This window comes from Mycetocola zhadangensis (assembly GCF_003668565.1).
In the GTDB taxonomy this organism is placed as follows: Bacteria; Actinomycetota; Actinomycetes; order Actinomycetales; family Microbacteriaceae; genus Mycetocola_A; species Mycetocola_A zhadangensis.
Genome location: NZ_RCWJ01000004.1, coordinates 1 through 111,304 on the forward strand (window position 1 = coordinate 1; position 111,304 = coordinate 111,304).

At 63.9% G+C, this 111,304-nt stretch carries 112 protein-coding genes and 1 pseudogene (1 of these 113 cut by a window edge); 23 read left to right on the forward strand and 90 right to left on the reverse strand.

The window, feature by feature from the left end; genetic code table 11:
• Positions 1-313, forward strand: a 313-nt coding sequence (locus D9V28_RS16160; protein WP_220700505.1) for a hypothetical protein, incomplete at its 5' end; no start/stop codon positions are given.
• Between the two features lie 103 nt (positions 314-416).
• Here the strand turns inward: D9V28_RS16160 and tyrS are convergent.
• A complete protein-coding gene (tyrS, locus tag D9V28_RS12740) occupies positions 417-1,712 on the reverse strand; it encodes a tyrosine--tRNA ligase (protein WP_229728146.1) in 1,296 nt (431 codons plus the stop codon).
• A 130-nt stretch (positions 1,713-1,842) separates the two neighbouring features.
• Between tyrS and D9V28_RS12745 the strand changes: the two genes are divergently transcribed.
• The gene (locus D9V28_RS12745; protein WP_121660147.1) at positions 1,843-2,472 is read left to right on the forward strand and encodes a DNA-binding protein; all 630 of its coding nucleotides are present in this window, start codon (positions 1,843-1,845) and stop codon (positions 2,470-2,472) included.
• On the forward strand, positions 2,469-3,077 hold the full coding sequence (locus D9V28_RS12750) for a hypothetical protein (protein ID WP_121660148.1): 609 nt from the start codon (positions 2,469-2,471) through the stop codon (positions 3,075-3,077). The genes D9V28_RS12745 and D9V28_RS12750 overlap by 4 nt, the downstream gene beginning before the upstream one ends.
• A gap of 51 nt (positions 3,078-3,128) precedes the next feature.
• Here D9V28_RS12750 and D9V28_RS12755 read toward each other — a convergent pair whose 3' ends face one another.
• From D9V28_RS12755 to pnuC, 10 genes are all read right to left on the reverse strand, one after another.
• Positions 3,129-3,719, reverse strand: coding sequence for a DNA-3-methyladenine glycosylase (locus tag D9V28_RS12755; RefSeq protein ID WP_121660149.1), 591 nt, complete (start codon positions 3,717-3,719; stop codon positions 3,129-3,131).
• A gap of 2 nt (positions 3,720-3,721) precedes the next feature.
• Entirely contained in the window at positions 3,722-5,158 is a 1,437-nt protein-coding gene (gene argH / locus D9V28_RS12760; protein WP_121660150.1) for an argininosuccinate lyase, read from the reverse strand.
• Positions 5,159-5,163: 5 nt separating this feature from the next.
• Positions 5,164-6,363 carry an argininosuccinate synthase gene (locus D9V28_RS12765; protein ID WP_121660151.1) on the reverse strand — a complete coding sequence of 400 codons (1,200 nt, stop codon included), beginning with the start codon at positions 6,361-6,363 and terminating at the stop codon, positions 5,164-5,166.
• 69 nt (positions 6,364-6,432) lie between these two features.
• Complete coding sequence (gene argF, locus D9V28_RS12770; protein ID WP_121660152.1) at positions 6,433-7,356, reverse strand: ornithine carbamoyltransferase; 924 nt, start codon at positions 7,354-7,356, stop codon at positions 6,433-6,435.
• A complete protein-coding gene (locus D9V28_RS12775) occupies positions 7,353-8,594 on the reverse strand; it encodes an acetylornithine transaminase (protein ID WP_121660153.1) in 1,242 nt (413 codons plus the stop codon). The genes argF and D9V28_RS12775 overlap by 4 nt, the downstream gene beginning before the upstream one ends.
• On the reverse strand, positions 8,591-9,514 hold the full coding sequence (gene argB / locus D9V28_RS12780) for an acetylglutamate kinase (protein ID WP_371870012.1): 924 nt from the start codon (positions 9,512-9,514) through the stop codon (positions 8,591-8,593). The genes D9V28_RS12775 and argB overlap by 4 nt, the downstream gene beginning before the upstream one ends.
• 2 nt (positions 9,515-9,516) lie before the next feature.
• Complete coding sequence (gene argJ / locus D9V28_RS12785) at positions 9,517-10,668, reverse strand: bifunctional glutamate N-acetyltransferase/amino-acid acetyltransferase ArgJ (RefSeq protein ID WP_121660155.1); 1,152 nt, start codon at positions 10,666-10,668, stop codon at positions 9,517-9,519.
• Complete coding sequence (gene argC, locus D9V28_RS12790; protein ID WP_121660156.1) at positions 10,665-11,720, reverse strand: N-acetyl-gamma-glutamyl-phosphate reductase; 1,056 nt, start codon at positions 11,718-11,720, stop codon at positions 10,665-10,667. Before argC ends, argJ begins: the two co-directional genes overlap by 4 nt.
• A gap of 233 nt (positions 11,721-11,953) precedes the next feature.
• Positions 11,954-14,476 carry a DEAD/DEAH box helicase gene (locus D9V28_RS12795; protein ID WP_121660157.1) on the reverse strand — a complete coding sequence of 841 codons (2,523 nt, stop codon included), beginning with the start codon at positions 14,474-14,476 and terminating at the stop codon, positions 11,954-11,956.
• A gap of 60 nt (positions 14,477-14,536) precedes the next feature.
• Positions 14,537-15,226, reverse strand: coding sequence for a nicotinamide riboside transporter PnuC (gene pnuC / locus D9V28_RS12800; protein ID WP_121660158.1), 690 nt, complete (start codon positions 15,224-15,226; stop codon positions 14,537-14,539).
• Between the two features lie 63 nt (positions 15,227-15,289).
• On the opposite strand from pnuC, the gene D9V28_RS12805 reads away from it, so the two are divergent.
• On the forward strand, positions 15,290-16,804 hold the full coding sequence (locus D9V28_RS12805; RefSeq protein ID WP_121660159.1) for an SDR family oxidoreductase: 1,515 nt from the start codon (positions 15,290-15,292) through the stop codon (positions 16,802-16,804).
• 319 nt (positions 16,805-17,123) lie between these two features.
• Here the strand turns inward: D9V28_RS12805 and D9V28_RS12810 are convergent, their stop codons facing one another.
• The 8 genes from D9V28_RS12810 to D9V28_RS12845 form a co-directional block, all read right to left on the reverse strand.
• A complete protein-coding gene (locus tag D9V28_RS12810) occupies positions 17,124-17,816 on the reverse strand; it encodes a hypothetical protein (RefSeq protein ID WP_121660160.1) in 693 nt (230 codons plus the stop codon).
• A 415-nt stretch (positions 17,817-18,231) separates the two neighbouring features.
• On the reverse strand, positions 18,232-18,870 hold the full coding sequence (locus D9V28_RS12815; protein ID WP_121660161.1) for a hypothetical protein: 639 nt from the start codon (positions 18,868-18,870) through the stop codon (positions 18,232-18,234).
• Between the two features lie 56 nt (positions 18,871-18,926).
• A complete protein-coding gene (locus D9V28_RS12820) occupies positions 18,927-19,454 on the reverse strand; it encodes an RNA polymerase sigma factor (protein ID WP_183086534.1) in 528 nt (175 codons plus the stop codon).
• Positions 19,451-20,239, reverse strand: coding sequence for a hypothetical protein (locus D9V28_RS12825; protein WP_121660163.1), 789 nt, complete (start codon positions 20,237-20,239; stop codon positions 19,451-19,453). Before D9V28_RS12825 ends, D9V28_RS12820 begins: the two co-directional genes overlap by 4 nt.
• 104 nt (positions 20,240-20,343) lie before the next feature.
• Positions 20,344-20,736, reverse strand: coding sequence for a hypothetical protein (locus tag D9V28_RS12830; protein WP_121660164.1), 393 nt, complete (start codon positions 20,734-20,736; stop codon positions 20,344-20,346).
• Between the two features lie 189 nt (positions 20,737-20,925).
• Entirely contained in the window at positions 20,926-21,735 is an 810-nt protein-coding gene (locus D9V28_RS12835) for an alpha/beta fold hydrolase (RefSeq protein ID WP_121660165.1), read from the reverse strand.
• 138 nt (positions 21,736-21,873) lie between these two features.
• Entirely contained in the window at positions 21,874-22,320 is a 447-nt protein-coding gene (locus tag D9V28_RS12840) for a VOC family protein (protein ID WP_220700506.1), read from the reverse strand.
• On the reverse strand, positions 22,259-22,696 hold the full coding sequence (locus tag D9V28_RS12845) for a MerR family transcriptional regulator (RefSeq protein WP_121660166.1): 438 nt from the start codon (positions 22,694-22,696) through the stop codon (positions 22,259-22,261). The genes D9V28_RS12840 and D9V28_RS12845 overlap by 62 nt, the downstream gene beginning before the upstream one ends.
• A 934-nt stretch (positions 22,697-23,630) precedes the next feature.
• Here D9V28_RS12845 and D9V28_RS12855 point away from each other — a divergent pair.
• Together D9V28_RS12855 and D9V28_RS16165 are read left to right on the forward strand one after the other, a co-directional pair.
• On the forward strand, positions 23,631-24,392 hold the full coding sequence (locus tag D9V28_RS12855) for an SDR family oxidoreductase (protein ID WP_121660168.1): 762 nt from the start codon (positions 23,631-23,633) through the stop codon (positions 24,390-24,392).
• 185 nt (positions 24,393-24,577) lie between these two features.
• Positions 24,578-24,976, forward strand: a pseudogene (locus D9V28_RS16165) (hypothetical protein); the annotation flags it as partial.
• On the opposite strand, the gene D9V28_RS12865 reads toward D9V28_RS16165, so the two are convergent.
• Positions 24,955-25,818 (reverse strand): alpha/beta fold hydrolase, encoded by an 864-nt coding sequence (locus tag D9V28_RS12865; protein ID WP_121660169.1) that lies wholly within the window; start codon positions 25,816-25,818, stop codon positions 24,955-24,957. The pseudogene D9V28_RS16165 and the gene D9V28_RS12865 sit on opposite strands and share 22 nt — an antisense overlap.
• A 103-nt stretch (positions 25,819-25,921) precedes the next feature.
• Here D9V28_RS12865 and D9V28_RS16145 point away from each other — a divergent pair, with 103 nt between their 5' ends.
• Both D9V28_RS16145 and D9V28_RS12870 read left to right on the forward strand, forming a co-directional pair.
• Positions 25,922-26,080, forward strand: coding sequence for a hypothetical protein (locus D9V28_RS16145; RefSeq protein ID WP_183086535.1), 159 nt, complete (start codon positions 25,922-25,924; stop codon positions 26,078-26,080).
• Positions 26,081-26,221: 141 nt separating this feature from the next.
• The gene (locus D9V28_RS12870; protein WP_121660170.1) at positions 26,222-27,427 is read left to right on the forward strand and encodes an AI-2E family transporter; all 1,206 of its coding nucleotides are present in this window, start codon (positions 26,222-26,224) and stop codon (positions 27,425-27,427) included.
• Here the strand turns inward: D9V28_RS12870 and D9V28_RS15980 are convergent.
• From D9V28_RS15980 to infC, 15 genes are all read right to left on the reverse strand, one after another.
• Positions 27,350-27,670, reverse strand: coding sequence for a hypothetical protein (locus D9V28_RS15980; protein WP_147441006.1), 321 nt, complete (start codon positions 27,668-27,670; stop codon positions 27,350-27,352). The two genes, D9V28_RS12870 and D9V28_RS15980, sit on opposite strands and share 78 nt — an antisense overlap.
• 286 nt (positions 27,671-27,956) lie before the next feature.
• On the reverse strand, positions 27,957-28,148 hold the full coding sequence (locus D9V28_RS12875) for a hypothetical protein (RefSeq protein WP_121660171.1): 192 nt from the start codon (positions 28,146-28,148) through the stop codon (positions 27,957-27,959).
• Between the two features lie 638 nt (positions 28,149-28,786).
• Positions 28,787-29,590, reverse strand: coding sequence for an MBL fold metallo-hydrolase (locus D9V28_RS12885; protein WP_121660173.1), 804 nt, complete (start codon positions 29,588-29,590; stop codon positions 28,787-28,789).
• 124 nt (positions 29,591-29,714) lie between these two features.
• Positions 29,715-30,365 carry a maleylpyruvate isomerase family mycothiol-dependent enzyme gene (locus tag D9V28_RS12890; protein ID WP_121660174.1) on the reverse strand — a complete coding sequence of 217 codons (651 nt, stop codon included), beginning with the start codon at positions 30,363-30,365 and terminating at the stop codon, positions 29,715-29,717.
• Positions 30,355-31,416, reverse strand: a complete 1,062-nt coding sequence (locus D9V28_RS12895; protein ID WP_147441008.1) for a hypothetical protein — start codon at positions 31,414-31,416, stop codon at positions 30,355-30,357. Before D9V28_RS12895 ends, D9V28_RS12890 begins: the two co-directional genes overlap by 11 nt.
• A gap of 125 nt (positions 31,417-31,541) precedes the next feature.
• Positions 31,542-34,067, reverse strand: a complete 2,526-nt coding sequence (pheT, locus tag D9V28_RS12900) for a phenylalanine--tRNA ligase subunit beta (protein ID WP_121660176.1) — start codon at positions 34,065-34,067, stop codon at positions 31,542-31,544.
• A 1-nt stretch (position 34,068) separates the two neighbouring features.
• Entirely contained in the window at positions 34,069-35,109 is a 1,041-nt protein-coding gene (pheS, locus tag D9V28_RS12905) for a phenylalanine--tRNA ligase subunit alpha (RefSeq protein ID WP_121660177.1), read from the reverse strand.
• A 54-nt stretch (positions 35,110-35,163) separates the two neighbouring features.
• A complete protein-coding gene (locus D9V28_RS12910) occupies positions 35,164-36,096 on the reverse strand; it encodes an amino acid ABC transporter permease (protein ID WP_121660407.1) in 933 nt (310 codons plus the stop codon).
• Positions 36,093-36,740, reverse strand: coding sequence for an amino acid ABC transporter permease (locus D9V28_RS12915; protein ID WP_121660178.1), 648 nt, complete (start codon positions 36,738-36,740; stop codon positions 36,093-36,095). The genes D9V28_RS12910 and D9V28_RS12915 overlap by 4 nt, the downstream gene beginning before the upstream one ends.
• Positions 36,741-36,818: 78 nt before the next feature.
• The gene (locus tag D9V28_RS12920) at positions 36,819-37,685 is read right to left on the reverse strand and encodes a glutamate ABC transporter substrate-binding protein (RefSeq protein ID WP_121660179.1); all 867 of its coding nucleotides are present in this window, start codon (positions 37,683-37,685) and stop codon (positions 36,819-36,821) included.
• Positions 37,686-37,774: 89 nt separating this feature from the next.
• A complete protein-coding gene (locus D9V28_RS12925; protein ID WP_121660408.1) occupies positions 37,775-38,530 on the reverse strand; it encodes an amino acid ABC transporter ATP-binding protein in 756 nt (251 codons plus the stop codon).
• Positions 38,531-38,671: 141 nt separating this feature from the next.
• Positions 38,672-39,481, reverse strand: a complete 810-nt coding sequence (locus tag D9V28_RS12930) for a TrmH family RNA methyltransferase (RefSeq protein ID WP_121660180.1) — start codon at positions 39,479-39,481, stop codon at positions 38,672-38,674.
• Positions 39,482-39,584: 103 nt separating this feature from the next.
• On the reverse strand, positions 39,585-39,971 hold the full coding sequence (rplT, locus tag D9V28_RS12935; protein ID WP_121660181.1) for a 50S ribosomal protein L20: 387 nt from the start codon (positions 39,969-39,971) through the stop codon (positions 39,585-39,587).
• A 28-nt stretch (positions 39,972-39,999) separates the two neighbouring features.
• A complete protein-coding gene (rpmI, locus tag D9V28_RS12940; RefSeq protein WP_108390634.1) occupies positions 40,000-40,194 on the reverse strand; it encodes a 50S ribosomal protein L35 in 195 nt (64 codons plus the stop codon).
• Positions 40,187-40,771 carry a translation initiation factor IF-3 gene (gene infC, locus D9V28_RS12945; RefSeq protein ID WP_121660182.1) on the reverse strand — a complete coding sequence of 195 codons (585 nt, stop codon included), beginning with the start codon at positions 40,769-40,771 and terminating at the stop codon, positions 40,187-40,189. Before infC ends, rpmI begins: the two co-directional genes overlap by 8 nt.
• 269 nt (positions 40,772-41,040) lie before the next feature.
• Between infC and D9V28_RS12950 the strand changes: the two genes are divergently transcribed.
• Entirely contained in the window at positions 41,041-41,406 is a 366-nt protein-coding gene (locus D9V28_RS12950; protein ID WP_183086536.1) for a DUF1844 domain-containing protein, read from the forward strand.
• A gap of 539 nt (positions 41,407-41,945) precedes the next feature.
• On the opposite strand, the gene D9V28_RS16175 is transcribed toward D9V28_RS12950, so the two are convergent.
• The 9 genes from D9V28_RS16175 to D9V28_RS12995 all read right to left on the reverse strand — a co-directional run bounded on the left by D9V28_RS16175 (position 41,946) and on the right by D9V28_RS12995 (position 49,064).
• Positions 41,946-43,565 (reverse strand): DUF5671 domain-containing protein, encoded by a 1,620-nt coding sequence (locus tag D9V28_RS16175; RefSeq protein WP_220700507.1) that lies wholly within the window; start codon positions 43,563-43,565, stop codon positions 41,946-41,948.
• Complete coding sequence (locus D9V28_RS12960) at positions 43,562-44,029, reverse strand: LpqB family beta-propeller domain-containing protein (RefSeq protein WP_121660184.1); 468 nt, start codon at positions 44,027-44,029, stop codon at positions 43,562-43,564. The genes D9V28_RS16175 and D9V28_RS12960 overlap by 4 nt, the downstream gene beginning before the upstream one ends.
• Positions 44,030-44,077: 48 nt before the next feature.
• The gene (locus D9V28_RS12965; RefSeq protein WP_121660185.1) at positions 44,078-44,593 is read right to left on the reverse strand and encodes an SRPBCC family protein; all 516 of its coding nucleotides are present in this window, start codon (positions 44,591-44,593) and stop codon (positions 44,078-44,080) included.
• A gap of 84 nt (positions 44,594-44,677) precedes the next feature.
• Positions 44,678-45,445: an SseB family protein gene (locus tag D9V28_RS12970; protein ID WP_121660186.1), complete on the reverse strand. Its 768-nt coding sequence runs from the start codon at positions 45,443-45,445 to the stop codon at positions 44,678-44,680.
• Positions 45,429-46,175, reverse strand: coding sequence for a bifunctional 1-(5-phosphoribosyl)-5-((5-phosphoribosylamino)methylideneamino)imidazole-4-carboxamide isomerase/phosphoribosylanthranilate isomerase PriA (gene priA, locus D9V28_RS12975; protein ID WP_121660187.1), 747 nt, complete (start codon positions 46,173-46,175; stop codon positions 45,429-45,431). Before priA ends, D9V28_RS12970 begins: the two co-directional genes overlap by 17 nt.
• A 57-nt stretch (positions 46,176-46,232) precedes the next feature.
• Positions 46,233-46,883 (reverse strand): imidazole glycerol phosphate synthase subunit HisH, encoded by a 651-nt coding sequence (hisH, locus tag D9V28_RS12980; protein ID WP_121660188.1) that lies wholly within the window; start codon positions 46,881-46,883, stop codon positions 46,233-46,235.
• The gene (gene hisB / locus D9V28_RS12985; protein WP_121660189.1) at positions 46,880-47,488 is read right to left on the reverse strand and encodes an imidazoleglycerol-phosphate dehydratase HisB; all 609 of its coding nucleotides are present in this window, start codon (positions 47,486-47,488) and stop codon (positions 46,880-46,882) included. The genes hisH and hisB overlap by 4 nt, the downstream gene beginning before the upstream one ends.
• Positions 47,485-48,567 (reverse strand): histidinol-phosphate transaminase, encoded by a 1,083-nt coding sequence (locus D9V28_RS12990; protein ID WP_121660190.1) that lies wholly within the window; start codon positions 48,565-48,567, stop codon positions 47,485-47,487. The genes hisB and D9V28_RS12990 overlap by 4 nt, the downstream gene beginning before the upstream one ends.
• Before the next feature lie 65 nt (positions 48,568-48,632).
• Entirely contained in the window at positions 48,633-49,064 is a 432-nt protein-coding gene (locus tag D9V28_RS12995; RefSeq protein WP_121660410.1) for a LysM peptidoglycan-binding domain-containing protein, read from the reverse strand.
• A gap of 276 nt (positions 49,065-49,340) precedes the next feature.
• On the opposite strand from D9V28_RS12995, the gene lexA reads away from it, so the two are divergent.
• The gene (gene lexA, locus D9V28_RS13000) at positions 49,341-50,102 is read left to right on the forward strand and encodes a transcriptional repressor LexA (protein ID WP_121660191.1); all 762 of its coding nucleotides are present in this window, start codon (positions 49,341-49,343) and stop codon (positions 50,100-50,102) included.
• Positions 50,103-50,219: 117 nt separating this feature from the next.
• Here the strand turns inward: lexA and hflX are convergent, their stop codons facing one another.
• Positions 50,220-51,770, reverse strand: coding sequence for a GTPase HflX (gene hflX / locus D9V28_RS13005; RefSeq protein WP_121660192.1), 1,551 nt, complete (start codon positions 51,768-51,770; stop codon positions 50,220-50,222).
• A 36-nt stretch (positions 51,771-51,806) separates the two neighbouring features.
• Between hflX and D9V28_RS13010 the strand changes: the two genes are divergently transcribed.
• Positions 51,807-52,418: a class I SAM-dependent methyltransferase gene (locus tag D9V28_RS13010; protein WP_121660193.1), complete on the forward strand. Its 612-nt coding sequence runs from the start codon at positions 51,807-51,809 to the stop codon at positions 52,416-52,418.
• Here the strand turns inward: D9V28_RS13010 and dapF are convergent.
• From dapF to D9V28_RS13105, 19 genes are all read right to left on the reverse strand, one after another.
• Complete coding sequence (gene dapF / locus D9V28_RS13015; protein ID WP_121660194.1) at positions 52,415-53,296, reverse strand: diaminopimelate epimerase; 882 nt, start codon at positions 53,294-53,296, stop codon at positions 52,415-52,417. The genes D9V28_RS13010 and dapF overlap by 4 nt on opposite strands.
• A gap of 35 nt (positions 53,297-53,331) precedes the next feature.
• On the reverse strand, positions 53,332-54,264 hold the full coding sequence (gene miaA / locus D9V28_RS13020; protein ID WP_121660195.1) for a tRNA (adenosine(37)-N6)-dimethylallyltransferase MiaA: 933 nt from the start codon (positions 54,262-54,264) through the stop codon (positions 53,332-53,334).
• A 5-nt stretch (positions 54,265-54,269) separates the two neighbouring features.
• On the reverse strand, positions 54,270-55,877 hold the full coding sequence (gene miaB / locus D9V28_RS13025; RefSeq protein ID WP_121660196.1) for a tRNA (N6-isopentenyl adenosine(37)-C2)-methylthiotransferase MiaB: 1,608 nt from the start codon (positions 55,875-55,877) through the stop codon (positions 54,270-54,272).
• An 82-nt stretch (positions 55,878-55,959) separates the two neighbouring features.
• Positions 55,960-56,718 (reverse strand): regulatory protein RecX, encoded by a 759-nt coding sequence (locus D9V28_RS13030; protein ID WP_121660197.1) that lies wholly within the window; start codon positions 56,716-56,718, stop codon positions 55,960-55,962.
• A gap of 13 nt (positions 56,719-56,731) precedes the next feature.
• Positions 56,732-57,814, reverse strand: a complete 1,083-nt coding sequence (gene recA, locus D9V28_RS13035) for a recombinase RecA (RefSeq protein ID WP_121660198.1) — start codon at positions 57,812-57,814, stop codon at positions 56,732-56,734.
• Positions 57,815-58,057: 243 nt separating this feature from the next.
• Complete coding sequence (locus tag D9V28_RS13040; protein WP_121660199.1) at positions 58,058-58,282, reverse strand: DUF3046 domain-containing protein; 225 nt, start codon at positions 58,280-58,282, stop codon at positions 58,058-58,060.
• 103 nt (positions 58,283-58,385) lie between these two features.
• On the reverse strand, positions 58,386-58,694 hold the full coding sequence (locus D9V28_RS13045) for a helix-turn-helix domain-containing protein (RefSeq protein WP_121660200.1): 309 nt from the start codon (positions 58,692-58,694) through the stop codon (positions 58,386-58,388).
• Between the two features lie 185 nt (positions 58,695-58,879).
• Positions 58,880-59,425 (reverse strand): CinA family protein, encoded by a 546-nt coding sequence (locus D9V28_RS13050; protein WP_121660201.1) that lies wholly within the window; start codon positions 59,423-59,425, stop codon positions 58,880-58,882.
• Entirely contained in the window at positions 59,422-60,027 is a 606-nt protein-coding gene (pgsA, locus tag D9V28_RS13055; protein ID WP_121660202.1) for a CDP-diacylglycerol--glycerol-3-phosphate 3-phosphatidyltransferase, read from the reverse strand. Before pgsA ends, D9V28_RS13050 begins: the two co-directional genes overlap by 4 nt.
• Before the next feature lie 3 nt (positions 60,028-60,030).
• Positions 60,031-62,844, reverse strand: a complete 2,814-nt coding sequence (locus D9V28_RS13060; protein ID WP_121660203.1) for an FtsK/SpoIIIE family DNA translocase — start codon at positions 62,842-62,844, stop codon at positions 60,031-60,033.
• A 76-nt stretch (positions 62,845-62,920) separates the two neighbouring features.
• Positions 62,921-63,412, reverse strand: coding sequence for a GNAT family N-acetyltransferase (locus D9V28_RS13065; protein ID WP_121660204.1), 492 nt, complete (start codon positions 63,410-63,412; stop codon positions 62,921-62,923).
• A gap of 61 nt (positions 63,413-63,473) precedes the next feature.
• Entirely contained in the window at positions 63,474-64,694 is a 1,221-nt protein-coding gene (locus tag D9V28_RS13070) for an ABC transporter permease (RefSeq protein ID WP_121660205.1), read from the reverse strand.
• Positions 64,694-65,395: an ABC transporter ATP-binding protein gene (locus D9V28_RS13075; RefSeq protein ID WP_121660206.1), complete on the reverse strand. Its 702-nt coding sequence runs from the start codon at positions 65,393-65,395 to the stop codon at positions 64,694-64,696. The genes D9V28_RS13070 and D9V28_RS13075 overlap by 1 nt, the downstream gene beginning before the upstream one ends.
• Positions 65,392-66,441: an efflux RND transporter periplasmic adaptor subunit gene (locus D9V28_RS13080; RefSeq protein WP_121660207.1), complete on the reverse strand. Its 1,050-nt coding sequence runs from the start codon at positions 66,439-66,441 to the stop codon at positions 65,392-65,394. The genes D9V28_RS13075 and D9V28_RS13080 overlap by 4 nt, the downstream gene beginning before the upstream one ends.
• Positions 66,442-66,518: 77 nt before the next feature.
• Positions 66,519-67,046: a HEAT repeat domain-containing protein gene (locus tag D9V28_RS13085; RefSeq protein ID WP_229728143.1), complete on the reverse strand. Its 528-nt coding sequence runs from the start codon at positions 67,044-67,046 to the stop codon at positions 66,519-66,521.
• 109 nt (positions 67,047-67,155) lie between these two features.
• Complete coding sequence (locus D9V28_RS13090) at positions 67,156-68,832, reverse strand: ribonuclease J (protein WP_121660208.1); 1,677 nt, start codon at positions 68,830-68,832, stop codon at positions 67,156-67,158.
• A 23-nt stretch (positions 68,833-68,855) separates the two neighbouring features.
• Complete coding sequence (gene dapA / locus D9V28_RS13095; protein WP_121660412.1) at positions 68,856-69,833, reverse strand: 4-hydroxy-tetrahydrodipicolinate synthase; 978 nt, start codon at positions 69,831-69,833, stop codon at positions 68,856-68,858.
• A gap of 125 nt (positions 69,834-69,958) precedes the next feature.
• Positions 69,959-70,474 (reverse strand): dihydrofolate reductase, encoded by a 516-nt coding sequence (locus D9V28_RS13100; protein ID WP_121660209.1) that lies wholly within the window; start codon positions 70,472-70,474, stop codon positions 69,959-69,961.
• Positions 70,471-71,280 carry a thymidylate synthase gene (locus D9V28_RS13105; RefSeq protein WP_121660210.1) on the reverse strand — a complete coding sequence of 270 codons (810 nt, stop codon included), beginning with the start codon at positions 71,278-71,280 and terminating at the stop codon, positions 70,471-70,473. Before D9V28_RS13105 ends, D9V28_RS13100 begins: the two co-directional genes overlap by 4 nt.
• A gap of 164 nt (positions 71,281-71,444) precedes the next feature.
• Between D9V28_RS13105 and D9V28_RS13110 the strand changes: the two genes are divergently transcribed.
• Positions 71,445-71,870, forward strand: a complete 426-nt coding sequence (locus D9V28_RS13110; RefSeq protein ID WP_121660211.1) for an OsmC family peroxiredoxin — start codon at positions 71,445-71,447, stop codon at positions 71,868-71,870.
• Positions 71,871-71,880: 10 nt separating this feature from the next.
• Positions 71,881-72,774 carry a TIGR01777 family oxidoreductase gene (locus D9V28_RS13115; protein ID WP_121660212.1) on the forward strand — a complete coding sequence of 298 codons (894 nt, stop codon included), beginning with the start codon at positions 71,881-71,883 and terminating at the stop codon, positions 72,772-72,774.
• Between the two features lie 79 nt (positions 72,775-72,853).
• On the opposite strand, the gene D9V28_RS13120 is transcribed toward D9V28_RS13115, so the two are convergent.
• The 3 genes from D9V28_RS13120 to dapB form a co-directional block, all read right to left on the reverse strand.
• A complete protein-coding gene (locus tag D9V28_RS13120; protein WP_121660213.1) occupies positions 72,854-73,132 on the reverse strand; it encodes a hypothetical protein in 279 nt (92 codons plus the stop codon).
• Between the two features lie 138 nt (positions 73,133-73,270).
• Positions 73,271-73,708 carry a tetratricopeptide repeat protein gene (locus D9V28_RS13125; protein WP_121660214.1) on the reverse strand — a complete coding sequence of 146 codons (438 nt, stop codon included), beginning with the start codon at positions 73,706-73,708 and terminating at the stop codon, positions 73,271-73,273.
• Positions 73,705-74,445 carry a 4-hydroxy-tetrahydrodipicolinate reductase gene (dapB, locus tag D9V28_RS13130; RefSeq protein WP_121660215.1) on the reverse strand — a complete coding sequence of 247 codons (741 nt, stop codon included), beginning with the start codon at positions 74,443-74,445 and terminating at the stop codon, positions 73,705-73,707. Before dapB ends, D9V28_RS13125 begins: the two co-directional genes overlap by 4 nt.
• An 82-nt stretch (positions 74,446-74,527) precedes the next feature.
• On the opposite strand from dapB, the gene D9V28_RS13135 reads away from it, so the two are divergent.
• Positions 74,528-74,986, forward strand: a complete 459-nt coding sequence (locus D9V28_RS13135) for a GNAT family N-acetyltransferase (protein WP_229728141.1) — start codon at positions 74,528-74,530, stop codon at positions 74,984-74,986.
• Positions 74,987-75,043: 57 nt separating this feature from the next.
• On the opposite strand, the gene D9V28_RS13140 is transcribed toward D9V28_RS13135, so the two are convergent.
• Positions 75,044-75,742, reverse strand: coding sequence for a helix-turn-helix transcriptional regulator (locus D9V28_RS13140; RefSeq protein ID WP_121660216.1), 699 nt, complete (start codon positions 75,740-75,742; stop codon positions 75,044-75,046).
• Positions 75,743-75,815: 73 nt separating this feature from the next.
• On the opposite strand from D9V28_RS13140, the gene D9V28_RS13145 reads away from it, so the two are divergent.
• The gene (locus D9V28_RS13145; protein WP_121660217.1) at positions 75,816-76,556 is read left to right on the forward strand and encodes an alpha/beta fold hydrolase; all 741 of its coding nucleotides are present in this window, start codon (positions 75,816-75,818) and stop codon (positions 76,554-76,556) included.
• A 56-nt stretch (positions 76,557-76,612) separates the two neighbouring features.
• Here D9V28_RS13145 and D9V28_RS13150 read toward each other — a convergent pair whose 3' ends face one another.
• The 8 genes from D9V28_RS13150 to D9V28_RS13185 form a co-directional block, all read right to left on the reverse strand.
• Positions 76,613-77,215, reverse strand: coding sequence for a histidine phosphatase family protein (locus tag D9V28_RS13150; RefSeq protein ID WP_121660218.1), 603 nt, complete (start codon positions 77,213-77,215; stop codon positions 76,613-76,615).
• Entirely contained in the window at positions 77,212-78,606 is a 1,395-nt protein-coding gene (locus D9V28_RS13155; RefSeq protein WP_121660414.1) for a M16 family metallopeptidase, read from the reverse strand. Before D9V28_RS13155 ends, D9V28_RS13150 begins: the two co-directional genes overlap by 4 nt.
• A 63-nt stretch (positions 78,607-78,669) precedes the next feature.
• Positions 78,670-79,764: an aldo/keto reductase gene (locus tag D9V28_RS13160; protein WP_121660219.1), complete on the reverse strand. Its 1,095-nt coding sequence runs from the start codon at positions 79,762-79,764 to the stop codon at positions 78,670-78,672.
• A gap of 144 nt (positions 79,765-79,908) precedes the next feature.
• Positions 79,909-80,733, reverse strand: coding sequence for an HpcH/HpaI aldolase/citrate lyase family protein (locus D9V28_RS13165; protein WP_121660220.1), 825 nt, complete (start codon positions 80,731-80,733; stop codon positions 79,909-79,911).
• Complete coding sequence (locus D9V28_RS13170; RefSeq protein ID WP_121660221.1) at positions 80,730-81,221, reverse strand: MaoC family dehydratase; 492 nt, start codon at positions 81,219-81,221, stop codon at positions 80,730-80,732. Before D9V28_RS13170 ends, D9V28_RS13165 begins: the two co-directional genes overlap by 4 nt.
• Before the next feature lie 9 nt (positions 81,222-81,230).
• Positions 81,231-82,397, reverse strand: a complete 1,167-nt coding sequence (locus D9V28_RS13175) for an acyl-CoA dehydrogenase family protein (RefSeq protein WP_121660222.1) — start codon at positions 82,395-82,397, stop codon at positions 81,231-81,233.
• Positions 82,394-84,454 carry an acetyl/propionyl/methylcrotonyl-CoA carboxylase subunit alpha gene (locus D9V28_RS13180; RefSeq protein ID WP_121660415.1) on the reverse strand — a complete coding sequence of 687 codons (2,061 nt, stop codon included), beginning with the start codon at positions 84,452-84,454 and terminating at the stop codon, positions 82,394-82,396. Before D9V28_RS13180 ends, D9V28_RS13175 begins: the two co-directional genes overlap by 4 nt.
• Before the next feature lie 5 nt (positions 84,455-84,459).
• On the reverse strand, positions 84,460-86,073 hold the full coding sequence (locus D9V28_RS13185) for a carboxyl transferase domain-containing protein (protein WP_121660223.1): 1,614 nt from the start codon (positions 86,071-86,073) through the stop codon (positions 84,460-84,462).
• A gap of 114 nt (positions 86,074-86,187) precedes the next feature.
• Here D9V28_RS13185 and D9V28_RS13190 point away from each other — a divergent pair, with 114 nt between their 5' ends.
• Complete coding sequence (locus tag D9V28_RS13190) at positions 86,188-86,817, forward strand: SACE_7040 family transcriptional regulator (protein ID WP_121660224.1); 630 nt, start codon at positions 86,188-86,190, stop codon at positions 86,815-86,817.
• Between the two features lie 7 nt (positions 86,818-86,824).
• Here D9V28_RS13190 and D9V28_RS13195 read toward each other — a convergent pair whose 3' ends face one another.
• The 3 genes from D9V28_RS13195 to pdhA are packed head-to-tail and all read right to left on the reverse strand — an operon-like array spanning position 86,825 to position 90,458.
• The gene (locus D9V28_RS13195; protein WP_121660225.1) at positions 86,825-88,333 is read right to left on the reverse strand and encodes a dihydrolipoamide acetyltransferase family protein; all 1,509 of its coding nucleotides are present in this window, start codon (positions 88,331-88,333) and stop codon (positions 86,825-86,827) included.
• Positions 88,330-89,343: an alpha-ketoacid dehydrogenase subunit beta gene (locus D9V28_RS13200; RefSeq protein WP_121660226.1), complete on the reverse strand. Its 1,014-nt coding sequence runs from the start codon at positions 89,341-89,343 to the stop codon at positions 88,330-88,332. Before D9V28_RS13200 ends, D9V28_RS13195 begins: the two co-directional genes overlap by 4 nt.
• The gene (gene pdhA / locus D9V28_RS13205) at positions 89,340-90,458 is read right to left on the reverse strand and encodes a pyruvate dehydrogenase (acetyl-transferring) E1 component subunit alpha (RefSeq protein ID WP_229728165.1); all 1,119 of its coding nucleotides are present in this window, start codon (positions 90,456-90,458) and stop codon (positions 89,340-89,342) included. Before pdhA ends, D9V28_RS13200 begins: the two co-directional genes overlap by 4 nt.
• Before the next feature lie 226 nt (positions 90,459-90,684).
• Here pdhA and D9V28_RS13210 point away from each other — a divergent pair, with 226 nt between their 5' ends.
• Entirely contained in the window at positions 90,685-91,155 is a 471-nt protein-coding gene (locus D9V28_RS13210; protein WP_121660416.1) for an Lrp/AsnC family transcriptional regulator, read from the forward strand.
• Positions 91,156-92,097: 942 nt separating this feature from the next.
• Here D9V28_RS13210 and D9V28_RS13220 read toward each other — a convergent pair.
• Together D9V28_RS13220 and D9V28_RS13225 are read right to left on the reverse strand one after the other, a co-directional pair.
• Positions 92,098-92,403, reverse strand: coding sequence for a hypothetical protein (locus D9V28_RS13220; protein ID WP_147441009.1), 306 nt, complete (start codon positions 92,401-92,403; stop codon positions 92,098-92,100).
• Between the two features lie 100 nt (positions 92,404-92,503).
• Positions 92,504-94,789 carry a polyribonucleotide nucleotidyltransferase gene (locus tag D9V28_RS13225; protein ID WP_121660230.1) on the reverse strand — a complete coding sequence of 762 codons (2,286 nt, stop codon included), beginning with the start codon at positions 94,787-94,789 and terminating at the stop codon, positions 92,504-92,506.
• A 422-nt stretch (positions 94,790-95,211) separates the two neighbouring features.
• Here D9V28_RS13225 and D9V28_RS13230 point away from each other — a divergent pair, with 422 nt between their 5' ends.
• Positions 95,212-98,982, forward strand: a complete 3,771-nt coding sequence (locus D9V28_RS13230) for a DUF3376 domain-containing protein (RefSeq protein ID WP_121660231.1) — start codon at positions 95,212-95,214, stop codon at positions 98,980-98,982.
• Here D9V28_RS13230 and D9V28_RS15985 read toward each other — a convergent pair.
• The 3 genes from D9V28_RS15985 to D9V28_RS13240 form a co-directional block, all read right to left on the reverse strand.
• Entirely contained in the window at positions 98,897-99,091 is a 195-nt protein-coding gene (locus D9V28_RS15985) for a hypothetical protein (RefSeq protein ID WP_147441011.1), read from the reverse strand. The two genes, D9V28_RS13230 and D9V28_RS15985, sit on opposite strands and share 86 nt — an antisense overlap.
• Positions 99,092-99,225: 134 nt before the next feature.
• Positions 99,226-99,852 (reverse strand): FMN reductase, encoded by a 627-nt coding sequence (locus D9V28_RS13235; protein ID WP_121660232.1) that lies wholly within the window; start codon positions 99,850-99,852, stop codon positions 99,226-99,228.
• Positions 99,849-100,964, reverse strand: a complete 1,116-nt coding sequence (locus tag D9V28_RS13240; RefSeq protein ID WP_121660233.1) for an LLM class flavin-dependent oxidoreductase — start codon at positions 100,962-100,964, stop codon at positions 99,849-99,851. The genes D9V28_RS13235 and D9V28_RS13240 overlap by 4 nt, the downstream gene beginning before the upstream one ends.
• Before the next feature lie 124 nt (positions 100,965-101,088).
• Between D9V28_RS13240 and D9V28_RS13245 the strand changes: the two genes are divergently transcribed.
• Entirely contained in the window at positions 101,089-102,234 is a 1,146-nt protein-coding gene (locus D9V28_RS13245; RefSeq protein WP_229728139.1) for an acyltransferase family protein, read from the forward strand.
• A 21-nt stretch (positions 102,235-102,255) separates the two neighbouring features.
• Here the strand turns inward: D9V28_RS13245 and D9V28_RS13250 are convergent, their stop codons facing one another.
• Both D9V28_RS13250 and D9V28_RS13255 read right to left on the reverse strand, forming a co-directional pair.
• The gene (locus D9V28_RS13250) at positions 102,256-102,750 is read right to left on the reverse strand and encodes a VanZ family protein (RefSeq protein WP_121660234.1); all 495 of its coding nucleotides are present in this window, start codon (positions 102,748-102,750) and stop codon (positions 102,256-102,258) included.
• Between the two features lie 87 nt (positions 102,751-102,837).
• Complete coding sequence (locus D9V28_RS13255; RefSeq protein WP_121660235.1) at positions 102,838-104,334, reverse strand: amino acid permease; 1,497 nt, start codon at positions 104,332-104,334, stop codon at positions 102,838-102,840.
• 88 nt (positions 104,335-104,422) lie between these two features.
• On the opposite strand from D9V28_RS13255, the gene D9V28_RS13260 reads away from it, so the two are divergent.
• On the forward strand, positions 104,423-106,108 hold the full coding sequence (locus D9V28_RS13260; protein WP_121660236.1) for a glycoside hydrolase family 13 protein: 1,686 nt from the start codon (positions 104,423-104,425) through the stop codon (positions 106,106-106,108).
• Between the two features lie 244 nt (positions 106,109-106,352).
• Here the strand turns inward: D9V28_RS13260 and rpsO are convergent, their stop codons facing one another.
• A complete protein-coding gene (gene rpsO, locus D9V28_RS13265; protein ID WP_108390576.1) occupies positions 106,353-106,622 on the reverse strand; it encodes a 30S ribosomal protein S15 in 270 nt (89 codons plus the stop codon).
• A 184-nt stretch (positions 106,623-106,806) separates the two neighbouring features.
• Between rpsO and D9V28_RS13270 the strand changes: the two genes are divergently transcribed.
• Entirely contained in the window at positions 106,807-107,463 is a 657-nt protein-coding gene (locus tag D9V28_RS13270; RefSeq protein ID WP_121660237.1) for a pyridoxine/pyridoxamine 5'-phosphate oxidase, read from the forward strand.
• A 73-nt stretch (positions 107,464-107,536) separates the two neighbouring features.
• Here D9V28_RS13270 and D9V28_RS13275 read toward each other — a convergent pair whose 3' ends face one another.
• The 3 genes from D9V28_RS13275 to D9V28_RS13285 form a co-directional block, all read right to left on the reverse strand.
• Positions 107,537-109,339, reverse strand: a complete 1,803-nt coding sequence (locus tag D9V28_RS13275; protein WP_121660238.1) for an HNH endonuclease signature motif containing protein — start codon at positions 109,337-109,339, stop codon at positions 107,537-107,539.
• A gap of 100 nt (positions 109,340-109,439) precedes the next feature.
• Entirely contained in the window at positions 109,440-109,643 is a 204-nt protein-coding gene (locus tag D9V28_RS13280; protein ID WP_147441013.1) for a hypothetical protein, read from the reverse strand.
• A 20-nt stretch (positions 109,644-109,663) separates the two neighbouring features.
• Positions 109,664-110,407, reverse strand: a complete 744-nt coding sequence (locus D9V28_RS13285) for a helix-turn-helix transcriptional regulator (protein WP_121660240.1) — start codon at positions 110,405-110,407, stop codon at positions 109,664-109,666.
• Between the two features lie 84 nt (positions 110,408-110,491).
• On the opposite strand from D9V28_RS13285, the gene D9V28_RS16365 reads away from it, so the two are divergent.
• Together D9V28_RS16365 and D9V28_RS13290 are read left to right on the forward strand one after the other, a co-directional pair.
• Positions 110,492-110,701, forward strand: a complete 210-nt coding sequence (locus D9V28_RS16365) for an NAD(P)H-binding protein (protein WP_229728125.1) — start codon at positions 110,492-110,494, stop codon at positions 110,699-110,701.
• A 72-nt stretch (positions 110,702-110,773) separates the two neighbouring features.
• Positions 110,774-111,304 carry the 5' portion of a Rossmann-fold NAD(P)-binding domain-containing protein gene (locus tag D9V28_RS13290; RefSeq protein ID WP_229728123.1) on the forward strand. The gene runs 57 nt beyond the window's last position, so 531 of the gene's 588 nt are visible here — the first part of the coding sequence; its start codon is at positions 110,774-110,776; its stop codon lies beyond the right edge, outside the window.

The following is a 111,304-nucleotide window of genomic DNA, read 5'->3' on the forward strand; positions in this document are numbered from 1 at the left end:
CCCAACCAGAAAAGGCCGAGTCAACGGGTATTTGGCATTTGACATTGTGCACGCTGTTGAGTTCTCAAGGATCGGATGCTCCCGCTTTTCACCCCTCAGGGCTGCTCCGCAGGGCAACTTCTCTACCCTAGCACCAGTTATTCGCCAGCCTGACCACGCGATTTTGAACCGAAGTTCGAAACTCGTATCGAGCTGGACCCTGATGAAGGGCCATCTTCAGACGCTGACTAACCTGAAATCAGGTGCCTTCTGTCTGAAGAAGTTTGTTCCGCATGAGGCCGGCGAGCTAAGCTCAGCCGCACCTTTGGGGTGACGAGTAGTTACTCTACGTAGAGTCTGGCCGGCTCGCAAGTTGCTTCTGCAGGCCGGGCGTGTCGGCCCGGAATCCCGCCGCGGTCGACGGTTTCGGAGCGACGCTACTCGGTGAAGATTCCGGCCAGGGTCTTCTTACCTCGACGAAGCACAGCAACTCCCCCGGCCAACGTGTCATTCAGAACGGCTGCCTCATCGGTGACCTTGGCGTTGTTGAGGTAAACCCCGCCCTGGGCAATGGCCCGCCGGGCCTCGCCGATGCTCGAGGTGAGCTTGGTGTCGACAAGGAGCTGCGTGAGCGAAACTCCGAGCGGAGCTGTCACGTTTGGAAGCTCCGAAATCGCGGAAGCCAGCGTCGGTGCATCGAGGCCCGTCAATTCGCCCTGCCCGAAGAGAGCTGCGGACGCGGCGATCGCGGCATCCGTTGCTTCAATTCCGTGAACGAGAGACGTGACCTCGTAAGCGAGTCGCTTCTGAGCTTCGCGACGGAAAGGCTCGCTTGCGACAACCCCCTCAAGTCGTTCGATCTCTTCACGGGAAAGGAAGGTGAAGACCTTAAGCCGCGCGATGACGTCAGCGTCATCGGAGTTGACCCAGAACTGGTAGAACGCGTACGGGCTCGTCATCTCGGGATCGAGCCAGACAGCATTGCCCTCGCTCTTACCGAACTTCGTGCCATCGGAGTTGGTGATGAGCGGCGTGCCAATGGCGTGCGCGCTGTTTCCCTCGGCCTTGTGGATGAGGTCGGTTCCGCTCGTCAGGTTGCCCCACTGGTCGCTGCCTCCGGTCTGGAGTACACAGCCGTAGCTGCGGTAGAGCTCGAGGAAGTCCATCCCCTGCAGGATCTGGTAGCTGAACTCGGTGTAGCTGATACCGGCGTCAGAGTTGAGGCGCGCGCTGACAGCGTCCTTCTTGAGCATGGTTCCGACACGGAAGTACTTGCCGACGTCGCGGAGGAAGTCGATGGCGGAGAGCGGCGCCGTCCAGTCGAGGTTGTTCACCATGCGCGCAGCGTTGTCGCCCTCGAAGCTGAGGAAGCGAGAGACCTGGCCCTGCAGCCGTTCGACCCAATCGGCGACGGTCTCTCGTGTGTTGAGTGTGCGCTCCGCTGTTGGGCGCGGGTCACCGATGAGGCCCGTCGATCCGCCGACGAGGCCCAGCGGCTTGTGGCCGGCCAGCTGGATGCGGCGCATCAGCAACAGCTGAACCAGGTTTCCGAGGTGCAGGCTGGGGGCCGTCGGGTCGAAGCCGCAGTAGTAGGTGATCGGGTCACCCGCGAGCAGCTCTTTCAGTTCGCCCTGGTCTGTCGACACGTGCACGAGGCCGCGCCAGACGAGTTCCTCCCAGATGTCATCAAAGGTGGGGTCGTTCGCTTGGCTCGAAAGAAGTGACGTTGACACGACTGACAGGTTATCAGCGGCCACCGTCCGATCCGTGCCGCTGTGAGGCTCAGACCTCACTCTTGACATGGTTTAGGTTATTTCCTAATATCGAGCTAGTTCAGCTTGTGGACTAAACCGAAGGAGCGCCATGTTTGTCGTCACCGCTGACCAGGTCGGCAGCCGTCACAGCGCGGACAAGGTCGCAGAGACTCTCGTCGCGCTGAACTCTGAGCATGGTGCACAACTGTCGCTCCCCGCTGATCGGACGGCCGGAGACGAGTTGCAGCTCCTGGTCGATGATGCCGAGCTGGTTCTGACCCTCGTTCTCGAGCTCACGCGGAATGGCGACTGGAGCGTCGGCGTCGGGGTCGGTTCGGTCCGGGAACCTCTTCCCTCGGACACTCGGGAGGCGACGGGCGAGGCATTTTATGCAGCGCGGGATGCCGTCACTCGCGCGAAAAAGCAGGCCACCCGGTTTGCACTCACTCTGGCCGGGAATGAGGAAGAGCCTTCGCGGAGCATCCGTGGCACGGACGTTGAGTCGCTCGTCACTCTCCTGCTTCACCTCAGAGAACGTCGAACCGATGGAGGCTGGGAACTGTTCGACCTGCTCTCGACGGGACTGACCCAATCCGAGTCGGCCGACCGGCTCGGGATAACCGCTGGGGCCGCGAGCCTGCGCGCTCGGGCAGCGGGCATCCGTGTCGAACGGGCAGCGTCTGAGGCGCTTGTTAGGCTACTCGACACCATCAACGGAAGCGAGGAGGCCCAGGCGTGACACCAATCGTCGGCGCGATTCCCGTGACGCTTTACTGGGTCGCGGTTCTCCTGCTTGCTGTCGGTTGCCTGACGGTCATCGCGCTGGCGCACTGGCGACAGAAACCTCGCTGGATTCTTATCGCCGCCGGTCTGCTCGCTGCAAATCTCGGGCTGCTTGCGATTCCGTCGCCCGAGGTCTGGCTCGGAGTGCTTCTGGCGCTCGGGCTGCTTTCGCTCGCCATCGCCGTGCTTGGCGGCGGCATCGCCACCAGTTACGTCCTCAAACTCGCCACTCGCGGTTTGGTTCGCCCGGGACTGTTCGGCGGCATTCTGGTCACCGAGCCGGAGCGCAACCGGCAGGGTGTTGTGCGCACCAGTCCCGCGGCGCAGCACGAGGTCCTCCGAGGCGGACGAACGATCGGCTACCTCGAGCGATTCGCCGTCGCCGCCACACTCATGGCGGGGTTTCCCGAAGCCATCGCGATCATCGTGGCCATCAAGGGTGTCGGCCGGTTCACCGAGCTCGAAGCTCCCGAGGCTCGGGAGCGATTCATCATCGGCACCTTCGCGAGCCTGATCTGGGCGTCGTCGAGCGCTGGCCTGTTCTACTTTGCGCTGAGCTGAGTTTTTCACTGAGCTGGTATGTGCACCGAGGTGTCACACCCTGCCGCTTACTCAGGCTTTGGGATGCCTCTTGTACGGCGAGACGCTGGACTCCCCCGGAATCCAGAAGCGCCAGGGCAGATCGGCTCCCCCGGCAAGCCCGGTCCTTGGTCCGCTCAGGTGCTCGACCGGCGCCGCAGCGCGTTCGAGCGAAAACGGTGGAGCGAAAAGGTCACTGCCGTCGTCACTCAGGCTGATGCCGAGGGCGACGACGAGTCGCGCCGGCCCCTGGGCCAGGTCGCGGTCGGTCTTTGACGTCGTCCGGCGCCATCGGGCCAGCTCGATGCCCTCGACGATTTCACCGGCGCGGATCAGACAACCCGACGCAACTCCGTCGGGTGAGCAGACGATGTTGGCGCAGACGTGCATCCCGTAGGTGAAGTAGCAATACAGGTGCCCCGGCTCACCGAACATGCTCGCGTTCCGGGCGGTCTTACCCCGGAAGGCATGCGAACCCGGGTCAACGCCCTGGCCGATGTACGCCTCCACCTCGGTGATGCGCACCCCGACGGTGCCGTCCTCGGTCGTGTGACGGAGGACGGCACCGAGCAGGTCAGGCGCGACCTCGACGGCCGGCCGTTCAAAGAACGCGCGATCGAACACGGTTAGGCGCGAAGGGCCTGCGACAGCACTCGCACCCGTTCGGTCAGCTGGTTGCGCTGCTCAGCAACACGGTCAGGCGCAGTCCCGCCGACGCCGTTGCGCGACGCAATCGACCCTTCGACTGTGAGCACACCGCGAACGGCCGGCACCAGATGTGCCGAGATTCCGGCGAGCTCCTCGTCCGACGGTTCGTGGAGTTCGAGGCCGCGCTGTTCACAGAACTGCACCAGTTCGCCGGAAATTTCGTGAGCGTCTCGAAAACTGACGCCCTGGCGCACGAGCCACTCGGCAACATCCGTCGCCAAAGAGAAGCCCTGCGGGGCAAGCTCGGCCATCCGCTCGGTGTTGAATTTCAGCGTCGCAACCATTCCGGTAAAGGCTGGAAGCAGCACCTCGAGCGTTTCGACGGTGTCGAAGACGGGCTCCTTGTCTTCCTGCAGGTCGCGGTTGTACGCGAGCGGCAGGCCCTTCAAGGTGGCGAGCAGACCGGTCAGGTTGCCGATCAGGCGACCCGACTTGCCGCGAGCGAGCTCGGCGATGTCAGGGTTCTTTTTCTGCGGCATGATGCTCGAACCGGTCGAATAGCCGTCGTCGAGGGTGACGAAATCGAACTCACGCGTGTTCCAGAGAATGATCTCCTCCGAGAAACGCGACAGGTTGATGCCGATGAGCGAGGTCACGAACGCGAACTCGGCGACAACGTCGCGGCTGGCTGTCGCATCGATCGAGTTCTCGGTCGGACGGTCGAGGCCCAGTTCGGATGCCACAAGGTGCGGATCAAGGCCAAGCGAACTTCCCGCAAGCGCTCCAGACCCATACGGCGATGCCGACGCGCGCCGGGTCCAGTCGACGAGGCGCTCGAGGTCGCGAACCAGCGGCCAGGCGTGAGCGAGAAGGTGGTGTGCGAGCAGCACAGGCTGCGCGTGCTGCAGGTGGGTGCGTCCGGGCATCGGGGCGTCGCCGTGCGCCTCAGCCTGCGAGGCGATGGCGTCGATGAGCTGGACGACGAGGTGTCCGATAACGCGCGAGTGCTGCAGCAGGTACAGGCGCACGAGCGTCGCGATCTGGTCGTTCCTGCTGCGACCGGCGCGGAGCTTGCCGCCGAGCTCAGCACCGGCTCGTTCAATGAGGCCACGCTCGAGCGCGGAGTGCACGTCTTCGTCAGACTCCGCCGCGGTGAACGCGCCGGACTCGACGTCCTCCTCCAGACGGTCGAGTGCCTCAAGCATCGACGCCAGTTCGTTCTCGGAGAGGTAGCCGGCGGACTGCAGCGCGGTAGCGTGTGCCCGGGATCCGGCGATGTCGTAAGCGGCCAGCTGCCAGTCGAACTGCGTTGACTTGCTCAGGCGAGCCAGTTCGGGTGACGGCCCGCTGGCGAAGCGGCCGCCCCAGAGGGCACCCGCTTCACTCGCCCGGTTGGTGGAGTCGTCACCCGACATGGCGCTTACTCCTGGCCGGCGTCGCGACGGGCCGAGATCTTGCTCGGCAGCGACCACAGTTCGATGAAGCCCTTCGCCATCGACTGGTCGAACGTGTCCCCCGTGTCGTAGGTGGCGAGGTTGAAGTCGTAGAGGCTCGAGGAGCTCTTGCGACCGGTGACAACAGCCGAGCCGGCGTGCAGCTTGAGGCGGATGTCGCCCGAGACGTGCTTCTGGGTCTCGTCGATGAAAACGTCGAGCGCCTTCTTGAGGCCGGAGAACCAGAGTCCGTCGTAAACCAGCTCTGCCCACTTCGACTCGACGGTGCGCTTGTAGCGAGCCAGGTCGCGCTCGATAGTCATGTTCTCGAGCTCTTCGTGTGCGGTGATGAGCGCGATGCCTGCGGGAGACTCGTAGACCTCGCGGCTCTTGATGCCGATGAGACGGTCCTCGACGATGTCGATCCGGCCGACGCCCTGGTCGCCGGCGATGCGGTTCATGAGCTCGACGGCCTGGAGCGGCGTGATCGACTTTCCGTCGTAGGCAACCGGAACACCCTGGTCGAAGGTGATGACGACTTCGGTCGGTGCGCCTGCATCGGCCGGGTTCTTCGTGTAGGTGTAGAGGTCCTCGATCGGGGCGTTCCACGGGTCCTCGAGGAAGCCGGTCTCGACGGCGCGACCCCAGACGTTCTGGTCGATCGAGTACGGGCTCTTTTTCGACTGGGCGATCGGGAGGTTGTGCTGCTCGGCGTAGACGATCGCCTTGTCGCGGGTGAGCGCGAGGTCGCGGACCGGTGCGATGCTGGTCAGGTCGGGAGCGAGTGCGGCGACGGCTGCCTCGAAGCGGACCTGGTCGTTGCCCTTACCCGTGCAGCCGTGAGCGACGCTGTTCGCGCCGAGCTCCTTGGCGGTCGAAGCCAAGTACTTGGCGATGAGCGGGCGGCTGAGTGCGGAGACGAGCGGGTACCGCTTCTGGTACAGCGCGTTGGCCTTGAGGGCCGGCATGAGGTAGTCGCTGGCGAACTCTTCGCGTGCGTCGACAACAACGGACTCGACGGCGCCGCAGTCGAGGGCACGCTGGCGGATGACCTCCATGTCCTCGCCCTCTTGTCCGACGTCGATGGCGAGAGCCACGACCTCTTTGCCCGTGGCATCCTTCAACCATCCGATGCCTACTGAGGTGTCAAGTCCGCCCGAGTATGCGAGTACAACGCGTTCCGCCATTACGATCTTCTCCTTGTAATACGTGTGAAATCAGTTTAGTAAAGCTGTCGGCGCGAGAACGCCGGACAATCAGGCCCGTTCGAGCAGCCAGACGAGCAGCGCCTTCTGGGCGTGGAGGCGGTTCTCCGCCTCGTCCCAGATGATCGACTGTGGGCCATCGATGACGTCTGCCGTGACCTCGAAACCGCGGTCGGCCGGGAGGCAGTGCATGAACACCGCGTCCTCCTTCGCGAGCGCCATCATCTCGGCGTCGACCCGGTAGGGGCTGAGCACGGCGACGCGTGCTGCCTTTTCCTCTTCCTTGCCCATCGACACCCAGGTGTCGGTGATGAGGATGTCGGAGTCGGTTGCCGCTTCACGCGCGTTATCGAACAGGGCGATGGAGCCACCCGTTGATGCGGCGATACGCGTTGCGTCGGCCACAACGGCTGGGTCAGGCGTGAATCCCTCGGGTGAGGCGATGCGCACGTGCATTCCGGCGGTCGCACCGGCCAGCAGGTAGGAGTGGCCCATGTTGCAGCCGCCGTCACCGACGAAGGTGAGGGTGAGCCCAGCGAGGGTTCCCTTGTGCTCACGGATGGTGAGCAGGTCGGCGAGCAGCTGGCACGGGTGGAACTCGTCGCTCAACGCGTTGATGACGGGAACGGTTGTGTCCTTCGCCATCTCTTCGAGCCCGGCCTGGCCGAACGTGCGCCACACGATGGCGGCAACTTGGCGCTCAAGCACCCGCGCGGTGTCCGCTGCCGTTTCCTTGCCACCGAGCTGGCTCGATGCGGTCGAGATGATAAGCGGTGAACCACCGAGATCGGCGATGCCGACCGCGAAGGACACCCGGGTGCGCGTCGACGACTTGTCGAAGATGACGGCAACGGTCTGCGGTCCTTCGAGGGGACGACGCGAGAACCTGTCGCGCTTGAGCTCGATCGCGAGATCGAGGATCGCGGCCTGCTCGGCGGGGCTCAGGTCGTCGTCGCGGAGGAAGTGCCGGGTCATTTCGTGCCTGCAATCGTGGTTGTGGTGTCTGAGTCTGAGAATGTGTCGCTCGTCGCTGCGGCCACACGGGCAAGCGCTGCGCGGAATCGCCTGTCGAACTCGGCGAGTTCCGCATCGCCGACGATCAGCGGCGGGGCGAGCCGGATGGTCTCGGGGTTGGGCGCGTTGATGATGAGCCCTTCGTCGAGTGCGGCAGCCACGAGCGCAGGACCGATCGGCCGGGTGAGCTCGATCCCGAGGAGCAGCCCGCGTCCGCGCACGCCACCGAGCAGCGGAGAGCCGATGTGCGCAACCAGTTCGCGCAGCTGTTCCCCGCGGGCCCTGGCGTTCTCGAGCAGACCCGCCGCCTCAATCTCTGCGAGAACGGCGTTGGCTGCGGCGGTCGCCAGCGGATTGCCACTGAACGTCGACCCGTGCTGTCCCGGTGTGAAGAGATCGGATGCTGCGCCGAACGTCACGAGGGCGCCAATCGGCATGCCTCCCCCGATTCCCTTCGCCAGGGTGATGGCATCCGGAAGAATGCCCTCGTCCTGGAAGGCGAACCACGATCCTGTTCTGCCCGCTCCGGTCTGAATCTCATCAACGATGAGCAACGCTCCGTGTTCCGTTGCCAGGTCACGGGCACGCGCCAGGAAACCGGCAGGCAGCTCGCGCACTCCGGCTTCGCCCTGGATCGGTTCGACGATGATCGCCGCGACCGAGTCGTCGAATGCGGCCTCGAGCGCCTCAAGTGTGACGTCGATGTGAGTCACGCCAGCGACCATGGGCTCGAAGTGTTCGCGGATCGACGGCTTGCCCGTGAGCGCGAGCGCGCCCATTGTGCGACCGTGGAAGGAATTTTTGAGGGCCAGGATGCGCGTCCGGCGACCATCACCTGAGTTCAGGCGGGCGAGCTTGAACGCCGCTTCGTTCGCTTCAGCGCCGGAGTTCGCGAAGTACACCCGGCCGGCATCGCCGGCTCCAGCCAGCCGCTTGAGCCGCGCGGCGAGTTCGAGCTGCGGTGCCGTGACGAAGAAGTTCGACACGTGGATGAGGGTGGCCGCCTGGGTGGCGATCGCTTCAACGAGCGCCGGGTGTGCGTGCCCAAGCGCGTTGACCGCGATGCCGCCGAGAAAGTCGAGGTACTCCCGCCCGTCTTCATCCCACACAGTGCAGCCCGAGCCGTGGGTGAGCAACGCCTGCGGTTCACCGAAGACGCGCATCATGTCGTGCGCGGCGACGAGGTGCCAGTCCTTCATGAGTCCTCCCCCACAATCTGTGTTCCAATTCCCCGCTGGGTGAAGACCTCAAGCAGGATGGAGTGCTCGAGTCGACCATCGATGATGGCCGCGTTTCGAACGCCGCCGTCGACCGCCTCGAGGCAGGCCGTCATCTTCGGGATCATTCCCGATTCCAGCGAGGGAAGCAGGGCCCTCAGTTCGCGCGTGGTGATGACGGACACCAGCGATTCCCGGTCGGGCCAGTCGCTGTACAGTCCGGCCACGTCGGTGAGGATGAGGAACTTGTCTGCGTTGAGAGCGACGGCCAGGGCGGATGCCGCGGAGTCAGCGTTCACGTTTAGCACCGCACCTGGGGTGTCCCCGTCTGGCGCGATCGAAGAGACAACGGGGATGAGTCCGGCGTCGATCGCGTCGAGCACCACCTGCGGTGCAACCGAGACGACGTCACCGACGAGTCCGAGGTCGACCGCCTCTCCGTCCACGATCGCCCCGCGCCGTGCACCGGTGAACAGGGTGGACGCGCGGTTGTCGTCGGAAGCCGCTTCTCCGCTGAACCCGACAGCGAAATCGCCGTGCTCGTTGATCAGGTCAACCAGGTGCGCGTTGACGTTCGTGGTGAGCACGTCCTTGACGACGGCCATGGCCTCGGGCGTGGTGACGCGGTAACCGCCACGAAACTCGCTCTCGATCCCGAGCTCGGTCAGTCGAGCGGAGATCTGGGGGCCTCCGCCATGAACGACGACCGGCTTGAGCCCGGCGTGACGCAGGAACACCATATCTTCGGCGAACGCCCGTGTGAGCTCATCGCTGACCATGGCGTTGCCGCCGAACTTCACGACCGCGATCGCGCCGTGGTAGCGCTTCAGCCAGGGCAGGGCCTCGATGAGCACTGACGCTTTCGCGATGGCCTCGCTTGTGGCTGCTGTGTGTGACGTCATCATCAGCTTGAGTACGCGCTGTTCTCGTGTACGTAATCGTGCGTGAGGTCATTGGTCAGGATGGTGGCCGACTCGGTGCCTTCCTTGAGGTCGATCACAACGGACACCGCCCGTTCACTGAGGTCGACGTCTTCGCGCGGAGCGTCAGGGGCGCCGGCGTGGCACACCCGAACACCGTTCATGGTGACGTCGACGGCGTACGGGTCGAACGGTGCCTGGGTGGTTCCAATTGCGGCGAGCACCCGACCCCAGTTCGGATCGTTGCCGAACACCGCGGCTTTGAAGAGATTGTTGCGCGCAACCGAGCGACCCACCTCGACGGCGTCGTCTTCGGTCACGGCGCCGCGCACCTCAATGGTGATGTCGTGGCTCGCACCCTCGGCGTCCCCCTGCAGCTGGCGGGCGAGGTCGAGACAGATTTCACGGACGGCCGCCGTGAAGGTGTCTGCGTCCGGGGACACTCCCGATGCACCAGACGCCAGGAGCGAAACCTGGTCGTTGGTCGACATGCAGCCATCCGAGTCGAGTCGGTCGAAACTGACCCGGGTGGCCGCGCGCAGTGAGCGGTCGAGCTGGTCGCTGGCAAGGTCGGCGTCTGTGGTGAGCACGACCAGCATGGTGGCCAGTCCAGGCGCGAGCATTCCGGCACCCTTGGCCATTCCGCCGATCACCCAGCCGTCGCCTTCGAACACCGCCGTCTTCGGGTGGCTGTCCGTGGTCAGGATGGCCTCGGCCGCGTCGTCACCACCGTTGACGCTCAGCTCAGCGGCCGCTGTGGCGACCCCGGGGAGGAGTTTGTCGCGATCGAGTTGCTCACCGATCAGGCCGGTGGAGCAGACCAAGACGTCGCCCGCTGACACCTCAAGCGCTGCAGCGACGGCTTCAGCCGTTGCGTGTGTGGTCTGGAAGCCCTGCGGCCCGGTGAAGCAGTTGGCTCCCCCGGAGTTCAGCACGATGGCGCTGACCGTTCCATCATCGATGACCTGCTTCGACCAGAGGATCGGGTTGGCCTGTGCGCGATTGCTCGTGAACACGGCAGCCGATGAGTGGCGAGGGCCGCGGTTGACGACGAGGGCCAGGTCTTTGCCACCGGATGCCTTGAGTCCGATCGCGATTCCCGACGCTTCAAATCCCTGTGCTGCTGTGACGGTCATGGCGCTACTCCGTTCAGAGGAAGCCCTGTCGCTTCCTCGAGTCCCAGTGCGATGTTCGCTGACTGAATGGCGGCACCGGCGGTGCCCTTGGCGAGGTTGTCCACGGCGGTGACAACGACGACGCGACCGGCGGCCTCGTCGACGGCGAGTCCCATCAGCATGGTGTTCGCGCCGATCACGTCGGCGGTCCGGGGGAACTCGCCCTCCGGAAGGAGCTGAACGAATGTCTCGGAACCGTAGGCGTCCTGCCAGGCTGCGCGAATGGCATCCGTCGTCGTTCCAGGAACAATGCGGGCGGTGCTCGTTGCCAGGATGCCGCGCGACATCGGCACCAGAACCGGGGTGAACGAGATGCTCACGTCGGTCGCACCGGCCGTGCGGAGGCTCTGCGCGATCTCGGGGATGTGCCTGTGGGTTCCGCCGACCGCGTACGGGTTCGCTGAGCCGAGAATTTCGCTCGCGAGCAGATTGGTCTTGAGGGCTTTTCCGGCACCGGACGGGCCGACCGCGAGCACCGAGACGATGTCGGTTGCCTCGATCACACCGGCGAGGATGCCGGGAACCAGCGAGAGCGCCACCGTGCTGGCGTTGCAGCCGGGGGCTGCTATCCGCGTGGCGCCAACGAGGTTGTTCCGTTGTTTCACCGGCCCGGATGCGGTGGCAAGGGGAAGTTCAGGAACGCCGTACTGCCAGGCTCCGAAGTACTCGCCGCCGTAGAACTGTGCCCAGTCCGCCTCGCTGGTGAGCCGATGGTCGGCTCCACAGTCAACAACGAGGGTGTTCGCGGGCAGCTGGGCGGTGACCTCACCTGACTTGCCGTGCGGCAGGGCGAGGAAAACGACATCATGCCCGGCGAGATTCTCCGGTGTGGTGTCGGTCAGTGTCAGGTGCGCGAGGGAGCGCAGGTGCGGTTGCACGGATGCCAGGGGCTGGCCGGCATTGGAATGCGCGGTCACCGTGCGGATGTCGAAGTCGGGGTGGGCTGCGATCAGTCGCAACAACTCGCCCCCTGCGTATCCGGATGCTCCGGCTACAGCTACAGAGAAGGACATGGCTCTACCTTATTGAGGAAACGATGCGGGAAATGGTCGGCGGCGCCTCTCGGAACCGTGCCATGCACCGTTCGCCCAGCGTCGCCTATCGTCGCTCTGAAGTGGTACGGCGTCGACGGAGTGCGCTCGGGGCGAAGCCCTGGGCTGAAACACTGGTGTCGATGGTGGCCATGGGTCGACTCTAGCGCGCCCTCTGTGGCATCCGCCAATCGACATGACCGGGAACGACGCCGTCAGAGTGCGTCGACCCCGGTGACTGTGACGACAGCGAAGCCCTGCTCGTCCGACTCCGCCAGGTTGACCTGTGCGCTGATTCCCCAGTCGTGGTCGCCTGCCGGGTCATCGAGGATTTGCCGAGCGGTCCACACCGGGCCGCTCTCGTCGAGGATCAGCAGTTTCGAGCTGCGTGCGTCGGGACCCGTGAGGATCTGGTCGTGCGTCTCGAAGTAGGCGTCGAGCGAATCCGCCCAGCGGTCGGCGTCGAATCCGGATGCCGCATCCAGTTCACCGAGGGCGTCGTAGTTTTCGAGCGCGGCCAGTTGCACCCGCCGGAACAGTTCATTGCGCACGAGGATGCGGAACGCACGAACGTTGGAGCTGAGCCGCTGCGGGGCGGGTGGAACGATTTCGCCCGCGTGTTGCGCGTGCTTCTCCGGGTCGGGATGGATGAGCTCTTCCCACTCATCGAGGAGGCTCGAGTCGACCTGGCGCACGAGCTCACCGAGCCACTCGATCAGGTCGAGCAGGTCCTCGGTTTTCGCCTCGTCGGGGATCGTCTGGCGTGCGGCACGGTAGGCGTCTGAGAGGTAACGGAGAACGACACCCTCGCTGCGGGCGAGTTTGTAGAAGGCGATGAACTCACCGAACGACATGGCGCGTTCGTACATGTCGCGAACGACGGACTTGGGGCTGAGCTCGAAGTCCTTGATCCACGGCTGCGACGCACTGTAAGTCTCGAACGTCACGGTGAGCAGTTCCTCGAGCGGTTTCGGGTGGGTGACCTGCTCGAGCAGCTCCATCCGCTGGTCGTACTCGATTCCGTCGGACTTCATGGCGGCGACGGCCTCACCCCGAGCCAGGAACTGTTGCTGGCTGAGCACGGCGCGCGGGTCGTCGAGGGTGGCTTCCACGATCGAGATCATGTCGAGCGCGTAGCTCGGGTCTTCGGGGTCGAGAAGGTCGAATGCGGCGAGCGCGAACGGCGACAACGGCTGGTTGAGCGCGAAGTTCGGCTGCAGGTCGACGGTGAGCCGAATGGTCCCGTCCGGGGACTGTTCGACGATGCCGGACTCCCGGAGCGTGCGGTAGATGCCGAGGGCCCGACGAGCAAGTTCGAGTTGTCGTTTCCACGGTTCGTGGTTGTCGAAGACGAGGTCGTACACGTGGGAATAGACGTCTCCCCCGCGCCCGATCACGTTGATCAGCATGGCCGAGGTGATCTGCATGCTTGACGTGAGGGTCTCCGGCTCAGCCGCCACGATGCGCTGAAACGACGGCTCTCCCCAGGAGACGAATCCGTCCGGCGCCTTCTTGCGGATGATTTTGCGCTTCTTCTTCGGGTCGTCGCCGGCCTTCTTGATGGCGTTGAGGTTCTCGGTCTCGTGCTCGGGGGCCTGCACGACCACGGTTCCGGCCGTGTCGAATCCGGCACGTCCGGCGCGACCGGCGATCTGGTGGAACTCCCGCGCCTTGAGCTGGCGCATCTTCACACCGTCGTACTTGGTCAGAGCGGTGAACAACACAGTGCGAATCGGCACGTTGATTCCGACACCGAGGGTGTCTGTGCCGCAGATCACACGCAGCATGCCCTGCTGGGCGAGCTGCTCTACCAGCCGACGGTACTTCGGCAGCATGCCAGCGTGGTGCACCCCAATGCCGGCGCGAAGCAATCGGGAGAGGGTCTTACCGAAACTGGTCGTGAACCGGAAACCGCCGATCGCTTCAGCGATGGCATCCCGTTGCTCTCTTGTTGCCACCTTCATGCTTGACATCGACTGCGCACGTTCCATCGCGGCGGCCTGCGAGAAGTGCACAACATAGACCGGCGACTGGCCTGTGGTGAGCAGCTCTTCGACGGTCTCGTGGATCGGCGTGGTCTCGTAGTAGAAGTGCAGAGGAACGGGCCGCTCAACTCCGGTGACCAGTGCCGTTTCGCGGCCCGTGCGGCGCGAGAGGTCGTCGGCGAGCGCCGTCACATCGCCGAGCGTCGCAGAGAGCAGGATGAACTGCGCCCGAGGAAGCGACAGCAGCGGCACCTGCCAGGCCCAGCCGCGGTCGGGTTCGGCGTAAAAGTGGAACTCATCCATGACGACCTGGTCGACCTCGGTGTCCTCACCGTGCCGGAGGGCCAGGTTGGCGAGGATCTCCGCCGTGCAGCAGATGATCGGAGCATCGGCGTTCACTGACGAGTCCCCCGTCATCATGCCGACGTTCTCCGCGCCGAAGATCGCGACCAGGGAGAAGAACTTCTCACTCACCAGTGCCTTGATCGGTGCGGTGTAGAAGCTGCGTTTGCCCGCGACAAGCGCGGCGTAGTGCGCACCGACCGCCACGAGCGACTTCCCGGTCCCTGTGGGGGTGCTCAAGATGAGGTTCTGTCCGGAGACGATCTCAATGATCGCTTCGTCCTGTGCCGGATACAGACGGATGCCTGTGGCGGTTACCCAGTCGGTGAACGCCTCGTAGATGGCATCAGGCTCGATCGCCTCACCCGACGTGCTGGACAGGGCGTTCGGGTTCAGCAAAAGAGAAGTCATTGTGTTTCGATCATGCCTTACCGGGGACGGGCAGGCGTTGCCGAGCGTCAGAGCTCAGGGCTACCGCTTCACGGTTGGGTCAGGAAACGCCGTCTCGATCGTGAGCGAGTTCTTCTTCTGTACCCGCATCCAGATGAAGAAGCCGACGAGGGTGAACCCGCCGTAGAACAGGTACAGAACAGCGGACGCGTAGTACCCGGCGCTGATCAGCAGCGGAACCCCGACGATGTCCACAGCGACCCAGATCAGCCAGAACTCCACCCACCCCTTGGCCATGCCGTAGGTGGCCAGCAGCGAACCCATGAAAATCCAGGCGTCCGCCCACACCGGCTCGAACGAACCCAGCGCCCGGAAGATCGGTGTCAGGGCGAGCGTGCCGCCGACGAGACCGAGTCCGAGAAGCACCCGCACCTTGTTCGATGCCCAGCGCGGGGACACCGCGGTCTGCTGGCCGGAGTTGCGGCTGTTGCGCCATTGCACCCAGCCGTAGATGGAGACGATGATGAACATTACCTGCCGTCCCGCCTGGCCGAGCAGGTTTACCGGGTTCGGTGTATTGAACACCGCACCCATGAACACGGTGAAGAGCAGCACATTGCCGACAATTCCGACGGGCCACGCCCACACCTTGCGGCGCATGCCGCCGACGGCGCTGGCCATGCCGAAGAGGTTCCCGATGATCTCGCGCCAGAGAATTACCTGGTCGCCGATCACCAGTTGCGCGTCAAACAGCCACTCGATCGGGTTCATAGTGCCATCTTTCCACTCCTCAGCCCGGCGTTCTCGCAGATGTCCTCGGGTAAACTTGCCGGAATGACCGACGTCTTCCTCGAATCCGACAGCACCGGCGCCGGAATCGACCCCGCTGACCTCGAGACAACCCTCCGCGTCCTCGCCTCGATGAACACCCTTGACGAGGAACACCCCGACTACATCACCGTTCGCCGGGCCACAGCCGCGATGTTCAAGGCGGTCAAGCGCAACCGTCGCCGTGAACTCCGCGACACCATCGCCAATGCCGACAAGGCGGTCATCGCCGCTACCGCCACCGGGGCATCCGATCGTATCGATGACGAGACGCGCGGCATCCCCCTCGCGACAACGATCGATGCGCCGACAGCGGGCGAGCTGCTCAAGCCGCGCAACTGCTACATCTGCAAGCAGCCATACACGCTCGTCGACGCGTTCTACCACCAGCTCTGCCCGGACTGCGCCCGATTCAGCCACGGCAAGCGCGACGCGCGCACCGACCTCACCGGCAAGCGTGCACTGCTCACCGGTGGCCGGGCGAAGATCGGTATGTACATCGCGCTCCGCCTGCTGCGCGATGGTGCGCACACCACGATCACGACCCGTTTCCCGAAGGATGCCGTCCGCCGGTTCGCGTCGCTTCCCGACTCCGCCGACTGGCTGCACCGCCTGCGGGTGGTCGGCATCGACCTGCGCGATCCGGCGCAGGTCATCAGCCTCGCCGACTCGGTCGCCGCCCAGGGACCGCTCGACATTCTCATCAACAACGCCGCTCAGACGGTGCGCCGCTCCCCCGGGTCGTATTCCTTGTTGGCGGATGCCGAACTACAGCCACTTCCGGATGGTCCCCTTCCCGAGATGGAGACTTTCGGACACACCGCCGATCAGCACCCGGAAGCGCTGCAGGCATCCGTCTCCGCACATCCGCTGCTGTCGGTCGCGTCGCTCGCAGGAACCGTCGCTGAGGCCGGCTCCCCCGCACTCACCGCCGCCGACCTCGCGAAACTCGCCATGGCGCCCGGTTCGTCCTCACTCGCGAAGCACGCAGACGGAACGGCGATCGACGCCGGAGGGCTCGTGCCCGACCTGCAGAACGTCAACAGCTGGGTGCAGAACGTCGAGCATGTCGACCCGCTCGAGATGCTCGAGGTGCAGCTCTGCAACACGACCGCACCGTTCCTGCTGATCAGTCGGCTGCGGCCGTCAATGGCTGCGTCGCCGGCTCGCCGCAAGTACGTGGTCAACGTCTCCGCGATGGAGGGCCAGTTCTCCCGCCGCTACAAGGGCCCAGGCCACCCGCACACGAACATGGCGAAAGCAGCGCTCAACATGCTCACCCGCACGAGCGCAGGCGAGATGCTCGAGAAGGACGGCATTCTCATGACCGCGGTCGACACCGGCTGGATCACCGACGAGCGCCCGCACCCGACGAAGGTTCGCCTCGCGGAAGAGGGTTTCCACGCTCCGCTCGACCTCGTCGACGGCGCAGCGCGCGTCTACGACCCAATCGTGCGCGGAGAAACCGGCGAGGACCTCTTCGGCTGCTTCCTCAAGGACTACAAGCCCGGCGCCTGGTAAAAGCACCCGCACCGACCGCTGCTTTTGGGCGGCAGTCGAGCAGCGTGCCCCTGGAGCTGTTTCCGGTGTCTCGTAACTAACGACGAGTACCGCCGTACAGTCAGGAGGTTATGCGACGTAGTCACGAGACTCGACGGTTTACGAGATTCCGCCGAACGCCGGAAACACGGGTCACGGGTCGTGAGATGTCTCGTTTCCCTAGGGATATGAGACAGCCGGAGTCTCTAAAGAGACTTTCTGGGCGGGCGCATAGGGCGGACCTCTTCGGTGGCGCTGAGGAGCCTGACTTCATCATCGCGGCGAGCATCTCTCCGGCTCATCAAAGCTTGAACTCGAGCGTCCCCCCATTAAGCGAAATAACCCGCGCGACTGAGGGAAAGAAATTCGCGTCAATACAGAACCCGGTGGTCGCGGTCTCGCCGGGTTCAAGTGAGCTAGGGAATCCTGCGTTTATGGGATATCCATCTATCTCTCCGCTCGGTGGCAGGGGACCAAATGGCAATTCGCAAGAAGCGCCGCTGCTCGGGAAGACGTCGTAGTCGTCGTCGCTGAACCTCAGTTTCGTCGCACCTGCGTTCTCCACTTCAACTCCGACGGCGATGTAGCCATCGAAGCTATCGAGCACCTTTACCGTCACCCGCATTCCCTCGGCCGTTTCCTGCTGCACAGGGTTCCCCGCGGGCACCAGTAGAGAGTGCAAAAGGGAGACAGTGGATCCTGGTATGGAAACGAGAGCAACGATCAATGCGACCAAGGCGATACGTTGACGTGCCGCGCGCCGAGTCATTCCGATAAACGCGAGCCCAATGGCAATGAACGCCATCACAATGGCCAGCGCCCAGATGGCGAACACCGGCACAGAGGTGAAATTCACCAGGTTAGGAACCACCCCAACGACGAGCGCGCATACTGCGAGAACGAGAGCCCTGACCCCGACCCGGTCTTCGGGCGCGATCGCGTCCGCCGTGGAGCTTCCAGTTCCGCTGTACTCAGTGTGCCCGACTTGATCCATGCTTCCCATCCTTGCCCTCGCATCCAACCAAGCCAGCGGTGACGACCACGCTGCCCACGACAAGTGTCTAGACTCGCGATTTCTGTGGACACTCTAATTCTCCGAGTGGCTCGTGATCTAGCCGTACAGCCGGAGCCTACTGGGCGGGATCCCGGACGGCGTGCCCTTCTTCGGGGTGATGAGCTTTGCTCGTGAGTGCATACCGCGGATGCTTCTTCTCGCGTTTGGCTTGTTGCACGACCTGCTTGTTTCAAGACACTTCGGATACATGATCTCTAGCGAGTTCAGGAGCCGCGTTCCCGGGGTCCCGATTCATCGTTCGCTACCTCCAACTCTGCATGTTGGAGAAGAGCCTGCGGTGGATGCTGGTTTCGAGGCCCGAGTGGGACCGGCATTCGTTGATCCCTATTGGCCATCAAGTCTTGGCGCACGCAGCGGTGAGAAACTCGTCGGCTGGCGCCGTGCGAGGGCTGAGCTCGTTTTGCGGGTCGCCACAAAGAGATTCTTTCTGGTGGCTGTTGTAGTAGTCGACGAAGACCGATGCGACGAGAACAAACGATGCTTGAGCTTCGAGGAGCTCTTCTCGAACGTCGCGAACTTCCCTGCGGAAAAAGTCCCCATCAGGAGTGCTCGGGTCCAGGCTCGGCGCGGTTGCCGGCATCAGCGCGAACTGCACATCCATACTTCCGCGAGTTCCTATGAATGATGCCGGCACTGAGCTGATTCGGCCAGCCGTGACGCCGTTATCCTCCAGTAATTCGTCGACGAGGTCAGCCGCCGTGTTCGCGTCAGGCGCGTCGATGCCCAGGAAAGCGTCAACCCAGAGAGTGCACGCCAGCCCTTTGCCCCGATGCTCCCACGGAGCGGGCCAGTCAGTTCCAATGTTTACCGCGTCTCCGCATGTGTTCGTCTCCTCGGGGATGAGCTCCCGAAACTCTGGCGCGGTGGAGAAGTCCGTAAGCGCAGCGAGATATTCGGCGGCGTCTTCGCGCGCAGCATTTGCGCTGGCCTGCCTTCCCGAAGCACCACAACCCGCGAGGCTAAACAGGGCCACGCTAACCACAACCGCGCTACAGATCCTTTGAGTCAGGCGTTGACTGGGAGCTGCCGTCACATCAACTCATTTCTCAGTTTGGCCTTCGCCCGCGAGTATCGAGTTCGGGCGGCAGCGGCAGACAGACCAAGTAACGTCCCAGCGTCCACGACGGCGAATCCGTCCCACGCCACCAGCATGATTGGCTCCCGATCTGCAGTCTTCAGCTTCGCTAACGCGTCATACACGGCCGCGTTCGAATTCGTGTCGGATGTCTTCTGCGCGATTCTCTGCTCTGCCATCATTCGTTCGTGAAGGGCGGCCCTACGACGTTGCGAACGGTGGTGATTGGAGAGGACGCCCTTGGCTACGCCGAAAGCCCACAAGCGTTTCTCGCTAACGTCCGCTGGAAGACGATCGCGGTGACGCCAGAGAACGAGAAGTGCTTCAGACAGGCAGTCGTCCGCATCGGGCGCTGAGTCAACGCGTCGTCGGAGGTAGCGGTGCAGAGGAACAATGAGCGGTCGCACATCGTCATCAAACGTCCTATTCGCGTCCCGTTCGTTGGTGGGGAGACGGGCATCGGCCAATGGGTTCACGCTCACTCGTCGATCGCTTCCATGAACGTCGAGCAGGCATCAGATTGGTACGCTTCCTTGACCAAACCAACATCACCCGCGCGGGCACCTTCGGCGTATTTCACGAGGCTGTCCACAACCCCACCGCCGTCAGTTTCGACCGTCATGGGCCACGAAGCAGACTGCAAAAGAACCTCAGCGCTCGCGTTCTGCTGTGCGGCATCGCCTTCTTCCTCGGCCTTCAACCAGCTGCTGATCCAGACGCACCGGACAGCGCTTTCGTAGGTTCTCCTGACGTTGCTTTCTTGCTGAAGAACACTCGAACCGTACCCGCCGGCTATCTCGACTTGTTGAGCCGCGACACGTATCCCAACATCGGAAGCCGTGTACCCATCGGGCAAGGGCAGAGTCAGATCGTAAACGGTCAGCGCATAGTCGGCGTAGTCACGTGCCGTCGCCTCAATCCATTCATAACCAGGAGTGACCTCGGTCTCCTCCCCTTCATCACCATCCGACTCCAGCGATGAAAAAACACCAGTTTGTGCGAGAAATCGCTGGACCGTAGCAACCGCCGGCGTCGCAATCCCAACTAGTCCCACCAACACAACGGTGGTCCATATCGCCGCAATGCGTCGGCGCCGACGCGGCGGAGACTGAGTCTGAGCCGCAAGCTGACGCCCGTCATCGCGATGAAGCTCACGAAGGAACACTTCAGCGTCGGGAAGGGGGCCATCATGGGCATGTAACGGGTCAGCTGCGTCTAACAGCATGTCCACATGTTCGTTGGAACCCTTCGGCGGGCTCAGGGCCATGCCGTCTCCTCTTCGTCAACTAAGACCATCGATACCCTGAACATGTCCGGCAATCGGCCAAACGTTACACACGCGGACGAAGACGCAGCTGGAGCAGACAATACCTACACCGATATGGAGGACGGTCGACCCTGGAGAAGGACAACGAACTCGACCCCCAGCAGCGACGCAACGAGGACCCCGATTCCCACCGTCATCCAGACGCGCCTCCTTTTTGGCATAGCCGGCGCTAGACAATAGCGATAGATGAACACCAACGCGCCAACGCACAGCAGTCCCAAGACTGCTGCCATGGCGAAAGAGATCGACGCCTCACCCGGGTCATACGACTGGCCTTCGACCAATGCACCGTCAATGATGACTATCCCGCTGAGGCCAAACATGATGACCCCGACCAGTCCGAGCGTTAACGCGACGAGCGCCACCAGAACGACCGCTATCCACGACGTTCCACGCTGCCGCGGAATGAGGTCGGCCGTCTCGTTGGCTGTTGGCATGCGCTCACCATATCGCCAGGACAAAGAACTCCAAGCGCACGGGCGTCGTGGATAACAAAGTGTCGCGCACGACTAGGACAAAAAGTGGTGCGGTTGTGTCTCATAACCTCACTGTCTCGAAAGCCATGGGATTCGAGACAGTTAGGTTACGAGACGCCTTGAATCTTTCCTAGCCCCAGGCCTAGCTTCTCAAGTTGGCGCCAGTCCTTCTTCAAGTGTTCTCGCCAACTCGTGAGGGGCAGTCACATGCGCGATGTGATCTTGCCCGATCAATATCGCGACAGATTGGATTCCCAATGCCTTCTGGTAGAGGTCAACGTTAGGCCCATAAGGGTGGCGACACCTGCTGATTTCACCCGCTATCAGCTTTGTCGGCACGGTCCAGGTCGTGAGGGGCAGGAAATCGTATTTGGTGATCGCGTCTAGCTCGGCCCAGGCGGGCGCAGCAAGCTCTTTGAGCCGGGGCCATGCAGGGCTAGACCGCAGCAACTCGACGTGCCCTCGGCTATACCCGGAGAGATCAACGTTGATGATCTCAACGGCCGCACCAAAGTCACCAGCGTTGATGGCCGAATATAAGAGTGAAAGCACGTCGGCGCCAAACGGGCGAACGACTGGCTCGTACAGCATGAGGGAGCGAATTTCAGCGCCTTGCCGCACGGCCTCGACGGCGATGAGGCCGCCGAAGCTGTGGCCGATCAAGTCGACCGGACCGTCAAACGTTGATAGCCACAACAGCAAATCCGCGACCTCTCTCTCGACGCTATATTCCGCGGAGATTGGTGTGCTGGGCGTGCGCCCGCGACGATTGAGTATGAGCGCAGGTCGCCGGGGAGCGATCAGCTCGACGACCGACTTCCATGCAGAAGCGTCTGCCATTAAACCGTGGACGAGCACAATCGGTGTGCCTTGCCCCTGCCGAGCGAGCGCCGTGAGAATTCCATGGCCAGAGTCGACACTCACTTCGGTCAGTTCTTGGGGTGCGTCGGTCTCATTCATCGGTTCTCCTCGTGGGTGTGGTCCGGTGCGGCTGTCGCTTCGTTCTTGATGGGCTCACAACCTGGCCGGGCAGCAGCGCTAGGCCGTACTGGCTAGGTGTTTTTACCCGCGCCGAGGACGAGCTAACGGGGGCGCGTGTCATCGGTTGCGAAACCCTCCCCGCTCTGCCGCTGCTCCAGCGTTTCGAGTTCCTGCAGGAATGTGATTTACCAGCCAGCCGGACCTTGGACGCGAGCGCTGATCGTTCGAAACGGCGTTTCCGTGGGCGACGCCAGAAGCTCCATGCCTGTTCCTTGAGAGACGGATGCCGCGTGGCGCGTGTCGTCCACCTCGAGCGCCATGCGAAGCGTCGGCCCTTCGGCAGCCGGCGCGTTCGATGGCGTCAATGGTACGTACGTGAGTTGGCGTAGCCAGTTCGATGGTGGCTGCACCGGCGTGCAGGATCGACACAGGGTCATCGCCGTCGGTGGCGAATGCTGGCTGCTCGGACGTACCCAGAACATCGCGGTAGAAGCGAACGGCCTCATCGAAGTCGTCGGTCTCGATGATCAAACGGAGCTGGCGGGGTGGTCGCGGAAGGTTCATGGTCCCCACCCTGCATGCTGACACGGGTGTCAGGTGCAAGTCCTAGCCGGCACCTGAATCGCAGAAGCACCGAGAGCTCAGCCTCGATCGCGGCTTTCTCACTGTGCAGCCGAGCTGCGGCCGCATCGAATGCAGCCTCGAGCTGGTCACCAGCTTTTGCCGGCGCATCAAGCGCAGGCAGCAGCTCTCTGATAACGGCACTGCAGAAGCCCGCTCGGAACAGTTCCTGGATCTCGATCACGATGCCAAGGTGCTCCGTCGTGTAGGCCCGCTGGCCACCAGCCGTTCGCTGTGGTGTAAGAAGTCCTTGCTGCTCGTAGTAGCGAAGCGACCGAACGCTAACCCCGCTCCGTGTCGAAAGCTCACCGATTCGCATATGACGATTCTCACCTATGTCGCACCGGAAGCCGATCGATGGGCGCGCCGCTCACTGCGCTGCTGGCACGGATGATGATCTTGACTGGCCCTACCGTTCCTACACCCTCTCGGCGCGCTACCAAGTAGGGCAGTGGAGCCTAACCACGACTGGTTTCTCCTGCGAGACGCCGAGAGCGTACCTCTTGCAAGCATCGAGGCCGAGAGTCAAGTTCCCGTCATATGGCGTACATCCTTGCCGTTGGCCTCGCGTATGGTCGTCGAGCGGCTCTGAAGGGCGATACTTGGCATCGCAACAGGCATGGGAGTATTCGCCGCCGCTGTGGCCGTCGGGGTAGCGGAAGTGACGCGAATGCCCCCCTTGCTGGTCATTGCTATAAAAGGTCCGGCGCGGCTTACCGCGACGTGCTCGTCAGTCTCACTAGTCCGGAGGTGATCCTGTTCCTTCTGGCAGTCCTTCCCCAATTCATGGGCAATGCGCAGAACACCGGGGCCGCCTGGCGATACTGGTGTCGTGAACATCCTGGTGGAAGTCCTCCCCTCCGGAATATCGGCGTGCTCGCGGGCACTCTCCACTCCCGGTTCACGGGCTTGGGGCCAGCTAGCGCGGTATTGAACTAACCCCATCACCTGTACCCATCGAACCCGTTGACCCCGGCAGCGCTCGGCGTGAACTAAGCGAAAGGTTTCGCCGATCAATTCGCCAACAGGTGAGATATGTCCGGTCACCTGCGACGAGAAGTTGGACAGGTCAATTGCGAATTAACCAGCGGATGCCGGTGCTCGCTTCAACCTACTGCCCGCGGAGAACGCTAGGCCAGTGCGATCTCGAACTTGGACGCATGTAGCTCCCGCTCATGGCGATCCATCCATCCGCGAGCTCGTTGCGGCTCAACGTCGCCCCGTGACCGACGGCGTCGGTCCATACTTGCGGGATGGACACAGAACCAGGGGTACGAGGCGTCGCAGTCATCACCGGCGGAAGCCGCGGAATCGGAGCCGCCACGGCAATTGCCGCCGCGAATGCGGGCTGGTCGGTCCTCCTCACCTATCGAAAGGATGAGCGTGCGGGCGACGAGATCGTCCAGACCATCCTGATGGCGGGCGGACGGGCATCCTCCATCCGTGCAGACATGGCGCACGAGGACGACATCACAGCGATATTCGAGGCCGCCGACAAACTCGGCACGGTCACCGCGTTCGTGGCCAACGCAGGGATTGCGGCATCACAGTCGAGAGTCGACGAACTCACGCCGTCACGCATTGCAGAATTGCTCGCCGTCAACGTGGCGGGTCCACTTCTCGCCTCCGGACACGCAGTGCGGCGGATGTCTACACTCCACGGTGGCGCAGGTGGAGGCATAGTGCTGGTCTCGTCCGTAGCGAGTCGGTTGGGTGCAGCGGGCGAGTACGTCGACTACGCCGCGTCCAAGGGCGCGATCGATACTCTCGGCGTGGGCTTGGCTCGCGAAGTTGCCGCCGAAGGCATCCGCGTGAATGTGGTGCGACCCGGAGTCATCGACACCGATATACACGGTCGAAACGGGCGCCCGGACCGCGCGAAGGAGTTGGCCCACACCATCCCGATGCACCGAACCGGGCATGCAGCCGAAGTCGCCGCGGCGATCATCTGGCTGCTCAGCGATGAAGCAAGCTACTGCACCGGAAGCATCCTGGACATCGCGGGTGGACGGTAGGGTACGGAGCTCCTGCGCTCACCAACGGAAGGCAGGCCGCGCTGCGCAACCGCCCTCAGAACGGTCAGGCTCCGAGCAGTACCGGTCACCGGCATCCGAAGAACGACACGGCCCCCGCCGACCGAGTCATCGCGTACGTCCCAGCCTTTGTACCTCTTCGCGAGCGCCTCGAGCACGTCGATCACGTGCTGATCAGTCGGCTGCGGCCGTCAATGGCTGCGTCGCCCGGCTCGCCGCAAGTAGGTGGTCAACGTCTCCGCGATGGAGGGGCAGTTCTCCCGCCGCTACAAGGGCCCAGGGCACCCGCACACGAACATGGCGAAAGCAGCGCTCAACATGCTCACCCAAACGAGCGCAGGCGAGATGCTCGAGAAGGACGGCATTCTCATGACCGCGGTCGACACCGGCTGGATCACAGACGAGCGCCGTACCCGACGAAGGTTCGCCTCGCGGAAGAGGGTTTCCACGCTCCGCTCGACCTCGTCGACGGCGCAGCGCGCGTCTACGACCCGATCGTGCGCGGAGAAACCGGCGAGGACCTCTTCGGTTGCTTCCTCAAGGATTACAAGCCGGGCGTCTGGTAACGAACGGGGTCTCTTGAGACGGCGGCGATGATCTCGCTGGCGACAAGTTTCGGGGCGTTCTCCGGCAGCCAGTGGTTCTCGTCCAGCTCGACGTACCGGTACTCTCCCCGCACATACTGGCCGCTGAGCTCCGCGGCGCGGCGCCCGAGCGCCTGGTCGCGGTTACCCCACAGGTAGGTGGTCGGTACCGTCACCGTTCGCTGGCGTGGAGCGCGCCGGTCCGGCAGCCACATTCCGCGGTACCAGTGAAGCCCGCCGGTGAGGCGTCCTGACTTCGACATGAACTCCCCGTACATTGCCGCCGCACTCTGACTCAGCCCCATCCACCGCAACAATCCCGGTAACCGCCTGCGGAGGAGGATCTCCGGCAGCCACGGCACCTGAAACATCAGGATGTAGAACGAGCGCAGCAGCTGGTCGGATGTGACTAGCGAGCGAACCAGATCGGTCGGGTGAGGTGTCGACAGCACGGTGATCCCCGTCAATCGTTCCGGTGCGGATGCCGCCAGCTGCCACGCGATCGCGCCTCCCCAGTCGTGTCCGACGAGGTGCGCCCGTTCGCCTCCCGCGGCGTTCACGAGGGCGAGCACGTCGCGCTGAAGCTCAATGGCGCGGTAGTCTCGCCTGCGACGCGGCCGGGCGCCGTCCGAATATCCGCGCTGGTCAGGCACGAGGGTTCGAAGGCCTGCCTCGTTCAGGATCGGCACCACCGCGTCGAAGGAATGCCGGTTGGCGGGAAACCCGTGCAGAAGCACAACGGGCGGTCCGGCTAGCGGCCCGCTGTCGGTCACGTCGAACGTGAGGTCGGCCCTGGAATAGGTGCTGATGCGACGAGGACTCATTCCCCCAGCTTCGACGCAATTCCTCGAAGTGGTTAGGGCTTGAAATTCCTGCCACGGTGAGCGAGATCTAATCGCGAGCCTGCCACCTGCAGGGTGGACGAGGATGAGCGCACACAGGTTCACCATGCAGCTCGACGTCTCAGGTCCATTCAAGAAGCTGGCCGCCGTCGAGCGGCCGCAGCCACCCGCTGAGAGCATCGGCCGCCAGCAAGCTCACCCGCTGTGGGGGAAGCGGACAGCAGCGACACGAGCGAGGGTCTAAGCACGGTCGCCAACCGCGCGACCCCTCCCGCGAGCCAAAGGCAGCCGCCATGCCACCATCCACCACGCGCTTGGTCCGGATCGGCGTAACTATTGTGGCGCCCACGCTCACGTTGCCTACTCCCCTGTGATGTCTTCGCGGATGGAATACGCTCCATGGCCGCCTGGCCTCCGTACACTCGTGGCGCTCGCCTGTGGGGCTATCGTTTTCGGTGCGCTCTTCCTCGCACGAGATTTGGCTGGCCCGGTGCTACTCGCCGCAGTGATCGTCATCATCTGCCTCCCTGTCCGTGACGTGCTCGACCACCGTGGCATGCCTTCCTGGTGTGGCTCGGCGGCGATTGTGGTCGTCGCATACCTCGTGCTCGCGGCGATGGGGGTCCTGCTTTGGGTTGCCGCCACACAGTTCCTGACACTGGTCGCTGAGTACACCGATGAGTTCCAGCGGCTCGTCGAGGATGTGGCAGCGTGGCTGTCGACCGTCGGGCTGGTCTCCGAGGTCGCTGCTGCGTCTGCGGAAGCGCTCGACATTGGCCAGGTCACGTCGCTGCTCGCCGGTATCGGGTCACGCGTCCTCGGAGTCGCGACGGCGTTGTTCTTTGTCCTCGCGTACCTCATCTTCATGGCCGCCGACACCTCGCGGTACCGGGAGGCAAAGCACCTATTCGGCGCCGAACGTCCCGCGCTCCTCGCGCGAATCCGACGTTTCACCACCGGTGTGCGTCGCTACTACGTCGTGAATGCCTCATTCGGGCTGATCGTCGCGGTGATCGACGGGCTCGCGCTGTGGTGGCTTGGCGTCCCGGCACCGCTGGTGTGGGCAATCTTGGCGTTTGTGACGAACTTCATCCCGAACATCGGCTTCGTGCTCGGAGTGATCCCGCCTGCAGTTCTCGCGCTTGTCGTCGGCGGTCCGCCAATGTTGCTCGCTGTGATCGCCATCTACTGCGTCGTCAACGTCGTACTGCAGGTGCTCGTGCAGCCGAAGTTTGTCAGCGACGCCGTGGACATCACCCTCACCCTCAGCTTCTTTTCCGTCGCATTCTGGACACTGATCATCGGTCCGCTCGGCGCCATTTTGTCTATCCCTCTCACGCTGCTGACGAGAACGGTGCTGCTCGACGAGGGCCCGAGCGCGCGATGGCTGAACTGGCTCTCCGGCAATCGCCTCGACGGCCAGGAGCACGAAGAGGAGGGCGGAGAATCAGAACCCCAACCGCTCGTTGACGAGCAACGATCGCCGTTGACGTCGCTGCGAGTCCTCGACGATCTACACCGAGAAGCTGACCTGCGCAAGAACAATCAAGAGGATCAGGAAGGCGATGACGATGCCCGCGAGGACCCCTAAAGTTTTCGCGGACATGTGAGCCACTCCGTAGCCCACCACGAAAGGAAGGGCGAGCAAAAACACTGAAGCGGTCCACCAGAAAAGGGAGTATCCCGTGGCAGAGATTTCGACCGCGTCACTCATGAGGAACCGTGTTTGTGGGTGGGTGGCGAGAGCTACGGTTGCGGAAATGGTCACGGCGACAAGCGCGGCCGTGATGACGCCTGCCAAGAAGCCCCACAGACCCGCCTTGGACTCAGTCATCACGTTCGCCTGCACTTTCGACGGCTGCGGTCTTGACAAGATGGGACCCTCCGATTCTGTTGTGCTTGAAGCCCGCCGCGCTGCATCGACCGTGTTGGCCTGCGGCTGCGTACGGCCAAGCCGCTGGTTGTGCAGTCAACTCGTTCAGGAAGGATGAGGCCACACCCGAAGTGGGTGAGATTCTGCACGGCCACAACCAACCGAAAACAATCACTAATAGCCGAGTCCAGGCGCCATAGGTTCCGGCTGGCTGCGGCGAGCGCCAGACTGCTGGTCGACGGTAACCCTAATCACCGTCGTCGGCCGTCCTTCGCCGGTGGGCTCTGACGGCAAGCGCAAGAACGACGGCCCCACCGCCACCGGGGATCAGAGCGATTCCTACCTGGGTCTCGCCAATCACGACGCAGACGACCCCAATAATCAAGTTGCAGGTTCCAACGATGAGAAGGGCAACAGTGAGCGCGTCGAGAAGATCCATCCGCGCTCCGCGCGTCCGAGTCACGGGCCGGCCACATGCAGGGTGGACAAGAGTGAGCGCATACGTTCACCCTAAAGCTCGACGTTCAGATCCACTCAAGTTGTTTGGCCGCAGTGAAGCGGCCGCACTCGTCCTCTGCGAGCATCAGACGCTGCTATCACCTTCGTTGAGGACTGACGCGTGCTAGTTCAGGGTGAGGGTGCGGATGTCATCCCTATCGCCGTAACTAACATCGACCTTGACTGGGGTGCGCGCCACCGCGACCGGCAAAGCGAACTCGTGAGTCGTTGCGGCCATGTCAGCGGTACAGGGATCCCTCGGTGACGGCGCGAACCTCACCCCGATCCGGTCCGCGCCCTCGACGGTCAGAGCAGACGCGACAAGCGGACAACTTGAGCTGCCCCATGTGACGATGGCGAACGACTCACCGCGCTCAAGCCATGTTCCGGCGGGTGCGGTGTTCGCTGGGTCAACGTCGAGGCCCTCTGGAACCCCCGGTCTCACTGCTTTGGCAACACCGTTCCCTCCGCAGCCGGTCAAGAGACAGACGGCAAGCAGAGCTCCCACACCAATCTGGGCAGTGCGTATGGTAACCACAACGCTATTCTCGATCAGACTCAGGCGCTCAGCACCGCTCGTTACTTCATCGAAGCGAGCCGCTGCACCTGCCATTCATGGACGTCGGGCAGCCAACCGAGTGGGGCCGATGGACCGACGCGCGGGTCGTTCGACACACGGCCGTCGCGCAGGTCCTCTAGATAGGCGCGGTCCAGTGCGATCCGTGAGCGAAGCTCCTCGGTTCCGCCGACCGACCCATGACCGGGAATGACAGCTTCAATACCGTCGGCCACGCTCTCGAACACCTGCAGGGCCGCCAGGTAGTCATGGATCGGGGTCGCCGCTTCAAGGTCCAGGAAGGGCATCAGAATGTCGGAGAGCATGTCGCCCGCAATGAGGACGCCGCTGTCCTCGATCAACAACCCAGCGTGGCCCGGCGCGTGCGCCTGGTGCTCAAGGATGCGGACTCTGGGGCCGTCCCAAGGAATCTGCGTCGTCCCGACCGGCAGGCCGGTGATGAGGCCGAGCAAATCCAGGGGTATCTCGTCGGCATACTCCGGCGGTAGCCCCTCAGCCACTTGTTCCTTCCACTCTGCTTTCGACAGAAAATCACGGATTGAGGCCTCACATCGGGCTGTGCCATAGCGAGGTACGTCGCCGAAGCTTGTATGCCAGAGCAGGTGATCCCAATCGGGATGGGTCGAGAATCCGGCCACAACGGGCTGACTCAGATCCCGAAGGTCCTCAGCGATTCCGGCCAGCTCCTCGTTTGTTATGCCCGGGTCGACGAGCAAAACACCGTCTGCACCCTGGACGACGATCGACTGGCTCTGGATGAACTCACTCTCGTGAACGAGAACGCCCTCAGCGACCTGCTTCAGCATGACGTGCCTTCCGCTCGTGGTGTGCAACCGGGTGTTGCGACGGTATTACGTCGCGGCGGCGGCTGGCAAGGGCACTTCGCGAAGCTGCGAAGGTCAGCCGTCGTGATCGCTGAGGATGATGGCCTCAGGAAGCTCGACCCGCGAGCACAGGCACACCGGCCCCGGAAAGGTCAGCGCAGTACGCTCCACGGCCTGTCATCGCCATGATGAGCGCGACACTGGAACCTCGCACCGGTTGCCCGTGGCCAACCGTCACATCGCTGTCGTCCGCTTCCAGTCGAAGTCCGTCGATGCGCTTTTTAGCGATCACCACCTGGTCGGTGCCCGCGTAATATCGCAAAAGCGCGTCAAGCACAGGTCTCGGATAGTCACGCACCAGCCCGAGTGGACGCCGGATGTCCTCGCCGTGCACAACCATCTCGCCGAGTAACGCTATTGCGGGCAAGGGAGGCGATGTCCGACTTCCCACAGTCCTTCGGAAACGATTGAGGGTCTCCGAAGGGCTCGAACCGAGTTGTTCTTGCAGTCGGTCGACGACCTGCTGATCGAAGTCGAATCGAGCGCGAAGCACGCCGAGGAACCATTGCGGACCCGAGACTGTTCCGCTGACCGTCAGATGTGCGAGCACTTCCCTGACCGACAGTCCCGTGCAGAGAGACGGAACCGCCCACTGGGCTGGAGAGAGCGATTCGAGGTTGTCGGCGAGAACCGCACGTTCTTCTTCGATGCGGCGCCATACTAATTGTCGTTTCGTTCTCGTCTTCTCAGCGAACATCGGGACGGTCCTCCTTGTCTTGCGGCGGCGTCACTGTGCTGAGGATCGCACCGCCTTCGGAACCGATCGACACGACAAAGGTTGACTCGTCGATCCAGGCAGCGCCTGCAACACCGCAGGTGAACGGCAACGGAGTTGCCTTTCTTCCCTCTCTAAGGACGAGGCCGACCTCGCCCGTCTTCGTGCAGTTCCCGTAGTCGGTCATGACGGCTCTGGCCGCGAACGATCCGCGGGTCATCGCCCACTGGACGTCGGTGTTGGCGCTTCCCGATGATGAGGCGAGCACATCGCCACTGGCGCTCACCGCAAGCACGGGGCGGCGCGTTGAATGCCGACCCAATAGCGCGCGCGTTCCATCGGTTCGAATGGAGTATGTTTCCCGATCGGTGCTGACATAGGTCGTGCCCGCAGAATCGATGTCGACCGCAACGTCTGTCGCGGAGAGACCCTCGGTGACGTCGACGATTGTCGTTTGACTGCCGCCGGTGTCTACTGTTCGAATCGCGAACGGTGTCGGGGTTGTTACGCCGTCGGAACCTCTCGCGTCCGGTGCCGTGGCGCCGACGAAATCGACGAACACGATCCGTCCGGTTCCATCAACCGCGACGTCGCCAGTCGTTCGGGAATCGACATCCACGGCGTCCCAGGTTCCGGCGTCGGTGTCGAAGAGAAAGAGGCCTGAACTCGAGCCTGTCACGTCCTCGCGGTCGGTCCGCGACACAGCGAGCATCGTCGGTGACACCGCCGATATTCCGTGCACCGTCATGAACATGTCGGCGTTGAACCGCCGTAGGGTGTTCCCGTTCTCATCCAGGTGCAACCATGACCCGGCAGATTCCGTCCACAGACCGCCGGCTGTGTCGGAGGTGATGTTCGCCATCGGGTAGGTGACATCGATTCGATCTTCGCGGCCATCGACGCCGTTGTCGTACTCGATCGGGGCCACTCGCCATGCGGCCGTTGGCACCGAGGCACAGCCGCCGAGAAGCAGGAGCGTGACCACGGCGAAACTCACGGGCAACCACGGGCGTCGGCTTCCCGGAAGGCTCATGAGTAGAACCTAATGCAAGACTCCACGGTCGACGCCCACGCACGACAGAAACGCCGGCTCCGATCAAGCAGCAGGCGAACCTGAGATGCTCGAACGGAACCGGCGTCGTGTGAAACGGCTCGATGCTACTCGCGCAGCACGGCGCCGAAGCGCTCTGTGGCCAGCGCTGAGCCAGCGAGCTTCGCTTCGGAAGCCTCGGCCGCGGTGAGCGTTCGATCGGCGGCGCGGAACCGCAGAGCGAAGGTCAGGCTCTTCGCGTCGTCAGCGACACCCTTCCCGCGGTAATCGTCAACCAGCCGGATGTCTTCCAACAATTCGCCTGAACCCTCACGAACCGTCGCAAGCACGTCCCCAGCGGGAACAGAGCGCGGCACAACGAGTGAGAGGTCCTGGGTCGCGGCGGGTAGCGTGCCGATGACACCAGCCGTGATTGCGGCATCCGTTGCCTCGAGGATCGCGTCGAGGTCCAGCTCAGCAACCGCGACCACGCGCGGCAGGTCGGAGTCGAGGGCGAGCTGCGGCAGCAGCTCTCCCGCGTACCCGACAACCCGGTCGCCGACACGGAGTTCGGCGGTGCGCCCCGGGTGCATCGAGTGGTGGCTGCCCTGGATCACGTCGATCTGCGCACCCGTCGCAAGACCGATCTGCGAAACGGCAGCGAGAGCATCCGTAATTCCGGACGGAACCGAAGCGATACCCGGCTGCTTGGCGACGGCGTTGCCGACGATGAGCACACCAACGTGACGCGGCTGCGGCGGGATACCGGCATTGAGCTCGGCCAGCTGCTCGTCGGTCGGGCGAGCGACGCCGGACGGCAGTTCTGCCTGGCCGTAGCGTTTGCCGTTTTCGGGGGTGAAGACGAGTCCGAGCTCGAACAGCGATACGTCGGTGAGCCCGCGTGACAGGTTGCGTTTGGCGGCCGAGATCAGGCCTGGAATGAGGCTCGTACGCAGGTACGGCGCACTCGCGTCGAGCGCGTTGGCCACCTTGATCGCGGGGACGGAGCCCGCAGTCGGCGAGCCGAACTTGTCGTTCTCGCTCGCCGGAAGGAACGGGAACGCCACGATCTCGGTCGAACCCGCTGCGGCGAGCGTGTCAGCGACCGTGCGGCGAACACGCTGCGACCGGGTCAGGCCGCGGCCGGGAGGCGCGACGGGAAGCACGGAGGGAATTCGGTCGTAGCCGACGATGCGGGCGACTTCCTCGGCCAGGTCGCTCTTGTCGGTGATGTCTGGACGCCAGCTCGGTGCGATGACGCGAAGTCCGCCATCGGCGTCGTCGACTGTTGCGCCGATCTCGACCAGCGACCCCCGAATCTCCTCGGCGGTGTACTCGATGCCGATGAGACCCGAGACATATCCGTTCGGAAGCAGGATCGGCTCGGCGGTCGTGGGTTCACCGACGAGCGATCCCGTCTCGTCTGCTTCTCCCCCGGCGAGTTCGACCATCAGCTCGGCAACGCGCGAGGCAGCGGCAACGGCGATCGCGGGGTCAACACCACGCTCGAACCGCTTGGACGCCTCACTCGGCAGCTTGTGCCTGCGCGCCGTACGGGCGATCGACACCGGGTCGAAGTTCGCGGCCTCGATGAGCACGTTGCGCGTGTTCTCACCCATCTCGGTGGTCGCGCCGCCCATCACACCGGCGAGGCCGATCGGCCCTGAGCCGTCGGTGATGAGCAGATCCTCGGGGCTGAGGGTGCGCGCCTGGGCGTCGAGGGTGGTGAGCTTCTCCCCCGGCTGCGCCCGCCGAACTGTAATGCCGTCTGTGAGCGTGTCGAGGTCGTAGCCGTGGATCGGCTGGCCGAGTTCGAGCATCACGTAGTTGGTGATGTCGACAAGAAGAGAAATCGAACGGATGCCTGCAAGCTTCAGTCGCGACACCATCCACGGCGGCGTCGGACGAGCAGCGTCGACGTTCCGGACGATGCGGGTGGCGAACACCCGCACACCCGGCTTGCCGTGGATCGGAGCCTCGTCGGCGAGTGCGACGGGGAACCCGTTCGTTCCGGTCGGGCGAAGCGCGTCGCGAAGCGCGGGATCGTCGAACTTCGCACCGGTGGCGTGGGAGTACTCGCGCGCCACACCGCGGATCGAGAACGCGTAGCCGCGATCGGGCGTGACGTTGATCTCGACTGCCGCGTCGTCCAGACCGAGCAGCGCGATGGCATCCGTCCCTGGCTCAGCGTCAACGCCGAGCGTCGACAGGCGCAGGATGCCGTCGTGCTCGTCACCGAGGCCAAGCTCACGGGTCGACGCGATCATGCCGTCGGACACGTGGCCGTACGTTTTGCGCGGGGTGATCGGGAACGGGCCGGGAAGCACAGCGCCCGGCAGGGTCACAACGACCTTGTCGCCCACGAAGAAGTTGCCTGCACCACAGACGATGCCGTGCACATCTGGCCCGCCGTCAGCGGCGAGCTGGCCTTCCGGCGCCACGCGCACCTGGCACCAGCGGATGACCTTGCCGTTCTTCTGCGGTTCCTCAACGAACTCGAGGACCTCACCGACGACGACCGGTCCGGTCACGTCGAAGGTGTGAACGTCCTCTTCTTCGAGACCGACCTGAACCAGGGCGGCGTGGACGTCTTCTGTTGTCGATCCCGGTGCGAGATCGACGTATTCAGCGAGCCAACTGAGGGGCACCCGCATGCTAAACCACCATTCCAAACTGCTGTGAGAAGCGCACGTCGCCCTCAACCATCTCCCGCATGTCCTGGACGTCGTTGCGCAGCATCAGGCCGCGCTCGATTCCCATGCCGAAGGCGAAACCTGAATACTCGTCCGGATCAATGCCGGCAGCGCGAAGCACGTTGGGGTTGATCATGCCGCAGCCACCCCACTCGATCCAGCGCGGACCGTGCTTGAACGTCGGGTGCCAGAAGTCGAGCTCGGCGCTCGGCTCGGTGAACGGGAAATAGCTCGGGCGCAGGCGGATCTTTGCCTCGTCCCCGAAGATCGACTTCACGAAGTGGTCGAGCGTGCCCTTGAGGTGCGCCATGGTGAGGCCCTTATCGACGGCGAGGCCCTCGAACTGCATGAACACAGGAAGGTGCGTCGCATCGAACTCGTCGGTGCGGTACACCCGACCGGGTGCGAGAACGTAGACCGGGAGCTCACGGTCGAGCAACGAGCGAATCTGCACCGGAGAGGTGTGGGTGCGCAGCACGAGGTGCGACTCGGGCGGGTCGATGAAGAAGGTGTCCTGCATGGCCCGAGCGGGGTGGTCAGCATCGAAGTTGAGCGCGTCGAAGTTGAACCACTCGCTCTCGACCTCAGGCCCCTCGGCGATCTCCCAGCCCATGCCGGTGAAGATCTCGCTCACGCGGTCCTGCAGCAGGGTGAGGGGGTGGCGTGCACCGGCGGTGTAGCGGCTGGCAAGCGCCGTGACATCGAGTGCCTCTGCTTCGAGCTGGGCGGCGTTCTCCGCTTCGACGATTTCCTGCTCACGAGCGGCGAATGCGCCGTTGACCCGGCCGCGGGCCTGGCCGACGAGCTTGCCGAGCGGGGCCTTCTGGTCTGGGGCAACGTTGCGCAGCTCACCGTTGAGCTTCGCCAGTGGCGATGCTTCTCCGGTGTGCTCGGTGCGTACCTGCTTGAGGGCGGCGGAATCGGCTGCAGCGGCAATCGCGGCGAGGGCTGATTCCACTGCCGCGTTCACGGCGGATTCGGTTATTACTTGCGAGTCGGACACGGTCCACAAGTCTACCGAGTCCGAGCGAATGGCCTGAGCCGCTGGACGATCGCGCTAGCGGGCGCCTGGGTTCCCGCCGGCTTCGGACTGGCGCGCGGCCGCAGATGCCTGAGCGATAGCGAGCGCCGGGTCCACGGGTACCTCCTTGCCTGCCTTGCCCCCTCGGCGCGCCGAGTCGGTGTGCTTCGACAGCCAGCGGGCGACCCATGACAGTGTCAGGTTCATGATGAGGTAGATCACGAGCGTTACCGCAAAGAACGAGAACAGGTACCGGTTTCCGTAGAAGCTCGCGAGGTTGTTCATCGTCGAGCGAATGAGCTCGGGGTATCCAACGATGTAGCCGAGCGACGTGTCCTTGAGCAGCACAACGAGCTGCGCAACGATGATCGGCAGCATCTGGCGGAACGCCTGCGGGAACTCGATGAGCATCCGCGTCTGCAGCTCGCGCAAACCGAGGCTCAGTCCGGCTTCACGCTGCCCGCGCGGGAGCGACGCGAGGCCGGCGCGGAGTGCTTCACCGATGATGGCGCCGTTGTAGAGCCCGAGCGCCAGCACGACTGCCCAGTAGGCGCCGCTCGAGAACCCAAGCAGGATGAAGAGCATCATCAGCAGAACGGGCATACCTCGCACGAACTCGAGAATGACCGTGGTTGGGGTGCGGATCCACGCGCTCTTGGCGGTGCGCAACAGCGCGAAAACCACTCCAAGGATGAGCGCCAGGACAGCGGCCGCTGCCGCCGCCTGCAGGGTGCGAACGACACCACCCCAGATGAAGGTCCACACGTCAGGATTAGCGAAGACATCCCAGCGGCTGGGGTCGAACATGCCTGGGAGCGTGATGCCGCCCGAGCTTGGCCGCGGTGCAGCCAGAATCGTGTACAGCCAGTACAGTCCGGCGAGAATGAGGATACCGACGACGATGGAGAGAATCAGCGACAGCCGACGGGCCTTCGGGCCGGGAGCGTCGAACAGAACGGAACCGCTCATCGCGCCACCACCCACTTCTTCTCGAGTCGCGCGGCGAAGATACCGAGCGGAATAGTGATCAACAGGTAGAAGGTCGCGACGCCGAGCAGAACGGCGATGACGGCGTTGCCGTTGGCGTTGGCCAGCTCCTTACCGATGGTGAAGAGTTCGACGACGAAGAAACCGCCGGCAACCGAGGTGTTCTTCGTCAGCGCGATGAAGACGTTGATGAGCGGTGGGATCACCATGCGGAAGGCCTGCGGGAAGACGACGTAGCCCACGGTCTGGCCGAAGCCGAGCCCAAGGCTGCGAGCCGCCTCAGCCTGCCCGATGGGCACCCCATTGATTCCCGACCGGAGGGCTTCAGCAACGAACGGCGACGTGTACACGCTCAGGCCGATCATTGCGAATACCGAGTATTCGAGCCTCACGCCGAGGTACGGCAGGATCAGCGCGCAAAAGAAAAGTACGAGCGTAAGCGGGGTGTTGCGGACGAGTTCGGTGTACACGGCCGCGAACCCGCGTAGCGATGGGACGGGTGAGATCCGCATGGTGGCGATGATGGTACCGATGATGAGCGCGGCGATGCCTGCAACGACGAGGAGCTGCAGTGTCATGCTGAACCCGGCGAGGTACCGAGGCAGGTTGTCGAAAATGACGTCCATGTGGCCTCTTCCGTTCTGATAAGTGCGAGTGCTCACAAACGGGGCGGGGTCACCCCCGCCCCGAATGTGTGTGGGACTTTAGTAGCGGTCTACGGCCGGCGGTTCAACGAACTCGAGAACCGTTCCAGCTGTGCTGTTCCAGGCCTCCTCGTACGAACCGTCTTCGTAGGACTCTTCAAGGGTGTCGTTGATGAAGTTGCGGAACTCCGTGTCCTCCAGCTTGAGGCCGATACCGTACGGCTCCTCGGTGAACGGCTTGCCGACCACCTTGAACTCGCCCTCGTTCTGAGCGGCGAGACCCGCGAGGATCACGTTGTCTGTCGAGACCGCGACAACCTGGCCCGTGCGCAGCGGCTCGAGGCAGTTCGAGTAGGTGTCGGTCAGGACAGGTGTTGCACCGATCTCAGCGAGCTTCGCTGCCGGGGTGGACCCGGTGACCGAGCAGACCGGCTGGCCGACGAGGTCATCTTCGCTCTTGATGTCCTTGTTGTCGGCGAGCGTCAGGATCGACTGACCGGCCATGTAGTACGGGCCGGCGAAGGAAATGACTTCCTTGCGCTTGTCGTTGATGGTGTACGTCGCGATGACGATGTCAACCTCGCCGTTCTGGATGAAGGGCTCGCGGTTGGCTGAAACCGTTTCCTTCCACTCGATCTTGTCTTCGGCGATGCCGAGCTTCGCGGCGATGATCTTGCCGATCTCGACGTCGAATCCAACCGGGTCACCGTCGGGTCCGATGAGGCCGAACAGGGGCTGGTCGAACTTGGTACCGATGGTGATGCTGCCCTCTTCGGCGAGCGTGGCCATCGTTGTGCCTGCTTCGAAGGTGGGGGCTGCTTCGGGCTCCGGAGCAGCGGTGTCTCCGCCGCTGCCGCCTGAACATGCCGAAAGCGTGAGCAACGCGGCTCCGCCGAGTGCGATCAGTGATAGCTTTTTGCGCTTCATCTGCTTCTCATTCCTCTGTGATGTGCTGTGTTTCCCTGACCGCTGGGCGGTCAAGCGTGAGAGGCGTCGCACCGATCGGTGCGTGCCGGTCAGTGATCAAGAATTTTCGACAGGAAGTCCTTGGCGCGATCCGACTTCGGTGCGCTGAAGAAGGTCTCTGGGGTGGCTTCTTCGACGATTTCGCCGTCGGCCATGAAAAGCACACGGTCGGCGGCCTTGCGAGCGAAGCCCATCTCGTGGGTCACCACGATCATGGTCATTCCCTCTTTGGCGAGGCCGACCATGACGTCGAGGACCTCGTTGATCATTTCGGGGTCGAGCGCGCTTGTGGGCTCGTCCATGAGGATCAGCTTGGGGCTCATTGCGAGCGAACGGGCGATTGCGACACGCTGCTGCTGGCCACCGGAGAGCTGAGCCGGCATCTTGTTCGCCTGGTTCGCCACTCCGACGCGCTCGAGCAGGGTCATTGCGCGCTCAGTGGCATCCTTCTTCGACATCTTCTTGACCTTCATCGGCGCAAGCGTGATGTTCTCAAGCACTGTCTTGTGTGCGAAAAGGTTGAACGACTGGAACACCATGCCGACGTCCGCCCGCAGATGTGCAAGCTCAGCGCCCTCTTCAGGCAACTTCTTGCCGTCAATGGTGATGCTGCCGTCGTCGATGGTTTCGAGCCGGTTGATCGCGCGGCACAGCGTCGACTTGCCCGAACCACTTGGACCGATAACCACAACGACCTCGCCGCGGGCGACAGTGGTGTTGATGTTTTTCAGAACGTGGAGTTCGCCGTAGTGCTTGTTGACCGAGTCGACGATGACCAGGGGTTCCCCGCGTTTCGCGATGGGCATGCTCGTCGTGTTCGGTATCAGCGTTGGTTCCATGCACCCAAACTAGGGGACGCGATGTTTCAGCCGTATGACGCGTGGCATCCGTTACTCATTCGTAACCAAGATTAGGAAGGAAGAAGCGGATGCCACGGCGTACGCCGGTTAGACGGCGCTGCGTTGTGCGAATGCCGATTCGTAGAGACAGACCGACGCAGCTGTCGCGAGGTTCATCGACTCGGCGTGGCCGTAGATCGGCACGGTGATTGCGGCGTCGGCGAGCGGCAGCTGCTCGTCGGTGAGCCCGTGAGCTTCATTACCGAAGAGCCAGGCGGTCGGCTGCACGAGTTCACCGGAAATCCGGGCGTCGAGGAGACTCGTTCCCTTAACGTCGGCGGCCAGAACTCGAAGTCCCGCCTTGTGTGCACGCTCGATGACGTTCGGCAGTTCGGCGCCGACCGCGATCGGCAGGTGGAACAGGGACCCGGTCGTCGAACGAACGACCTTCGGGTTGTACAGGTCGACACTGCGGCCCGTGAGAATGACCGCGTCGGCGCCTGCGGAGTCGGCAGCACGAATGATCGTGCCGAGGTTGCCCGGGTCGCGAACCTCTTCGAGAATGGCGATGAGCTTGGGCTCAGCGTTGAAGATGTCTTTCATCGACGTCGGGAACTGGTGTGCAACGGCGATGAAGCCCTGCGGTGTCACCGTGTCACTCATCACACCGAGGACCTCTTCGGAGACGAACTCAACGTCGAAGTCCGGCTGCTCGGCAGCCTGGGCGGCGATCTCGGGGTACCGCTCGAGCGCGGTTGGTGTTGCGTAGAGCTCGACGATCAGCCCCGGGCGGAAGGCCAGCGCTTCGGATACCGCCTGCGGCCCTTCGAGCAGGAAGAGGCCGGTTTCAAGCCTGGCTGGTCGTTTGGCAAGTTTTGCTACCGCTCTGACGCGCGGGGAACGTGGGTTATCAAGCACTCCCCCAGTCTAAGGACAGCCCGTGACCGGCTGGGGAGGCTCGCGCACAACACAACAACGGGCACCCCGCCGAAGCGGGATGCCCGTTGTGAGGAAAAGCTGCTTACGCTGCTGCCTTCGGAGCCGAAGTGTCGGCCGGGAGGGCCTTCTTCGCGCTCTCGACGAGGGCCGCGAACGTGGCCGGCTCGTTAACGGCGAGCTCAGCGAGGATGCGACGGTCAACCTCGATGCCAGCAAGGCCGAGACCCTGGATGAGGCGGTTGTAGGTGAGGCCGTTGGCACGCGATGCCGCGTTGATCCGCTGAATCCAGAGGCGACGGAAGTCACCCTTCTTCTGGCGGCGGTCACGGTACGCGTAAACCATGGAGTGGGTGACCTGCTCCTTGGCCTTGCGGTACAGGCGTGAACGCTGGCCGCGGTAACCCTCGGCGCGCTCGAGGATAACCCGACGCTTCTTGTGAGCGTTTACCGCCCTTTTTACTCTTGCCATTTGTCTATATTCCTAACGGGTTCAGGTCTTAGTGACCGAGAAGCTTCTTGATGTTCTTGGTGTCAGCCTTCGAGACGAGCTGGTCGGTGTTCAAGCGACGCTTACGCTGTCCGGACTTCACCTCGAGGTTGTGGCGCATGCCCGACTGCTGCTTCTTGATCTTGCCGGAACCGGTGAGCTTGAATCGCTTCTTGGCACCGGAATGGGTCTTCTGCTTAGGCATTGTCTTCCTCCTGCTTCGCTGCTTTATTGGCAGCACGTTGTGCGTTGGCTTCGGCCTTTGCCTCTGACTTGTTCTTCAGAGGGCCGATTACCATGACCATGTTTCGACCATCGATGGTCGGAGTGGACTCAACAGTGCCCAGTTCCGAAACATCTTCGGCAAATTTTTGGAGCAAGCGCACGCCCTGGTCGGGTCGAGACTGCTCACGGCCGCGGAACAGGATCATTGCTTTGACCTTGTCGCCACCCTTGAGGAATCCCTCAGCGCGCTTTACTTTCGTTTCGTAGTCGTGCTTGTCGATCTTGAGACGGAATCGAACCTCTTTGAGGATCGTGTTCGCCTGGTTACGCCTGGCCTCCTTGGCCTTCTGCGCAGCCTCGTACTTGAACTTGCCGTAATCCATGATCTTCGCGACCGGAGGCTTGGAGTTCGGGGCGACCTCGACGAGATCGAGCTCAGCTTCCTGCGCCAGGCGCAGTGCTACCTCAATCTTGACGACGCCGACCTGTTCTCCGGCGGGACCCACGAGGCGGACCTCGGGGACTCGGATACGGTCGTTTGTACGGGGATCGCTAATGCGTTACTCCTCTAACTCAATCTCTGACTTTCAATACAGACGGATGCCTGAATCAAGCGAGAGAGGAGAAGTCACACACCACAACCACGACGGCAATAAAGCAATCGCAGCGGCTCGTACCCTGTCTACCTCAGCATGGAAACCATGCGTCTGGCGGAGTACAACAACCCGGTAACCTTAGTGAAGCGGTCAAGCGCGGGTGGGAAATTTCCTCTTTCGTACCGGAACAAAAGTCCCGGAGCCGTCTTAGAGTCTAGCAGAGGTTGGCATTGAGCACTAACGAATCCCCTTACGACAACGTTGAAGACGCCGCGGCTGACGCAACCCGCGATATCGCTGACGTCGGCGCCGTCGAAGTTATCACCACAACGGCAGTGCACCTCATGAGTGCGGCAGCCGTGAAATGTGGCCTGGCCGACGACCCGGACAGCCAGCTTGACCTCGATGAGGCCCGCAAGCTCATCAACGCCCTGGCCGGACTGATCACGGCGGGTGCGCCCGAAGTGAGCGACATGCACGCTCGCAGCCTCCGCGACGGACTTCGCTCGCTGCAGCTGGCGTTCCGTGAGGCCTCATCGATCCCCGACCCGATCGGCAAGGGTCCGGGAGAGAAATGGACGGGCCCGGTTAACTAACCGCGCCGACGCGGTCGCGGGGGCGCGTTCGTCGCTTCGTCGCTCTGTTGCGTCGTGTTCGGGGCAAGAACGCACTAAGGGACCGACGAACGAACGCCAAACCCCTGCGCCGTCACTCATCGGTCCGTTCCGTCTCCTTTACCCGGCAAAAGCCGTACTAAGGGACCGACGAACGAACGCCGCACTCGGTCCGCTCACTCATCGGTCCAATAAGTGACGCTCTCGCCGCACAAGCCGTACTAAGGGACCGACGAACGAACACCGCACTCGGTCCGCTCACTCATCGGTCCGATAAGTAACGTTCTCGCCGCACAAGCCGCACTAAGGGACCGACGAACGAACACCAAACCCCTGCGCCGTCACTCATCGGTCCGTTCCGATCCCGTACCCGGCAAAAGCCGCGCTAAGGGACCGACGAACGAAAGTCGGAGCCGGCCGGATCCGCCAGTGTGCCAGCGGCCGGGTTGGTGTCGGCCGGGGTGGTGTCGGCCGGGGTGGTGCCGGCCGGGTTGGTGTCGGCCGGGGTGGTGCCGGCCCGCTTACTCGTGGAGCGGAATCACCTCGACGCGATCGGTCGCCACAATCAGCACCCGCGCACCCGTGATGCCGTCGAGGGCACGCACCAGGTCAGCCGGGTTTGTCTCGTAGGGCGAGCTCGCCGAGCGCCACACGGTCACCGACGCTCCGGTCGCGGTCTCGATCGCGCGTACGAGCGGATCCGCGTCGGCCCCCGTGACGAGGACCACATCTCCGATCGTGCGCGCACGCTCCGGCGGGGTGTTTCGGTCAGCTTCGTCCCGGTCGCGCCGCCACACGCTGAAGTGGTAGCCGGCGACCAGGGCGGTCGCCGTGAGCAGGCCCAGAGGTGCGCGGATCCGGTCGACGAGTCCCTCGCTCCCGCCGAGGAAGAACTCGAACAGCCGGAATCCGATCACGAGCAGGGTGATCAGGGCAACAACGGCACTGATCCCGAAAATGGCGATCAGGTAGATGCGGCGTCCAGCGAACTGGCGCGAAGCATCCGTCACCGTTAGTGGACGCCAGGCGAACCACCACACCGGTGCTCCGACCAGCAGAGCGCTCAACCCGCCGAGGAGAAGTGTGCGTGTGTCGTCGCCGGCAAGCGGGGTGGGGATGATGCCGAGGGTGGCATTCACGATGACGCCGATGCCTGAGGCTGCTCCCGCGAGAGCGACACCGCTTGTGGCAAGCACGCCGGCCTCTCGGGTCGCTGGTGAGCGTTGCTCGGCTGTTGCGTGGGAGTAGATCCAGATGCCGCAGCCGACCAACGTTGCCGCGAGCGCGGCCGGCATTGGGGAGAGCAGAACGGGCACAGGGTCGGTTCGGTCGAATCCGAGTCGCAGCAGAACGAAGAGGGAAGTTCCGATGCCGGCGAGGGTCACGATGCTCGCACCGAGGATGCCGAGCACAACGAGGGCGACGTTTGAGAGCGCCGTCGTGCTGAGGCGTGCGCCCGCGCGATACCAGTGCCATGCCCAGATCGCCGCACCGCCGATGGCCCAGAGCAGCGACTGCAGGGCACCGATCCCCCATGACGATTCGACCAGCACTTCAACATCGAGACTGTCTAGCCCGGCGTCGAACACCGACGCGAGTGTGCGCCAGGCGGATCCGGCACCGAGGATCAGACCGAAGCTCGCACCCAGCACTGCGGGCACAACGGTGAGGCGGCCCGGCGCTGTCAGCGGGTTCCGCCAGATCAGGCAGTGCCAGGCCCACACGGCGGCCCACACGAGTGCCGTTGCGAGGCCGGGGCCGTCCCAGTCCCCCTCGATCAGACCGGCAAGCACACCGAGAAGCGCGGTGCTGAACACGATCAGTGACAGGGTGAGCACTGCTGAGAGGTACAAACCCCACGCCAGCGAGTTACGCTCGGCAGGGTCGGAGAGCCGGCGCCACACAGTCCACCACAGAGCGGCGGCGAACGGCACACCGATCAGGGTGAAGGTCAAAAACTGGGCCGTACTCGAGGTACGTGTGCCGGCCAGCACCGTCTCGACGTCGAGCAGAAGCCCCAGGAGCCCGGCCAGGCCGCTCGCAGCGATGCAGACGAGCACGGCCAGCAACGTGTAGACAACGAGCCGCCGCACGATTGAACCCGCAGGCGAAGGCTTCGCCTGTGAGAAGGTCCCGCTCATCCTGAGAACCCGTCATTGCGGCAGAACGCCAACTCCCACGGCGCGGTCTCGATGCGCCAGTCGCTTCCTACCTTCGTCAGCGAGAACCGTTCCTCGTATTCGTATCCGGAGCCCCCGAAAAGTTCCCCGTTGGAGCCTCGACTGAGCGAAACTGTCACATCGGCCGAACCGCCATCATCACCGTTTTCCGTCGAAACCAGTGAGACCCGCAGGTTTTCGGTTTCGGTGACAGCGATCAGCCCACAATCCGATTGAGCTTCGGCCGCGAGATATCTCAGCGCAGCGTCCTCGTCGCCGTCGAGCACCGCAGCCGAGTACCGCTGCACAACACCCTCCGGCGTCGACTCATCGAGCAGCTCCAGCTCCCCCCGGGTGAACACGACAATCAGTGACACGATCACGAGCACACCGACAAGAATGGCCAGCACACCAAGACCGCGGCGTGCGGCGGGTTGGGACGTCATCAGGTCAGTATGGCGCACCAGCTGATTTTGAGAACGGATGCCACGACGTCACTCGGTGAGCACGCGATTCGCCTGCTTCGTGTAGTAGACCACCTGCGAGGGGTAATAGTCATCGAACTCGGGCCGCTCGGTTCCGGTTCGTGCCGCAACGAGCATGTCGAGGTAATACTCCCACCCTGGCCCGATCGATTCCGCTGCCGCCGGGTCATCGAGCCGGTGCACGAAGGTCAGCTCGGTTTCCCCATCCTGCTCGGCCAGGGTGACCTCGAGATCCCAGCCGCTGATGTCCTCCGAGACGGTCACGGAGACACTGATCCGGTGAGGCGCGTCGCACTCGTCGATCCGCACCGCACTCCAGGAGTCGCCCTCTTCGAACGCCATCTGCAGTTCGACAGTGTTGCCGACACCTGGCGTTCCCCGCCACGGCCCAAGCCACTCGGCCGTTTGTGCCGGATCGGTGAGGCTTGCCCAAACCTCCGCCGCTGGAGCGTCGAAGCGACGGGTCAGCGTGAGCTCGAATGTGAGGTCACGACCTTGACTGATGTGCCCAGTGGGTTCTGGCATGGCGTCCCTTCGTTTCCCCCATGCCACCATCCTCGCCACCGCAAGGTCAACCCTCGACGGTAAATCCCAGCCGCGTCACAGGGGTCAGCCCGACGCCTCAAGGCGAACGGCGAGTGAGTCCACCATCGTAGCGATGGCGTCGCTCGCCGCCCACCGCTGTGCGAGTCGGGCCAGAACCGTGTCCAACTCGGACCGGGTCAGACCGTCAACGAGCTCGAGGTGGGCGACCAGTTCGGGTCCGGCGAGCCGAGCCCGCGGATCCCCTGGAGCCAGCCGCACATCGAGTACGGCGAGTTCCGACCGCGCACTGGTGAGAAAAGCGTCAAGCACGTCCGGGTTGGCGTACGCCGGCAGCCACGGCAGCGACTGCGCAACTGCCCACAACGCCGGTCGACGAAGAGCAAACTCGGTATCGCTCGTCGGGTCGAGGACAACCAACTCGGTCTGTTCGCTCGCGGCTGCGAGGGCAACGCGGATGCCATCGGCTGGCACTGGTCGCGCTCCGGAGTTCCAGGACTGCATGGCTGTGACCGACGAGAAGACCGGCAGAACGTTTCGTCCGTCAGGCCCAGCGACGGTGACGATCGACAGTTCCTGCGTCTTGTCCACCGTCTGTCCCTGTGCATTGACACCGACGTCACCGGCGTGAGCGACGAGCGGGATCAGCAGTCTCGATGTGCGGAACGCGTCGACAACATCCTGCTCGCCAGCGGTCCCAGCGGCGAAACGGCTGAGCGCCCCGATCAGTGCGGGGGGCGCCGAGCCGTCGTCGCCTGAAAAGGCATTGCTGTCGAACTGGCGCCCCTTCCAGGGCTGGCCTGCCGAGTCTGCCGAATTAGTCGGATGCGACATCCAGCGCCTCAGCCAGGGTGAATGCTCCGGCGTAGAGGGCCTTGCCGACGATCGTGCCCTCAAGGCCGAGAGGCACGAGTTCGCGCAGGGCAACCAGGTCGTCGAGGCTGGAGATTCCGCCGGAGGCGATGACCGGGCGGTTCGTCCGCTCCATCACCTGGCGAAGCAGGTCGATGTTCGGTCCCTGGAGCGTGCCGTCCTTGGTGACGTCTGTCACGACATAACGAGCACAACCCGCCTGCTCGAGCCGGTCGATGACGGTCCAGAGGTCTCCACCGTCGCGGGTCCACCCGCGTGCGGCGAGTGTCGTGCCCCGAACGTCAAGTCCGACCGCGACGGCCTCGCCGTACTGGCCGATCACGTTCGCAGCCCACTCGGGGTTCTCAAGGGCGGCGGTTCCCAGGTTGATCCGCTTGGCACCGGTCGCCAGTGCCGCTTCGAGCGAGGCATCGTCGCGAATTCCGCCGGACAGTTCGACGTTCACTCCGCGAACCTGCTTGATCACCTTGCGGATCACACCGGCGTTGCTTCCGCGCCCGAATGCGGCGTCGAGGTCAACGAGGTGGATCCACTCGGCGCCCTGGCTCGCCCAGTCGGCTGCCGCATCGACGGGGTCGCCGTAGTTAGTTTCCGTGCCGGCCTCACCCTGGGTCAGTCGGACGGCCTTACCGTCTGCGACGTCAACTGCCGGAAGCAGCACAAGTTTCGGCGTCGTGTTGAACTCACTCATGAAATTGTCCTTGATAGTTGGTTCGGCACAGGCGTGCCGGGGAATGTACGCGAAACGTTAGTCCGATGTCAACGAGCTGACCCAGTTGGTCAGCAGTCGAATACCGGCCTCTCCCGATTTCTCGGGGTGGAACTGCGTCGCGCTCAACGGTCCGTTCTCCACGGCAGCCAGAAAGCGCGTGCCGTGCTTGGCCCAGGTCAGCGCCGGCTCGTGGAACGGGGGTGTGACGTCGAGCGTCCACTCCTGGGCGGCGTAGGAGTGAACAAAGTAGAAACGTTCGTCGCGGATGCCACGGAAGAGAACCGAGTCTTCCGGTGCGTCGACGGTGTTCCAGCCGATGTGCGGGAGGATCGGCGAGTCGAGTTCGGTGACGACCCCTGGCCATTCGCCAAGTCCTTCGGTGTCGATGCCGCGCTCGACACCGCGCTCGAACAACACCTGCATACCAACGCAGATGCCGAGGACTTTGCGACCCCCGGCGAGGCGCCTGTCAATAACTTCTGCTCCGCGCGACGCGGCAAGCTGATCCATCACCGCGCTGAACGCTCCGACGCCTGGCACGAGGAGCCCGTCGGCGTCGAGGGCCTTCTGCCGGTTGCCGGTCAACTCGACGTTCGCCCCGGCCGCCTCGAGAGCTTTGACAGCGGAGTGGACATTGCCGCTCCCGTAGTCGAGGACGACAACCTGAGGGCGAGAGGAACCGCTCACAGTGCACCCTTGGTCGAGGGAATCCCACTCACGAGCGCGTCGAAGGCCTTCGCCTGGCGGAACGCGCGGGCGAATGCCTTGAACTCGGCTTCGGCGATGTGGTGAGGGTCGCGGCCGCCGAGCACGGAGACGTGCACCGTGAGTGCGGCGTTGAACGCGATAGCTTCGAAGACGTGGCGAACCATCGATCCGGTGAAGTGGCCGCCGATGAGGTGGAATTCGAAGCCGGCTGGCTCACCCGTGTGCACGAGGTACGGCCGACCCGAGATGTCAACGACCGCCTGCACGAGCGCTTCGTCCAACGGAACCAGGGCGTCTCCGAACCGCGAGATGCCCTCCTTCGTTCCCAGGGCCTGTTTGATGGCCTGCCCGAGAGCGATACCGATGTCTTCGACCGTGTGGTGAACATCGATCTCGATGTCTCCCGTGGCGCGCACGGTGAGGTCGACGAGCGCGTGCTTGGCGAAGGCCGTCAGCAAGTGGTCGTAGAACGGCACGGTTGTGGAAATGTCGCTGACGCCGGTTCCGTCGAGGTTGAGCGTGAGGTCGATGTTCGATTCGCTCGTTGCACGCTGGATTCGGGCGGTGCGCTGCGGCTGGCTCATGCTTTCGAGCTTACTGCCGCGATGGCGTCGAGGAACGCTGTGGTCTCCGCCTCTGTGCCCGCTGACACTCGCATTTGCCCTGGCAGTCCAATGTCCCGGATGAGCACCCCGCGTTCAAGCAGCGCTTCGAAGAGTGCGTTCGGGTCGTCGACACCGCCGAACAATACGAAGTTGCTGTGGCTTCGGTATGGCCGGTAGCCCAGTGCAGCGAGTCCGACACTTATCCGGTCCCGCTGTGCCTTGATGTCGTCGACCATCGCGAGCATTTCACCGCTGTGGGCGAGCGCCGCAGTGGCGGCAGCCTGTGTCAGCGCTGACAGGTGATACGGCAACCGAACGAGTCGCAATGCGTCGGTGACCGCTGGAGCAGCCGCGAGGTAGCCGACGCGAACCCCCGCGAACGCGAATGCCTTACTCATGGTGCGAGAGACCAGCAGCCGGTCGCGCCCCTCGAGAAGCGTCAGAGCGCTCGGGGTGCCGCTCGGGGCGAATTCGAAATACGCCTCGTCTACAACGATGATGCCGTCGGTGGCGTCATAGACAGCTTCGATCGTCTCGAGCGAAAGCGGCGTCCCCGTCGGGTTGTTGGGTGAACACAGGAACACGATGTCCGGGTGCTCGCGGCGCACGGCGGCTGCAGCGGTTTCCGGTGAGATCTCGTAGTCGGCATCACGTTCGGCGCCAATCCAGCGGGTCCCCGTTCCCGAGGCCAGCAGGGGGTACATCGAGTAGGTCGGGGTGAACCCCAAGAGTGATCGCCCCGGTCCGCCGAAGGCCTGAAGCACCTGCTGCAGGACCTCGTTCGAACCGTTGGCCGCCCAAATGTGATCTGCGGTGAGACCGTGTCCGAGGTAGCCGGCGAGGCTCTGACGCAGGTCCGTGAATTCCCGGTCCGGGTATCGGTTGGCCTGCAGAACAGCATGCGCAAGCGAAGTGACGATGTCCCTCGCGACGTCTTCGGGAATCGGGTGGGTGTTCTCGTTGACATTGAGAGCGACGGGCACCACCTTCTGGGGCGCACCGTACGGAGACTTACCGCGAAGATCGTCGCGGATGGGCAGGGCATCGAGAGAACTCACTCGCCAAGTTTACCCGCAGGAGGCAGCGGAGCCGCTTGCGTTACGGGGCAGCGAAACCGCCGACGTTACGAGGCGGTGTAGCGCTCCGGAAGCGCGATGCGCTGCCCGGGAACAACTGTGGACGTCTCCAGCTGGTTGAGCGACATGACGTCGGCGATCACATCGCGAGGGTCAGCCTCGGGTGCGATGCTGCCTGCGATTGTCCAGAGCGAGTCGCCGTACTCGACGGTGACATAGTCGAACGTAGCTGAGCTTGAACTCGACGACGCGATCGCGGAGCCGCCACCGAGGCCGAACCAGGCCGCTACCGCGATGAGCGGCGCTGCGGCGAGCGTGGTGAACACGACGCGTCCGCGGCGGGTGAGGCGGATCCGCCCGGAAGGACGAGCGCTCGATGGGTGTGCTGCAGCTGCGGCGTCCACTACGGTCGGCCGAAGCGCCGCCGGCGCTCCTGAACGGACGTTGGGACGGATGGGGGTGATAACTGCGGTGCTCATGGCGCCTCCTGCTGATGCTGTGAACTGCTCTGCGGCGATTCGAAGTATTCGCATCCGACCCTCGGCCGGGAGGGCCGGATGCGAACCTGTATTCCGAATCTATATTCGATTGTTCGAACTTTCAAGCTGTTGTTCGTACTTTTTCGAAAAGTTTTTCCAACACACTCGAACAAATCTTTGCCGTGGGGCGTGTTACGGATAGAGTTTCGATTACTGGTTGAGACTCAACCACTGACCACTGACATTGGCCGGGGCTGCCCGCCAGACGGGAGTGACATGACGCAAGGCAACGCGAATATCACGGCAGAGACCACGACCGAGTCCACCCTCGACGCTCCGGCCGCTTCGCCGGCACGGAAGGGCAAGCGCGTGCTGGCAGAGAAGCCAACAACGCGCCGCCGCAAGAGCCTCAGCGAGAAGCAGTTGGCCATCATGGACGTCATCCAGCGCTCGGTGCAGAGCCGTGGATATCCGCCGAGCATGCGCGAGATCGGCGATGCGGTCGGCCTGGCTTCACTCTCGAGCGTCACCCACCAGCTGAACCAGTTGGAGCTCAGCGGTTACCTCAGGCGCGACCCGAACCGCCCGCGCGCACTCGAGATTCTGATCGACCTGCCGGCTCCGTCGAACGTTGTCGACTTCGAAAACGCCACACCGGTCGGCGACGCCGCCATGGTGCCGCTCGTTGGGCGGATCGCCGCCGGTGTTCCGATCACGGCAGACCAGCAGGTCGAAGAAGTGTTCCCGCTCCCCCGGCAGCTCGTCGGAAAGGGCGAACTGTTCATGCTCAAGGTGTCTGGCGAGTCGATGATCGACGCCGCCATCTGCGATGGTGACTGGGTGGTCGTTCGCCAGCAGCCGACAGCCGAAAACGGCGACATCGTTGCTGCGATGCTCGACGGTGAGGCGACAGTGAAGGTCTTCCGCCAGCGCGACGGCCACACCTGGCTGCTTCCGCGCAACACCAACTTCGAACCGATCCTCGGCGACGAGGCCGACGTACTCGGAAAGATCGTTGCGGTGCTGCGCGCTGTCTAGCAACCACGTTATTAACGAACGGATGCTCTCGGTACAGTACCGAGAGCATCCGTTCGTTAAGTGACGGAGTCAAAAAGCGCCAATCGAGCGCTTTCCGGGGGAATCGCTCCTGCTGAACTACTCCGCGACCGCGAACTCGGTCACCTGGGCGGCGAGCTCTTCCGAGGCGAGGGCGCGCACACGGGTGCCCTCTTCTTCGTAGTCGAGGTGTTCGACCTTGCCCCGGCGGTGGAGCATCGAGATGACGTCTCCCCTGTCGTAAGGAACGAGGAGGTGGAGCGGCACCGTCGGGCTCGGCAGCAGCTCTGCGATGCGAACGAGAATCTCATCGATTCCCTCACCGGTGCGTGCCGAAGCGAAGATGGCTCGTGGCTCGAGGCCGCGAAGGACCAGGCGGTCGTCTTCGCTGACCAGGTCGCTCTTGTTGAACACGACGATCTCGGGGATGTCACGAGCTCCGACGTCTCCGATCACATCACGGACCGTTGTGATCTGCGACGACGGGTCGGGGTGCGATGCGTCGACAACGTGGACGATGACGTCAGACTCGGCGACCTCCTCCAGTGTCGAGCGGAACGCCTCCACCAGCTGGTGCGGAAGGTTTCGAACGAACCCGACGGTGTCTGAGAGCGTGTACAGCCGACCGTCTTCGGTCTGGGTCTTCCGAACCGTGGCGTCAAGGGTCGCGAACAGGGCGTTCTCCACCAGCACGCCGGCCTTGGTGATCCGGTTCAGCAGGCTGGACTTGCCAGCGTTGGTGTACCCCGCGATCGCCACGGAGGGCACCTCGAAGCGGTTGCGGTTCGCCCGCTTCGCCTCGCGTGCCGGACCGAATCCCTTGATCTGCTTGCGCAGTTTCGCCATCCGGGTGTGAATGCGACGGCGGTCAAGTTCGATCTTCGTCTCACCAGGTCCACGCGAGCCCATTCCGGCTCCCGCTCCACCGACCTGTCCACCGGCCTGGCGGGACATCGACTCACCCCAACCGCGGAGGCGGGGAAGGAGGTATTCCAGCTGAGCCAGCTCGACCTGGGCTTTGCCTTCTCGGCTTTTGGCGTGCTGACTGAAGATATCGAGGATGACGGCGGTGCGGTCAATGACCTTGACCTTCACGACGTCCTCCAGCGCGCGCCTCTGGCTTGGAGCGAGTTCGGTATCTGCGATGACGGTGTCTGCTCCGAGCGAGGCAACGATGCCGCGCAGCTCTTCCGCCTTGCCCTTGCCCAGGTACGTGCTCGGGTCGGGGTTCGGGCGTCGCTGCAGCATTCCGTCGAGCACAACGGCGCCGGCGGTCTCGGCAAGCGCCGCAAGCTCTCGGATCGAGTTCTCTGCGTCCTCTTGGGAGCCCTGTGGGTACACACCGATGAGAACAACGTTCTCAATGCGCAGCTGCCGGTACTCGACCTCCGTGACGTCTTCAAGCTCGGTGGACAGGTTCGCCACCCGGCGAAGCGCCTGGCGGTCCTCGCGATCCTGCTGTTCGCCGTCGAATCCGTCTCGTTCCGATTCTCCGGTCGTCGAAGCGTCCTGCAGCGCAGAAGCCTGGCCCGATCCGAACAGTGAGTATCCGGTGGCGCGTGACTCAGCGTTTCGCAGCACCCGCGAAACGGCGTCGTCTTCGAGTGGCGTCTCGGCGTTCTCTGGGGTGGATTCCGTGGACTTGGTCATCAGTTAAGCGTATCTGCTTTGCGGTAACGTTCCCCTATGGCCAGCGATCATTATTTTACGGGCGTGCCCGGAACAGAACTCAAGCTCCGCACCGTCTCCGTTCGGCTCTCAGGCCAGGATTACGAACTCACCACGGCGAACGGAATCTTCAGTCCCGACCGCATCGACCCAGGCACGGCAGTGCTCCTGGCGAACACCCCCGAGCCACCTGCGGAAGGCAACTTCCTCGATCTCGGCTGCGGCTGGGGGCCGATCTCCCTCACCCTGGCGCTCGAGGCGCCCAACGCACACATCTGGGCCGTCGACGTCAACCAGCGGGCGCTCGACCTGCTGAAGGGCAACGCCGAGAAGCTGGGCCTCACCAACATCACGGCCGTGCTGCCTGACGGGGTGCCAGACGACATTCGTTTCCGGACGATCTGGTCCAACCCGCCGATCCGCGTCGGCAAGGCCGAGCTGCATGCCATGCTCGAGCGCTGGCTGCCGCGCCTCGAGCCCGGATCCGACGCCTGGCTTGTCGTGCAGCGCAACCTCGGCTCCGACAGCCTGCACCGGTGGCTGCAGGAGACGTTTGACGATTTCGACGTCACCAAGGAAACGATCAGCAAGGGTTACCGCGTCATGCGGGCTCTCCGGGCAGGGAACTAACCCAGCTCGAGGGTTCCCGTGTAGACGAGCTCTGCCGGGCCGGACAGCCCAACGTGCTCGCCGTCCTGCGTCGCGAACATTCGCACCCCGAGGGTTCCGCCAGGCACGTCGACTCGCCAGGCGTTCGGCGCAGCGGCTCCCGCCCAGTGCCGTGTTGCCAGCGCCGCAGCGACCACACCGGTTCCGCAGGAGAGCGTCTCGCCACTTCCACGCTCGTGAACGCGCATCCGGATGCGCGCAACACCGTCCTTCACCAGTGGGTCCTGGGGAACCACGAATTCGACGTTTGCTCCGTCGAGTGGCTCGGGTTCGATCAGCGGAATGTAGTTCAGGTCGGCAGACTCAAGCTCCGCCTCGTCGGCGAGGGCAACAACAACGTGCGGGTTGCCGACGTTGATACCGAGGCCGGGTCTTGCGACCTTGAGCTCCTTCGCGCGCACAAGTGGCTCTCCGCCGTCGAGGGTCCAGCGCCCAAGATCGACCTGAAAACCGTTGGTTGCGCGCTGCACGTCCCTCACACCCGCGCGGGTGCCGATCGCAAGCGTTTCTCCGCTTTCCAGTTCCACGAGACCCTGCTCAAGGAGGTAACGCACGTACACACGAATGCCGTTTCCGCACATCTCAGCGATCGAGCCGTCGGCGTTGTGGTAGTCCATGAACCACTCAGCGGACTCGTCTTCGGCGAGAGCAGCAGCTCCCTCGTCGATGCTCGCTGAGCGAATCGCCCGAATGACCCCGTCGGCTCCGACGCCGAAATGACGGTCGCAGATCGCCGCGATTTGTGAGGCAGTCAGCGGGTAGTTCCCGTCCGGGTCCGTGTAGAGCACAAAATCGTTGCCGGTGCCGTGACCCTTGGTGAACTGCAGTGTGAATCCCATCGCCCCAGTCTAGGGTTTGGCGGCCGGTCGTCCGGCTAGCCCAAATTCCCGAGAACGGATGCCACGGCGCGGCTGACAAGATCCGGAGCGTCGTATTCCAACCAGGCAATGTCTGCATATCGCTTGAACCAGCTGACCTGGCGCCGTGCGTATCTCCGCGTCAGCGCCTGGGTCTCCTCGATGGCCTCGGCCTGGCTCGCCGTACCGGTGAGCTGCTTCACGGCCTGCGCATAACCGATCGCCCTCGAGGCCGTGACGCCACGGTCAAGGCCGACCCCGAGCAGGGCATGCACTTCGTCGAGCAGACCCGCGTCCCACATGCCGTGCACCCGTTGGTCGAGCCTGGCCGTCAACTCGGGCCGCGGTGCGGTGAGGCCGACGATACTCGTCGTCCGCCAGTACACGGGCTCCTCGGGAAGCATGCCAGCCACAGGCGAGCCGGTGAGCTCGGCTACCTCGAGTGCACGGACAATCCGGCGGCCGTTGTGCGGCCCGATCCGGGCGGCCACCCCAGCGTCGAGGGCGGCAAGCCTCTGGTACAGCGTCCCTGGGCCGAGCGCCGCGAGTTCGTCCTCGAGCCGCGCGCGGATACCCGCGTCTGAGCCGGGGAACTGAAAGTCGTAGAGCACGCTCGACACGTACAGGCCCGACCCGCCAACGAGGATCGGGAACTTGCCGCGATCCAGGATGTCGGTGATCGCATCCCGAGCCAGCGGCTGGTACCGCGCGACCGTGGCTTCCTCGTCGACGTCGAGGACGTCGAGAAGGTGGTGTGGCACTCCCCTGCGTTCAGTGACCGGCAGTTTTGCCGTGCCGATGTCCATCCCTCGGTACAGCTGCATGGCATCCGCGTTGACGATCTCCGCGTCGGCTCCTCCGAACCTGAGTGCCTCAGCAAGATTGAGGGACAGCTCGGACTTGCCCGTTCCCGTTGGCCCTACGACAGCAATCAGCTGCGGGGCGCCGATGGTGCTCAGCGTTCGTCGTCCAGAGCGTCATAGATCGGCGTCATCCCGCCCTGAACGGCAGCGGGCGGTCCAACCCGGAGACTGGGCAAGCCCAGCGAGACCCGACCTGGTGTGCTCGATGAGGCGCCAGGGGCTGGCACCCCGCACGACTCGGCCTGGGCGCGGTCCCATGCGTCGCCGGCCCGTGTGCGGCGCACCTGAAGCAGGCTGCCGTCAGGAGCGTCGGCCAGGAGGTAAAACGGTGCGGCCTGGGTCACCGTTGCAGTGACGATGTCGCCAGGGCGAGGGATCGGCGAGCCTTCGGGAACGTCGAAGTGGACCAGACGTGAGTCTTCTGCGCGGCCGGACATCCGGTGGCTTGCCGTGTCCTTTCGGCCCTCACCGACGGCAACGAGAATGTCGATCTCCCGACCGACAACCTTCTGGTTCTCCTCGAGCGAGATCCGGTCCTGCAGGGCGGTCAGGCGCTCGAAGCGTTCCTGAACAACGGCCTTCGGCACCTGGTCCGGCATGGTCGCCGCCGGGGTGCCCTCACGGATCGAATACTGGAAGGTGAACGCTGTGGCGAAACGGGACGCCTCGACAACCCGCATCGTCTCGAGGAAGTCCTCCTCGGTTTCGCCGGGGAAACCCACGATGATGTCCGTTGAGATCGCGGCGTGCGGCATGCGCTCACGCACCCGGTCGAGGATGCCCAGGAACTTTTCGCTGCGGTACGAGCGGCGCATCGCCTTGAGGATGCGGTCGGATCCTGACTGCAACGGCATGTGCAGCTGCGGCATGACATTGGGCGTCTCTGCCATGGCGTCGATGACGTCGTCGGTGAAGGCCGCCGGGTGTGGGCTCGTGAACCGGACGCGCTCGAGCCCGTCGATGGCTCCGGCCGCGCGCAGAAGTTTGCTGAACGCCTGCCGGTCGCCGAACTCGACACCGTAGGAGTTCACGTTTTGGCCGAGCAAGGTGACCTCGATGGCCCCGTCGTCGATGAGAGTCTGGATTTCGGCGAGGATCTCCCCCGGCCGACGGTCCTTCTCCTTGCCGCGCAGGGCGGGCACGATGCAAAACGTGCAGGTGTTATTGCACCCGACGGAGATTGACACCCAGCCGCTGTAACTTGATTCGCGCTTCGTCGGGAGGGTGGATGGGAAGGTCTCGAGCGACTCGAGAATCTCGATCTGGGCTGCGTCGTTGTGGCGCGCCCGCTCGAGCAGGCTGGGCAGCGCACCCATGTTGTGGGTGCCGAACACGACGTCGACCCAGGGCGCCTTCTCGAGAATGACGTTTTTGTCTTTCTGGGCGAGACAGCCGCCGACAGCGATCTGCATGCCCTCGTGGCGTCGCTTGACACTCGCGAGGTAACCAAGGTTGCCGTACAGCTTATTGTCTGCGTTCTCACGAACAGCGCAGGTGTTGATGACAACGACGTCGGCTTCGGTTCCGCTGGCCGCCGGGACGTATCCGGCCGCGTCGAGTGAACCACTCAGCCGCTCGGAGTCGTGGACGTTCATCTGGCACCCGAAAGTGCGTACTTCATAGGTGCGCGTACGCCCGGACGCGTCAACCGCTGCGGTCGATGGCGTGATGACGGTTGGCGTTTCAAGCAGGGTACTCATGATCGTCCCAGTCTACGTTTGCTTCCGCGCCAGCGCTGGTCATCCGGGGCAGCGTGAACGCCACCCCGGACGCCGACCCGGTTCAGCGGAAGCGCACCGTCGAGGACGGCGACGAGGAGCGACCGATGAGCACTGGCGCGATCGCTTCGCGGACGATGTGCCCTGGGTATCCCCGCCGTGCCAGGAACCCGGTGAGCCTGCGTTCGAGCGTTTGTTTGTCGAGCCCCGACATTTGAGACGCCCGTTTGCGCGCGAGTTCGGTCGCTACGCCGAGCTCGTCTTCCTGTTCGATGTCGTCAAGTACTTCGTTGATGATGTCGCGGTCGATCGACCGCCCGGACATCGCGCGGGCCACGACGGCCTTGCTCTGGCCCTTGCGCTCAGACAAGGAGTGTTTGAGCTGCTCGGCCAGGGCGCGGTCGTCGACGTAGCCGAGCCCGCGCATGCGGTCGAGGATTGAGTTTGCCTGAGCGGCAGTGAGCCCCTCCTGGACCCCGAACGCCAAAACCTCGGCCTCGCTGAGAGACTTTCGAGCGAGTTTGCGTACCAGGAGCGTCTCAACGGCTTCAGGGTCAGCGATCGGTTCGTCCGGCTCGTCATTCTCATCGGGGCGGGAAACCGCCCGAAGGTGGCCGGCTGAAGTTCCCGCAGCGGGCCGCTGACGAGGCTTGCCAGCTGGCTCATCGGCTGCCTCCGATCCGAACCAGGCGTCGGGGTTCGCCCGCACCTCCGCGGTGCCGGGCTGGTGCCCGGCGCCGCGGAGGTAGGTAACCGGCGCAATCTTCTCACCGGAGTTGCCGTCGGCGCTCTTGTCGTCGCCTGGGTCGCGGAAGGAAACCACGAAGCTGCCTGGCCTAAGCGCCGCGCTTGGCGGCGAGTTGGTCAGCTGTCGACTTTGCCTTGCTTGCCGGTGCAACCGGAACCTCAGCCTCAACCTTGGCAACGCCCACTCCGAGCTTTGCCTTGATCTTCGACTCGATCTCGTTGGCGATGTCGGGGTTGGACAGCAGGAAGTTACGAGAGTTTTCCTTGCCCTGCCCCAGCTGCTCACCGTCGTAGGTGTACCAGGACCCCGACTTCTTGACGATCAGGTGTTCGACACCGAAGTCGATCAGGCTGCCCTCTCGGGAGATACCTGTGCCGTACAGAATGTCGAACTCTGCCTGCTTGAACGGCGGAGCCATCTTGTTCTTCACAACCTTCACGCGGGTGCGGTTTCCGACCGCGTCGGTTCCGTCCTTGAGCGTCTCAATGCGTCGGATGTCGAGACGAACAGAAGCGTAAAACTTGAGGGCTTTACCACCAGCGGTGGTCTCGGGGCTTCCGAAGAAGACACCGATCTTCTCACGCAGCTGGTTGATGAAGATCATCGTGGTGTTGGTCTGGCTGAGACCACCGGTGAGCTTACGCAGAGCCTGGGACATCAGTCGGGCCTGGAGGCCGACGTGGGAGTCACCCATCTCACCCTCGATCTCGGCGCGCGGCACGAGGGCCGCGACGGAGTCGATGACGATCAGGTCGATCGAGCCGGAACGGACGAGCATGTCGGCGATTTCAAGCGCCTGCTCACCGGTGTCTGGCTGGGATACAAGCAGCGCGTCAATGTCGACGCCGAGCTTTTTCGCGTATTCGGGGTCGAGCGCGTGCTCAGCGTCGATGAACGCTGCGATACCGCCAGCCTTCTGCGCATTCGCAATTGCGTGCAGGGTGAGAGTGGTCTTACCTGAGGACTCAGGTCCGTAGATCTCAACGATTCGTCCGCGAGGGAGTCCGCCGACGCCGAGCGCGACGTCGAGTGCGATCGAGCCGGTGGGGATGACGGCGACTGGAGCCCGCTCATCGCTACCGAGGCGCATGACTGAACCCTTACCAAATTGACGGTCGATCTGGGCGAGTGCAGTTTCGAGGGACTTCTCGCGGTCTGCTGGTGTTGGCATGTCTGCCTCTTTCTGTGTGCGATAGCGATGCGCCTATAGGCTGTCGGGCCGGGACTCGGCTTCAACAAGGCTGGGAGCGTGTTTCGTGAACAGTGTCGACTGTATGAGGCACCTCTGACATTGGGTCAGAGGGAGGAAAACAGTGGACTCGCTGCTACCGATGAGCTCTTGTGATGGAGCCTATCGCAAACCGAACGAGTGTTCGAGAGATATTCGACGGCGTGTCGAATGAAGATCCGGTGGTCAGCTCTGCGGCGGACGCACGCCGACGCCGTGCCAACGCTCCTCGGGCACATCGGCTTCCCTGCACAACGCGAGCCACACGGCGCGGGGCTGGACACCGGCGGCCAGTGCCTCATCCGCGGTTCGGCTGCCGAGTTCCCTGAGGACGAGATCGTGGGCGATAACACGCCCGTACGCACCACCGAACTCGGTGGTGAGGGCGAGTTTGAACTCACTGAGCTTCACGATGATTTCTCACTGTCGATGTCGGTTCGCAATCGCGAGAGGACGTTGAATGCCCCGGCCCGCTTTCGCGAGCCGGGGCATCCGGGAGATTCGAAGACCGAGGTCAGCGGACGACCAGATCCGCGTCGAGTTCGGCAACGAACTCGTCTGGGACCGTGTCTGGGATCGGGGCGATGCCCTCGATGACGGCGAGCCGATCGCCGACCTCGCGCATGATGACCGAGATCGGGGTGTCCAGCGCTTCGGCAACCGAGGCGAGGATCTCGCTTGAGGCTTCTTTCTGACCGCGTTCTACCTCGCTGAGGTAGCCGAGCGCAACGCTTGCTTTGCTTGCAACCTGACGAAGAGTCCGCCCCTTTTGCAGCCGAAAGTCGCGAAGCACGTCACCGATTTCCTGGCGTACAAGAATCATGGGACCCCTCCTTATCTGCTGGTCAGTCTCACCGCTGGTAAGCCTGTGGTTAGGCAACTTTACTACACCCATCCGTGGGAAGACCTTACTGTTGCGAACTGACTTTTTCTTGTGAATACCTAGGTTGTAACCGGCTCGTAACAGCCGGTATTCCCGCTGATATGCAGAGGTTTTCCCTGGACAGTTCAGTTGTCTGCGCGACCGCGTTCGAGGCGAGCGCTCGCTTCGGCGATCAGCGCGACAGCAGCGCGAACAGTTTCGGTTCGGATGTGCAGCCGATCGCCTGACAGCTGCAGTTCTACGGCGCGGCCTTCCGTCTCCGTGGAGAGTCCAAGGAAGACGGTCCCAGGGGGGCGACCACCTTGCGGGTCTGGCCCTGCCACGCCGGTTGTCGAGATTCCGATGTCCGCGGTGCGGCCGTTCACCCGAAGAGCGGCTCGCACCCCGGCCGCCATCTGCCGGGCAACCTCTGGGTCGACCGGCCCGCGGGAGGCCAGGAGGCCTTCGTCGACTCCAAGCTGGCTGCGCTTGAGCTCGGTCGCATATGCAACGACTCCCCCGACGACGACCGCAGACGCTCCGGCCGGTCTGATGAGTTCCGCAACCAGGAGCCCGCCTGTCAGGGATTCGGCGACGGCGACGGTCAGTCCCCGTGCGGAAAGCTCTGCGATCAGAGTCTCGGTGGCGTCAGAATCCGAGGCCGAAGAACCTCCGTCTTCGACGGACGTCATCGAGAGCGCCGGGCTTTCATTTCGGTGACGACATAATCGATGCCGCTCGCGACGGTCAGCAGAACGGCGATGGTCATGGTCACACCGTTGACCCAGAACACCCAGTCCCCAAGGAGAACGTCGAACGGAAGCAACGCGAGCGAGATCGCGATCGACTGGGCAACCGTCTTGAGCTTGCCCATCCACGCCGCTGCGACAACATGGTCGGTGGCGACGATCATCCGGTGAACCGTGATGCCGATTTCACGGACGAGGACGACGATGGTGATCCACCACGGCAGCTCGCCGAGGATCGACAGTGCGACGAGCGCTCCCCCGGTCAGTACCTTGTCCGCGATCGGATCGAGCAGCTTGCCGAGGTCGGTGATCAGGCCGTGCTTGCGCGCAATGGCACCGTCGACCCAGTCAGTCGCAATGGCCACGATGAAGAGGATCGCGGCGGCCCAGCGAAGGGCGCCGTCCTGTCCGTCGTCCGCCAGGAGCATCCAGATGAAAACCGGGGCAAGCAGAATGCGGACGACGGTGATCGCGTTTGGAAGGTTCCAATTCGATGAGCGGTTCTGCCCGGTTGATCCGCTCGATGGGGTGCCCGAATGGGCCATGAACTATTCCTTACCTGTCAGTTGCCAGGCGTCTTCGTCCGAGTCGCCGTCAACCACATCGTACCCATCGAACTGGGCCTCGACCGGGTCACCGGCGTATGGCTCACTGCTTGGCGCGGGCGGTTCGTCTTCGCCGCGGAGCTTGGCGAGGAGGCCAGGCAACTGCTCGGCGGTGACGAGAACATCTCGAGCCTTCGAGCCCTCGGAGGGCCCGACGATCTCGCGAGACTCCATCAGGTCCATGAGGCGGCCGGCCTTGGCGAAGCCAACGCGGAGTTTGCGCTGGAGCATCGATGTCGACCCGAACTGAGTGCCGACGACGAGCTCAGCGGCAGCAAGCAACAGGTCGAGGTCGTCGCCGATGTCGGCGTCGACTTCCTTCTTCTCGACCACAGCGGCGACGTCCTTGCGGTACTCCGGCCGAGCCTGCTGGGTGACGTGTTTGACGACCTTTTCGATCTCCTCCTCGGAGACCCACGCGCCCTGGACACGGATGGCTTTGTTCGTTCCCATTGGGAGGAACAGACCGTCGCCCTGGCCGATGAGCTTGTCTGCCCCCGGCTGGTCGAGGATGACTCGGGAGTCGGTCACGCTGGTCACAGCGAACGCGAGACGTGACGGCACGTTTGCCTTGATCAGGCCGGTGACAACATCGACGGACGGGCGCTGCGTGGCGAGCACGAGGTGGATTCCGGATGCGCGAGCGAGCTGGGTGATGCGCACGATCGAGTCTTCGACGTCGCGCGGGGCCACCATCATCAGGTCGGCGAGCTCATCGACGACGACGAGGAGGTACGGGTATGGCTTGAGCACCCGTTCGCTTCCGACGGGAAGCACGATCTCCTCGTTCACGACGGCCTTGTTGAAGTCGTCGATGTGCCTGTAACCGAAGCTGGCGAGGTCGTCGTACCTCATGTCCATTTCCTTCACCACCCACTGCAGCGCTTCAGCCGCTTTCTTGGGGTTGGTGATGATGGGCGTGATCAGGTGTGGAACGCCGGCGTATGAGGTGAGCTCAACGCGTTTCGGGTCGATGAGGACCATGCGCACGTCGCTGGGCTTGGCGCGCATGAGCAGGCTGGTGATCATCGAGTTGACGAAGCTTGACTTACCCGAACCCGTCGACCCGGCGACGAGAAGGTGGGGCATCTTGGCGAGGTTGGCCACGACGAAGCCACCGCCGACGTCCTTGCCGACGCCGATTGTCATCGGGTGCACGCTCTTGGTTGCGTTGGCTGAGCGGAGAACGTCACCGAGGGTGACGATCTCACGGTCGGTGTTCGGGATCTCGACTCCGATGGCGCTCTTGCCGGGGATCGGCGCCAGGATGCGCACTTCGTTGGAGGCGACGGCGTACGCGATGTTGTTGGTGAGCGCGGTGATCCGCTCGACCTTGACGCCAGGGCCGACCTCAATCTCGTACTGGGTCACTGTCGGCCCGCGGGAGAACCCGGTGACCTTGGCGTCGACCTTGAACTGCTCGAGCACGCTCGTGACAGCTGCGACGATCTCATCGTTGGCCGCTGAGCGGGTTTTGGCCGGGTCCCCTGCACCAAGCGTCGACGCGGCAGGGAGCCGGTATGGCGCCGTCGGCTGCGTCGGGCGGGCCATCCGCTGCGGGTCGTCGGTCTCATCGAGGAGGCCGAGACCTTCCATGCCAGGGAGCGCCTCGGTTGAGTTGGACGGGCCGTCATCGTGCAGGCCGGAGGTTGAGCTGGTCGCGGGAGTGACACCGGCGAGCGCCGCTTCAGCACGAGAGAGGTTGCCGATGACCTCGGTCATCGCGTCGTCTGCGTCGAGCGGGTTACCGAACATGTCGACGTTCTCGACGACAGGAGGCGGGCTTTCAATCGCCGAGTCGAACTCGCCCCTGCCCCGCTTGGGCTTGATCCCGAGAAGCTCGGTGACATCTGCCGAGTCAGAGTCGAAGGCTGGATCCTCTTCGCGCTGGCTCTTGTTGCGTCGCCACCACGGCAGCGAGTCGTCGTCTGTGCCGTCGACACCGTCGATGCCGTCGAGTTCGACCTGCTTCGTCTTCTCGACCTTGGCGAGGTCACGTTCTTCGGGAGTGGCGAGTTCTGTCCCGAACGTCCACGCGTACAACTGGCGGAATCGTTCACCGATCTTGTTCGGCGGCGTCTTGGTGATGATGAAAAGGCTCAGGAGTGCGAGCAGGCCGAGCACGATGCCCGAGCCAATCGACGTGACCACGGCCACCAGAGGCGCACCGATGATCCAGCCGACGAGACCGCCGGCTCGCGCGAGCGCTGGCATTCCCTCACTGGGGTTTGGCTGGCCTCCGAAGGTGTGGCACAGGCCGGATACGGCGACGAGCGCGATGATCAGGCCGATTCCGATGCGCCCGTTGTCGTTCACGCTCGAGGGGTGACGGAAGAGCCAGACGGCCAGCAGCACCATGATGACGGGAAGGGCGAATGCGAGCCGCCCGAAGATGCCGCCAAAGGTAAATGCTGTGAGGTTCTGGGCGACAGCGTCGTTGACGCCGAACCACTCGACGACCATGCCGATGATGGCCAGAAGGAAGATAAGGAACGGTACGCCGTCTCTGCGCTGGTCTTTCTCGAAGCGCTCGGGGCCGAACGCACGCGCGGCGCCCCCGACGAGGTGGGCGAGCCCCATCCACATCTTGACGAACGCGTTCTCCTGGGTTGCGGCGGGGTAGGCCACAGTCTTTGCCGTCGCCGTTGACGACTGTTTCGCTTGCGAGGATTTCGCCGGGGTCTTGCGTGTGCTGGGAGTTCCGGAGCGCGCCGACGTACTCCGGCCGCCGCTGGAGGATTTATTCGTCGTAGCCATGGGCTCAACGGTATCTGCCCACACCGACGTTGCCCGGTATTGACGCGGGAGTGCCCGGTTTCACCCCGGTATGCCGTCAGCTGAGGATGCGCACCATCACCATCGAGTTTTCGTTTCGACGAACCACAACGAATCCCTCGGCGACGTACAGCTTCGCCGCGAAATTGGCGCGGTCGACAGAGAGACTGATCCGGGTGTGCCCGTTCCGCCGCGCCTGGACGAGCACCGCGCGCAGCAGTTCTCTCCCGATCCCCTGCGCACGCCAGACACCGGCTACGCCGAGGGTCAGTTCAGGCACGCCCGGCGCCACGAACCCGAAACCCGGGCTGTGCTCGGGGAACAACCGATACCAACAGGCACCGATCGGAGTTCCGGCAGCGTCAACGGCGACCATCCCGGCGTCACCCGGTCTCTTCCATCCCTCGATGTACCGTGCCACCACCGGGTCAGCCAGGGCATCCACCCGGGCGATCGAGCGCGACGGCGCCCAGTTGAGCGCCTCGACGAGCATGTCGCCGAGGAATCGCGCGTCTGTGCGCGCCGCCTTGCGAAGCCGGGGAGTGGCCATAAACGGATGTTATGGCATCCGTGTTTCAAATAAATGACGGTTCCTCACCGCCGCTCAGCATTCAATACCGGATGGCGTCAATCACCTTGACCCGGACAGCGATGAGCGCGGGGATCAGCCCGGCCAGTGCGCCAACCAGGGTTGCCGCGACCAGGCCAAACACGGCGGCGGATACCGGGAACGGCGGAACGTCGCTGATGCCGCCGAAGCTCACCAGGTCAGACACCATCGGACTCTGGACGAGCAGAACGGCACAGATGACGCCGACGATACCCGCGACGAAGGTCGCGACGACGCTCTCCATCATCACCGCGAAGAACACCCGGCCGCTTGTCGCGCCGAAACTTCGGCGGATACCGATCTCGCGGATGCGCTGCCGAACCGTGACGAGGGCAATGTTGAGCAGGCTGAGTGCGCCGAGGAGCAGGATGATTCCGCCGATCACCAGAGTGATGACTCGGAGGATCGACGTGGGGTCGTCCATTTGTGCGCCCCAGTCGGTGCGGTCGACACTGACGGAGCCTGACGAGCCCAAGGCACTGGACAATTCGGCCTGGATGCGGCCCTGAAGGTCGCGGGCGAGGTCAGGTGGCACCCACATCTCGTACTGCGGGGACGACTGGGCAGCGCGGGCGGGGTCGACGAGCTGCTCGAAGTGGCTGGTGAGCATGTACATCGACGGGTAGGTGTCCCAGGCGCTCGTTCCGTACACACCGACGATGATCGCCTTCGCCCCGCCGAGACTGTCGATGGCCACTGACGGGTGCGAGTCGAGGGCGGGTGAGCCGAGGAGCTCCCAGAAGGCGGTGTTCACGACGATCACTGGAGCCAACCTTGAGCTGTCTCCCACCTGGAACCAGCTGCCGTCGTCCATGCGGGTCCTGTGCATTTCGGCATACGGCTGGTCGACCACCTGAAGGTTGACGTCCTGGACGCTTCCCGGGAATTGGACGCGACCCTGGTCCCAGAGAACACGGGTGGCATAGGCGATGTCGTAACGGTCGAGCACGTCGAACCATGCCTGTGTCGCCTGTGATCGCCCGGTCGCCGTCGTGTCTGGCGACTGCATGGACATCGTCAGCGTCGCGGCACGCCCGCCGGCACTGTCGGCCTGCTCGATGGTGGCCTGCTGGGCGATCGCCGACATGGCTACCGCGCCGCTGAGCGCGCACACCGCGACGGCGACTCCGACCAGCGACAGCAGCACTCTGCCCTTGTGAATGCGCACCTCCTGCCAGGCCTCCGCGCAGGCACCGACGATGCCCGCGAGGAACCCGCCCATCAGGACACCGCCACAATGTCGTCGGCGAGGGTCAGCACGCCGCGGTCGAGCCGGAAATGCCGATCACTGCGTGCGGCGATCGCCGGGTCGTGGGTGATCGTGACGAGCGCGGCATTCTCCTCACGGACGATGTCGTCGAGAAGGGTCATGACGCTCTGCCCGGTTTCGACGTCGAGCGCTCCCGTTGGTTCGTCGGCGAGGATGAGTTTGGGCTGCCGGACGAGGGCGCGCGCGATCGCAACGCGCTGCTGTTCTCCGCCGGAGAGGCTGCCGGGCAGGGCGGTGAGCCGGTGCCCGAGCCCGACCCGGTCCAGCATGTCTGCGGCAATCCGCTCGCGGCCCCAGAACCTCGGTCCCCTCGCGTAGAGCAGCGGCATGGTGACGTTCTCGAGGGCTGTTCGGCCGTCAAGCAGGTTGAACTGCTGGAAGATGAACCCGACGTTGCCACCGCGCACGCGGTCACGGCGACCGGATTTCATGTCGGGAACCGATTCACCTTCGAAACAGAGCTCGCCTGTCGTCGGGAGGTCAAGCATCCCGAGCAGGTTGAGAAGCGTGGATTTGCCTGAGCCGGAACGTCCGACAACACTGACCCGCTCCCCCGGCTCTACTCCGAGGTTCACACCATCGAGGATGGTGAGGGGGTCGGAGTCAGGGATCAGGACGGTCCGCGTGACATCCGACAGTTCGATGAGGCTCAACCGACGACGCTCTCATCGCAGAACACTGTGCCGTCTGGCTGTTCGATACAGTTGCCCTGCGCTGGGTCGGTGGCGTCGACGACCGGCACAAATTCGAGCACGGAGTCGCCTTCGGCGATACCGTCGGTGATTTGCACCACTGTGCCGTCGTTGAGCCCGAGCGTCACAGCGCGTTCCTCGCTCGTGCCGTCTTTTCCGACGACCCAGACGGTGCCCGATACAGCGTTGCCTTTCACCGCTGTCACGGGAAGGGTCATGGCGTTCTCGACGCTGCCGCCGGCGAGTGTGAGTTTCGCGGTGAGTCCGGCGAACACTCGGACGTCGGCCGGGACGGCGCAGCGCACGGTTGCGCCCGAGGCGCTTGGGTTTGGTGTGCCTGATGGATCCGTTGCTGGTGGTTCGGCGCCGGCGAGCGGGCTCGAGATGGTCAGGCCGGTGCAGGTGAACGCGCCAGGGCCTCCAACCACCTCGACCTGGCCTTCGGTGGGTTGTTGCACGAGTTTGAACTGATCCTCCGGGCGGATCGGGCCGGTCACGCTGAACGTCGGCGGGGCGACGGTAGCGATCACATCGCCGACCGCGACGATCTGGCCGACGAGCATGGGAACGCTTGACACCACACCGGTGACCGGGGCCGTCACAGTGGCCGTCTTGTACTTCACCTTCGGTTGCGTCATGGTGACGTTGCCATCGGCATCCGTGTTCGCGATCGGTTCCTGCGGAATCTCCTGCCGGATGGTGGCGAGGGAATCGCCGGCGTTCACGGCCTGTCCAACGGAGACAGGGACGACGCTAATCTCACCGGCCAGCGTTGCCCTGGCTGGCGACGCCGGGTCGGCGGCGACCGAACCGTCCACCACAACAGTGGTGGTAATCGCTCCGAGCGCGACCTCAGTGACCGGCTCGGTGATCGAGCCGGTCGGGACCGCGGGGTCGGCTTCAGCGGAAACGTCCGGGAAGAACGCCACCTTGACGAGCGCGATGGCTATCGCGGCGAATACTGCGATCCGCAGAATCGGAAAAATCCACTTGCGCCACACACCCATGAAGGCTCCCCCATCGTCTGAATGAGGTTGAGTCTAGGGAGCGGCGCGAAATTACCGCATCATCCTGGAGGATGACGTTACGAGAGCCGCTCCTTGAGGATCGACAGAGACTCCCCTGTCGCGCGACGGACGTCCTTTTGCGGGTCACGGAGCAGACGCTGGAGCGCCTCTTCGCTCGCCGCTGTGCCGATTTCAGCGAGAGCGCGACCGGCTGCGGCCCGCACGCGGGGGTTCTCATCCGTTGTCAGTTTGGCGAATTGGGTTTCGTCGCCGATGCGGCGCTCCGCGCACACCCGCAGGCACATTTCGCGGACGCGCCAGGCCTGGTTGGTGGTTCCGGCAAGCACGGCTGGCTCGGCCGATGGGCTCCAGATGTGCAGAAGGGTGCGTGCACCCCAGAGCTCGGGCCAGTACAGTGCCGGAGCGCCGTCGAGCACGCCCTGGGCGTGCCGACCACCGACGTACAGCAGCACGTCGTCGCCTTCGTTGCGGCCCTCGAGCAGTCCGATGGCTTTGGTGACGAGTCCGGCTTCGCCGAAGCGGGTCACCGCCAGGTCGATGCGAGTGCCGAGTGGTTCGTCGATAGGTATTTCTGTGTTCGTCATATCCTGCTCAACGCTAGTCCACCTTCGGGGGCGGAACGTGAATTGCCCGGCTCCAGCCGGTCCTGAACTCTCAGAATCGGTCGAAGCCGGGCAATGTGAATCGAAGCGGTTACGCTTCGATGACGAGCGGAACGATCATCGGGCGACGACGATATGACGTGTTCACCCAACGGCCGACGGTGCGGCGCACGATCTGTGAGAGAGCGTGTGAGTCGCGCACGCCGTTGCGTGCGGCGTCCGCGAGTGCCTGTTCGATCTTCGGCTTGACGCTGTCGAATACCCGGTCGTCCTCGGCGAATCCCTTGGCGTGGATCTCCGGTCCGACGATGACCTTGCCGGTCTGGGCCTCAACAACCACGATGATCGAGATGAAGCCCTCTTCACCGAGAATTCGGCGGTCCTTGAGGTCGGCATCGGTGATCTCGCCGACGCTTGAGCCGTCAACGTAGACGAAGCCGATGTCCAACTGGCCAACAACCTCGACGTGACCGTCGCGCATGTCCATCACTGTGCCGTCTTCGGCCAGGAAGGTGTTCTCCTCCGGCACGCCGGTGTCGATGGCCAGCTTGGCGTTGGCGACCAGGTGGCGGTACTCGCCGTGAACCGGCAACACGTTGCGCGGCTGGATGATGTTGTAGCAGTAGAGCAGCTCGCCGGCCGCAGCGTGTCCGGAGACGTGCACCTTGGCGTTGCCCTTGTGCACGACGTTCGCGCCGAGCTTGGTCAGCCCGTCGATCACGCGGTAAATGGCGTTCTCGTTGCCGGGGATCTGGCTCGACGCCAGGATGACGGTGTCGCCCTCGCCGACCTCGATGGCGTGGTCCATGTTGGCCATGCGGCTGAGCACAGCCATCGGTTCACCCTGCGACCCTGTGGACATGTAAACGATCTTGTCGTCTGGGATGTCTTTGGCCTTCTTGTACTCGACCAGAACGCCGTCCGGCACCTTGAGGTAGCCGAGGTCGGCGGCGATGGTCATGTTGCGCACCATCGAGCGGCCGAGGAAAGCGACACGGCGTCCGTTCGCGTGGGCGGCGTCAAGTACCTGCTGCACTCGGTGCACGTGGCTGGAGAAGCTCGCCACGATGACGCGACGCGGTGCTCGAGCAATGACCTGGTCGAGAACCGGGCCGATCGAGGCCTCGAGCGGCGTGAATCCTGGAACGTCGGCGTTGGTGGAGTCGACCAGGAACAGGTCAACGCCTTCCTTGCCGAGGCGCGCGAACTCGCGCAGGTCGGTGAGGCGACCGTCGAGCGGCAGCTGGTCCATCTTGAAGTCGCCGGTGGCGAGGACGGTTCCTGCCTCGGTCTTGATCGCGACGGCCAGGGCATCGGGGATCGAGTGGTTGACGGCAACGAACTCAAGGTCGAATGGACCGAGCTGCTCCTTCTGACCCTCTTTGACGGTGAGGCTGTACGGCTTGATGCGGTGTTCCTTGAGCTTCGCCTCGACGAGGGCGAGCGTCAGGCCTGAACCGATCAGCGGAATGTCGTTGCGAAGGCGAAGCAGGTACGGAACTGCACCGATGTGGTCCTCGTGACCGTGCGTGAGCATGACGCCAACGACGTCATCGAGGCGGTCCTTGATCGGGCCGAAGTCGGGCAGGATCAGGTCAACGCCCGGCTGGTGCTCTTCAGGGAAGAGAACGCCGCAGTCGACGATGAGGATCTTGCCGTTGATCTCGAAATAGGTCATGTTGCGACCGATTTCGCCGAGTCCGCCGATGGGGATGATTCGGAGAGTTCCCTTGTCGAGGGCAGGGGGATCGTAAACGTTTGTGGGCATATGCCCTCCTTGGGATATCTGCGTCAGCGCGTGGTGCCGTGCACCTGTGGCAGTGCGCCACCCGCTGCCGCGTTGCGGTCTGGTCGGAAGTTGGAGAAGTCCACTCCCGGAATGTTGGTGACGAGGTCGATTTCGTCCTCGATCTGTGCTGCTTCCCACTCCTCAGGCCCAACGAGGGGCAGGCGGACGCGTGGGCTGCCGATACGGCCGAGGCCGTGAAGAATGTACTTGGCCGCGACCGTGCCTGGTACGTGCGTCATGACGGCCCGCACCAGCGGCTCGAGCTGCTTGTGTGCAGCTGTCGCCGTCGTGAGGTCGCCCGCGTTGACCGCATCCACCATCTGGCGGTACGGCGTCGCGGCGATGTTTGCTGTGACGCCGATGAGTCCTGCGGCTCCGATCGACAGGTGCGGCAGCGCGTTGGCGTCGTCACCGGAGAAGTAAAGCAGGTCGGTCTGGTTGAGAACCCGGCTGACCTCGGAGAAGTCTCCCTTGGCGTCCTTCACCGCGAGGATGTTCGGGTGCTTCGCGGCCCGAAGGATCGTCTCGTATTTGATCGGAACACCGGTGCGACCCGGGATGTCGTACAGGATGACCGGAAGGTCAGTGGCATCCGCAATCATTCGAAAATGGGTGAGGATTCCCGCTTGGGTCGGCTTGTTGTAGTACGGGGTGACGATCATGACGCCGTCTGCCCCGGCCTTCTCGCTCTTGCGATACAGGTCAATCGCGTGGGCGGTCTCGTTGGAACCACCGCCGGTGATGATCCTGGCTCGACCGTTCGAGACGCTCTTGCCCACTTCAACCAGGCGCAGTTTCTCGGGGTCGGTGAGGGTCGAGGTCTCCCCCGTCGTTCCGGTGACGACGATGCCGTCTGCTCCGGCAGTGATGACGTCGTCGATGTGCTTCTCGACGCCTGGCCAGTCGACCTCACCGTCAGCGGTGAATGGGGTGACGAGCGCTACGAGGACCTGACCGAAGGGATTCACGACGTTAGACACGAGTTCAAGGCTACCGGTTGTCGGCACGCACGCGCCCCACCGGTCGAACGCGGAGTGGCGTTTTCCCGACGAGACCTTTGTGATGAGCGGATGCCACGGGGCAGCAGGTCAGCGGCAAGCGGATGCTACGTGGTGCGTTCGTAGCGCACGAAACGGTAGGCGGTGCCGGTTCGCGATGTGCGCCAACCCTCGACCGGATCGCGATCGACGGCGCGCCAGTGCTCCGGGATCTCCGGCGCGAACGTGTCTCCGGCAATCTCGGCGCGGATCTCGGTGACCTCGAGTCGGTCTGCCCTGTCCATTACAGCCGCGAAGATCTCGGCACCACCGATGATCCAGGTCCAGCCGGTGTCTGGGTCCTTCCGAGCCAGGGTGAGTGCCTCGTCGAGCGAATGGGCGACATGCACCCCGACCGCAGTCCAGCCGACCTGGCGGGTGACGACGACGTTGCGCCGATCCGCGAGCGGCCGGAACCGCTCAGGAAGTGAGTCCCAGGTTTTCCGCCCCATCACGACGGCGCTGCCTGAGGTTATGGCTTTGAAGTGTGCGAGGTCTTCAGGAATGTGCCACGGCATGACACCGTCGCGCCCGATGATCCCGCCATCCGCTTCGGCCCAGATGAGCCCGATGCGGGCGGTCATACGGCGACGGCTCCCCGGATAGCCGGGTGATGGGAGTAGTTCTCGACGACGAGGTCGTCGAACTCGTAGTCGAAGATGCTGTCTCGCCCAGAAGCGATGCGCAGCTGCGGCAGTGGGAACGGGTCACGACTGAGCTGCTCGGTGACCTGCTCGATATGGTTGTCGTAAATGTGGCAGTCGCCACCGGTCCAGACGAAATCGCCAACCTCGAGCCCGGTCTGCGCGGCAACCAGGTGCGTGAGCAGGGCGTAGCTGGCGATGTTGAATGGAACACCGAGGAACAGGTCGGCACTGCGCTGGTACAGCTGGCAGGACAGTTTGCCGTCGGCCACATAGAACTGGAACAGGGCGTGGCACGGCGCGAGTGCCATAGTCGGAATGTCGGCGGGGTTCCACGCCGACACGATCAGTCGACGCGAGTCCGGGTTCGACTTGATCGCTTCGATCACCTCGGTGATCTGGTCAATGGTCTCACCGCCCGGTGTCGGCCAGGAGCGCCACTGCACGCCGTAAACCGGACCGAGCTCGCCCTCAGCGTCAGCCCACTCGTCCCAGATCGTGACGCCGTGATCGCGCAGCCAGCTGACATTGCTGTCACCGCGGAGAAACCAGAGCAGTTCGTAGGCGATTGACTTGAAGTGCACGCGCTTCGTCGTGATGAGCGGAAAGCCCTTCGACAGGTCGTACCGCAGCTGGCGACCGAACACACTTCGGGTTCCCGTTCCTGTGCGATCCCCCTTTTTTGTGCCGTTCTCGAGAGTGTCTCGAAGGAGGTCCTCGTACGGGGTGGGGATAGTCGCAGCCATGCCCTCAACGGTAATGCACTCGTGACGCGAACGTCCGATTGACTGAATGCCATCTCCTCCTCGCACGAACACCGCGTGGGGCGCAAGCAGGGGTGACCCGAAAGGGGCAAACGGATAGGCTCAAACAGCGGCGATCCGGCCGCACACGATCTTTGGAGGACGCCATGGCCGCGACCAGCGAAGCAACAACGGTATGGAACGGAACACTGTTTGAGGGCTCGGGAACCGTGTCGCTCGACTCCTCGAAGGCCGCGAGCCTCCCCGTCAACTGGAAGGCACGCGCCGAGGGCTCAGACAGCGTCACCACTCCGGAAGAACTCCTCGGTGCTGCGCACGCTGCCTGTTTCTCCATGCAGTTCTCCAACATGCTCACCGAGGCTGGCTCGCCGCCTGAGCGCATCCAGACGACTGCGGCTGTCACGTTCCAGCCGGGCACTGGCATCACCGGCAGCCACCTGCTTGTTAGCGCTACGGTGCCGGGCATCAGCGAAGACGACTTCGAGCGCATCGCCAACGAAGCGAAGGCAACCTGCCCGGTTTCCCAGGCGCTGGCCGGCGTGCAACTGACCATCGAAGCAAGCCTCGCCTGATCGCTTTCGGATGCGCATTGTCATTGCCGGCGCCTCCGGCCTGATCGGACAGGCGCTTGTCGCCGAGCTAAGCACCCGCGGCCACCGCGTCGTACGGCTCGTGCGACGTCCGGCGCGGACTCCGGACGAACTGACCTGGGACCCGACATCCCGGCACCTCGATCCGCGGGCGCTGAGCGGGGCGGATGCCGTCATCAATCTCTCGGGGGCGTCGATCGGTCGACTGCCCTGGTCGCGTCGGTATCGCCGCTCAATCCTGTCCTCACGGATCGATGCGACCAGCACACTGGTGTCAGCCATTCGCGGAGCCGAGGTGCCACCCCGAATTTTCCTGAGTGCGTCAGCCGCCGGCTACTACGGCTCTCGGCCGGGCGAGGTGCTCACCGAGGACAGCGCCCGCGGAACCGGATTCCTCAGTGACGTGACAGCGCAGTGGGAAGCCGACGCCATGCGGGTGAGCGACATCACCCGGGTCGTGACGCTGCGCAGCGGGATCGTGCTCGACCGCGACGGTGTACTCAAACCGCTTCTGCTGCTGACGCGGCTCGGCGTTTCTGGTCCGCTCAGTAGCGGAACGCAATACTGGCCGTGGGTGAGCCTCGACGATGAGGTCGCCGCGATTGCGCACCTGCTCGACTCAGCGATCGAGGGACCCGTCAACATCACTGGTCCGACGCCCGCGTCGGCAACGACCCTGATGCGACACCTGGCGAAACGCCTTAAGCGACCGTTCTGGTTGCCCGCCCCGGCATTCGCCCTGCGCATCCTTCTTGCGGACGCTGCAAAGGACCTTTTGTTGGTCGACCAGCAGCCGCGACCGAAACGGTTGCTCGCCGACGGTTTCAGATTTCAGCAGGAGACCGCTGAGGCTGCCGTGGATACGGCGCTTGCGCGAACACGCTGACGCCGAAGGTTCACGCCCAGCGTCAACCCGTCAGATCAGTACAGGATGGCCAATACAGGTCAGCTCAGTACAGGTCGGCTCAGTACAGGTCGGCAATGTCCCACTGAAGCTGGTCTTCGAATGGCTCTGCGAGGTCACCGGTGTCGCGGTTGTCCTCGGCAACCTCACGCGTGGTGAGGAAGATCGCAACTCCGGGGCTGACCAGCACGCTGACAGCGACATTTCCGACAACGGTGAGGTCAACGAACCGACCGCCGGAGACAACGGCGCTTTCCGCCGCAGTCTTGAGAGCCCGCATGTCTGTGCCCTGGGCGAGCACGTGAGAGTGCCCATCAATCGTGAGTGTTGTGCGGTGCATTAGCGCCCCTTCCGTTTGTGGGCATCTGCAATTCGTCCACGCTACAGGGCAAATCCCGCAAAAAGGTGCCAAGCCTCACATCTGAGCTGAGGCGTGCCCCTGGTTGGGGTCGAACAACCGATGGGAGTTCGCTCAGCCTCAGCGGCCGTGAAGGTGGATTGCCTCACGGATGGCCGAGCGCGCGCGCTTGCGATCGCCGGCGCCGTCGTATGCGAGGCCAAGGCGGTACCACGCCTTCCAGTCCGTCGGAGCGGCCTCAACCTCGGCCTTATACCGCGGGAAGATCTCGTCGGCAGCATCGCGTTCGACCCTGCCACTCGGGCGTGTGGGCAGTTCATCGTCTGGCAACTCGTTGCTCGACTCGAGCAGCCGTCCGAGCTTCTCGGCTCGGACACCGAAGAGAATCTCGCGCGTGAGCGCCCACACGCCGACCACAGGCAGAAGCAGAAGCGCTATCCCGATGGCGATGGCGACCGGCTCTCCCGTCGCGAGAAAGAGCACAGCTCGCTGGCCGACCAGGACGAGGTACAGCACCAGCAGCGCGGCCATCAGCGCGACGCTGATCCGTGTGGTCATGAGCGGTGGATCCCTAGGTCCATGATGTTTTCGAGGCCGACGGTCAGCCCGGTTGCCGATCGTGCGGCGTCGAGCGCGAGCAGGATTCCCTGTTCGTACGAGCTGGGATCCAGCGTGTTGTGCGTGATCGTGAGCGTCTCCCCCGCTCCGCCGAAGATGACCTCCTGGCGGGCGACGATCCCGTCAAGGCGCAGACTGTGAATCGGGATGCTTGACACCTGCTGGCCCCGGGCACGCTGGTCAACGTGGGGAGCGACGACCGGCCCGAGTCCGGCTCGCGCCTCGCCGATGAGTTCGGCCGTGCGCACGGCCGTCCCGCTTGGCGAGTCCACCTTCGACGCACGGTGGCCCTCGATGATCTCGATCGAATCGAAGAAACGGCTCGCAATGGTGGCCAGTGTCGTTCCGAGAACCGAGCCAAGCGAGAAGTTCGGCACAATCACGACGCCGATGTCCCCGTCAGCGAGCCTGGTGCGCAGGGTTGCGATGCGGTCAGCTGACCAGCCGGACGTGCCAACAAGGACGCGGATGCCCTGGTCGAGAGCGTGAGCAACCACCTGTGCGCTGACAGCCGGCGACGTGACATCGACGACGAGGTCGGCTCCGTTCATGGCATCGAGCGAATCCTGGGAGGTCAGTTCAGCGCTCACCTCGAAGTCGTCCGACTCCTCGATAAGGCGGCAGAACAGCTGCCCCATTTTTCCGCTCGCGCCGACGACAGCCACTCTCGTTACCATGCTGCCAATCTACCGTCCTGCCGCTGGGAGCAGGCACGGCGCGATGCGCTCGACCGGCCGAATGGCTCCGTAAACTGAAACAGTGCTTACGTTTGACAGCGTCCCCGTGACAGATCCTGTCGCCACCGAACTTCTCACCGAGTACTTCACCGCTCGGGAAATGGGATTCGTTGGTGGCGACTATGTGGTGAACTTCCCCGTTCCCGAACGGTTCGTTCCTCCAGTCGGCGACTTTGTGGTTGCCCGAGAGAACGGAATTGCTGTCGGATGTGGCGGCATCCGTTCACTGTCACCGTCACGTTTTGAGGTGAAGCATCTCTATCTGCGACCGGAGACACGCGGACGTGGTTGGGGCAAACAACTCCTCGCAGCACTCGAGTCGAGGGCAGCGGCTTTCGGCGCGACCGAGGTCGTGCTCGACACGAACGCGACGCTCGAGGCGGCCGGGGGCCTGTACCGGGTTTCCGGATACTCCTCGATTGAGCCGTACAACGACAACCCGAACGCGACCAACTGGTACTGGAAGGCTCTCGCCTCCTAGCTCCCGCTTGCGTAACTGTCCGCGGCGCTCGATGCACCGACCGGGAGGGTGAGGAACTCACGCGTCCCGGCCGTGCACCGGTCTGGCGTTTGCCGGGGGTTCTCCGACCTCCGGGACGGTATGGCTGCCGCACGCGGTCTTGGTTACGCTGGCTCGCTCGATGCGCGACACGGTGAACCATCGCATTGCGTTGCGCAGTCGGCACCACCCGACGAGATACCACTGGCCGTTCGTGGAGGCAAAAAGCACTGGTTCGACGTCGCGGGCGGTCGTGGTCCCGTCTCTCGAGGTGTAGCGAATGCGGACTACCCGCTGCTCAGCCATCGCCTCCTCCAGCGCTGACCTGGTGGTGCGCGTCACGGGGGGAACCGCATTCACCCAGACCCGGCCGGCCAGCTCGTCGGCTCGTGCTCGCGTGCTGGGATCGAGGACGTCCATAATTTTCTGGACCCCGGCTGCGGCCAGATCGGCGTATGGGGCATCGGGTGCAGCAGACACGGCCGCCAGAAGCGCAACGGCCTGCGCCGGGGACAAGCTGACGGGCGGAAGGGACGCGCCAACAGCCAATCCGTAGCCACCGCCAGGGCCCGGGCGCGACCACACGGGAGCGCCGCTGTTCTCGAGCGCTGCGAGGTCTCTCTTGACCGTGCGCACGGACACGCCGAACTCCCTCGACAGCCGCTCCGCTGAGCACCCCCGCGATCCGTTGCGACGCAGCATCTCGGACAGGGCATGAAGTCGCTCTGCTCTCTTCACCGGTCAAACCGTATCAAATTCATGACACAAATAGTGACATACACCTGCCCGGAGCGCCCTTCAGGGTAGTGACATGACAACTATTACGCGCAGTTCACCCATCATTCTCATCGCTGGCCACTGGCTCGGAGCCTGGGCGTGGGATGACGTCCTGAAACACCTGACCGCCGACCAGCCGGGTGCAATCGCCATGACCTTGCCCGGTCTTGATGGGGACGATCCTGGGCGTGCGACGAGAACTCTCGACGATCAAGCCGCAGCGGTCCTGGACGTCTTCGCTCGGCTCGGCGTCTCGGAGGACCAGCCAGCGACGATCGTCGCGCACAGCGGAGCGAACGCCCCCGTCAGCCTTGTCCTCGACCGGCACCCCGAGCTTATTCGCCGGGTGGTGTGGGTCGACTCCGGCCCAGTGGCGACGGGAAGCGTCTTCGCCCCTGACCTCCCGGAGGAGGTGGAGGAGCTTCCGCTGCCGCCTCTCGACGTCCTCGCACAGCAGGCGAGCCTCGAAGGCCTGAGCGCAGGGGTCCTCGAGCGTTTTCAGGCCCGGGCGGTGCCTCAGCCCGCCCCCGTCCTTCATCAGCCGGTCGAGCTCACCAACGATGCTCGCCGAAAGGTACGCACCACGCTGGTGTGCTGCTCCATGCCGAGCGCGCAGGTGCTGGAGCTGGCTCGCGCAGGCCATGCCATGTTCGCCGAAGTCGCACAGATCGAGCATCTCGACGTTCTTGATCTCCCGACGGGGCACTGGCCGATGTGGAGCCGTCCACGCGACCTCGCTCAGGCGATCCTGTCAGCGGCTTCTCGCGTCGACTGACCATCTCAGACAGTCCGAGGGGCCAAGCCGGATCCGACTGGCCCTTCGACTCCCAGCTAGACCGGAAGCGGCTCGGGAAGTCCGGTGCGCAGTTCGACGGGCAGGTGGCCCAGGTCGTTGTGGGTCAGCAATGTCCACGGCCGGCCGGGCTTGCGCTGAATGATCGTGAGTCCGCAGTGCGCCTGGTCGAGCGTCATCCAGCGCCAGTCCGGAGCGCCGAGAACCTCGCGCACAAACCAGGCGATGACAAAGTTGTGCGTGATCAGCACGTCATGACGATCACCCTTGCGGGGCGCCAGGAACTCGGCGACGGCATCAGCCATCTGCGCTGTTCCCGCCTCGATCTCCGCTTCCGTAACGGCGCCGAAGAACGGCTCGTACGCTGACGGCATCTCGGGAAGTTTGCCGGTCGGCACACAGTCGAAGAGCAGCGCGCTCGGCTCCGGGTCCATCGCCGGGAGCCGCTCGTGAATGATCCGCGCGGTTTCCGCGGCGCGCTGGAGCGGCGAGTGGAAGGTGCCAGTGATCGGGAGTCCCCCAATGCGCTCGGCGAGGAGCTCAGCCTGCCTGCGGCCGCGCGCAGACAGCGGGCCGTCAGGCATTCCGTGCTGGGCGTCCTGCTGCTCGCCGTGGCGGACGAGATAGATGTACTGGCTCATGAGTGCTCCTTTGCGTTCTCACCGAAGCCTGCGAACACGTCATCATCGACGGCTCCGACGGCAGAGAGGGACAGTGGTTGGTTCAGAAGGTCGCGCGCAAGATCGCGCACGTCCTCAGCGGTGACGAGATACAAGCGACGCAGGTTCTCATCGAGATCGATGAATTCACCGAGCGTGATTTCGGCGCGCCCCAGTCGGGACATCCGAGTGTCTGATTCTTCAAGGGCGAGTGCGCTCGCTCCCGAGAGCTGGCCGTGGGCTCGACGCAATTCCTCATCTGTGACGCCGTCGGCGGCGAGACGCCTCAACTCGTCGAGCATGAGGTCAGCAACCTGGCGGGCCTTCGCGGCGGAGCACGCGCCGTACATCCCGAAGATCCCGGCATCGGAGTACGACGCGGCAAACGAGTACACGGTGTACGCGAGACCCCGTTTTTCACGGATCTCCTGAAACAATCGCGACGACATGCCGCCGCCGAGGATCGAGCTGAGCACGCTCATCGTCAATCGACGATCGTCGGATGCTGTCAGTCCGGGCATGCCGACCAGCAGGTGTACCTGTTCGATGGGGCGCGGAACAACGATGAGAGCGGATCGGCGCGTGATCGTCGACGCAGCGAGCACTCGCCGTTCAACCGGGCGCGCCGGAGTGTCGAGGTCCCAGCCGGCGTCGACCAGGGCTGCGGTCACGCGTGCGACCAGGTCGTCGTGGTCGACCGCGCCAGCGGCGGTGATGACGAGGTCCTGCGGCCGATAGTTGGCGCGGTAGTGCTCGAGCACGGCGTCACGGCTCACCTCGCGGATGGCCCCGGGGGTTCCCCCGATCGGGCGACCAAGTTCGTGGTCACCGAGAACCGCGGCGAACAAATTCTCACTGGCAACGTCTGCGGGGTCGTCTTCGGCCATCGCAAGTTCCTCGAGGATGACACCGCGTTCGTTTTCGAACTCGACGGGGTCGAGAAGCGACGAGGTGAGCATGTCGGTGAGGGTGTCGACGGCCATGCCGACGTCAGTGTCGCGCACCTTGGCGTAATAGCAGGTGTGCTCCTTGGCGGTGAGCGCGTTGTGCTCCCCGCCAACGGAATCGAAGGCGATGGCGATGTCCAATGCGGTGCGCTTTTCAGTGCCTTTGAAGAGCAGGTGTTCCAGAAAGTGAGTGGAGCCGAATCCCGATTCGCGCCCTGATGCATCGCCTGTTCCCGTCGTCGCTGGACGTTCGTCCCTGGACCCGACGGCCACCCAGTAACCCAGCGTTGCGCTGCGTGCTCCGGGAACCTGCTCGGAGAGGATGCGCACACCGCTCGGCAAAACGCTGCGTCGAACACGAGCGTCACCGGATGCGGCGAAGGACAGCTCGGCAACATCGAGCGGAAGTTCAATGGAACCGTTCATCATCCCCAACACTACGGCAGGTGCCACCGTTCGGAACGCGCCACAGCTGGGGGTTGTTTTCCGCTAGACGCGGGTGGCGCGCTCGAGTTCGACGACCTGGCTGCGAGTCAGCCTAATGGCGGAGGCCTGCACGAGAGCGTCGATCTGCTCGGGTCGAGACGCGCTCGCAACCGGTGCAGTAACACCCGATCGGCTCAGCAACCACGCCAGTGCAACAGCGGCAACCGGAGCGTCTTGCTCGTGCGCCACGAGGTCGAGTGCGCGCAGGACACGCAGCCCGTTGCGATTGAGGTGTCGAGACACCCTGGCACTGCGCGCTGAGTCGTCGAGGTCGGCTCGGCTGCGGTACTTGCCGGTGAGGAAGCCGTTCTCGAGGCCAAAGTAGGGCATCACACCGAGTGCCTGCCCGCGGGAGACGAGTTCGAGGTCGCCCTCGAACGCCCGGCGGTGCATCAGGCTGTAGTGCGTCTCGAGTGCTTCGAATCGCGGGTAGCCTGCTGCGCTGAGGATGCGTGCCTCGACGAGGCGCTCCGCGGAGAAGTTGGACGCGCCTAGGTAACGAACCTTGCCGGTTTCAATCAACCACTGCGCTGTGCCGAGGCTGTCTTCGAGCGGAACCGAACGGTCGTCGAGGTGAAAGTAGAGCAAGTCGATGTGGTCGGTCTGCAGCCGCTCAAGGCTCGCCTCAACGGCGCGCACCATGCTGACGGGACCGAGGCCCGGGTTGTCGGGGTGCGTGCCGATCTTGGTGGCGATGACGATGTCGTCGCGGTTACCACGACGAGCCATCCAGTTACCGATGATGTGCTCGCTTCGACCGGCCGAGTAACTGTCGGCCGTGTCGATGAAGTTGCCGCCAAATTCGTAGTAGCGGTTGAGGATCGCAGCGCTGGCATCGGACTGGGCCGTCCAGCCGAACACACTTGTTCCGAGCGCGAGTGGGAACACGTCGAGGTCGGACTGGCCGACGGTGCGGCGAATCGACGCGCCGATGCCACCGGTCGAGCCGAGGACCTGGATCGGGGCTGACGGGTGCTCATTCGACGCTGGAACCGACGGTTCGGGAGCGAACGGAACCGGGCGTTCGCCGGCGTCAGAACCCGCGCTGGATTCGGCTGGCGATTCTGCCGTGAACAGGCGAGGTGTCAACCGTGTCATCTCGCCACCCCATTTCCATGTTTCCCGGGAGTTTTCGGGGCTCCCGTGCCCTCTTCCCTGCCTCCGAGAATAGGTCAGTCCACCGACATCACCGGACCATTCGCTGGCCATTCGAGGGATAACTTGGTAACGATTTCACAACGGTCAGTTTTCGTCGTTTTTTGCTCTCAATCGAAGGATTGATCTGGCGTGCCGAAGCGCCGGTTCGTCGACCATTCGACCCCGAAATCGGAACACTCCCTGCTCCGTTTCCGCGGCGGTGAGGAGCGCCTCAGCGCCCTCGATTTGGGCCTCGTCGGGCAGGAATGCGTCCCGGATGGTCGGAACCTGCGTTGGATGTATGCATGCAGTCGCGCTGAACCCGCTCGCGACCGCATCCGCCACCTCGGCATGTAACCCGTCGAGGTCCGCTATGTCCAGGTAAACCGAGTCGATCGCAGTCTTCCCTGCGGCACCAGCCGCGAGGAGAACGTGCGACCGAGCGTGTCGGGCAACCTGCCGGTAAGAACCGTCCGCGTGCCTGCTCGAGGTGCCCCCGAGTGACGCAAGCAGGTCCTCAGCGCCCCACATCAGCGCCCTCACCGAATCCACTCGCGCGATCTCCGGTGCGGCCAGAACCCCTGCGGCGGTCTCGCACAGCGCGATCACCCCGTAGCGGTCCCCGAGGGCAGCCACGTCAGCAGCACTTTCCGTCTTCGGCAGCATCACCCAGCGGTAGTCGGTCCGGGCGAGCGCGACGAGGTCTTCGGCGAAGTCGGGCGTCCCAGCCGGATTGACGCGAACCACCGTGCGGGTGGGGTCGAGCGGATGCGACGTGATTGCGTCGCGTGCCGCCCGCTTGTCTGCGGGACGTACGGCGTCCTCGAGATCGAGGATGACAGCATCCGCTCGCCGAATTGCCTTGTCGAAGCGATCAGGGCGATCGGCCGGGCAGAACAGGAGCGCGGGGCCGAGGTCGAAGCCGGTCACGGTGCGGCGTCCAGGCAGTGCACCAGGACAGACCGCACAGCTGTCGCAACGATCACGCCGTCCTGGTTGCGGCCTGTGTGCTCGAGCGTCACGATGCCCTGGCCCGGGCGTGACGCCGACAGTCGCTTGTTCACGACCACGGTCTCGGAGTACAGCGTGTCGCCGTGGTACAGCGGGTGCGGGAAGATCACCGAATCGAACCCGAGATTCGCCACGATGGTGCCCTGGGTGAGCTGCGCCACCGAGCTGCCAACCATCGTCGAGAGTGTGAACATCGAGTTGACGAGGCGTTGACCGAACTCCTGCTTCTCGGACCAGGCCTGATCGAGGTGGAGCGACTGGGTGTTCATGGTCAACGTTGTGAAGAAGACGTTGTCCGCCTCGGTCACCGTGCGACCAGGTCGATGCAGGTACCTGGCAGTCGTGTCGAACTCCTCAAAGTAGAGCCCACGCTGTTCGATCGGGGTGCGTTCGGTTTCTTCGGGCATGCCGTTCCCCTACGCCTCGAAGCCGAGTTCGCGGGCGATAATCATCAGTTGCACCTCGCTCGTCCCCTCACCGATCTCGAGGATTTTTGAGTCCCGGTAGTGCCTGGCCACCGTGTTCTCGTTGAGGAAGCCGTAGCCGCCCCAGATCTGCGCTGCGTCGCGGGCGTTGTCCATGGCGGCCTCGCTGCCGATCAGCTTGGCGATCGACGCCTCCTTCTTGAACGGCTTGCCTGCGTGCAGTTTCGATGCTGCCGCGTAGTAGGCCATCCGTGCACTCATCGCTCGCGCTTCCATGCGGGCGATCTTGAAGGCGATGTACTGGTTGGATCCGATGTTGCGGCCGAACACGTTGCGGGTCTTCGCGTAGGCGACGGCCTCGTCGACGCACCCCTGGGCCGCACCGGTGCAGAGCGCAGCGAAGGCCACTCGACCTTCGTCGAGAATCTTGAGGAAGTTGGCGTAGCCGCGGCCGCGCTCACCGAGGAGGTTCGCCTCGGGCACCCGGACGTTCTTGAGGGTGAGCGGGTGGGTGTCTGAGGTGTGCCAGCCCACCTTGTCGTATGCGGGCTCAACGGTGAATCCCTCGGTCGGGGTCGGCACGAGAATGGTCGACAGCTCTTTCTTGATGCTGCCGTCTGGCCGGGTGTTCTCCCCGGTGACGGCAGTGATGGTGACGAGCCTGGTGATCGGTGTCCCGGAGTTCGTGATGAACTGCTTGGAACCGTTGATCACCCACTCTCCGTTCTCGACGCGGGCGTTCGTGAGCGTCGCACCGGCATCCGACCCGGCCTCGGCCTCGGTCAGCCCGAAGCCGGCGAGCGCCTCACCCCTGGCGAGCATCGGCAGAAACTCGTCGCGCTGCGCGTCCGTACCGAACCTGTACACCGGCATGGCGCCGAGTCCAACTCCGGCTTCGAGCGTGACCGCGATGGACTGGTCCACCCTGGCGAGTTGCTCGACGGCGAGGCACAGCGAGAGGTAGTCCCGGCCCGATCCGCCATACTCGACGGGAAACGGCAGCCCGAACAGGCCTCTCTCCCCCATCTGCGCGATGATCTCCATCGGCAACCGGCGCTGGGTGTCGTACTCGTACGCGGCGGGCGCGACGACGGTAGTGACGAAGTCGTGGACCTCGTCGACGATTCTCTGGTGCTCTTCGGTGAGTTCGATGTTCATGCGGCGTCTCCTTCGACGGTCGGACGAGTGGCGTGAGGGTCGGCATCGGCTGCCGACATAACAGGGGTGAGGGTTGCCACCACCTGGTCGAGTTTGACGAGGTCCCCGGGGGCGACGGAGATCGACACGGTTCCGGCGACAGTTGCAGTGAGCCTGTGCTCCATCTTCATGGCCTCGACGATCACGACGGTGTCGCCAGCGGCAACGACAGCCCCGTTGTCGACAGGAACCCGGATCACGGTTCCTGGCATCGGTGCACGCACCTCTGGACTGCTCGCCGCGTCCGGCCGTGCAATCGCTGCGAGTCGCGACGCCAGCCGCTCGGCACGGGGAATCAGCGACAGCTCCCAGCTGAAACCGTCCCGTCCGACCCACATCCCGGTGGGGGTGCGCGCGAGCGAAAGCATCCGTGTTTCGAAGTCCCACGTCAGAATGCTCGACAGCTCATCAACCTGACGCAGGGTCGCGGTGTGCGCTTCTCCCCCATTTACGCGAACGGATGCCGCGGTGCCAGCGGCGAGGATACTCACGGTCGCGGTCGCGCCCTCCCCGAGGGCAAAAATGTACTCGCTCGGCCGGGATTGGCCGAGTCGCCACCCGTCAAGCGTCGACCACGCCGACCCGGCGCGGAGGGCGGATCGTTCGGCGTGCACGGCGAGGGCGGCAGCGGCCAGGAGCTGCGCGTCTGGACGGGCAAAGTCGAGCGACGGCAGTTTCTGATCGATCAGGGAGGTGTCGAGGGCGCCCGACCGCACCTCGGGCTCGGCGAGGAGCAGCCGCAGATACTCAATGTTGGTGCGCACCCCGAAGATCGTGGTTTCGGCGAGTGCACGATCGAGCCGGCTGAGCGCCTCTGCCCGGTCGGCGCCCCTGGCGATCACCTTGGCGAGCATCGGATCGTATGAGGCCCCCACCTCGCTGCCGACGGCGAGCCCGCTGTCGACTCGGATCCCGTCGCGGACCGGCTCGCGGAGGGCGAGGACAGTGCCTGTGCTCGGGAGAAAGCCGCGCTCGGGGTTCTCGGCGTACACACGCGCCTCGATCGCGTGGCCGACGAGTGAGACGTCGTCCTGGCCGAGGCTGAGCCGCTCCCCAGCCGCGATGCGCACCTGCTCGGCCACCAGGTCGATGCCCGTCACTTCCTCCGTCACCGGGTGCTCAACCTGCAGCCTCGTGTTCATCTCCATGAAGAAGAACTCGCCCGGCGCCGAAGCGGAAACCAGAAACTCGACGGTTCCTGCCCCGACGTAGCCGACACTCCGGGCAACCCGGCAGGCGGCCTCGCCGATCCGCGCGCGGGTGTCGGCGTCGAGCAGCGGTGACGGTGCCTCCTCGATCACCTTCTGGTGTCGACGCTGCAGTGAACACTCGCGCTCGCCCAGGTGGATGACGGAGCCATGAGTGTCTGCAATGAGTTGCACCTCGATGTGCCGCGGCTCATTGATCAGCCGTTCCAGGAAGAGTGTGTCGTCGCCGAAGGCGGAGGCTGCGACGCGGCGGGCCGTCGCGAGTGCGTCTGGCAGCTCGGCAGCGGTGTGCACGGTCTCCATGCCCTTGCCGCCGCCACCGGCGCTGGGTTTGATCAGCAGCGGATAGCCGACCGATTCGGCAGACGCCACGAGGTCGTCGTCGCTGAGCCCTGGGCGTGAGTCGCCCGGAATCACCGGCACTCCGCTCGCGGCCACGTGGTTCTTGGAGCGGATCTTGTCGCCCATCACCTCGAGCGCGTCGACACCGGGTCCGATGAAAACGATGCCGGCTTCGGCGCAGGCGCTGGCGAAGTCGGCGTTCTCAGAGAGAAAACCGTAGCCGGGGTGGATTGCCTCCGCGCCGCTGTGCTTCGCTGCCGCGATCACCGCCGGAATCGACAGGTAACTCTCCCGGGCGGGCGCAGGGCCGATTCGCACCGCCGTGTCAGCATCCGTCACGTGTTTCGCGTGCGAATCGGCGTCACTGTAGACCGCAATCGAGCGGATGCCGAGGGTACGGAGGGTGCGGATCACGCGGCACGCAATCTCACCGCGGTTGGCGACGAGGACAGAGGAGAAGAGGGGCATCGGGGTCACATCCTGAAGAGGCCGAAGCCGGGTTCGGGCAGCGGGGTCCGTGCGCACACGTCGAGTGCGAGGCCGAGCACCCGACGAGTGTCTGCCGGGTCGATCACCCCGTCGTCCCAGAGCCGTGCCGTTGAATAGTACGGGCTGCCCTGGTCGTCGAACTGTGAGCGGATGGGCGCCTTGAACGCTTCCTCGTCGTCGGCAGACCACTCGGTGCCGGCGGCATCGTGCTGGTCGCGCTTCACCGTGGCGAGCACGCCGGCTGCCTGCGCACCGCCCATCACCGAGATCCGGCTGGCCGGCCACATCCACAAGAAGCGCGGCGAGTAGGCGCGACCGCACATCGAGTAGTTCCCAGCTCCGAACGAGCCGCCGATGATCACTGTGAGTTTCGGCACGCGCGTTGTGGCGACAGCCGTCACCATCTTGGCGCCGTGCTTCGCGATTCCGCCGGCCTCGTAATCCCGACCGACCATGAACCCCGAGATGTTCTGCAGGAAGATCAGCGGAATGCCGCGCTGGTCGCACAGCTCGATGAAGTGGGCACCCTTCTGCGCGCTTTCGGAGAACAGCACTCCGTTGTTCGCCACGATGCCGACCGAGTGGCCGTGCAAGCGCGCGAACCCGGTGACGAGTGTTGTGCCGAACTCCTTCTTGAACTCGGCGAACTCGCTTGCATCGACGAGCCGGGCGATCACTTCGCGCACGTCGTATGGGGCCTGCACGTCCGGCGGGACAACGCCGTACAACTCCTCAATCGGGTAGAGCGGCCCACGGCTGTCGATCACTGGCGGACTCGATACTGCGACGGATGCCACTGGCAGAGTCGAGACGATATCCCTCACGATCTCGAGAGCGTGGGAATCGTCCTCGGCCAGGTGATCGACGACACCCGACGTTTTCGCGTGCAGGTCTCCCCCACCGAGTTCCTCTGCTGTAACAATTTCGCCGATCGCGGCCTTCACCAGCGGAGGCCCACCCAGGAAGATCGTGCCCTGGTTTCGCACAATCACCGTTTCGTCGCTCATGGCCGGGACGTACGCTCCTCCGGCCGTGCACGAACCGAGGACGGCGGAGATCTGCGGGATTGCGGCAGCCGAAAGGCGAGCCTGGTTGTAGAAAATGCGGCCGAAGTGGTCTCGGTCGGGGAACACCTCGTCCTGCATGGGCAGGAACGCACCGCCGGAGTCAACCAGGTATACACACGGCAGCCGATTCTCCAGGGCGATCTCCTGCGCCCGGAGGTGTTTCTTCACGGTCATCGGGTAGTAGGTACCACCCTTCACAGTGGCGTCATTGGAGATGACGAGGACGTGGCGGCCGTGGACGAGGCCGATGCCGGCGATCACCCCGGCTCCCGGGCTCTGGTCGTCATACATTCCGGTCGCGGCGAGCGGCGCGATCTCAAGAAAGGGGCTGCCATCGTCTAGCAGCTCGTCGATGCGCTCTCGCGGGAGGAGCTTGCCTCTGGCGACGTGGCGTTCCCGCGACTTCTCCGGGCCGCCGAGGGCTGCAACGGAGAGCCTCTCCTTCAACTCGGCGACGAGCGCGCGCTGGGCCGCGTCGGACGTGGCGAAGGCGCCGTCCGCCCGGTTCACCCCGGAGATCAGTGTCTGCATTGACATTCCTCGGTTGCTTCGGCTCGATTTCTACTCGGTTACGAACCATTAACTGATCCGAGGTTAGTATGTATTAACCCGGTTGTCCAGCATCGCTTTCACGGAGGAAACGCCATGGTTCACGACGCGACCGTCACCTCGTCCGCGACAGCGCCGACCGGGCCCGATGAACGAATCGGGCGAACCGAAGCCAAGGCTCGACGGCGTGAGGCACTACTCGATGCGGCGTCTCGTCATTTCGCCGAGCGCGGGTTCAACGGGGTCTCAATCGAAGACCTCGGCACAGCGGTCGGGATGAGCGGCCCTGCCGTGTACCGGCACTTCGAGAGCAAACACGCGTTGCTCGCGGCCGTGCTTGTCGGAGTCAGCCAGAACCTGCTCGACGGCGGCACGCGTGTCGTTTCTCGGGCTCCAGACGGAGAGCTTGCCCTTCGGGCCCTGATCGAGTTCCACGTTCGGTTTGCGCTCGACAATGCCGATGTCATCCGGGTTCAGGATCGCGATCTCGACAGCCTGTCCGGAGACGAACGGCACACGGTGCGCACGTTGCAGCGGCGGTATGTCGAAGTGTGGGTCGGGGTACTTCAGTACCTGCACCCGCAGACCGATGTTACCGAACTTCGCATTCGCGCCCATGCCGCGTTCGGCCTGATCAACTCGACGCCGTATTCGGGCCAGGGTGGAGTGCAGCGGGAGGCGGTGCGCCGCATCCTTGAGGAGATGGCGTTCGCGGGCCTCCGCTGAAAACTGCTCACACCATCGTGAGCACCATCCCGGGATTGCTCAGGATGCTGCCAACGTCGACAAGGAACCGCGACCCCTGCTCGCCATCAACGAGCCTGTGGTCGAACGACAGGCTCAGCGTCATCACTTCACGCAGCGCGATTTCGCCCTGGTACTCCCACGGCAGCCTTCGCACGGCACCCATCGCGAGGATGGCCGCCTCGCCCGGGTTGAGAATCGGAGTGCCAGCGTCGACGCCGAATACGCCGACGTTGGTGATGGTGATCGTTCCGCCGGTCAGGCTCTGCGGGCTCGTGGTGCCGGCCCTTGCGTCCTCGATGAGCGCGTCGAGCGCGTTCCGCAGCTCGGCGAGGCTCAGTGTGTCCGCGTTCTTGACGTTCGGCACGATGAGTCCTCGCCCGGTCGCTGCGGCAATACCGAGATGCACAGCGCCGAGCTGGACGATCTCCTGCGCGTCCTCATCCCACCGGGAGTTCACTGCGGGCGTCCGCGCGGCAGCGAGAATCACGGCCTTGGCGACGAGGGTCAGGATCGACAGCCGCTTGCCCCGGAACTCCGGCGTGTTCGCGAGCGACCGCACCAGATCCATTCCGGCGGTCACATCGATCGTCAGGAATTCTGTGACGTGCGGCGCCGTGAACGCCGACCGCACCATTGCCTGCGCTGTGGCCTTCCGCACCCCGCGAATCGGCAAGCGGACGTCGGCCCGCCGTCCCGTTCCCGCGGGAGCAGGAGCATCCGTTTTCTCACCCTGATCACTCGTCTCTTTTGTCGAGAGCGAAACGGATGCCTGTGGCCCGTTTCCGACGGCGCGCTCGACGTCCTCCCTCGTGATGAGCCCGTTCTCGCCGCTGCCTGTCACGGTCGCCAGGTCGATACCCGCGTCGCGCGCCAGCTTCCGCACCGGCGGCGTCGACCGGGGCCGCTCAAGCGCCTCGACGGAACCGGACGTCTCGACAGGACCGGGCGTCTCACGAGAGCCGGGCGTCTCACGAGAGCCTGACGTCTCGGGGAAGTTGTGCGGATCATCGCGCGGCGCACCATCCGCCCAGGCGCGAGCCCGTCGCTTCGGTCGCGCTCCCCCGTCGACGCGAGGTCCGTATCCGACCAGAACCGACTCGCGCTCGCCGAGACCCTGCGCGTCTGCGCGGGGCGTAGAAGCGTCGGCATCGGAAGGCGTCTGATCGACGCCAGCCGTGGCATCCGTTTCGGAACTGTTCGACTCGATGTCGACGGTGTTCGGCGATCCATCCGTCGGCACGTCGGTCTCACTGCCCGGCACGTCGAACGCGACGATCGGCTCGCCGACGTTGACCGTGGCGCCCTCGTCGGCGAACAGCCGGGACACGGTGCCGGCGAAGGGCGAAGGCAGCTCGACGAGCGCCTTGGCCGTCTCTACCTCGGCGATAATCTGGTTGAGGCTGACGGTGTCGCCGACGGCCACGTGCCAGGCCACGATCTCGCTCTCGGTCAGCCCCTCGCCGAGGTCAGGCAGGGCAAAGTTCACGACGCTCATGCTGTTGCTTTCCATCCGGTGAGCGAGTTGCGGCGGCCGAGCACCCGATCGACGGCGTCGAGGATGCGGTCGAGGTCGGGCAGGAACGCCTCCTCGAGCGAGGCAGGTGGGTAGGGCGTGTCGAAGCCGGTCACGCGCGCCGGCGCTGCCTCGAGCCAGTCGAAGCAGCGCTCCGTGATGGCCGCGGCGATTTCGGCACCCATCCCGCCCGACTGTGCGGCCTCGTGGGTGATGACGAGCCTCCCGGTTTTGCGAACGGATGCCTCCACGGTCGCGAAGTCGACCGGCGAGAGTGATCGCAGATCAACGACTTCGACAGCCACCCCGTCATCTGCCGCGGCTGCCGCCACGTCCAGCGCCGTCCGGACCAGCGGTCCGTATGCAACAAGCGTCACGTCCGAGCCGGACTTCAGGACACGCGCCTGCCCGAGCGGGATCGCGTTCGCGTCGAGCTCGGTGTCGACCTCTCCCTTTTGCCAGTATCGGCGTTTGGGCTCGAAGAACAGCACGGGGTCGTCCGAAGCGATGGCCTGCTGGATCATGCTGTGCGCGTCCTGCGGGTTCGAGCACGACACCACCCGCAGGCCGGCCGTGTGCGCGAAGTATGCCTCTGGGGACTCAGAGTGATGCTCGACAGCGCCGATGCCTCCTCCGAACGGCACCCGAATGGTGATCGGCATTTTCACGGTGCCCTGGGTCCGGTAGTGGAGCTTCGCTACCTGGGCGACGATCTGGTCGAATCCCGGGTAGATGAACCCGTCGAACTGGATCTCGCAGACCGGGCGGTAGCCGCGGATGGCGAGCCCGACCGCCGTTCCGATGATGCCGGCCTCCGCGAGTGGGGTGTCGATCACCCTGCGCGGTCCGTACTCCTCCTGCAGTTTGTCGGTGATGCGGAACACGCCGCCGAGCTTGCCGATGTCTTCACCGAGAAGCACAACCTTCTCGTCGCGGGCGAGCGAGCGTCGAAGACCGTCATTGAGTGCGCCCGCGAGAGTCATCGTGGTCATGACCGGTCCCCCTGAGTGGAGGCATCCGGATCGCTGTCGAATGACGCGAGGTACGCCGCATACTGGCTCTTCTGGCGCTCGAGGCCGGAGTGCGGCTCGGCGAAGACATTCTCGAACACCGACAGCGGGTTCGGTTTGGCAATCGACAGGCACCCCGCCCGCATGTCGCGAGCGACAGCATCCGCTTTGGAATTGACTCTCGAACCGAGTTCATCGGGAAACACGCCGCGGCTCTCGAGGAGCGCGGCCAGGCGCGTGATCGGATCCTTGGCGCGCCACTCGTCAAGCTCGCTGGCCGAGCGGTAGCGAGTGGGGTCGTCGCTCGTCGTGTGTGGGCCCATGCGGTACGTGACGGCCTCGATGAAGGTCGGACCGCCGCCGGTGCGAGCGCGGTCGAGCGCGATGCGGGTTGCTGCCATCACGGCCAGCACGTCGTTGCCGTCGACGCGCATGCTCGGGATGCCGAAGCCGGGAGCTCGATCAGAGAGATGCCGCTTCGATTGGAGACCGACGGGTTCAGAGATGGCCCACTGGTTGTTCTGGCAGAAGAACACGACCGGCGCCTGGAAGCTGGCGGCGAAGACCATCGCTTCGTTCACATCGCCCTGGCTCGTCGCGCCGTCGCCGAAGTAGGCGATTGCCACTGAGTCCGAGCCGTCAAACTGGCAGCCGAGTGCGTAGCCGGTGGCGTGGAGTGTTTGCGCGCCGATGATGACGGCGGGGGTGGCCATGCCGACTTCGTAGGGATTCCAGCCGGACGCGGCTGTGCCTCGCCACACCCGCATGAGGTCGGTGAAGTTGACTCCGCGGCAGTAGGCGACGCCATTCTCGCGGTAGCTGGAGAAGACGAAGTCGTCGGAGCGGAGCGCGCGGGCCGAGCCGATCTGTGCGGCTTCCTGGCCGAGGAGCGGTGGCCAGAGGCCGAGCTCGCCCTGACGTTGCAGGGCTGTCGCTTCGGTGTCGATGCGGCGGACGACGACCATGTCTTCGTAGAGATCCGCGAGTTGTTCCGTGGTCACGTCGTCGACCCAGGAGTCGAAGCCGGGGCTGGACTGACGTTCGCCTGTTGGACTGATCAGCTGCACAACGTCCTCGAGCTTGAGAAGCGCGGTGATGTCTTCGTGCGCCTCGTGAGTTCGTGTGCCTTCATGGGTGGTGGACACAGTTACACGCAACTTTCTTTCGTGCACTGAACCGCTGGATCGCAGCGTTTCAGCATCTGGCGCCGTTGCCAGAAGTACTTGCGACCGTACGCCTCGCTTTCAAACGGCACAACTGTGCGGCGAAGAATTGCGCATAATGCTCGTCATCTGGGAGGCGGTGCTGCTAGTCTCTGGCACTATGCACAAGCTCGACGGCACGGACACCCGACTTCTCCTGGCCCTCACTGACGACCCGCGGTCATCGATCGTCGCTCTCGCCGAGAAGCTGGGCCTTTCGCGAAACACGGTTCAGGCCCGGTTGAGCGCGATTGACTCGACCGATGTACTTGCGTCGTTTGAGCGGCGCATCAACCCGGCGGCGATCGGGTACCCGTTGAGCGCGTTCATCTCGGTGCACCTGCAGCAGCACAAGCTGGCCGCGATCGTCGATGAGCTCAAAACCATCCCCGAGATTATCCAGGCGCACGGGCTCAGCGGGCAGAGCGATCTGCTTATCCGTGTAGTGGCCACAGATGCGGACGACCTGTTTCGGGTGTCGAGTCTGATCCTCGCGTGCGATGGCGTCGAGCGAGCGGAGACCTCGCTTGCTATGGGCGAACTGATTCCGTTCCGGGCCGCGCCCCTGCTCGAGCGCACGCAGCGCGGCTAAAACTCCCGCGCGTCAGCCCGGCTACCCACGTGCCGCGCGCCGCGGCGTGGTGCTCGGTCGTGCCGCGCGCCGCGGCGGTGCTCGGTGGTGTCGCGTCGTTGCGACATCCTGCCCGGTCGTGTGCGGTCTTTGCAGGTATGCCCGGTCACAACCGGCCGTTCGGGTTGTTCAGTCACGTTCGATCCTTGCCGACGTGCCGAGGTCACAATCGGTCGTTGTGGCCCAGCTCGGTCACGTTCGGTCGTTGTGGCCCAGCTCGGTCGAAGTCGGCTGCTCCCACTGCAATCGAGCGACCTTTCTCGACTGAGCAACCGCGCGAAGCAACCATGCCTGACCAAGCAACGAAGACCAACCAGCGTATACGGCTCGCCACGCGGACATAAGCGAACGCAGCGAGCCGACTCGACCACAACCGGTCGGCGGCGGCTTGCTCGGTCACAACCGGTCGTTGCCCGGCCTGCTCGGTCACATTCGGTCGTTCCCGCCCCGCTCGGTCGAAGCCGGCTGCTCCCACCGTGATCCAGCAACCCTTCGCGACCGAGCAACCGCGTGGAGCAACCATGTCTGACCAAGCAACGAAGACCAACCAGCGTATCTAGCTCGCCACGCGGACATACGCGAACGCAGCGAGCCGGCTCGACCACAACCGGTCGGCGGCGGCTTGCTCGGTCACAACCGGTCGTTGCCCGGCCTGCTCGGTCACATTCGGTCGTTCCCGCCCCGCTCGGTCGAAGCCGGCTGCTCCCACCGTGATTCGGCAACCCTTCGCGACCGAGCAACCGCGTGGAGCAACCATGTCTGACCAAGCAACGAAGACCAACCAGCGTATCCGGCTCGCCGCGCCGACATGAGCGAACGCAGCGAGGCTCGACCACAACCGGTCGGCAGCGGCTCGCTCGGTCGCAACCGGTCGTTGCCGGCCTGCTCGGTCACATTCGGTCCCTATGCGAGCGTGCGCACCGCAAACGGTTGATGATTGAGCGCACCATTCCGGGCCCTCAGCCGCATCTCCTGGCCAGGCTCGACAGACACGTGGGCACTATCAACCCCCAGAAGCGGCCTCGTCCGAAGGTACCGCGCACCCACCGCAACGACGTGCCGCCCGGGCTCGACCGGGATCACGCACGGTCCACCCCAGTGCGCCAGCACCTCGACACCGTCCACGAGCACATACGGCCGGGCGAACAGCCGCAGAAACCACCCGTTCAGCCAATGCGTTTCGGGGGTCACCGTGAGCGTCGCGATCATCCAGGCCAGCCTAGCCGCGACCGCTACAAGCAGCACAAAAAACGGATGCCCCGCCTCGAGAAGTCGAGGCGGGGCATCCGTTCACTGATGAGAAAGCTGTTTAGCCTTCAGCGGGAGCTTCGGCGTGAACGCGAGCCGTAGCGGCCACATCTTCACCCTCAGCTGCTGCGGTCTCTTCAGCGACGACCGGCTCAAGCGACAGCTTGCCGCGGTCGTCGATCTTCGTGATCTGGACGAGGATCTTCTGTCCGACACCGAGGACGTCTTCGACGTTCTCGACACGCTTGCCACCGGCGAGCTTGCGCACCTCAGAGATGTGCAGCAGGCCGTCCTTGCCAGGAAGCAGCGAGACGAAGGCGCCGAATGTGGCGATCTTCACGACGGTTCCGAGGAACTGCTCGCCAACCTCAGGGTTGGTCGGGTTGGCGATCGCGTTGACCTGGGCACGAGCTGCCTCGGCCGACGGTCCGTCGACAGCGCCGATGTACACGGTGCCGTCTTCTTCGATCGAGATGTCTGCGCCGGTCTCGTCCTGGATGGAGTTGATCGTCTTGCCCTTGGGGCCGATCAGCTCACCGATCTTGTCGACCGGGATGTTGACGCTGATCACGCGAGGCGCGGTCGGTGCCATTTCATCCGGGGCGTCGATTGCGGCGTTGAGGACGGAGAGGATCGTTGCACGAGCCTCCTTGGCCTGGGTCAGCGCGGCCTTGAGCACGGAGGCGGGGATGCCGTCGAGCTTGGTGTCGAGCTGGATGGCCGTGACGAACTCGGACGTACCTGCGACCTTGAAGTCCATGTCGCCGAGCGCGTCTTCTGCACCGAGGATGTCGGTGAGAGCCGCGTAACGGGTCTGGCCGTCAACCTCGTCTGAGACGAGGCCCATGGCGATGCCTGCGACCGGGGCGCGCAGCGGCACACCGGCGTTGAGCAGCGACAGGGTCGATGCACACACGGAACCCATCGACGTCGAACCGTTGGATCCGAGGGCCTCGGATACCTGGCGGATGGCGTACGGGAACTCCTCGCGGCTCGGCAGAACCGGAACGAGCGCGCGCTCAGCCAGGAAGCCGTGCCCGATCTCGCGACGCTTCGGCGAACCGACGCGGCCGGTCTCACCTGTGGAGTACGGCGGGAAGTTGTAGTGGTGCAGGTAACGCTTCTTCGTGATCGGGCTCAGTGAGTCGATCTGCTGCTCCATCTTGAGCATGTTCAGTGTGGTGACACCCAGGATCTGGGTCTCGCCGCGCTGGAAGATCGCCGAACCGTGAACGCGAGGGATGACCTGAACCTCGGCGTCGAGCGGACGAATGTCTGCAAGGCCACGGCCGTCCATACGGACACCCTCGGTGAGGATGCGCGTGCGAACGACGTCCTTGGTGACGGACTTGTACGCTGCGGACACCTGGTTGTTGGTGTCAGCGGGCAGTTCGCCTGCCTCGACCTTGGCGGCGATGGCAGCCTTGACGCGGTCCTTCAGTGCGTCGTCAGCGTCCTGGCGCTCGAGCTTGTCGGCGATCTGGTAGATCGAGACGAGCTCTTCGCGAGCCAATTCACTGACAGCGGCGAAGGTCTCGTCGTTGTACGGCAGGAAGACCGGGTAGTCACGAACTTCCTTGGCCGACTGGGCGGCGAGCTCGCTCTGAGCCTTGACCAGCTGGAGGAGGAACGGCTTCGCGGCGTCGAGGCCCTCTGCGACGACCTCTTCGTTCGGCTTGACTGCGCCGCCCTGGATGAGCGCCCACGCACCTTCGGTGGCTTCTGCTTCAACCATCATGATGGCGATGTCTTCGTTACCGTTCTCGTCTGTGACGAGGCGACCGGCGACCGTGAGGTCGAAGACAGCGTCAGCGAGCTGCGATGCCTTCGGGAATGCAACCCACTGGCCGTTGATCAGGGCGAGGCGGATGCCGGCGATCGGGCCCGAGAACGGAAGTCCCGAGATCTGGGTCGACATTGATGCCGCGTTGATCGCCAGTGCGTCGTAGAACTCGTCGGGAGCGATGCTCAGGACGGTGATGACGATCTGGACTTCGTTGCGCAGGCCGGTCACGAATGACGGGCGAAGCGGACGGTCGATCAGGCGGCAAACGAGGATGGCCTCGGTGGACGGACGGCCTTCGCGACGGAAGAACGAGCCGGGGATCTTGCCTGCAGCGTAGCTGCGCTCTTCAACGTCCACCGTGAGGGGGAAGAAGTCGAACTGGTCTTTGGGGTGCTTTCCGGCGCTGGTGGCCGAGAGAAGCATGGTTTCTTCATCGAGGTATGCAGCAATGGCACCCTGTGCCTGCTGCGCGAGGCGTCCTGCTTCGAAGCGGACTGTGCGCTTTCCGAACTTGCCGTTGTCGAGGACTGCCTCGGCGAACTTGATTTCTGGACCTTCCATAGGTCACTCCTTACGTTTAGCGCTGCCCCGTGTGGGCGCACGCTCTGCGAGGAGCAGGAACAGGCAGTAATTCTCAGACCGTATGATCTGGCTGATCTCCAGTAGAAAATCGCTCTCGACATTCCCTGTCGATACACCGAAGGGAGAAACGTCGGCATCCCGACGTGAGAGAAATCCACCACCGAGGACCAGCTTCCTGCCGGCCTGCTCCGTTGATGTGGACCCGGTATTGCTATCGGGCCGTGTTCAGCTTAGCAGAGGGGCGTTTTTCACAGCTGTGAAGTTGCTTTCCCCGCGTGTCCATCAGGCGAACGGATGCTGTCGCTTGCGTTCCGACGGCGGCGCAACTCCCCTTCCGCACCCGCCCGTGGCGGGAGTACGGTGACTCGCAACCCACCACGCTCCCGCGGGAAGGACGAACGATGGCGAGCACCGCAGAGTCCCCCAGCGTTCTGATCGTCGCGCTGGATCCGACACGCCCCCCTGCCCCACGGCCCCTCCCGGAGGAGGAGCAGGCCGCGCTGCAACCACGACACAGCCGTGTCCTCCGTGCCGCACTGGCAATGCGCGGCGGAGTCAGCCTCGCGGTATGGATCGGAGGCGCCGTCGCCGAGATCGACGTGTGGCGTCGAATCCGGATTCGCACGGCCGCTGACGGCACTTCGTGCGCCGTGCTGATTCCGCCGTCGCCCGACGCGGGGGCACACAACGAACACTGGGTCGACCGCGCTGTGCGCTACGCACGAGTGCTCCACTCGCGCGGCTTCGACGCTGTGGAGTTCGACGTGATGGCCGGCGCAAGCGCAGGCGGACTCAACTCGGTAATGTACGCCGTTGCCCAGCGTGCCGGCGCAAGCGTCGACGGCCTGCTGACCACCTGGCGCGACGTCGGCGGCGCCTGGAGCCTGATGCATCCGCCCGGCTTTCGACGGCTCGATTCGATCCTGCGAGGTGACGACTACTTCTGGCCACAGGTCCACACAGCACTGCGCAACTTCTACGACCCGTCCGAGACCGACATCCATCCAGCGCACCGCGCCACACGGGTCACGGTCGACCTGTCTGCGACCATCGTCGACAGTGAGGACTCGAGTGAGCGCGGCACCAAGGAGGGAAAGGGACACTTTCACTTTGTCGGTTCGGACGACAACACGGCAAACGAACGCGGCAGAAACATTCCGGCCGCCCATGATCCGTCAGCCGATGCCAGCCTCGCACGGCTGGCATACGCGGCCCGGACCACGTCCGCGTTCCCCGGTGCGTTCGAACCGGCCCTGATCTTCTCGAAGACCACAACGCCGGACGCGGTCGTCGAGCCGTCCAACTCGGAGAGCGTCGACATGAGTTTTGCGTTCCACGCGCACCGTGAAGACTGGTCGCACCCTTTCCGGGTGGTGGACGGCGCTGTACTCGACAACATCCCCATCGATCGTGCCTTCCGGGCCATCCGGGGTATGGCATCCACGGTGAACGCCTCTCGCGCACTTGTCTACCTCGACCCCAGCCCGCCCATCCAGCCGCTCGGATCGGTGCGACCGACGGCATACGGGGTTCGGGCAGGCAGCGCGACCCCATCCGGGCCGCGCCGCGTCCTCGAGCGAATGGCGGACAGACGCTCGCAGCTGTTGTCTGGAGTGGCCGCTGGCAGGGGCAAGCGTGGCATCCGGGAATCAGGCGAGGACGAAGAGGACGAGGTCGAGAGGTTCCGGCTTCAACTCGCGCAGTCGCACGGCAGGAGCGACTCGCTGGCCGTGCTGTCGAACGCGGCGATCTCCCGCTATCACCTGCCCAAGGCCAGGCGGGCCTACGTGCGATTCCGCGCCACGACCGATCTCCAGCTGCTGACGCTGACCCTGGCGAATCCGTCACTCTGGCAGCTGGGCACAAACCTGCCAACCCGCCAGAACTGGATGGCCTGGTCGTCGGAAGAACGCAGTGGGCTCGCCCACTGCTTCCTCGCCGAGTACGAGGACGCCTCACGCGCAGACGAGACCGGCGTTTTCGCCCAGGCCATCACACTCGGCCCCCAGGCAGTGATCGACGCGACACTCTGCGCTCTCAACTGGGTGCGCTCCCTGGAAGAGCTCCCGATGGACGGCAACCTCGACGACAACCTCGACGCCGTGTTCGGCGGCAGCCACGAGCCACGTGAACCACCGCTGCCTGTCGCCTCGATCACCCTCCTCCGGACGCGGCTGTACCTCCTGCTCGCTCACGCCACCGACCTCAGGGATGTTGCCCTTCGCCGGGTTCTCGATGAGACGGAAGCCCAGAGAAAACTGCCAGACTCCCCTCGGCGAGCGCCGGCATCCGGGGACCAGGCTGGCGCCAGAGCCACGGCGCTGGCGACCTCGGTTGTGACCTCGTGGGTCTACGCGTCGTCCGCTGTGCTCGCTGAGCTTGAGGACGACTGGCAGCAGCTCGACGCCTGTCTGATCACGCTGCGTTCGGCTTCACCCGGCCCGTCGAATCCGTACCCGGGCTGGAAAGAGTCACCCTACGCGGGCATACCTACTCGCCGGCCAGATTTTGATGCTCAAGACCTGGCTCCATTCCTGGCCGCCACCGGCATTCCTGAACCCATCTCGACTCTGACCTACTGGCGCATCACCGGAGATGAGGCGCCGGCGAGGGCCGAGCAGTACACAACACTCATCGACCGCAAGGTGCGAGCCGCGACGGTCGCTGCGCTGAGAATGCCAAGTGCTGACCTCGATGCTGAAGTCGTTGCCCGGCTCTTCAGCGACAGGCAACTCGGTTCGGACGAGAAACTCGCCGGGACATCACTGTTCAACTTCGCGGGATTCCTGTCGAAGCACTGGCGCTCGAACGACTGGTGGTGGGGCAGGCTTGACGCTGCCGCGGGAATGACCAGGCTGGTCGCGTCGTATCCTCCTCGGGAGGAAGGAGAGTCGCTCGATCTGTCTTCCACCATCGACGCCGTGCAGTCCGGGGTGCTCGCTGATGCCGACCGAAGCGATGCGGGACCGTTCGGCGGTATCCCGGCGGACGCGGCTGGGAGCGACACACGAGCGCGATTCGCGATGGGCGGCGACTCCATAGACAACCTTCACCCCGGCTATCTCGTCGCTGTGCTCTCGCGTACGGTGCGCGTTGCCTCACGGGCATTCTCCGGCTCGACCGGAACCGCCATGCGGTTCCTCATCGCCGCGCTTCGCCCCGTGCTGGTCTTCGCGCCGATCGCGCTGAATCCCCTTCGCCAGGCGCTGGTCGCAGCCATCCTCGGCGTGACCATAGCGATCGCAGCGGCCGCTGCCTATCTTCCAGCCAGGCCACCCGATGTGTTCTCGTTCCTGCCCGGGTATGCCCTTCTTCTCGTCATCGGACTGAGTCTGATCGCAGCCATCATCGGCGTGCTGCGCACGTGGACCAGACTGGTCGGGCTCGTCCGTGCGTCGTCGGCAACGAGACATTCCCGGATACTAGCGCTCGTGCTCAATCTCCGGCGTGAGTCCACCTGGCAGGGCGCCGTGTACGCGGTTTTCGCTCTTGTCACCCTGGTCGTCGCTTCGGCAGAACTCTGGACCGATGGCCTGTCGGTCTCCTATTGGATTCTGGTGATCTCCGCGTCGGTTCTGGCCGCTCGGGCCCGGCTGCGTGCGCGATCGCCGAGCGAGGAGGAACACCGTGTTCTCCTGTTCGGGGCCGGGATCCTGGCGTACTCAGGCTGGCTGGTAGTTGTCGCGCTGCTCCCCGACTGGGTACAAACGCTCCGCTGGGACAGCGGCACCCTGCTTCCGATCACCGTCACCGCTGCCGGCTTCCTCGTCTCGGCGCTTCTGACACTCAGCTGGCTTCCCATCCTGGGAACGCTGACGCGGACCTGGCTCCTCAATTGGGTGACCGTCTCGCTCGTCGCTGGCGCAGCATCCGGGGTGATCGTTTTCATCGCCACCCACGTGAGAGGTACCGGCTTCGGTGTTCTCAACGCCGGGACGGCAGTGGTCCTGGTGATTGTGGCCTGGGGGTCGATTGTCTGGTGGTTGCCGGAGATTCCGGAGGGTGCGAGCCCGCGATGGAAGGCCTACGAGGTCCCTGACACACTGCGGCGAACCTACCGCGTCGGCTCCGCACCGACAACGAGCGTCACTCCCGACCGCGAAGCCGGGCCCACCACAGACCACCGACGATCAGGAGAACCAGCGCAACCGCCGCGATCAGCACGAACTTGATGGCTGCGGCGAGGAAGGCCAGGGCGACATTCACGATCCAGCTGGCCACGACGATCGCGAGAAGAACGACGACGATGCCGATCACAAGGTTCTTTGTGCTGGTTTTCATGGCTCCAGTTGACCACACCAAGAGCCAGGGAAACGACACAGCTGACCCTGCTGCACAGCACCGCTCGGCTGCGGAGTGTGCCGGCGGCCCTCAGGAGCCACGAACACATTCGATGTGGATGCACGGTCGCGCATTCAGCTCGGTTGGAAGCCACCGATCGGACTCAGTGAGGCGTCAAAACCGAACGGGTCTCGCACCTGGCTCGAGCGGTCCGACGCGGCGACGAGGGGCACCAGTTCACCGGCGGCCCGGTCGATCCGGTCGGGCAGTGTCTTCACCTGGTCAGCACCGCTGCCCCAGTCTTCGGATGCCGCGAACACGCTCGTTGGAACCACAACGGCGTGCAGGTACGTGAACATCGGGCGGAGGGCGTAGTCCAGGGCAAGAGAGTGGCGGGCGGTTCCAGCTGTCGCGCCGATCAGCACGGGCATGTCGGTCAGCGAGCGGTTGTCGAGCACGTCGAAGAACGATTTGAAGAGACCGCTGTAGCTCGTCGTGAAGATCGGGGTGACGGCGATGAGTCCGTCAGCGCCGGTTACCGCGTCGATGACGGCCTCAAGCTTGGGACTGGCGAACCCGGTCAACATGTTGTTCATGATGTCCGAGGCCACGTCGCGAAGCTCCACGGTCGTGACCTCTACCTCGACACCCTGTTCGGTCAGCCGTGCGACGGTGGCGTCGACCAGACGGTCAGCGAGCATCCGGGTGGACGACGGCTGGCTGAGTCCCGCGGAGACGACGGCAAGTTTGCGTGCTGTCATGAGTTGACCTTCGTTTTGAGAGGCGTCTGTGCTTCAGCTGTCTCAGCGACAGCCCGAAGCGAGGCGTGGGTTGGGGCGTCAGGCACATCGGCCGGGCGGTTTCGAGCGAACTCGCGGCGGAGCACGGGCACAACCTCTTCGCCGAGCAGGTCGAGCTGCTCGAGCACCGTCTTGAGTGGCAGACCGGCGTGGTCCATCAGGAAGAGCTGGCGCTGGTAGTCACCGACGTAGTCGCGGAACCCGAGCGTCTTGTCGATCACTTCCTGAGGGCTGCCGACAGTGAGCGGAGTCTGAGAGGTGAAGTCCTCGAGGCTCGGCCCGTGGCCATAAACGGGAGCGTTGTCGAAGTACGGACGGAATTCACGAACGGCGTCCTGTGAGTTCTTGCGCATGAACACCTGTCCGCCGAGGCCGACGATCGCCTGGTCGGCACGACCGTGGCCGTAGTGTTCGAAGCGCTGGCGGTAGAAGCCAACCATCTTCTGGGTGTGCGACGCCGGCCAGAAGATGTGGTTCGAGAAGAACCCGTCGCCGTAGAACGCGGCCTGTTCGGCGATCTCGGGAGAACGAATCGATCCGTGCCAGATGAACGGAGCGACGCCGTCGAGTGGGCGCGGTGTCGAGGTGAAGCCCTGAAGCGGAGTGCGGAACTGACCTTCCCAGTCGACGACATCCTCACGCCAGAGCCTGCGCAGCAAAGCGTACTTCTCAAGTGCGAGGGGAATGCCCTGGCGGATGTCCTCGCCGAACCACGGGTAGACAGGGCCTGTGTTGCCGCGCCCGAGCGTGAGGTCCATCCGACCGCCCGAGAGGTGCTGCAGCATCGCGTATTCCTCGGCGATGCGCACGGGGTCGTTGGTGGTGATCAGCGTTGTCGCCGTCGAGAGGATGATCTTATCTGTCTTGGCGGCCAGGTAGCTGTTGATCGCGACGGGGCTGGATGGGAAGAACGGCGGGTTGTGGTGCTCCCCCATGGCGAAGACGTCGAGCCCGACGGTCTCGGCGTGCTGCGCGATGGTCAGAATGTCCTGCAGGCGCGAGGCGTCGGTAGGGGTCGTGCCCGTTGTTGGGTCGGTGGTGATGTCACCGACACTGAAAATTCCGAACTGCATGACTGCCTTCCAGCGAGAGATAACCTATTCGTTTGAATAGATATCGAGTGTAACTGACGGCCTTCGGGATCTATTCCCCGCTACACGCATTCCCCGGATGAAGCGCTCGCCCTAGTCTGGGAGCGTGACAGCAGCGACCGGCAGCATTCCCAAGCCACGCGTCCCTTTTTGGGACAACGCGCGTTTCGCCTGCATAGTTCTGGTCGTGATGGGTCACGGCATCCAGCGAATTACTTACGACTCGGATGCTGCGCTGACCGTTTACCTGTTGATCTATACGTTCCATATGCCCGCATTTGCGATCGTCAGTGGCTACTTCACCAAGAGCGGTCCGCTGAGCTCCCGTCAGATGAAACGGGTGATCACTGACATCCTGTTGCCGTACCTGATCATGGAAACGATCTGGACGCTCGTGCAGTTCCTTGTCGAGGGCAAACGCGAGCTCAATCCCACTCAACCGTCGTGGACGCTGTGGTTCCTCCTGGCTCTCGGAATCTTCAGGCTGGTTCTCCCCTACCTTGCGCTGCTCCGCTGGCCGCTCGCCTGGTCACTGGTCATCTCAGTCGGGGTGGGCTACCTCGACAACGTGGACAGCACATTCTCGCTCGCTCGAACCCTCGGAATCCTCCCGTTCTTCGTTCTTGGCTGGCAGCTGCATCGGTGGAAGCTGGTCGATCGATGGCGTGTCGTCGATCGTCAGACCTGGGCGATCCGCGGCGCCGCTCTCGCCCTGTTCGCAATCTGGATCGCCGTGCTTGTAACGTTCATCGACCTGTGGCGACGGATCGACCTGCGGTACTGGTTCTTCTACGACGACTCATATGCCGGGCTCGGCGAGGACCAGTGGTTCGCTGGCGGCGTGCGGCTCGCCCTGATCGTACTCGCCGTTCTGCTCAGCGCGGCGTTCTTCGTGCTGCTGCCTCGGCGTGAAACCTGGATGACGACGTTCGGCAGGTACACGATGTACGTCTATCTGCTGCACAGTTTTGTTCTGTACCCGTTGCGTGAAAGCGGAGTACTTCGCCATGAGACGCTGCCGGATGTCTGGCTCGTTGGGATGCTCGTCTTTGCCGTTGTCATTTCGGTGGTGCTGGCGAGCGCTCCGGTTCGGCGTGTGTTCCGACCGCTGATCGAGCCCAAGCCGAAGTGGATCTTCGCGGATCATCGTGATGCAGCCCCCGGGCCATCCAGGCGGGACCCGACCGGAGCCGAACGGGATCGCGATCCGCAGCGGCATCGCCCGGCGGCGCCGCGGCACGACACCGAGTAACGCTCGAAGAACCGGCGACGGTTAGCGGGTCGATCCAGCCATCGACCGTGCTCGTGGCGGGCGAGCGGCCTGCGCCGCTCGGGCCGCCTTGGCCTCCCTCAGCTGCCGCGCCTTGCGGGCGGTGAGCAGAAGACCGATGAGAACACCGAGGATTGCACCGGCGCTGTTGGCCACCAGATCGCGGGGGTCGGAGACCCGACCGGGGATGAAGAGCTGCGCCGTTTCAATGACGACGGTGATGCCACAGCCGAGTGCCATGGCGAGCCACCACAGCCGTCGCCCGAACAGCAGCACGAGAAACAGGCCAATCGGGAAGAACATGGCGACGTTTGCCGAGAACTCGAGAGTGTTGTAGTTGATCCATGCTGTGGCCTCGTAACGATCGAGAACGCGGAGCATCTTGAAGATGAAACCGCTATTGCTCTCGTCGAGCGGCTGCGGGCCGAGTGTCACCCAACCGACAAAGGCCAGGTACACAGTCGTGAGCAGGCCGAGGATGGGGTGACGATGCAGCATCCGTTCAGTCTGACCTAGTTCCCTCCGCGTGGCATCCCAAAACATACCCCCAAACTGTGGAGTGCCTGCCGGTCGCCACGGAAAACCCTATGGTTTCTCTGAGAGCCGCAATTCGGCCTGCTGCCTGCCGAGCACCGAGTGGCTGCGACCGTAAACGAAGTAGATGACGAGGCCAACCAGCAGCCATATGCCGAATCGCACCCAGGTGAGTGTTGTCAGGTTGAGCATGAGCCAGAGGCACAGGGCGGCGGACAGAATCGGCAGGAACGGGGACAGCGGCACGCGGAACGCGCGAGGCAGGTCGGGGCGCTTCTTCCGCAGCACGACGACCGCGATGCTCACGAGCACAAACGCGCTGAGCGTGCCGATGTTGATCATCTCTTCGAGGATGCCGACGTCAGTGAGGCCTGCGAGCAGTGCGACGAGGACGCCGGAGATGATCTGGATGCGAACCGGAGTGCGCCGCTTGTCGCTCGTGACACTGAGCCACCGTGGCAGCAGCCCGTCGCGGCTCATCGCGAAGAGAACCCTGGCCAGGCCGAGCAGGAGCACCATGATGACCGTGGTGAGGCCGGCCAGAATACCGACGGAGATCACCTGGGCGGCCCAGTCGGCTCCGACGGCCACGAACGCCGTCGCAAGCGAAGGGTCTTCGGCTTCGGCCAGAACGGTGTACGGCACCATTCCGGTCAGCACAAGGCTGACACCGATGTAGAGAACGGTGACGATGGCGAGCCCTCCGAAGATGCCTCGCGGCAGGTTCTTCTGCGGGTCGCGCACCTCCTCGGCGCTTGTGGCCACAACGTCAAAGCCGATGAAGGCGAAGAACACGAGGCTGGCACCGGCGAGGAGACCGAAGACACCGTACTGGGCCGGAGCCGCTCCGGTCAGGAACGAGAAGAGCGACTGGGTCCACGCGTCACTCGAGCCGCCTTCGGTCGGCACCGACTCGGGGATGAAGGGCGAGTAGTTCGCCGGCTGGATGAAGAATGCGCCGACAACGATGACGAAGAGCACGATCGCGACCTTGATGATCGTGAAGACGGCGCCGACGCGGGCCGAGAGTTGAGTGCCAAGAACGAGCAGTGTCGTGAAGATGGCGACGATGATGAATGGTCCCCAGCTGACCTGCAGTCCACCGAGGTTGAGGGTGTCCGGGACGTTCCAGTTCCAGAGGTCGAAGACCAGTGAGAGGTAGATGCCCCAGTACTTGGCGATGACGGCCGCAGCGGTGAGCATCTCGAGGATGAGGTCCCAGCCGATGATCCAGGCGAGGAGTTCTCCGAGCGTTGCGTATGTGAAGGTGTACGCCGAACCGGCGACGGGGACAGCGGATGCGAATTCGGCGTAACACATGATCGCGAGCGCACAGGTGATGGCGGCGAGCACGAACGACACGCTGACCGATGGGCCGGCGTACTGACCGGCAGCGCGAGCGCCGACCGAGAAGATGCCGGCTCCGACAGCGACTGCGACTCCCATGACCATGAGGTCCCAGGTGCCGAGTGTGCGTTTGAGGCTGCGGTGTTCGAGGTGCGAATCCGCGATGGATTCCTCGATGCTCTTTGTGCGCCAGATGCTCATGGTGGCTTCCCCGATCTGTGCCCCGAACGGGGCACCTACTGAGAATGCCAGACATCGCGTCTGGCGTCGAGGTGAGAGGATCGGGTGCATGACGGATTCCCTGAGTGACCAGACCGATTCCGAGAATTTCACGGCGCCGTGGTGGACCCGGGCGGTGGTCTACCAGGTCTATCCGCGGAGTTTCGCGGATTCCGATGGGGACGGTGTCGGTGACCTGAATGGCATCCGTTCACAATTGGATTACCTTGCCGACCTTGGAGTCGATGTGGTGTGGCTGTCGCCGGTGTACCCGTCGCCGCAGCATGACAATGGTTATGACATTCGGGACTATGAGGACATCGATCCGGTGTTCGGCTCGTTGTCTGACTTCGATGAGTTGGTTGCCCAGGCGCACCAGCGTGGCATCCGTGTGGTGATGGATCTTGTGGTGAACCACACCAGCGACGAGCACGACTGGTTTCGCGAGTCGCGGTCATCGATCGATAACCCCAAGCGGGACTGGTACTGGTGGCGAAAGCCCCGGGAAGACGGGAGCGCGCCGAACGGGTGGACCAGTGCGTTTTCGGGGCCAGCATGGACGCTCGACGAGACAACCGGTGAGTACTACCTGCACCTGTTCGCGAAGCAACAGCCGGATCTCAATTGGGAGAACGCTGAGGTGCGTCAGGCCGTTTACGCGATGATGCGCCGCTGGCTTGACCGGGGTGTCGACGGGTTTCGAATGGACGTCATCAACCTCATTGCGAAGCGCACTGAACTCATCGATGGGCCTCAGCGCGGATCAGGTGATGGCTTCGAGATGGGTCCGCAGATTCACGCATTTCTCAAAGAGATGCACCAGGAGGTGTTTGCCGGTCGGGACGGCACCTACCTCACCGTTGGCGAGATGCCAGGCGTCAGCATCGACGACGCGGCGCTCTTCACCGATCCGACGCAGCACGAGGTCGACATGGTGTTTCAGTTCGAGCACGTGTCGCTCGACCAGGGAGAGCACAAGTTCGATCCCATCCCCCTCGACCTGGTCGCCCTGAAGACGAGTCTTGCTCGGTGGCAGGAGGGTCTTGCTGAGACCGGGTGGAACAGTTTGTACCTGAACAATCACGACCAGCCACGACTGGTGTCGAGGTTCGGTAACGATCGCGAGTACCGATATGAGTCTGCGACCCTGTGGGCGCTGGTGCTTCACCTGCACCGAGGGACGCCGTACATCTACCAGGGCGAAGAGATCGGTATGACGAACGTACGGTTCGAGTCGATCGAGCACTATCGGGACATCGAATCGCTTAACCACTACCGCGAAGCGGTCGACGAGTTTGATCAGGCGCCATCCAGCGTCCTGGAGGCCGTGCATGCGATGGGCCGCGACAATGCGCGCACGCCGATGCAGTGGGACAGCAGCGAGCAGGCCGGATTCACGACGGGCACACCCTGGATCGGGGTGAATCCAAACTACGTGGAGATCAACGCTGAAGCGGATCGGGCGAGTGGCACGAGCGTGTTCGCTTTCTATCAGCGACTCATCAAACTGCGCCACGAGAACGAGACGGTTGCGCTCGGTGGCTTCGAGTTGCTGGAACCGTCACACCCGACGCTGTACGCCTTCTTTCGGACGTCGCCGTCGGAGCGCCTGCTCGTTGTGGCGAACGTCTCCGATGAACCGTTCCTCGGTGAACTCCCCCTGGACGTTGGCTCGGCCGAGCTGCTTCTCGGCAACTACCCCGTAAATGGAGATGCCGCGCTGCGCCCATGGGAAGCACGGCTCTACCGGCTCTGATTTCACTGCGCGTGCCGCGAAGCACCAACAAGGGAGTCAGTCCGCTCGCATCTCCACCGCGCGATGTCCCGCTCGCGTGCGCCGAGGCATCCGTTCTGCGAAAAATCTGCGCAACGGGCCGGGCGGCCTGAGAAGCGGACATAAAAAATGGGCCGTTCACCCGAAGGTGAACGGCCCATTTTCAAGAAGATCGCGTTGTCATCGTCCTGAACAGGTCAGGGACCGACGCGGTTCTCGACTGAAATTAGCGACGCAGTCCGAGACGCTCGATGAGCGAGCGGTAACGGTTGATGTCGACATCAGCGAGGTAACCGAGCAGGCGGCGACGCTGACCAACCAGCAGAAGCAGGCCACGACGTGAGTGGTGGTCGTGCTTGTGCTCTTTGAGGTGTTCGGTGAGATCCTTGATCCGCTGGGTCATCACTGCGACCTGGACCTCGGGGGATCCCGTGTCACCTGGGTGGGTTGCGTACTCTTCGATGATCGCCTTCTTGGCTTCGCCTTCAAGTGCCATAGGTTGATCCCCTTTTCTCTCGTTGCGCGGTGCCCGTCACAGAATGTGTGAGCTCTCTTTATCCGCGGCCGTTTGACGGCAACCTCAAGAGTTTAGCAGGTTTCCAGAATCGGTTCGGCGCTAGTGTGAACGCATTCGGCACGAGTGGCTGGTGTGGTCGGTGTGCCTTTTCCGAACGGATGCCATGAGCCAGAATCTCAGGGACCTCTTGCGTTCCTTGCCCTCGTTTCCCGACGAGCTTCCAACGTTGTCGGTGGAATCGGCACCAGAGGATCCGACAGACTTGTTCATCGATTGGCTGGCCGCGGCCGTGGACGCAGCGGTGCTCGCGCCTCATGCAATGACGCTGTCGACGAGCGAGCCGAATGGGAAAGTGACGGCGCGCACCCTCGTACTCAAGGACATCGACGAGCACGGGTGGGTGTTCGCTTCGCGTGATGACGGAGCGAAGGCACGGGATTTGGGCGCGAACCCGTTCGCGGCGCTCACCTTCTTCTGGCCACAGCTCGGCAGGCAGGTTCGAGTGACCGGTGCAGTGCGAAAGCGGTCGCGGGCGGACAGCGAAGCCGACTTTCTGGGAAGACCCGCTGCTTCGCGGGCGTCGGCGCTGGTCGGACATCAAAGTGAACCTCTCGAATCGCTTGACGCCTACCGGGACGCCTACGCGGATGCGGCAGCTCGCGTGAGCGAGAACCCGTCACTTGTGGCGCGAACGTGGAGCACCTGGTCGATTGCTCCCGATGAGGTCGAATTTTGGCAGGCGTCCAGAGATCGGGGGCATGTGCGGTTGAGGTATCGCCAGCATGCACGCAAATGGGAACACGGGCTGCTCTGGCCGTAGCCTCGGCACGGCACTCGTTAGAGCAACATCCCTCGTGAGCGTCCCTCTCGAGCAGCGCCACGTCGGAGGTTTATCAGAACGGCGCGGATTCGGTGCCGTCACTCTGACCGCTCGTCGTCTCTGGCGGCCAAATCGGCAGAACGACCTCCGGCGCCGTGACGTACTTTCGCTTCAAGGGCGAGGTCCACTCGAGGAACCCGCCACCGGTTTGCTTCACCGTCCAGGCCGTTTGGTGCTTGAGCTTGTGATGGGGAGGACACAGACTCGCAAGATTGACGTAGTCGGACTTTCCGGCGAACTGCCAGTCCACTGTGTGGTCGATGTCGCACTCAGCGGCTGAACGGTTGCATCCGTAGCCACGGCAGGTTCCGTCCCTGAGTTCCAGCGCCAGCCGCAGATCCTTGGGCACCTTGTACTTGTCTCGACCGAGAGACAACGGCACGCCCGTTTCCGGGTGAACGAGAAGTCGCATGAACGACTTCGCTTCTCCGGCGAGCTGACGAGCCGTTTCCGGATCGATGGGTCCATACCCTTCAAGTTCTGCCGGCTCGTCACTCTTGCCCAGGAGGGTCATTACGGGCACCGTGACGATGACGGTCGGTCGAAATCCTCGAAGGGCACCGCCCCGCCTGTGCTTACGTTCGCGTCGTGGCATCGACTGCGCTGCATCCTCAACCTCCGTTGTCGGTGTCGTCGAGCCATCGATGTTCGCGCCTGCGGGGTCAGCGTCGGCGCATGCGGGGCCAGCGTCGGCGCTTGCCGCATCTGACCCAACGCGTCCGGCGCCGCATCCGACTCCATCGTCGGGCGCTGGACACCCACACTCGAGCCGAGGCGCCGCGCCGAGCGGCAGCTTCTGCTGGACGCTCTCGAGGAGATGATCCACCGCGACATCCAGACTGAGCTGCGTTAGCGTCCGAGGTTCGTCATCACGTTGCAGCGCCATTGCTTCGGCTCGAACGGAGTTGTAGAAGGCGACCGCCGTTGCGGCCGGCTGATAGAGGTTGATCCAGGCCATGCCATCGAGGTCGGCCTGAAACTCCATCCGTCGCCGCTCGAACGCTGTGCGTTTGCGATTGGTGATGGACTCTGGATGTGTACGTTCCCTGAGCTTTCGTGCCCGCGCGGTGAACTTCGCCGCAGTGAGCGACTTCGCGGCGGGAAGCACCTTCTCCTCAAAGTCGGCCCGAGCGTCACTCGGCAGGGTTAGCACCTGGTCAACCATTGCCTGTGCGTGCCGGTAGGAGATCTGCCCCTCGGCGAGCGCCTCAAGCGTTGCCGGCAGCTGGTGCGCCAGCGTCTCACTGTCAGAAATGAGCGACGACGCCGTGCTTTCAGGAATGCGGAGAGCGCTGGAAAGCTCCCAAGTGAAAGACCGTCGCGCTAGGTCCTGCACTTCTGCGTCAGTGTGTGGTGGACCGAGAACGACCACCGACCGCGCGGTCACCTCGCTCCATGCCCGAGCCTGGTCGATGAGAAGCGCTCGTGTCGCGTGGGCCCTGGAGATCAGCTCGTCCACGGTGACGATGCCATCCACGAGGGCCGACAGCGCGTCGGCGTTCAGTGCGTTCTGCGTAGGAGGACTCTCCAGAGGGTCATCGTCGCCGAAATCCGAGGGCATGTCGATCAACAGCTCGTCGTCACTGGGGTACCCATCGAGCGACCACTCGTCAGGCAACACGTCGTTCGTTCTCAAATCGTCGGGAAACGGCTCGTCGTCCGGAATCTCGAGCGGCAAGACTTCGTCGGTCGGGCCATCGTCCGGCGGCAGTTCCCGCGGCTGCAACCAGTACGGAGGAATCTCATCGAGGAATTGTTCGTCTGATGGGCGCCCATCTGGTGGCGGCGGGTCTATAAACTCTGCGTCATCGTTCATGACTTAAGTAGACACCAAGCCACTGACATTGCTTCGAATCAAGTGCGGCTGCTATTTACCGCTTATCGAAGATTCGTTCGATAGCTCCTCGAGCGTCTGACTATCCTGCGAGGGGCCGACGCCGAACTCTCCGCATCACCATGACGTCAACCGGCGCCGTCAGCCCCGCAGCGAGCAGCAACGCCAGCCACTGGCCAGTCGTGACACTCACCCACACACCGAGACCAAGGACCACGACCGAAAACACAATGGCGACGACCCACAACCAACGCTGTGCGCCATCGGCGCTTTCTGGAGTGCTCATGCTGTCACTGTACTCAGGTGTCATTGCTCGCCTCTAGATGCCCGACCAGACTCATCGTTTGAGAACGCGCTTTCGCCAAAGTTGCTTGCGAGCCAATCGCCGACGGAGTCGTAGGGAAATTCGTGATGCCGATAGTGACCGGGGATGGGGTGAATTGCCTGCATCCGGTCGAGTCGGAAAAGGCGCCAGTCGTCGCGGTCGACGTCGTAGGCGATGACATACCAAAGCCGCTGACGCAGGATGTGGCGATAGGGCTCGACAATGCGGTGGGTCTCACGCCCGTTCTGGTCGGTGTAGTCGAACGCGATGCGTGAGCCAGAGGCCACGGCTTCAGCGAGGGTGCCGATGCGTGTCCAGTCGAGCGGGGCCGGTTTCTCCTGAAGGATCTGAGTCGAGAGCGCGGTGGCGACAGCACGCTGACGCAGTCCGGGCGGAAGCACCTGCTCGAGCTTGAGCCGAGCCGCGTTGACCGACGGGTCATCCGGCGACCACGCCCCCAGCACCAGCAGGCCAGTAACGATGGTGGAGATCTCGTCGGGGCTGAACAGGAGGGGCGGAATCTTCATGCTGGGCTGCAGTTGGTACCCGGCCCCAGGGCCTGGCCGCGACTGTACGTCGTATCCAAGGTCGCGCAGTCGCCGAGCGTCACGTCGCACCGTTCGCTCGCTCACCTGCAGGCGACCGGCCAGCTCGCGCAGGTTCCACTCTCGACCGCTCTGGAGCAGGGACAGCATTGCGAGCGATCGAGCCGATGGCGAGTCCATGTGTCCATCATTGGTCACGATGCGGCCAGTATCTGGCCGCATCCCTCACTAGCGTGTTGGGCACCCCATGAAAAGGAGCTCCCGATGCAAATCGCCCTCACGACCCCTCGCGGAAACGTCGGCAGCCACCTGGTCCGCATGCTGATCCGAGCCGGCGTGAGGCCGCTGCTGCTCGTCCGCCACCCTGACGGCGTGCCCGAACCCCTCATGCGACACGTCGACATCGCGCAAGCAGATTCGTTCGATCCGCATGAGGTCAGCGCGGCCACTCGCAACGTTCAGGCCATCTACTGAGTCGACCCACCGGCTCAGTCCCCCAATCCCCTCTCGGACTACGCCCGAGCGAACGAGGCGATCACCGCCGCGGTGCGCAGCAACGGCATCGAGCGTGTCGTATTTCAGAGCAGCGTCGGCGCAGAGAAGCGCCACGGCGCCGGGGAGATCGACGGACTGGCTGCGACCGAGGTCGCCCTCGACGGGCTCGGCGTAGATGTGACCCACCTGCGGTGCGGATATTTCTTCACCAACCTCCTGATGGACATCGACTCCATCAAGGCCGGAAAGCTCCAGACCGTGCTGCCACTCGACCTGCCGATGAGCTGGGTGGCCCCGCGAGACATCGCCGAGGTGGCCGCGCTGAACCTTCTGAACCGAGGCTGGACGGGCCGCCGCGTCCAAGCTGTGCACGGACCGGAAGATTTGTCCTGGTCGTCCGTCGCCGCAACGCTGACGCACGAGCTCGGTCGGGAGGTGCAGGTGGAACGAATCCCCGACGACCAGATGTACCGGCAGTACCTTTCAGCCGGCATGCCGCCGACCCTGGCCGACGCGGTGCTTGGCATGTCAACCGGACTGCGCGACGACTTCGCTCCCGAGCAGGCGCGCTCGGTCGTGACC

Excerpts from the sequence above, each read along its gene's own strand:
- D9V28_RS12745 (WP_121660147.1), top strand. The coding sequence starts at position 1,843 with ATGTTTGTCGTCACCGCTGACCAGGTCGGCAGCCGTCACAGCGCGGAC.
- argH (WP_121660150.1), bottom strand. The coding sequence starts at position 5,158 with ATGTCGGGTGACGACTCCACCAACCGGGCGAGTGAAGCGGGTGCCCTC.
- D9V28_RS12765 (WP_121660151.1), bottom strand. The coding sequence starts at position 6,363 with ATGGCGGAACGCGTTGTACTCGCATACTCGGGCGGACTTGACACCTCA.
- argF (WP_121660152.1), bottom strand. The coding sequence starts at position 7,356 with ATGACCCGGCACTTCCTCCGCGACGACGACCTGAGCCCCGCCGAGCAG.
- D9V28_RS12775 (WP_121660153.1), bottom strand. The coding sequence starts at position 8,594 with ATGAAGGACTGGCACCTCGTCGCCGCGCACGACATGATGCGCGTCTTC.
- argB (WP_371870012.1), bottom strand. The coding sequence starts at position 9,514 with ATGACGTCACACACAGCAGCCACAAGCGAGGCCATCGCGAAAGCGTCA.
- argJ (WP_121660155.1), bottom strand. The coding sequence starts at position 10,668 with ATGACCGTCACAGCAGCACAGGGATTTGAAGCGTCGGGAATCGCGATC.
- argC (WP_121660156.1), bottom strand. The coding sequence starts at position 11,720 with ATGTCCTTCTCTGTAGCTGTAGCCGGAGCATCCGGATACGCAGGGGGC.
- D9V28_RS12795 (WP_121660157.1), bottom strand. The coding sequence starts at position 14,476 with ATGACTTCTCTTTTGCTGAACCCGAACGCCCTGTCCAGCACGTCGGGT.
- pnuC (WP_121660158.1), bottom strand. The coding sequence starts at position 15,226 with ATGAACCCGATCGAGTGGCTGTTTGACGCGCAACTGGTGATCGGCGAC.
- D9V28_RS12805 (WP_121660159.1), top strand. The coding sequence starts at position 15,290 with ATGACCGACGTCTTCCTCGAATCCGACAGCACCGGCGCCGGAATCGAC.
- D9V28_RS12810 (WP_121660160.1), bottom strand. The coding sequence starts at position 17,816 with ATGGATCAAGTCGGGCACACTGAGTACAGCGGAACTGGAAGCTCCACG.
- D9V28_RS12825 (WP_121660163.1), bottom strand. The coding sequence starts at position 20,239 with ATGGCCCTGAGCCCGCCGAAGGGTTCCAACGAACATGTGGACATGCTG.
- D9V28_RS12830 (WP_121660164.1), bottom strand. The coding sequence starts at position 20,736 with ATGCCAACAGCCAACGAGACGGCCGACCTCATTCCGCGGCAGCGTGGA.
- D9V28_RS12835 (WP_121660165.1), bottom strand. The coding sequence starts at position 21,735 with ATGAATGAGACCGACGCACCCCAAGAACTGACCGAAGTGAGTGTCGAC.
- D9V28_RS12840 (WP_220700506.1), bottom strand. The coding sequence starts at position 22,320 with ATGAACCTTCCGCGACCACCCCGCCAGCTCCGTTTGATCATCGAGACC.
- D9V28_RS12845 (WP_121660166.1), bottom strand. The coding sequence starts at position 22,696 with ATGCGAATCGGTGAGCTTTCGACACGGAGCGGGGTTAGCGTTCGGTCG.
- D9V28_RS12855 (WP_121660168.1), top strand. The coding sequence starts at position 23,631 with ATGGACACAGAACCAGGGGTACGAGGCGTCGCAGTCATCACCGGCGGA.
- D9V28_RS12865 (WP_121660169.1), bottom strand. The coding sequence starts at position 25,818 with ATGAGTCCTCGTCGCATCAGCACCTATTCCAGGGCCGACCTCACGTTC.
- D9V28_RS16145 (WP_183086535.1), top strand. The coding sequence starts at position 25,922 with ATGAGCGCACACAGGTTCACCATGCAGCTCGACGTCTCAGGTCCATTC.
- D9V28_RS12870 (WP_121660170.1), top strand. The coding sequence starts at position 26,222 with ATGGAATACGCTCCATGGCCGCCTGGCCTCCGTACACTCGTGGCGCTC.
- D9V28_RS15980 (WP_147441006.1), bottom strand. The coding sequence starts at position 27,670 with ATGACTGAGTCCAAGGCGGGTCTGTGGGGCTTCTTGGCAGGCGTCATC.
- D9V28_RS12875 (WP_121660171.1), bottom strand. The coding sequence starts at position 28,148 with ATGGATCTTCTCGACGCGCTCACTGTTGCCCTTCTCATCGTTGGAACC.
- D9V28_RS12885 (WP_121660173.1), bottom strand. The coding sequence starts at position 29,590 with ATGCTGAAGCAGGTCGCTGAGGGCGTTCTCGTTCACGAGAGTGAGTTC.
- D9V28_RS12890 (WP_121660174.1), bottom strand. The coding sequence starts at position 30,365 with ATGTTCGCTGAGAAGACGAGAACGAAACGACAATTAGTATGGCGCCGC.
- D9V28_RS12895 (WP_147441008.1), bottom strand. The coding sequence starts at position 31,416 with ATGAGCCTTCCGGGAAGCCGACGCCCGTGGTTGCCCGTGAGTTTCGCC.
- pheT (WP_121660176.1), bottom strand. The coding sequence starts at position 34,067 with ATGCGGGTGCCCCTCAGTTGGCTCGCTGAATACGTCGATCTCGCACCG.
- D9V28_RS12910 (WP_121660407.1), bottom strand. The coding sequence starts at position 36,096 with ATGAGCGGTTCCGTTCTGTTCGACGCTCCCGGCCCGAAGGCCCGTCGG.
- D9V28_RS12915 (WP_121660178.1), bottom strand. The coding sequence starts at position 36,740 with ATGGACGTCATTTTCGACAACCTGCCTCGGTACCTCGCCGGGTTCAGC.
- D9V28_RS12920 (WP_121660179.1), bottom strand. The coding sequence starts at position 37,685 with ATGAAGCGCAAAAAGCTATCACTGATCGCACTCGGCGGAGCCGCGTTG.
- D9V28_RS12925 (WP_121660408.1), bottom strand. The coding sequence starts at position 38,530 with ATGCCCATCGCGAAACGCGGGGAACCCCTGGTCATCGTCGACTCGGTC.
- rplT (WP_121660181.1), bottom strand. The coding sequence starts at position 39,971 with ATGGCAAGAGTAAAAAGGGCGGTAAACGCTCACAAGAAGCGTCGGGTT.
- rpmI (WP_108390634.1), bottom strand. The coding sequence starts at position 40,194 with ATGCCTAAGCAGAAGACCCATTCCGGTGCCAAGAAGCGATTCAAGCTC.
- D9V28_RS16175 (WP_220700507.1), bottom strand. The coding sequence starts at position 43,565 with ATGAGCGGGACCTTCTCACAGGCGAAGCCTTCGCCTGCGGGTTCAATC.
- D9V28_RS12960 (WP_121660184.1), bottom strand. The coding sequence starts at position 44,029 with ATGACGTCCCAACCCGCCGCACGCCGCGGTCTTGGTGTGCTGGCCATT.
- D9V28_RS12965 (WP_121660185.1), bottom strand. The coding sequence starts at position 44,593 with ATGCCAGAACCCACTGGGCACATCAGTCAAGGTCGTGACCTCACATTC.
- D9V28_RS12970 (WP_121660186.1), bottom strand. The coding sequence starts at position 45,445 with ATGTCGCATCCGACTAATTCGGCAGACTCGGCAGGCCAGCCCTGGAAG.
- priA (WP_121660187.1), bottom strand. The coding sequence starts at position 46,175 with ATGAGTGAGTTCAACACGACGCCGAAACTTGTGCTGCTTCCGGCAGTT.
- hisB (WP_121660189.1), bottom strand. The coding sequence starts at position 47,488 with ATGAGCCAGCCGCAGCGCACCGCCCGAATCCAGCGTGCAACGAGCGAA.
- D9V28_RS12995 (WP_121660410.1), bottom strand. The coding sequence starts at position 49,064 with ATGAGCACCGCAGTTATCACCCCCATCCGTCCCAACGTCCGTTCAGGA.
- lexA (WP_121660191.1), top strand. The coding sequence starts at position 49,341 with ATGACGCAAGGCAACGCGAATATCACGGCAGAGACCACGACCGAGTCC.
- hflX (WP_121660192.1), bottom strand. The coding sequence starts at position 51,770 with ATGACCAAGTCCACGGAATCCACCCCAGAGAACGCCGAGACGCCACTC.
- D9V28_RS13010 (WP_121660193.1), top strand. The coding sequence starts at position 51,807 with ATGGCCAGCGATCATTATTTTACGGGCGTGCCCGGAACAGAACTCAAG.
- dapF (WP_121660194.1), bottom strand. The coding sequence starts at position 53,296 with ATGGGATTCACACTGCAGTTCACCAAGGGTCACGGCACCGGCAACGAT.
- miaB (WP_121660196.1), bottom strand. The coding sequence starts at position 55,877 with ATGAGTACCCTGCTTGAAACGCCAACCGTCATCACGCCATCGACCGCA.
- recA (WP_121660198.1), bottom strand. The coding sequence starts at position 57,814 with ATGCCAACACCAGCAGACCGCGAGAAGTCCCTCGAAACTGCACTCGCC.
- D9V28_RS13045 (WP_121660200.1), bottom strand. The coding sequence starts at position 58,694 with ATGATTCTTGTACGCCAGGAAATCGGTGACGTGCTTCGCGACTTTCGG.
- D9V28_RS13050 (WP_121660201.1), bottom strand. The coding sequence starts at position 59,425 with ATGACGTCCGTCGAAGACGGAGGTTCTTCGGCCTCGGATTCTGACGCC.
- pgsA (WP_121660202.1), bottom strand. The coding sequence starts at position 60,027 with ATGGCCCATTCGGGCACCCCATCGAGCGGATCAACCGGGCAGAACCGC.
- D9V28_RS13060 (WP_121660203.1), bottom strand. The coding sequence starts at position 62,844 with ATGGCTACGACGAATAAATCCTCCAGCGGCGGCCGGAGTACGTCGGCG.
- D9V28_RS13065 (WP_121660204.1), bottom strand. The coding sequence starts at position 63,412 with ATGGCCACTCCCCGGCTTCGCAAGGCGGCGCGCACAGACGCGCGATTC.
- D9V28_RS13070 (WP_121660205.1), bottom strand. The coding sequence starts at position 64,694 with ATGGGCGGGTTCCTCGCGGGCATCGTCGGTGCCTGCGCGGAGGCCTGG.
- D9V28_RS13080 (WP_121660207.1), bottom strand. The coding sequence starts at position 66,441 with ATGGGTGTGTGGCGCAAGTGGATTTTTCCGATTCTGCGGATCGCAGTA.
- D9V28_RS13085 (WP_229728143.1), bottom strand. The coding sequence starts at position 67,046 with ATGACGAACACAGAAATACCTATCGACGAACCACTCGGCACTCGCATC.
- D9V28_RS13090 (WP_121660208.1), bottom strand. The coding sequence starts at position 68,832 with ATGCCCACAAACGTTTACGATCCCCCTGCCCTCGACAAGGGAACTCTC.
- D9V28_RS13100 (WP_121660209.1), bottom strand. The coding sequence starts at position 70,474 with ATGACCGCCCGCATCGGGCTCATCTGGGCCGAAGCGGATGGCGGGATC.
- D9V28_RS13105 (WP_121660210.1), bottom strand. The coding sequence starts at position 71,280 with ATGGCTGCGACTATCCCCACCCCGTACGAGGACCTCCTTCGAGACACT.
- D9V28_RS13110 (WP_121660211.1), top strand. The coding sequence starts at position 71,445 with ATGGCCGCGACCAGCGAAGCAACAACGGTATGGAACGGAACACTGTTT.
- D9V28_RS13115 (WP_121660212.1), top strand. The coding sequence starts at position 71,881 with ATGCGCATTGTCATTGCCGGCGCCTCCGGCCTGATCGGACAGGCGCTT.
- D9V28_RS13120 (WP_121660213.1), bottom strand. The coding sequence starts at position 73,132 with ATGCACCGCACAACACTCACGATTGATGGGCACTCTCACGTGCTCGCC.
- D9V28_RS13125 (WP_121660214.1), bottom strand. The coding sequence starts at position 73,708 with ATGACCACACGGATCAGCGTCGCGCTGATGGCCGCGCTGCTGGTGCTG.
- dapB (WP_121660215.1), bottom strand. The coding sequence starts at position 74,445 with ATGGTAACGAGAGTGGCTGTCGTCGGCGCGAGCGGAAAAATGGGGCAG.
- D9V28_RS13145 (WP_121660217.1), top strand. The coding sequence starts at position 75,816 with ATGACAACTATTACGCGCAGTTCACCCATCATTCTCATCGCTGGCCAC.
- D9V28_RS13150 (WP_121660218.1), bottom strand. The coding sequence starts at position 77,215 with ATGAGCCAGTACATCTATCTCGTCCGCCACGGCGAGCAGCAGGACGCC.
- D9V28_RS13155 (WP_121660414.1), bottom strand. The coding sequence starts at position 78,606 with ATGAACGGTTCCATTGAACTTCCGCTCGATGTTGCCGAGCTGTCCTTC.
- D9V28_RS13160 (WP_121660219.1), bottom strand. The coding sequence starts at position 79,764 with ATGACACGGTTGACACCTCGCCTGTTCACGGCAGAATCGCCAGCCGAA.
- D9V28_RS13170 (WP_121660221.1), bottom strand. The coding sequence starts at position 81,221 with ATGCCCGAAGAAACCGAACGCACCCCGATCGAACAGCGTGGGCTCTAC.
- D9V28_RS13175 (WP_121660222.1), bottom strand. The coding sequence starts at position 82,397 with ATGAACATCGAACTCACCGAAGAGCACCAGAGAATCGTCGACGAGGTC.
- D9V28_RS13180 (WP_121660415.1), bottom strand. The coding sequence starts at position 84,454 with ATGCCCCTCTTCTCCTCTGTCCTCGTCGCCAACCGCGGTGAGATTGCG.
- D9V28_RS13185 (WP_121660223.1), bottom strand. The coding sequence starts at position 86,073 with ATGCAGACACTGATCTCCGGGGTGAACCGGGCGGACGGCGCCTTCGCC.
- D9V28_RS13190 (WP_121660224.1), top strand. The coding sequence starts at position 86,188 with ATGGTTCACGACGCGACCGTCACCTCGTCCGCGACAGCGCCGACCGGG.
- D9V28_RS13195 (WP_121660225.1), bottom strand. The coding sequence starts at position 88,333 with ATGAGCGTCGTGAACTTTGCCCTGCCTGACCTCGGCGAGGGGCTGACC.
- D9V28_RS13200 (WP_121660226.1), bottom strand. The coding sequence starts at position 89,343 with ATGACCACGATGACTCTCGCGGGCGCACTCAATGACGGTCTTCGACGC.
- D9V28_RS13210 (WP_121660416.1), top strand. The coding sequence starts at position 90,685 with ATGCACAAGCTCGACGGCACGGACACCCGACTTCTCCTGGCCCTCACT.
- D9V28_RS13220 (WP_147441009.1), bottom strand. The coding sequence starts at position 92,403 with ATGATCGCGACGCTCACGGTGACCCCCGAAACGCATTGGCTGAACGGG.
- D9V28_RS13225 (WP_121660230.1), bottom strand. The coding sequence starts at position 94,789 with ATGGAAGGTCCAGAAATCAAGTTCGCCGAGGCAGTCCTCGACAACGGC.
- D9V28_RS13230 (WP_121660231.1), top strand. The coding sequence starts at position 95,212 with ATGGCGAGCACCGCAGAGTCCCCCAGCGTTCTGATCGTCGCGCTGGAT.
- D9V28_RS15985 (WP_147441011.1), bottom strand. The coding sequence starts at position 99,091 with ATGAAAACCAGCACAAAGAACCTTGTGATCGGCATCGTCGTCGTTCTT.
- D9V28_RS13235 (WP_121660232.1), bottom strand. The coding sequence starts at position 99,852 with ATGACAGCACGCAAACTTGCCGTCGTCTCCGCGGGACTCAGCCAGCCG.
- D9V28_RS13240 (WP_121660233.1), bottom strand. The coding sequence starts at position 100,964 with ATGCAGTTCGGAATTTTCAGTGTCGGTGACATCACCACCGACCCAACA.
- D9V28_RS13250 (WP_121660234.1), bottom strand. The coding sequence starts at position 102,750 with ATGCTGCATCGTCACCCCATCCTCGGCCTGCTCACGACTGTGTACCTG.
- D9V28_RS13255 (WP_121660235.1), bottom strand. The coding sequence starts at position 104,334 with ATGAGCATCTGGCGCACAAAGAGCATCGAGGAATCCATCGCGGATTCG.
- D9V28_RS13260 (WP_121660236.1), top strand. The coding sequence starts at position 104,423 with ATGACGGATTCCCTGAGTGACCAGACCGATTCCGAGAATTTCACGGCG.
- rpsO (WP_108390576.1), bottom strand. The coding sequence starts at position 106,622 with ATGGCACTTGAAGGCGAAGCCAAGAAGGCGATCATCGAAGAGTACGCA.
- D9V28_RS13270 (WP_121660237.1), top strand. The coding sequence starts at position 106,807 with ATGAGCCAGAATCTCAGGGACCTCTTGCGTTCCTTGCCCTCGTTTCCC.
- D9V28_RS13275 (WP_121660238.1), bottom strand. The coding sequence starts at position 109,339 with ATGAACGATGACGCAGAGTTTATAGACCCGCCGCCACCAGATGGGCGC.
- D9V28_RS13280 (WP_147441013.1), bottom strand. The coding sequence starts at position 109,643 with ATGAGCACTCCAGAAAGCGCCGATGGCGCACAGCGTTGGTTGTGGGTC.
- D9V28_RS13285 (WP_121660240.1), bottom strand. The coding sequence starts at position 110,407 with ATGGACTCGCCATCGGCTCGATCGCTCGCAATGCTGTCCCTGCTCCAG.
- D9V28_RS16365 (WP_229728125.1), top strand. The coding sequence starts at position 110,492 with ATGCAAATCGCCCTCACGACCCCTCGCGGAAACGTCGGCAGCCACCTG.